This is a genomic window from Streptomyces sp. NPDC048637, assembly GCF_040650675.1.
GTDB lineage: Bacteria > Actinomycetota > Actinomycetes > Streptomycetales > Streptomycetaceae > Streptomyces.
Map to the genome: position 1 here is coordinate 1 of NZ_JBEZHQ010000030.1, position 106,675 is coordinate 106,675.

Annotated in this window: 93 protein-coding genes, 2 tRNA genes, 2 pseudogenes and 1 riboswitch; of the genes and pseudogenes, 40 read left to right on the forward strand and 57 right to left on the reverse strand. The window is 71.7% G+C overall.

Annotated features, from left to right (window positions below; genetic code table 11):
• Positions 1-97: 97 nt before the first annotated feature.
• From crcB to AB0C46_RS29565, 6 genes are all read right to left on the reverse strand, one after another.
• Positions 98-472: a fluoride efflux transporter CrcB gene (gene crcB / locus AB0C46_RS29540; RefSeq protein ID WP_362831531.1), complete on the reverse strand. Its 375-nt coding sequence runs from the start codon at positions 470-472 to the stop codon at positions 98-100.
• Positions 469-855, reverse strand: a complete 387-nt coding sequence (locus tag AB0C46_RS29545; protein ID WP_362831532.1) for a DUF190 domain-containing protein — start codon at positions 853-855, stop codon at positions 469-471. Before AB0C46_RS29545 ends, crcB begins: the two co-directional genes overlap by 4 nt.
• Positions 852-1,289: a CrcB family protein gene (locus tag AB0C46_RS29550; protein ID WP_362831533.1), complete on the reverse strand. Its 438-nt coding sequence runs from the start codon at positions 1,287-1,289 to the stop codon at positions 852-854. The genes AB0C46_RS29545 and AB0C46_RS29550 overlap by 4 nt, the downstream gene beginning before the upstream one ends.
• Before the next feature lie 180 nt (positions 1,290-1,469).
• Positions 1,470-2,555 (reverse strand): magnesium and cobalt transport protein CorA, encoded by a 1,086-nt coding sequence (locus AB0C46_RS29555; protein ID WP_362831626.1) that lies wholly within the window; start codon positions 2,553-2,555, stop codon positions 1,470-1,472.
• Positions 2,556-2,683: 128 nt separating this feature from the next.
• Positions 2,684-3,844 (reverse strand): winged helix DNA-binding domain-containing protein, encoded by a 1,161-nt coding sequence (locus AB0C46_RS29560; protein WP_362831535.1) that lies wholly within the window; start codon positions 3,842-3,844, stop codon positions 2,684-2,686.
• 83 nt (positions 3,845-3,927) lie between these two features.
• Entirely contained in the window at positions 3,928-5,481 is a 1,554-nt protein-coding gene (locus AB0C46_RS29565; RefSeq protein WP_362831537.1) for an MFS transporter, read from the reverse strand.
• Between the two features lie 147 nt (positions 5,482-5,628).
• Between AB0C46_RS29565 and AB0C46_RS29570 the strand changes: the two genes are divergently transcribed.
• From AB0C46_RS29570 to AB0C46_RS29585, 4 genes are all read left to right on the forward strand, one after another.
• Positions 5,629-6,621: a YafY family protein gene (locus AB0C46_RS29570; RefSeq protein ID WP_362831538.1), complete on the forward strand. Its 993-nt coding sequence runs from the start codon at positions 5,629-5,631 to the stop codon at positions 6,619-6,621.
• An 84-nt stretch (positions 6,622-6,705) separates the two neighbouring features.
• Complete coding sequence (locus AB0C46_RS29575; RefSeq protein WP_362831540.1) at positions 6,706-8,976, forward strand: heavy metal translocating P-type ATPase; 2,271 nt, start codon at positions 6,706-6,708, stop codon at positions 8,974-8,976.
• Between the two features lie 377 nt (positions 8,977-9,353).
• Entirely contained in the window at positions 9,354-10,292 is a 939-nt protein-coding gene (locus AB0C46_RS29580; RefSeq protein ID WP_362831541.1) for a beta-ketoacyl-ACP synthase III, read from the forward strand.
• Between the two features lie 64 nt (positions 10,293-10,356).
• A complete protein-coding gene (locus AB0C46_RS29585) occupies positions 10,357-10,779 on the forward strand; it encodes a VOC family protein (protein WP_362831542.1) in 423 nt (140 codons plus the stop codon).
• Positions 10,780-10,797: 18 nt separating this feature from the next.
• Here the strand turns inward: AB0C46_RS29585 and AB0C46_RS29590 are convergent, their stop codons facing one another.
• From AB0C46_RS29590 to AB0C46_RS29600, 3 genes are all read right to left on the reverse strand, one after another.
• Entirely contained in the window at positions 10,798-11,031 is a 234-nt protein-coding gene (locus AB0C46_RS29590) for a hypothetical protein (RefSeq protein WP_362831544.1), read from the reverse strand.
• Positions 11,032-11,132: 101 nt separating this feature from the next.
• Complete coding sequence (locus AB0C46_RS29595; protein WP_362831546.1) at positions 11,133-12,053, reverse strand: glutaminase; 921 nt, start codon at positions 12,051-12,053, stop codon at positions 11,133-11,135.
• A 10-nt stretch (positions 12,054-12,063) separates the two neighbouring features.
• The gene (locus AB0C46_RS29600; RefSeq protein ID WP_362831547.1) at positions 12,064-12,798 is read right to left on the reverse strand and encodes a helix-turn-helix domain-containing protein; all 735 of its coding nucleotides are present in this window, start codon (positions 12,796-12,798) and stop codon (positions 12,064-12,066) included.
• A gap of 97 nt (positions 12,799-12,895) precedes the next feature.
• Here AB0C46_RS29600 and AB0C46_RS29605 point away from each other — a divergent pair, with 97 nt between their 5' ends.
• Positions 12,896-13,129 (forward strand): hypothetical protein, encoded by a 234-nt coding sequence (locus tag AB0C46_RS29605; RefSeq protein WP_362831548.1) that lies wholly within the window; start codon positions 12,896-12,898, stop codon positions 13,127-13,129.
• A 182-nt stretch (positions 13,130-13,311) separates the two neighbouring features.
• Positions 13,312-13,470 (forward strand): annotated as a pseudogene (locus AB0C46_RS29610) (1-aminocyclopropane-1-carboxylate deaminase); the annotation flags it as partial.
• Positions 13,471-13,514: 44 nt separating this feature from the next.
• Here the strand turns inward: AB0C46_RS29610 and AB0C46_RS29615 are convergent.
• Positions 13,515-13,730, reverse strand: a complete 216-nt coding sequence (locus AB0C46_RS29615) for a hypothetical protein (protein ID WP_362831549.1) — start codon at positions 13,728-13,730, stop codon at positions 13,515-13,517.
• Positions 13,731-14,073: 343 nt separating this feature from the next.
• Here AB0C46_RS29615 and AB0C46_RS29620 point away from each other — a divergent pair, with 343 nt between their 5' ends.
• Complete coding sequence (locus AB0C46_RS29620; RefSeq protein ID WP_362831628.1) at positions 14,074-14,802, forward strand: helix-turn-helix transcriptional regulator; 729 nt, start codon at positions 14,074-14,076, stop codon at positions 14,800-14,802.
• Positions 14,803-14,840: 38 nt separating this feature from the next.
• Complete coding sequence (locus AB0C46_RS29625) at positions 14,841-15,818, forward strand: pyridoxal-phosphate dependent enzyme (protein WP_362831550.1); 978 nt, start codon at positions 14,841-14,843, stop codon at positions 15,816-15,818.
• A gap of 115 nt (positions 15,819-15,933) precedes the next feature.
• On the opposite strand, the gene AB0C46_RS29630 is transcribed toward AB0C46_RS29625, so the two are convergent.
• On the reverse strand, positions 15,934-17,535 hold the full coding sequence (locus AB0C46_RS29630) for a Na+/H+ antiporter (protein ID WP_362831551.1): 1,602 nt from the start codon (positions 17,533-17,535) through the stop codon (positions 15,934-15,936).
• A 58-nt stretch (positions 17,536-17,593) separates the two neighbouring features.
• Here AB0C46_RS29630 and AB0C46_RS29635 point away from each other — a divergent pair, with 58 nt between their 5' ends.
• From AB0C46_RS29635 to AB0C46_RS29650, 4 genes are all read left to right on the forward strand, one after another.
• Positions 17,594-17,854 carry a UBP-type zinc finger domain-containing protein gene (locus tag AB0C46_RS29635; protein WP_362831552.1) on the forward strand — a complete coding sequence of 87 codons (261 nt, stop codon included), beginning with the start codon at positions 17,594-17,596 and terminating at the stop codon, positions 17,852-17,854.
• 32 nt (positions 17,855-17,886) lie between these two features.
• A complete protein-coding gene (locus AB0C46_RS29640) occupies positions 17,887-18,375 on the forward strand; it encodes a GNAT family N-acetyltransferase (RefSeq protein WP_362831553.1) in 489 nt (162 codons plus the stop codon).
• A 292-nt stretch (positions 18,376-18,667) separates the two neighbouring features.
• The gene (locus AB0C46_RS29645; protein ID WP_006603191.1) at positions 18,668-19,081 is read left to right on the forward strand and encodes an anti-sigma regulatory factor; all 414 of its coding nucleotides are present in this window, start codon (positions 18,668-18,670) and stop codon (positions 19,079-19,081) included.
• Positions 19,082-19,124: 43 nt separating this feature from the next.
• The gene (locus tag AB0C46_RS29650) at positions 19,125-20,084 is read left to right on the forward strand and encodes an RNA polymerase sigma factor SigF (RefSeq protein ID WP_362831629.1); all 960 of its coding nucleotides are present in this window, start codon (positions 19,125-19,127) and stop codon (positions 20,082-20,084) included.
• 114 nt (positions 20,085-20,198) lie between these two features.
• On the opposite strand, the gene AB0C46_RS29655 is transcribed toward AB0C46_RS29650, so the two are convergent.
• A complete protein-coding gene (locus AB0C46_RS29655; protein ID WP_362831554.1) occupies positions 20,199-20,663 on the reverse strand; it encodes a hypothetical protein in 465 nt (154 codons plus the stop codon).
• 96 nt (positions 20,664-20,759) lie between these two features.
• On the opposite strand from AB0C46_RS29655, the gene AB0C46_RS29660 reads away from it, so the two are divergent.
• Positions 20,760-21,743 (forward strand): diacylglycerol kinase family protein, encoded by a 984-nt coding sequence (locus tag AB0C46_RS29660; RefSeq protein ID WP_362831555.1) that lies wholly within the window; start codon positions 20,760-20,762, stop codon positions 21,741-21,743.
• 320 nt (positions 21,744-22,063) lie between these two features.
• Positions 22,064-22,321, forward strand: coding sequence for a WhiB family transcriptional regulator (locus AB0C46_RS29665; RefSeq protein ID WP_003983230.1), 258 nt, complete (start codon positions 22,064-22,066; stop codon positions 22,319-22,321).
• A gap of 173 nt (positions 22,322-22,494) precedes the next feature.
• Here AB0C46_RS29665 and AB0C46_RS29670 read toward each other — a convergent pair whose 3' ends face one another.
• The gene (locus AB0C46_RS29670; protein WP_362831630.1) at positions 22,495-23,967 is read right to left on the reverse strand and encodes a PAS domain-containing sensor histidine kinase; all 1,473 of its coding nucleotides are present in this window, start codon (positions 23,965-23,967) and stop codon (positions 22,495-22,497) included.
• 327 nt (positions 23,968-24,294) lie between these two features.
• A complete protein-coding gene (locus tag AB0C46_RS29675; RefSeq protein ID WP_362831556.1) occupies positions 24,295-24,924 on the reverse strand; it encodes a TetR/AcrR family transcriptional regulator in 630 nt (209 codons plus the stop codon).
• A 162-nt stretch (positions 24,925-25,086) separates the two neighbouring features.
• Here AB0C46_RS29675 and AB0C46_RS29680 point away from each other — a divergent pair, with 162 nt between their 5' ends.
• Entirely contained in the window at positions 25,087-25,860 is a 774-nt protein-coding gene (locus AB0C46_RS29680; RefSeq protein WP_362831557.1) for an SDR family oxidoreductase, read from the forward strand.
• Between the two features lie 290 nt (positions 25,861-26,150).
• A complete protein-coding gene (gene nagB / locus AB0C46_RS29685) occupies positions 26,151-26,933 on the forward strand; it encodes a glucosamine-6-phosphate deaminase (RefSeq protein ID WP_362831559.1) in 783 nt (260 codons plus the stop codon).
• Between the two features lie 217 nt (positions 26,934-27,150).
• Here nagB and AB0C46_RS29690 read toward each other — a convergent pair whose 3' ends face one another.
• The 4 genes from AB0C46_RS29690 to AB0C46_RS29705 all read right to left on the reverse strand — a co-directional run bounded on the left by AB0C46_RS29690 (position 27,151) and on the right by AB0C46_RS29705 (position 31,941).
• A complete protein-coding gene (locus tag AB0C46_RS29690) occupies positions 27,151-28,701 on the reverse strand; it encodes a glycoside hydrolase family 3 protein (protein WP_362831561.1) in 1,551 nt (516 codons plus the stop codon).
• A gap of 8 nt (positions 28,702-28,709) precedes the next feature.
• Positions 28,710-29,540, reverse strand: a complete 831-nt coding sequence (locus tag AB0C46_RS29695; RefSeq protein WP_362831563.1) for a carbohydrate ABC transporter permease — start codon at positions 29,538-29,540, stop codon at positions 28,710-28,712.
• Positions 29,537-30,529 (reverse strand): sugar ABC transporter permease, encoded by a 993-nt coding sequence (locus tag AB0C46_RS29700; RefSeq protein ID WP_362831565.1) that lies wholly within the window; start codon positions 30,527-30,529, stop codon positions 29,537-29,539. Before AB0C46_RS29700 ends, AB0C46_RS29695 begins: the two co-directional genes overlap by 4 nt.
• Positions 30,530-30,672: 143 nt before the next feature.
• Positions 30,673-31,941, reverse strand: coding sequence for an extracellular solute-binding protein (locus AB0C46_RS29705; RefSeq protein WP_362831567.1), 1,269 nt, complete (start codon positions 31,939-31,941; stop codon positions 30,673-30,675).
• A 241-nt stretch (positions 31,942-32,182) separates the two neighbouring features.
• On the opposite strand from AB0C46_RS29705, the gene AB0C46_RS29710 reads away from it, so the two are divergent.
• From AB0C46_RS29710 to mctP, 3 genes are all read left to right on the forward strand, one after another.
• Positions 32,183-32,941 (forward strand): GntR family transcriptional regulator, encoded by a 759-nt coding sequence (locus AB0C46_RS29710; protein WP_018089494.1) that lies wholly within the window; start codon positions 32,183-32,185, stop codon positions 32,939-32,941.
• A gap of 213 nt (positions 32,942-33,154) precedes the next feature.
• Positions 33,155-33,415, forward strand: a complete 261-nt coding sequence (locus AB0C46_RS29715; RefSeq protein ID WP_362831569.1) for a DUF3311 domain-containing protein — start codon at positions 33,155-33,157, stop codon at positions 33,413-33,415.
• Positions 33,412-35,097, forward strand: coding sequence for a monocarboxylate uptake permease MctP (gene mctP, locus AB0C46_RS29720; RefSeq protein ID WP_362831570.1), 1,686 nt, complete (start codon positions 33,412-33,414; stop codon positions 35,095-35,097). Before AB0C46_RS29715 ends, mctP begins: the two co-directional genes overlap by 4 nt.
• Positions 35,098-35,175: 78 nt before the next feature.
• Here mctP and AB0C46_RS29725 read toward each other — a convergent pair whose 3' ends face one another.
• Positions 35,176-35,763: a Uma2 family endonuclease gene (locus tag AB0C46_RS29725; RefSeq protein WP_362831571.1), complete on the reverse strand. Its 588-nt coding sequence runs from the start codon at positions 35,761-35,763 to the stop codon at positions 35,176-35,178.
• Positions 35,764-35,923: 160 nt separating this feature from the next.
• A riboswitch (cobalamin riboswitch) is annotated at positions 35,924-36,023 on the forward strand.
• A 233-nt stretch (positions 36,024-36,256) separates the two neighbouring features.
• On the opposite strand from AB0C46_RS29725, the gene AB0C46_RS29730 reads away from it, so the two are divergent.
• The 3 genes from AB0C46_RS29730 to AB0C46_RS29740 all read left to right on the forward strand — a co-directional run bounded on the left by AB0C46_RS29730 (position 36,257) and on the right by AB0C46_RS29740 (position 41,795).
• Positions 36,257-38,638: a ribonucleoside-diphosphate reductase subunit alpha gene (locus AB0C46_RS29730; RefSeq protein ID WP_362831631.1), complete on the forward strand. Its 2,382-nt coding sequence runs from the start codon at positions 36,257-36,259 to the stop codon at positions 38,636-38,638.
• Positions 38,638-39,705 carry a ribonucleotide-diphosphate reductase subunit beta gene (locus tag AB0C46_RS29735; RefSeq protein ID WP_362831572.1) on the forward strand — a complete coding sequence of 356 codons (1,068 nt, stop codon included), beginning with the start codon at positions 38,638-38,640 and terminating at the stop codon, positions 39,703-39,705. Before AB0C46_RS29730 ends, AB0C46_RS29735 begins: the two co-directional genes overlap by 1 nt.
• A 110-nt stretch (positions 39,706-39,815) precedes the next feature.
• A complete protein-coding gene (locus tag AB0C46_RS29740; RefSeq protein ID WP_362831573.1) occupies positions 39,816-41,795 on the forward strand; it encodes a transglycosylase domain-containing protein in 1,980 nt (659 codons plus the stop codon).
• A 95-nt stretch (positions 41,796-41,890) separates the two neighbouring features.
• Here AB0C46_RS29740 and def read toward each other — a convergent pair whose 3' ends face one another.
• The 6 genes from def to AB0C46_RS29770 form a co-directional block, all read right to left on the reverse strand.
• Positions 41,891-42,535, reverse strand: coding sequence for a peptide deformylase (gene def / locus AB0C46_RS29745; RefSeq protein WP_362831574.1), 645 nt, complete (start codon positions 42,533-42,535; stop codon positions 41,891-41,893).
• Positions 42,536-42,603: 68 nt separating this feature from the next.
• Positions 42,604-43,590, reverse strand: a complete 987-nt coding sequence (locus AB0C46_RS29750) for a hypothetical protein (protein ID WP_362831575.1) — start codon at positions 43,588-43,590, stop codon at positions 42,604-42,606.
• A 462-nt stretch (positions 43,591-44,052) separates the two neighbouring features.
• The gene (locus AB0C46_RS29755) at positions 44,053-45,267 is read right to left on the reverse strand and encodes an HD domain-containing protein (RefSeq protein ID WP_362831632.1); all 1,215 of its coding nucleotides are present in this window, start codon (positions 45,265-45,267) and stop codon (positions 44,053-44,055) included.
• A 143-nt stretch (positions 45,268-45,410) separates the two neighbouring features.
• Positions 45,411-46,844 carry an HD-GYP domain-containing protein gene (locus AB0C46_RS29760; RefSeq protein ID WP_362831577.1) on the reverse strand — a complete coding sequence of 478 codons (1,434 nt, stop codon included), beginning with the start codon at positions 46,842-46,844 and terminating at the stop codon, positions 45,411-45,413.
• A 183-nt stretch (positions 46,845-47,027) separates the two neighbouring features.
• Positions 47,028-47,441 carry a mycothiol system anti-sigma-R factor gene (gene rsrA / locus AB0C46_RS29765; protein WP_362831578.1) on the reverse strand — a complete coding sequence of 138 codons (414 nt, stop codon included), beginning with the start codon at positions 47,439-47,441 and terminating at the stop codon, positions 47,028-47,030.
• Complete coding sequence (locus tag AB0C46_RS29770; RefSeq protein ID WP_362831633.1) at positions 47,438-48,133, reverse strand: sigma-70 family RNA polymerase sigma factor; 696 nt, start codon at positions 48,131-48,133, stop codon at positions 47,438-47,440. Before AB0C46_RS29770 ends, rsrA begins: the two co-directional genes overlap by 4 nt.
• Before the next feature lie 397 nt (positions 48,134-48,530).
• Between AB0C46_RS29770 and AB0C46_RS29775 the strand changes: the two genes are divergently transcribed.
• Entirely contained in the window at positions 48,531-49,118 is a 588-nt protein-coding gene (locus AB0C46_RS29775) for an XRE family transcriptional regulator (RefSeq protein ID WP_362831579.1), read from the forward strand.
• Positions 49,119-49,381: 263 nt separating this feature from the next.
• Here AB0C46_RS29775 and AB0C46_RS29780 read toward each other — a convergent pair whose 3' ends face one another.
• Together AB0C46_RS29780 and AB0C46_RS29785 are read right to left on the reverse strand one after the other, a co-directional pair.
• Positions 49,382-50,029, reverse strand: a complete 648-nt coding sequence (locus tag AB0C46_RS29780; RefSeq protein WP_362831580.1) for an alpha/beta family hydrolase — start codon at positions 50,027-50,029, stop codon at positions 49,382-49,384.
• Between the two features lie 56 nt (positions 50,030-50,085).
• Positions 50,086-50,919 carry an SOS response-associated peptidase gene (locus AB0C46_RS29785; RefSeq protein ID WP_362831581.1) on the reverse strand — a complete coding sequence of 278 codons (834 nt, stop codon included), beginning with the start codon at positions 50,917-50,919 and terminating at the stop codon, positions 50,086-50,088.
• A gap of 35 nt (positions 50,920-50,954) precedes the next feature.
• On the opposite strand from AB0C46_RS29785, the gene AB0C46_RS29790 reads away from it, so the two are divergent.
• From AB0C46_RS29790 to AB0C46_RS29805, 4 genes are all read left to right on the forward strand, one after another.
• Positions 50,955-51,668 carry a M50 family metallopeptidase gene (locus AB0C46_RS29790; RefSeq protein ID WP_362831583.1) on the forward strand — a complete coding sequence of 238 codons (714 nt, stop codon included), beginning with the start codon at positions 50,955-50,957 and terminating at the stop codon, positions 51,666-51,668.
• Positions 51,669-51,833: 165 nt separating this feature from the next.
• Positions 51,834-53,207, forward strand: coding sequence for a 3-phosphoshikimate 1-carboxyvinyltransferase (gene aroA / locus AB0C46_RS29795; RefSeq protein ID WP_362831584.1), 1,374 nt, complete (start codon positions 51,834-51,836; stop codon positions 53,205-53,207).
• Positions 53,208-53,221: 14 nt separating this feature from the next.
• Positions 53,222-54,229: a ribosome small subunit-dependent GTPase A gene (gene rsgA, locus AB0C46_RS29800; protein ID WP_362831585.1), complete on the forward strand. Its 1,008-nt coding sequence runs from the start codon at positions 53,222-53,224 to the stop codon at positions 54,227-54,229.
• A 165-nt stretch (positions 54,230-54,394) separates the two neighbouring features.
• Positions 54,395-54,718: a multidrug efflux SMR transporter gene (locus AB0C46_RS29805; protein WP_030081785.1), complete on the forward strand. Its 324-nt coding sequence runs from the start codon at positions 54,395-54,397 to the stop codon at positions 54,716-54,718.
• A 69-nt stretch (positions 54,719-54,787) separates the two neighbouring features.
• Here the strand turns inward: AB0C46_RS29805 and AB0C46_RS29810 are convergent, their stop codons facing one another.
• Complete coding sequence (locus tag AB0C46_RS29810) at positions 54,788-55,522, reverse strand: helix-turn-helix domain-containing protein (RefSeq protein ID WP_362831586.1); 735 nt, start codon at positions 55,520-55,522, stop codon at positions 54,788-54,790.
• Between the two features lie 176 nt (positions 55,523-55,698).
• Here AB0C46_RS29810 and hisN point away from each other — a divergent pair, with 176 nt between their 5' ends.
• On the forward strand, positions 55,699-56,502 hold the full coding sequence (gene hisN / locus AB0C46_RS29815; protein WP_362831587.1) for a histidinol-phosphatase: 804 nt from the start codon (positions 55,699-55,701) through the stop codon (positions 56,500-56,502).
• A 150-nt stretch (positions 56,503-56,652) separates the two neighbouring features.
• Positions 56,653-57,054 (forward strand): CBS domain-containing protein, encoded by a 402-nt coding sequence (locus AB0C46_RS29820; protein WP_362831634.1) that lies wholly within the window; start codon positions 56,653-56,655, stop codon positions 57,052-57,054.
• A 172-nt stretch (positions 57,055-57,226) separates the two neighbouring features.
• Here AB0C46_RS29820 and AB0C46_RS29825 read toward each other — a convergent pair whose 3' ends face one another.
• A complete protein-coding gene (locus AB0C46_RS29825) occupies positions 57,227-58,690 on the reverse strand; it encodes a catalase (protein WP_362831588.1) in 1,464 nt (487 codons plus the stop codon).
• 159 nt (positions 58,691-58,849) lie between these two features.
• Between AB0C46_RS29825 and AB0C46_RS29830 the strand changes: the two genes are divergently transcribed.
• From AB0C46_RS29830 to AB0C46_RS29845, 4 genes are all read left to right on the forward strand, one after another.
• Positions 58,850-59,269 (forward strand): Fur family transcriptional regulator, encoded by a 420-nt coding sequence (locus AB0C46_RS29830; RefSeq protein ID WP_362831589.1) that lies wholly within the window; start codon positions 58,850-58,852, stop codon positions 59,267-59,269.
• Positions 59,270-59,596: 327 nt separating this feature from the next.
• Positions 59,597-60,433, forward strand: a complete 837-nt coding sequence (locus tag AB0C46_RS29835; protein ID WP_362831636.1) for an ABC transporter ATP-binding protein — start codon at positions 59,597-59,599, stop codon at positions 60,431-60,433.
• Positions 60,430-61,317, forward strand: a complete 888-nt coding sequence (locus AB0C46_RS29840) for an ABC transporter permease (protein ID WP_362831591.1) — start codon at positions 60,430-60,432, stop codon at positions 61,315-61,317. Before AB0C46_RS29835 ends, AB0C46_RS29840 begins: the two co-directional genes overlap by 4 nt.
• A 48-nt stretch (positions 61,318-61,365) precedes the next feature.
• Positions 61,366-62,496, forward strand: coding sequence for an ABC transporter substrate-binding protein (locus tag AB0C46_RS29845; protein ID WP_362831592.1), 1,131 nt, complete (start codon positions 61,366-61,368; stop codon positions 62,494-62,496).
• 49 nt (positions 62,497-62,545) lie between these two features.
• Here the strand turns inward: AB0C46_RS29845 and AB0C46_RS29850 are convergent.
• The 4 genes from AB0C46_RS29850 to AB0C46_RS29865 form a co-directional block, all read right to left on the reverse strand.
• Positions 62,546-62,619 (reverse strand) — tRNA-Met (locus AB0C46_RS29850).
• A 112-nt stretch (positions 62,620-62,731) separates the two neighbouring features.
• On the reverse strand, positions 62,732-64,582 hold the full coding sequence (locus AB0C46_RS29855) for a tetratricopeptide repeat protein (protein ID WP_362831593.1): 1,851 nt from the start codon (positions 64,580-64,582) through the stop codon (positions 62,732-62,734).
• A 207-nt stretch (positions 64,583-64,789) separates the two neighbouring features.
• A tRNA-Met gene (locus tag AB0C46_RS29860) sits at positions 64,790-64,863 on the reverse strand.
• Positions 64,864-64,973: 110 nt separating this feature from the next.
• Positions 64,974-67,778, reverse strand: coding sequence for a UPF0182 family protein (locus tag AB0C46_RS29865; RefSeq protein ID WP_362831594.1), 2,805 nt, complete (start codon positions 67,776-67,778; stop codon positions 64,974-64,976).
• Positions 67,779-67,992: 214 nt separating this feature from the next.
• On the opposite strand from AB0C46_RS29865, the gene AB0C46_RS29870 reads away from it, so the two are divergent.
• On the forward strand, positions 67,993-68,547 hold the full coding sequence (locus AB0C46_RS29870; RefSeq protein ID WP_362831595.1) for a PPA1309 family protein: 555 nt from the start codon (positions 67,993-67,995) through the stop codon (positions 68,545-68,547).
• 85 nt (positions 68,548-68,632) lie between these two features.
• Here the strand turns inward: AB0C46_RS29870 and AB0C46_RS29875 are convergent, their stop codons facing one another.
• From AB0C46_RS29875 to AB0C46_RS29890, 4 genes are all read right to left on the reverse strand, one after another.
• Positions 68,633-69,730: a PDZ domain-containing protein gene (locus AB0C46_RS29875; RefSeq protein ID WP_362831596.1), complete on the reverse strand. Its 1,098-nt coding sequence runs from the start codon at positions 69,728-69,730 to the stop codon at positions 68,633-68,635.
• Between the two features lie 126 nt (positions 69,731-69,856).
• Positions 69,857-70,039 carry a hypothetical protein gene (locus AB0C46_RS29880; RefSeq protein ID WP_262042593.1) on the reverse strand — a complete coding sequence of 61 codons (183 nt, stop codon included), beginning with the start codon at positions 70,037-70,039 and terminating at the stop codon, positions 69,857-69,859.
• Positions 70,040-70,338: 299 nt separating this feature from the next.
• Entirely contained in the window at positions 70,339-70,818 is a 480-nt protein-coding gene (locus tag AB0C46_RS29885) for a molybdenum cofactor biosynthesis protein MoaE (RefSeq protein WP_362831597.1), read from the reverse strand.
• Positions 70,819-70,921: 103 nt separating this feature from the next.
• The gene (locus AB0C46_RS29890; protein WP_362831598.1) at positions 70,922-72,073 is read right to left on the reverse strand and encodes an SDR family oxidoreductase; all 1,152 of its coding nucleotides are present in this window, start codon (positions 72,071-72,073) and stop codon (positions 70,922-70,924) included.
• Between the two features lie 192 nt (positions 72,074-72,265).
• Between AB0C46_RS29890 and AB0C46_RS29895 the strand changes: the two genes are divergently transcribed.
• Positions 72,266-73,729: a zinc-dependent metalloprotease gene (locus tag AB0C46_RS29895; RefSeq protein WP_362831600.1), complete on the forward strand. Its 1,464-nt coding sequence runs from the start codon at positions 72,266-72,268 to the stop codon at positions 73,727-73,729.
• Positions 73,726-74,256 (forward strand): NUDIX hydrolase, encoded by a 531-nt coding sequence (locus AB0C46_RS29900; protein ID WP_362831601.1) that lies wholly within the window; start codon positions 73,726-73,728, stop codon positions 74,254-74,256. Before AB0C46_RS29895 ends, AB0C46_RS29900 begins: the two co-directional genes overlap by 4 nt.
• 89 nt (positions 74,257-74,345) lie before the next feature.
• Here AB0C46_RS29900 and AB0C46_RS29905 read toward each other — a convergent pair whose 3' ends face one another.
• The 4 genes from AB0C46_RS29905 to AB0C46_RS29920 all read right to left on the reverse strand — a co-directional run bounded on the left by AB0C46_RS29905 (position 74,346) and on the right by AB0C46_RS29920 (position 78,166).
• Positions 74,346-75,104: an AIM24 family protein gene (locus AB0C46_RS29905; RefSeq protein ID WP_362831602.1), complete on the reverse strand. Its 759-nt coding sequence runs from the start codon at positions 75,102-75,104 to the stop codon at positions 74,346-74,348.
• A 20-nt stretch (positions 75,105-75,124) separates the two neighbouring features.
• Positions 75,125-75,808, reverse strand: a complete 684-nt coding sequence (locus AB0C46_RS29910) for an AIM24 family protein (RefSeq protein WP_362831603.1) — start codon at positions 75,806-75,808, stop codon at positions 75,125-75,127.
• 15 nt (positions 75,809-75,823) lie between these two features.
• Entirely contained in the window at positions 75,824-77,545 is a 1,722-nt protein-coding gene (locus AB0C46_RS29915) for a TerD family protein (RefSeq protein WP_362831604.1), read from the reverse strand.
• 114 nt (positions 77,546-77,659) lie between these two features.
• Positions 77,660-78,166, reverse strand: a complete 507-nt coding sequence (locus tag AB0C46_RS29920; protein ID WP_362831637.1) for a M48 family metallopeptidase — start codon at positions 78,164-78,166, stop codon at positions 77,660-77,662.
• A 304-nt stretch (positions 78,167-78,470) separates the two neighbouring features.
• Here AB0C46_RS29920 and AB0C46_RS29925 point away from each other — a divergent pair, with 304 nt between their 5' ends.
• Both AB0C46_RS29925 and AB0C46_RS29930 read left to right on the forward strand, forming a co-directional pair.
• On the forward strand, positions 78,471-79,619 hold the full coding sequence (locus tag AB0C46_RS29925; RefSeq protein ID WP_362831606.1) for a ThiF family adenylyltransferase: 1,149 nt from the start codon (positions 78,471-78,473) through the stop codon (positions 79,617-79,619).
• A gap of 35 nt (positions 79,620-79,654) precedes the next feature.
• The gene (locus AB0C46_RS29930) at positions 79,655-81,082 is read left to right on the forward strand and encodes an AarF/ABC1/UbiB kinase family protein (protein WP_362831607.1); all 1,428 of its coding nucleotides are present in this window, start codon (positions 79,655-79,657) and stop codon (positions 81,080-81,082) included.
• A 118-nt stretch (positions 81,083-81,200) separates the two neighbouring features.
• On the opposite strand, the gene AB0C46_RS29935 is transcribed toward AB0C46_RS29930, so the two are convergent.
• The 5 genes from AB0C46_RS29935 to AB0C46_RS29955 form a co-directional block, all read right to left on the reverse strand.
• Positions 81,201-81,398: a hypothetical protein gene (locus AB0C46_RS29935; RefSeq protein WP_362831608.1), complete on the reverse strand. Its 198-nt coding sequence runs from the start codon at positions 81,396-81,398 to the stop codon at positions 81,201-81,203.
• Positions 81,399-81,501: 103 nt separating this feature from the next.
• Positions 81,502-81,819, reverse strand: coding sequence for a hypothetical protein (locus AB0C46_RS29940; RefSeq protein ID WP_362831609.1), 318 nt, complete (start codon positions 81,817-81,819; stop codon positions 81,502-81,504).
• Positions 81,816-82,169 (reverse strand): WhiB family transcriptional regulator, encoded by a 354-nt coding sequence (locus AB0C46_RS29945; protein ID WP_026169602.1) that lies wholly within the window; start codon positions 82,167-82,169, stop codon positions 81,816-81,818. The genes AB0C46_RS29940 and AB0C46_RS29945 overlap by 4 nt, the downstream gene beginning before the upstream one ends.
• Before the next feature lie 118 nt (positions 82,170-82,287).
• Positions 82,288-82,614 carry a hypothetical protein gene (locus AB0C46_RS29950; RefSeq protein WP_362831610.1) on the reverse strand — a complete coding sequence of 109 codons (327 nt, stop codon included), beginning with the start codon at positions 82,612-82,614 and terminating at the stop codon, positions 82,288-82,290.
• A gap of 144 nt (positions 82,615-82,758) precedes the next feature.
• Positions 82,759-84,987, reverse strand: coding sequence for an ATP-dependent DNA helicase UvrD2 (locus tag AB0C46_RS29955; RefSeq protein ID WP_362831611.1), 2,229 nt, complete (start codon positions 84,985-84,987; stop codon positions 82,759-82,761).
• Positions 84,988-85,343: 356 nt separating this feature from the next.
• On the opposite strand from AB0C46_RS29955, the gene AB0C46_RS29960 reads away from it, so the two are divergent.
• The gene (locus AB0C46_RS29960) at positions 85,344-85,586 is read left to right on the forward strand and encodes a mycoredoxin (protein ID WP_362831613.1); all 243 of its coding nucleotides are present in this window, start codon (positions 85,344-85,346) and stop codon (positions 85,584-85,586) included.
• Positions 85,587-86,345: 759 nt separating this feature from the next.
• Here AB0C46_RS29960 and nudC read toward each other — a convergent pair.
• The 5 genes from nudC to AB0C46_RS29985 form a co-directional block, all read right to left on the reverse strand.
• The gene (gene nudC, locus AB0C46_RS29965; RefSeq protein ID WP_362831615.1) at positions 86,346-87,281 is read right to left on the reverse strand and encodes an NAD(+) diphosphatase; all 936 of its coding nucleotides are present in this window, start codon (positions 87,279-87,281) and stop codon (positions 86,346-86,348) included.
• A 73-nt stretch (positions 87,282-87,354) separates the two neighbouring features.
• Entirely contained in the window at positions 87,355-88,755 is a 1,401-nt protein-coding gene (locus tag AB0C46_RS29970) for a dipeptidase (protein WP_362831616.1), read from the reverse strand.
• A 10-nt stretch (positions 88,756-88,765) separates the two neighbouring features.
• Positions 88,766-92,587: a UvrD-helicase domain-containing protein gene (locus tag AB0C46_RS29975; protein ID WP_362831617.1), complete on the reverse strand. Its 3,822-nt coding sequence runs from the start codon at positions 92,585-92,587 to the stop codon at positions 88,766-88,768.
• Between the two features lie 110 nt (positions 92,588-92,697).
• The gene (locus AB0C46_RS29980; protein WP_362831618.1) at positions 92,698-96,336 is read right to left on the reverse strand and encodes an ATP-dependent DNA helicase; all 3,639 of its coding nucleotides are present in this window, start codon (positions 96,334-96,336) and stop codon (positions 92,698-92,700) included.
• A 230-nt stretch (positions 96,337-96,566) separates the two neighbouring features.
• Complete coding sequence (locus AB0C46_RS29985) at positions 96,567-96,971, reverse strand: MGMT family protein (protein WP_362831619.1); 405 nt, start codon at positions 96,969-96,971, stop codon at positions 96,567-96,569.
• 589 nt (positions 96,972-97,560) lie between these two features.
• Here AB0C46_RS29985 and AB0C46_RS29990 point away from each other — a divergent pair.
• Positions 97,561-100,176, forward strand: coding sequence for a lysylphosphatidylglycerol synthase domain-containing protein (locus AB0C46_RS29990; RefSeq protein WP_362831638.1), 2,616 nt, complete (start codon positions 97,561-97,563; stop codon positions 100,174-100,176).
• A 108-nt stretch (positions 100,177-100,284) separates the two neighbouring features.
• On the opposite strand, the gene moeZ is transcribed toward AB0C46_RS29990, so the two are convergent.
• The 6 genes and pseudogenes from moeZ to AB0C46_RS30020 all read right to left on the reverse strand — a co-directional run.
• Positions 100,285-101,463, reverse strand: a complete 1,179-nt coding sequence (gene moeZ, locus AB0C46_RS29995) for an adenylyltransferase/sulfurtransferase MoeZ (protein WP_362831620.1) — start codon at positions 101,461-101,463, stop codon at positions 100,285-100,287.
• Positions 101,464-101,909: 446 nt separating this feature from the next.
• Positions 101,910-102,866 carry an NAD-dependent epimerase/dehydratase family protein gene (locus AB0C46_RS30000; protein ID WP_159743487.1) on the reverse strand — a complete coding sequence of 319 codons (957 nt, stop codon included), beginning with the start codon at positions 102,864-102,866 and terminating at the stop codon, positions 101,910-101,912.
• A 250-nt stretch (positions 102,867-103,116) separates the two neighbouring features.
• Positions 103,117-104,343 (reverse strand): hypothetical protein, encoded by a 1,227-nt coding sequence (locus tag AB0C46_RS30005; RefSeq protein ID WP_362831622.1) that lies wholly within the window; start codon positions 104,341-104,343, stop codon positions 103,117-103,119.
• Positions 104,340-104,567 carry a hypothetical protein gene (locus AB0C46_RS30010; RefSeq protein WP_362831623.1) on the reverse strand — a complete coding sequence of 76 codons (228 nt, stop codon included), beginning with the start codon at positions 104,565-104,567 and terminating at the stop codon, positions 104,340-104,342. Before AB0C46_RS30010 ends, AB0C46_RS30005 begins: the two co-directional genes overlap by 4 nt.
• Entirely contained in the window at positions 104,561-106,501 is a 1,941-nt protein-coding gene (locus tag AB0C46_RS30015; protein WP_362831625.1) for a DUF3492 domain-containing protein, read from the reverse strand. The genes AB0C46_RS30010 and AB0C46_RS30015 overlap by 7 nt, the downstream gene beginning before the upstream one ends.
• An 81-nt stretch (positions 106,502-106,582) precedes the next feature.
• A pseudogene (locus AB0C46_RS30020) lies at positions 106,583-106,675 on the reverse strand (aromatic acid decarboxylase); the annotation flags it as partial.

The window sequence follows — 106,675 nt, forward strand, 5'->3', positions numbered from 1 at the left end:
GCGTACCCCACCCGCGCTCGATTACCTGGCCCCCCACTAGTGGTGGGGCTCCCCGGAGCCCCACCACTTTCGTCTGCCACCCGGCCGCCCGCCCGGGTCAGCCCCACAGCGCCTGAGCGGCAGCCGCCCCGGCGAACGCGGCTGCGAGCCCGGCCAGCACGCTCCCCACGACATTGGCGGCGGCACCGCCCCGCGCCCCGTCGGCCGCCAGCCGGAGCGTCTCGTACGAGAAGGTCGAGTAGGTCGTCAGCGCTCCGCACAGGCCGGTGCCGAGGAGGAGTTGGGCGTGCGAGGAGGCAGCGCCGGCGGCGACCGCGCCGGTCAGCAGGCCGAAGATCAGAGAGCCGGCGACATTGACGGTGAACGTCCCCCAGGGGAAGACCGTGTCGTGCTGGCACTGCACATAGCGGTCGGTGAGGAAGCGCAGCGGCGCCCCGACCATCGCCCCGGCCAGCACCAGCAGCCAGTTCACCCGCGGCCGCCCTCCCCCGGAGCCGTACCGCCCGTGCGGGGGTAGGTGATCTGCTCGCACGGTTCGAGGGTGACCGTTCCGCCGTCCGTGAGGAGTTCGTCCAGCTGCGGGAGGAAGGAGCGGACCCGTTCCTCGGTGTCGACGACGACGATCGCGACCGGCATCTCCTCGCTCATCGTCAGCAGCCGCTGGGTGTGGATGAGCGAGGTGGCGCCGAAGCCCTCGATGCCGCGGAAGACACTGGCCCCGGCCAGTCCGGCCGCGCGGGCGCGGTGCACGATCTCCGCGTACAGGGGCTTGTGGTGCCACCCGTCCTGTTCGCCGACGAGGACCGTGAGCCGGAGCGCCGGTGCGCCGCCCGGCTGTGCCGTGCCGTGTGTCATACCGTCCGCCGCCTCAGTTCGAGAAGTGCACGTGTGCCGGTCACCGCGCCCCCTACGGCCGCGAGGGCGGCGACTACGGTGCCCGCGAGATAGGCCATGGCCTCGGCCGGGTGCCCGGCGCCGATCAGCCGCTGGATGTCCACGGCATAGGTGGAGAAGGTCGTGAAGCCGCCGAGGATGCCGGTGCCGAGGAATGGACGCACCAGCCGGTGGGCCGACCAGACCTCGGTGATCAGCACCATCAGCACGCCCATCAGCGCACAGCCGACGGCATTGACGCCCAGGGTGGTCCAGGGGAAGGAACCTTTGCCGGTGGGCCAGAGGAGGGCTGCCCCGTAACGGGCCGCGGCGCCGATGCCGCCGCCCACGGCCACCACACCGATCACCGGCCACTGCCCTTGCCAGGGCGCCGCCCGGCGGCGTTGCGCGTCCATGAGCCTCCCGAGATCATCGGCGCTCTCAGGCTACCGCCGCTCCGCCGCCGGTGCCGCGGCAGACGGGGCGGTGGCGGGGCGGGAACGCCATGGCCTGCCGTCACCGTCTCGACGGGGCCAGGGCCACAGAACCGCCAAGGGAGGCTAGGGCCTTTCCGACCCTGATCCGCCGGACAGGCCCTAGAGCCACCCGTTCCGCTTGAAGCCGCGGTGGATCACCCAGCAGAGGGTCAGTATGACGGTCATCACCAGCGGATAGCCGAACGTCCAGCGCTTTTCCGGCATATGGTCGAAATTCATGCCGTACACACCGCAGATCATGGTCGGTACGGCCAGGATCGCGACCCAGGCGCTAATCCGGCGCATGTCCTCGTTCTGGGCGACGGTGACCTGGGCGAGATGGGCCTGCAGTATGGAGTTGAGCAGGTCGTCGAAGGCGGTGATCTGCTCGGTGACGCGGTCGAGGTGGTCGGCGACGTCCCGGAAGTAGGTCTTGATCCGGGGGTCGACCTCGGACACCGGCCGGGTCGCCAGCTCCTGCATGGGCCGGTCCAAGGGGGCCACGGCGCGCTTGAGTTCCAGCAGCTCGCGCTTGAGCTGGTAGATCCGGCCGGCCCCGCCGCTTCCGCGTACGGAGAAGACCTCGCTCTCGACGTCGTCGATATCGTCCTGGACGGCGGCCGCGACATCGAGGTAGTCGTCCACGACGAGGTCGGCGACGGCGTGCAGCACGGCGGACGGACCGAGCGCCAACTGCTCGGGCACACGCTCCAGTTGTTCACGGAGCGGGCCCAGCGAACCGTGCCCGCCGTGCCGCACCGTGATCACGAAGTCGGCGCCGGTGAAGACCATGATCTCGCCGGTTTCCACGACCTCACTGGTGTCGGTGAGCCGGTCGTGATCGACATAGCAGACCGTCTTGAAGACGGTGAACAGCGAGTCGTCGTAGTGCTCCAGCTTCGGCCGCTGATGGGCGTAGACCGCGTCCTCGACGGCGAGCGGGTGGAGCCCGAACAGCTCGACAATTCCGGCGAATTCCTTCTCGGACGGCTCATGCAGCCCGATCCAGACAAATCCACTGCCGGATTTCCGGACCCGGTGGATCGCCACATCGGCCGGGTGGTCGCCCTCCTGCCGCACGCCGTCCACGTACACCGCGCAGTTCACCACGGCGGTGCCGAGCGGCGACCGCGCCGGGTGGCTGAGGTCGACTCCCCGGGTGCGCGGCTGCGGCAGCCGGACGGCCTTACGGAGATTGCTGATCATCGACACCCGGCCAGTATGGCCCGCGGGAGGCCGTGAACGGTACGGCGAAGCGGCCGTTTTTACGCAGCGGGGCGGAGCGAAAACCCTGGGTTGCGCGGCGCGCTCCGGGGCCCGGCGGGCCGCACGGGCTAGGCGTGCGGCCCCACGCTCACCGTGCCGATCGTCAACTCCGTGGTGCCCTGGAGGATTTCACCGACGCGCTGCACCTGGGTGTCCAGGCCGCGCCGCTGCCGGGCGGTCAGCGGTGTCAGCGGCTCGACCGTGAGATGGATCATCCGGCGTCCGGAGCGGCGCTGGTGCCAGACACCGGCGACCGTACCGTCGATCAGCAGCACGGGGAAGTTCCCGGCCTGCCGCCCGGCCAGCGCGCGCTCGGCCGCCCGGCCGGGGAAGAGCAGATCGCGGGGCCGGCAGGCGATGCCATAGGCGTCGAAATAGGGCAGCAGACGGACACCGGAGGGTTCGCCGGCGGGTGTGTCGGTGTCGCCGGCCAGGATCCAGGCGGGTGAGCCCGCGAAGTCGACCTGCTGCAGGTCGCCGCCGAGGGAGGCGAAGAGCCGGGCCGACCAGCCGGACGGGGCGCCGCACCAGGTCGCGAAGTCCTGCGGGGTGGCCGGACCGTACGCGTACAGATAGCGCCGTACGAGTGCGGCGAGGGCGGTCGGGCCGTCCGCCGGGCGGAATCCGGGCAGGGCGCGCCGCGGGCTGGTGTAGGTGACCTTGCGGCCCCGGTTGGGGCCGAAGCAGAGGGCGCCCCGCTGACCGGCCCGGTGCATCACCTGCCGCCAGCGCGGCCACTTCCCCTGGAAGGCGGGCATCACCAGCTCACCGGCCCAGGGCCCGGTGCGGGCGACCACCGCCTCGCTCAGCTCGTCGATGGTCAGCTCGGCGTCGGCCAGCGCGTCCTCGATCGCCGCGAGCACCTCTTCGGTCTGTCCGGGCGTGAGCCGGACCTCCGGGGTGAAGGGGCTGCTGCCGGCCGGTACGGCCGACAGCGCACCGGTCCACATCGGCAGCTCGGCGGTGGGCAGCAGATGCACCGTGCCGCGCGGACCGTACGTCTTGACCAGGCTGCGGTCGGACCACAGGGCGTCGCGGACGGCGGTGCGGGTGCCATGGTCCGTCCGCAGCATGAGCGAGAGCTCCGCCGCGGACAGCACCTGGGCGTGTGCCCCGCACAGTGCGGCCGCGATCCCCGCGGGGTCCTGCGCCACCGGCTTCCCGGCGAGCCCGGAGCGCTCCAGGCGGCGGGCGCTCACCTCGTTCCAGGTGAGGGTTCTGCTCGGCACGGCGGGGCTCCTCGGCTCGGTGGTGCGTCGGGTGCGGACGGGGTGCGGGGGCTGCTGCGGTGCGGGCGTGCGGGGGTGTTCCGTCAGGAGACCAGGACGGGCCGCTGCTCCGCCTCCGCGCCGTCGGCGGGGGCCGTCCGCTCCGGTGCGTCCGGGGCGGGCACCCGCCGCGGCAGCAGGAACAGCAGGCCGAAGATGAGGACCAGACCGCCGGAGATCCACCACAGGGCGTGGGTGGTGGCGTCGACGAAGGCGGGCCCGAGCGCGGCCGCGGCCCCTGCGCCGCCCGGCTCCCCCGTACCGCCGACGACCCCGAAGAAGGCCACCGACGACAGGCCGAGACCGAGCGCCATGCCCAGCTGGCCGGTGGTGTTGAAGATGCCGGAGGCCGAGCCGGAGTGCTCGGCCGGGACCTCGGAGATCGCCGCGTCGGTGATCGGGGCGACGATCAGGCCCATCCCGGCTCCCATCAGCAGCATCGCCGGTGCCATCTGCCAGGACTGCAGGGCGGTGCCGTAGTGCCCGGCCTCCCAGACGTAGAGCAGTGCACCGGAGAGCATGATCAGCGCGCCGGCCTGCAGCACCGCGCGTCCGAACCGCGGCACCAGCTTCTGCACGGACATCCCGGCCGCGGTGGAGCAGGCGAGCGAGAACGGCACCCCGGTCAGCCCGGCGTGCAACGGGCCCCAGCCCAGCCCCAGTTGCATATGGAGCGTCCACACCAGGAAGAAGAGACCGGTGACCACACCGAAGGTCAGCTGGACGCCGGCGCCCGCCGCGAAGGTCCGCACCTTGAAGAGGGAGAGTTCGACGAGCGGCGAGCCGTCCTTGCGGGCCCTGATCCGCTCGTAGCGGACGAAGACCGCCAGGACGAGCGGGCTCGCGGCCATCGAGACGAAGCCCCACAGCGGCCAGCCGGACTCGCGTCCCTGGGTGAGCGGGTAGAGCAGCATCAGCAGGCCCACGGTGGCCAGCGCGGTCCCGATGAGGTCGACACGCAGGGCCTGCGTGGCCCTGGACTCGGTGAGGAAGCGGCGGCCGAGGAACATGCCGGCGATCCCGACCGGCAGATTGATCAGGAAGATCGGGCGCCATTCCAGGCCGAGCAGGTCGCCCTCGGTGAGCAGGGCGCCGATCAGCGGGCCGCAGACCGCGCCGAGGCCGATCACCGCGCCGAACATCCCGAAGACCTTGCCGCGCTCGCCCGCCGGGAAGCTGACGTGGATGATCGCCAGCACCTGCGGCACCATCAGCGCGGCCATCGCGCCCTGCAGCACCCGCGCGCCGACCAGCATGCCGGGGTCCGCTGCGAAACCGCACAGCGCGGAGGCGAGGGTGAAGCCGCCCATGCCGAGCAGGAACAGCTTCTTGCGGCCGTAGATGTCGCCGAGCCGGCCGCCGGTGATCAGGCCGAGGGCGAAGGCGAGGGCATAGCCGGCGGTGACCCACTGCACGGCGCTGAAGCTCGCACCGGTGTCCCGCTGGATGCTCGGGATGGCGATATTGACGATGGTCGCGTCGACCAGGTCCATGAAGCTCGCGGTCAGCAGGACGGCGAGGGCGATCCAGCGTCTGCGGCCGGCCGCCGCGGGGGCCGGGGCGGCCGCCTCGTGGGCCGCGGGCACGGTCGTGGTCATGGGCGTTCTCCAGGGGAACCGGTGCGGAAGGGAGCGGAAGGCGACGCCGGTGCCGCCGGGCGGTGGCCGGCCGTGGCGTCGAGGTCTTCGACATTAGGCGCCGTATAGGACAGCTCCGGTCCTACTGGGAGCGCCATCATCGGTCCCATGAGTGAGACATCGGCGCGACTGCTGAATCTGCTGTCCCTGCTGCAGACCCCGCGCGAATGGCCCGGCAGCGAGCTGGCCGGGCGGCTGAGGGTCACCACCCGGACGATCCGCCGCGATATCGACCGGCTGCGCGAGCTGGGCTACCCCGTCCACGCCACGATGGGCGCGGAGGGCGGCTACCGGCTGGCCGCGGGCGCCGCGATGCCGCCGCTGCTGCTGGACGACGACGAGGCGGTGGCCATCGCGGTCGGTCTGCGCTCGGCCGCCGGGCACACCGTCGAGGGCATCGAGGAGGCGTCCGTACGGGCGCTCGCCAAGCTGGAGCAGGTGCTGCCGGCCCGGCTGCGGCGCCGGGTGGGCACGCTCGGCACGGCCACCGTCGCACTGCCGTCCGGCGACCACCCGACCGTCGACCCGGAGCATCTGACGGTGCTCGCCGCGGCGATCACCAACCATGAGCGGCTGCGCTTCCGCTACCGGGCCGGTGCCGGCGCCCGCAGCAAGCGTCTGGTGGAGCCGCACCGCCTGGTCGCGTCGGGGCGCCGCTGGTATCTCGTGGCGTACGACAACGACCGGGAGGACTGGCGGATCTTCCGGGTGGACCGGCTGAGCGAGCCGTTCCCCACCGGCGTCCGGACCCCGCCACGCACCCTGCCGGCCGCCGACGCGGGCGCCTACGTCCGGGAGCGGATGCAGGGGCGGGCCGCGACGCACCGGGCGGTGGCGACCGTGTACGCACCGGCCGCGGAGGTGGCCGCCAAGCTGGGCGGCTCGGCGGTGGGCGAGGTCGAAGCGGTCGGCGAGACGTCCTGTCGCTGGCACAGCGCCCCCGATGCGCTGGAGTGGCTGGCGGTCCGGCTGGCGCTGCTGGGGCATGAGTTCACCGTGCACGAACCGCCGGAGCTGGCCGCGTATCTGCGGGCGATGGGCGGCCGGGCGAACCGGGCGGCGGGGGCGGCAGCGGGAGAGGAGGAGGGCGCGACGCCGTGACAGCACTCCAGGGAATACCCTAGGGGGGTATATGATTCTCCTCGGAGAAGGAGACACGCACTCGCAGCAGACCGAGGAGCAGGCATGACGACCGCGATCGGAGCGCACGGCGTCGAGTTGGAGATCGGCGGGATGACCTGCGCCTCGTGCGCCGCCCGCATCGAGAAGAAGCTGAACCGCATGGAGGGGGTCACCGCCACCGTCAACTACGCCACCGAGAAGGCGCAGGTGGCGGTCGCGGAAGGCAGCGGCGTCGCGGCCGCGGACCTGATCGCCACCGTGGAGAAGACCGGCTACACCGCGACGGTCCCCCCGCCGCCGGCCCCCGCCGAAACCCCCGGTGCCGCCGCCGGGGAAGCGGCGGACGGCCGGGACGACGCGGCGCACGCCGCGCTGCGTCAGCGTCTGCTGGTCTCCCTCGCCCTCACCGTCCCGGTGGTGCTGATGGCGATGGTGCCTCCCCTGCAGTTCACCAACTGGCAGTGGCTCTCGCTGACCCTGGCCGCCCCGGTGGTCGCCTACGGCGCCTGGCCGTTCCACCGGGCCGCCTGGACGAATCTGCGGCACGGCGCCGCCACGATGGACACCCTCATCTCCATGGGCACCCTCGCGGCGCTGGGCTGGTCGCTGTGGGCGCTGTTCTTCGGCACCGCGGGCATGCCGGGGATGACACACCCCTTCGAGCTGACCCTCGCCCGCACCGACGGCAGCGGCGCCATCTACCTGGAGGCGGCAGCCGGGGTCACCACCTTCATCCTGGCCGGCCGCTCCTTCGAGGCGCGCGCGAAGCGGAAGGCGGGCGCGGCGCTGCGGGCGCTGCTGGAGCTGGGCGCCAAGGAGGTCGCCGTGCTGCGGGACGGCCGCGAAGTCCGTGTCCCTGTCGGCGCGTTGAGCGTCGGGGACCGCTTCGTCGTACGGCCCGGCGAGAAGATCGCCACCGACGGGACGGTGGTGGAGGGCGCTTCCGCGGTGGATGCCTCGATGCTCACCGGCGAGTCCGTTCCCGTCGAGGTCTCCCCCGGCGACACCGTCACCGGCGCCACCGTCAACGCGGGCGGCCGGCTGGTCGTCGAGGCCACCCGGGTCGGCGCGGACACCCAGCTGGCCCGGATGGCGCGGCTGGTCGAGGACGCGCAGAACGGGAAGGCCGCGGCGCAGCGGCTGGCCGACCGGATCTCCGCGGTCTTCGTCCCGGTCGTGATCGCGCTCGCCCTGGGCACGCTCGGCTACTGGCTCGGCACCGGCCACGGCGCGGTGGCCGCCTTCACCGCGGCCGTCGCCGTCCTGATCATCGCCTGCCCGTGCGCCCTGGGGCTGGCCACCCCGACCGCGCTGATGGTCGGTACCGGACGCGGCGCCCAGCTCGGCATCCTGCTCAAGGGGCCGGAGGTGCTGGAGTCAACCCGGCGGGTGGACACCGTCGTCCTGGACAAGACCGGCACGGTCACCACCGGGGTGATGACGCTGACCGAGGTCCACCTCGCCGAGGGAGTGACGGAGGGGGAGGCGCTGCGGCTGGCCGGCGCGCTGGAACACGCCTCCGAGCACCCCATTGCCCGCGCCGTCGCCACCGGGGCCGAGTCCCGTGGCGCCACGCTGCCCGCCCCCGAGGACTTCGAGAACGTCCCGGGCCTGGGCGTCCGGGGAGTGGTCGAGGGCCATGCCGTCCTGGTGGGCCGCGAGCAGCTGCTGAACCGGTGGAGCCAGTACCTGACGCCCGAGCTGGCGGCCGCCAAGGCCGCGGCCGAGGCCCGGGGCCGTACCGCCGTCACGGTCGGCTGGGACGGCGCGGCGCGTGCGGTGCTGGTCGTGTCCGACGCGGTGAAGCCCACCAGCGCCGAGGCGGTGCGCCGGCTGCGCGCCCTGGGGCTGACACCGGTCCTGCTGACCGGCGACAACGAGGCCGTCGCGACCGCGGTGGCCGCCGAGGTCGGGATCGACGAGGTGATCGCCGAGGTGCTTCCCGAGGACAAGGTCGCGGTCGTCGCCCGGCTGCAGTCCGAGGGCCGCTCGGTCGCCATGGTCGGCGACGGCGTCAATGACGCGGCCGCGCTGGCCCGCGCCGACCTGGGGCTGGCGATGGGCACCGGCACCGACGCCGCCATCGAGGCCGGTGACCTCACCCTCGTACGGGGCGATCTGCGCGCCGCTGCGGACGCCATCCGCCTGGCCCGTGCGACGCTCGGCACCATCCGGACCAATCTGTTCTGGGCGTTCGGCTACAACGTCGCAGCACTGCCGCTGGCCGCGGCCGGACTGCTCAACCCGATGATCGCCGGCGCCGCGATGGCCTTCTCCTCGGTCTTCGTCGTGGGCAACAGTCTGCGACTGCGGCGCTTCCGGGCGTTGCCGTAACGGGGGTGTCCGGGTGTTGCCGTAACGGGGAGTGTCCGGGCGGGGCCGTGACGGGGAGTGTCCGGGCGGCGCCGTATCGGGATCCTCCGGGCGTCGGGCAGCTGCCGGGACGCGCCCGCGAGCGGAGCAATACCCGCGCGACGGTCCGGGTCTGCCGTGGGATCGGGCGGGCTGCTGCCCCTGCGCGATCCGTCCCGCGGCCCGCGGGCGCCCCTCGCCGGGGCCGCCCGCGGGCCGCGGCACAGGGGGCTGACCGCCCCGGTTCTGACAAGTGTCTCCAGTTCTGGCGACCGAACCTTGGCAGTTCACGCAGCAGCCGGGCGGCACCGAGGGGTGAGACTGGTGGGCATACCGCCCACCCACGTACAGGGGAACTCATGACCGGGTCACGCGTCCTGGCCCTCGGCCATTACCAGCCCTCCGGCGTGCTCACCAACGACGATCTCGCCAAGATCGTCGACACCGACGATGCCTGGATCCGCAGCCGGGTCGGCATCCGTACCCGCCATGTCGCCGCCCCGGACGAGACCGTGGACTCGATGGCGGCCGCCGCCGCGGCCAAGGCCCTGGCCGCCAGTGGCCTGGCCCCTCAGGACATCGACCTGGTGCTGGTCGCCACCTGCACGGCCCACGACCGCAGCCCGAACGCCGCGGCCCGGGTCGCCGCCCGGCTCGGCCTGGACGCACCCGCCACGATGGACCTGAACGTCGTCTGCTCCGGCTTCACCCATGCGCTGGCCACCGCCGACCACGCCATCCGGGCCGGTTCCGCGACCCATGCGCTGGTCATCGGGTCGGAGAAGTTCACCGACGTCGTCGACTGGACGGACCGCTCGACCTGTGTGCTGGTCGGCGACGGGGCGGGCGCCGCGGTGGTCGGTGCCGCGCCGGAGCCGGGCATCGGTCCGGTGCTGTGGGGCTCGGTGCCGCAGATGGGCGGTGCGGTACGCATCGAGGGCGAGCCGGCCCGGTTCGCCCAGGAGGGCCAGACCGTCTACCGCTGGGCCACGACCCAGCTGCCGGCCATCGCCCGCAAGGTCTGCGAACGCTCCGGGATCACCCCCGCCGATCTCGCCGGGGTGGTGCTGCACCAGGCCAATCTGCGGATCATCGAGCCGGTCGCGGAGCGGATCGGCGCGGTCAACGCGGTGGTCGCCAAGGACGTCGTCGACTCCGGGAACACCTCCGCGGCCTCCGTCCCGCTCGCCCTGTCCAAGCTGGTCGAGCGGCGCGAGCTCGCCTCCGGCGCCCCGGTGCTGCTGTTCGCCTTCGGCGGCAATCTCTCGTACGCGGGACAGGTCATCCACTGCCCGTGAGACGCGCCGGGCCCAGGTCCGATTCGTTCAAGACCCGGCCCGGCGGGCTGCCTACGCTCGCCGTATGACCACTTCTCCGTCTCCCACCGCCCCCTCCGCCCCGCGTTTCGCGGCCCTCGGCATGGTCGTCGCCGACATGCCCGCCGCCCTCGCCTTCTACCGCCGCCTCGGCCTGGACATCCCCGCCGACGCGGACACCGCCCCGCACGCCGAGGCACCGCTCCCCGGCGGTCTGCGACTGATGTGGGACACCCACGAGACCGCACGCGCCATCGACCCGGACTGGACCCCGCCCCAGGGCGGCACCCCCACGGGGCTGGCCTTCGAGTGCGCCGGTCCCGCCGGCGTCGACAAGCTCTACGCGGAGCTCACCGACGCCGGCTACACGGGCGAGAAGCCCCCGTGGGACGCGTTCTGGGGGCAGCGCTACGCCGTCGTACAGGACCCGGACGGCCACGGGGTCGACCTGTTCGCCCCGCTGCCCTAGGGGCGGCGGGCCCGCCTGCTAGCCGATGTCGCCGGGGTGCTCGCGCAGGTACAGCGCGCCGCAGGTGTGACAGAACGGCTCTCCCTTGGGCGTGCCCCAGACCGCGGCCGTCTGGGTGGCGGCGGCCGGGGCCAGTTCCCGTCCGCACATCGCCGTGGTGCCGTCCAGCCGCACCATGTGCCAGATCTTCACCGGCGTGTCCGCGTGCGGCAGAACGCCTTCCTCGTACTCAGCGCGCATCTCGTGCTCCATGGCGGTGCACCTCCTACGCCCACGATGCGCCAGCGGTTCGGAGGCCACAACGGCAAACCCGGGGCCTGGCCCGAGGGCCGGGAACCGGGCCGCGGCCCCGGTCAGAACACCGACCACCCCGTCAGCGTCGTGAAGTGGTCCAGGGCCGCGGCGCCCGCCACGGAGTTGCCGCGGGCGTCGAGTCCCGGGCTCCAGACGCACAGCGTGCAGCGGCCGGGGATGACGGCGATGATGCCGCCGCCGACCCCGCTCTTCGCGGGCAGCCCGACGCGGTAGGCGAACTCCCCGGCCGCGTCATACGTCCCGCAGGTCAGCATCACCGCATTGATCCGTTTGGCCTCGCGGGCCTCCAGCAGCCGGCTGCCGTCGGCGCGCAGCCCGTGACGGGCGAGGAAGCCGCCGGCCACGGCCAGATCCCGGCAGCTCATCTCGATCGAGCACTGCCAGAAGTAGTGCTCGATGACGCTGGGGACGGGGTTCTCCAGGTTGCCGAAGGACGCCATGAAGTGCGCCAGGGCGGCGTTGCGGTCGCCGTGCTCGGCCTCGGAGTCGGCCACCGCCTGGTCGAAGGCGAGGTCCGGGTTGCCGCTCTCCTCACGCAGGAAGTGCAGCATCGACGTGCTGGCATCGCCGGTGAGGGTCTGCAGCCGGTCGGTGACCACCAGCGCACCCGCGTTGATGAACGGGTTGCGCGGGATGCCGTCCTCCGCCTCCAGTTGGACCAGCGAGTTGAACGGCGTACCGGACGGCTCGCGGCCCACCCGCCGCCAGATGTCGTCATGGCCGTCATGGCTCTGCCCCATCACCAGCGCCAGCGAGAAGGCCTTCGAGATGGACTGGACGGAGAACGGGACCTCCCAGTCGCCGACCCCGTAGACCTCGCCGTGGATATCGGCCACCGCGATCCCGAACCGGTCCGCGGGCACCCGTTCGAGCGCCGGTATGTAGTCGGCGACCCGCCCCTGTCGCACGAACGGCCTGGCATGGGCCGCTACCTCCTCGAGAACGGCCTGGTAGTCCATGACGGACACGCTAACCCGGGGCGAGCAGCACCCCCATCGGGGCCCCCGCCAGCGACTTCACCTCGCGCGCGAGGTGCGCCTGATCCGCGTACCCGGCGCGCGCCGCGACCTGTGCCCAGGGCATCCCGGAGCGCGCCAGGTCGAGCGCGCGCACGAGCCGGAGCACCCGGGTGAGCGTCTTGGGGCCGTAGCCGAACGCGTCCAGGCTCAGCCGGTACAGCTGGCGTTCGCCGAGCCCGACGGCGCGGGCGACCTCGGCGACGGGGCGGCTGCGGGCGAGCGCCGCGGCGACGGCGGCGGTCCGGCCGTCCTCGCCGGTGCCTTCCCGGAGGCGGGCCACGGCGGTCTCCTCCAGCAGGCGGCCGATACCGGCCGCGCCGCCCGGCGCCCCGGCGGCCGCCAGTCGCTCGGTCAGCTCCCGTACCCGGCCGGCGGGCCACAGATCCGCCAACGGCACCCGCCTATCGCGCAGTTCCCGGGCCGGTACGCCGAAGACGGCGGGGCCCTGGCCGGGCGCGAAGCGCAGCCCGACGAGGGGGGTACCGGGCGGCAGGCCGTCCACGGACTGCGGCCCGGTGTCCGGGCCCGCCACCAGCAGCCGGCCCGCGCTCCAGATCAGATCCGTACACCCGTCGGGCAGCACCGGCCGGGCCGCGGGCCGCATGGTGCGGGCCCACAGCACCGCGCCGGCCAGCCGGGAGGCACGCTCCTGGTACCCGCCGGATACGCCATGTGGCCCCTTCATGTCGCGCGTTTCGCCCACATGCCCCAGCCTGGCACGGGAACCCCACGGCCGTCCGCGCCGTTGATCCCTTACGACACGGACCGCACGGAGGTGGCACATGTCAGGGTTTCTCGACCGAGCCAAGGAGCAGGCCCGGCAGGGGCTTGCGCAGGGCAAGCAGAAGGTCGACGAGGTGCAGCAGAACCGCGCCGGCAGTGAGCTGCTGAGAAAGCTGGGCGCCGCGTACTTCGCCGAGCGGCGGGGCAGCGGATCGCCCCAGGCGACCCAGGACGCCCTCAACACCCTGGAGGCGCACGTCAACGCACACGGGGACGCGTTCCTGCACGACTAGGGACTAGGGGAGACACCCCCGAGGGCGGGCCGTTCGGTCCCTGGCGGCCACGCCACGGTCCGGCGCGGACCGCCGCGGACCGCCGCGGTTCCCGGTGCGCGGCGCACGGAAGGACGTGGGGGCCACCGGTGCCCTCGCGGCGCGGGCCACGGGACGGGCCCGCACCCCCGGCACACGGGACAATGGACCGCGTGACCAGCACCGCCCCCGGCCCGCTGCCGGACCCGCACGCCCTGCGCCCGCGTCTGCCCTCCCCCGTCCAGGAGATCGAAGACGCGCCGTTCACCCGCCGCGGGGTACGGCTGCTGCTGAAGCGGGACGATCTGATCCACCCGGAGCTGAAGGCGACCGGCCGGGGAGGCGTCAAGAACCAACCGTGCACGGGTCATCCGTGGCGGCTTGCCGCGCAGATCGCTTTCGCTGCCTGCTCGACCTGGTCCGCACGGAGCATGCCCAGATCGACATATGCCTTTCCCGAGCGGGTGACCACAGGCCGAATGCCTCTGCCGATGGCGTCCGAAAGGCCGAGTACGGAGAAGGCCTCCCGGATCGCTGCGACGGCGTCATCGGCGCTCTTGCGGTCCTCTCGCCAGGTCTCCATGTCCATCACTCTCACCCCCTGGGCTTTCGGTGCTTGGGGTGGGCGGCCAGCTCGACGTTGCAGTCGGATACAGCGGAGCGGTCCCCTCTCGCCTGAGCTTCACCACGTTGCTTGACCAGGGCGCCGCAGACATCACACCCCGTGGCAGGTTCGGGAGAGCTCACAGGCATCATCAGGTGTACGGGCCCTTGCATCGCTGTCTGGCGTTCCATGTGCCCGATAGTGGATCGCCCTTGCGGACGTATCCGCCCCGTACCAGGGACAGTTGGGCGGTTCCAGGCGTAGCGTCGAAACGGCCCAAACGTCTGAGGGGGAAGTCTTGAACGTCGCCTTACGATCAGCTATGGCAGATGCCGGTCTCTCGCCCCGGAAGCTAGCGGCCCGAGTGGGGGTGACCAGCAAGACCGTGGAGCGGTGGTTGGCTGACGCCGGACTGGTGCCGCACGCAACCAATCGTGAGGACGCCTGCCGAGCGTTGGGAGTTGATGAAGAGATGTTGTGGCCCCGAGCGGTGAAGGACCGCATCAAGACCGGAAACGACCGTGAGCTGGTCCACTCGTATCCGTACCGGTCGGCCTGCCCGTCCACCGTGTGGGCTGAGCTTGTCGAGAACAGCAGTGAGGAACTGTTCCTCGCCGGATACACGAACTACTTCTTCTGGACCCAGTTGCCCCGGTTCGCCGAGACGATACGCCGCAAGGCCGAGTCCGGCTGTCGGGTCAGGATTCTTCTCGGTGACCCCGCCGGGGAGGTCACCACACAGCGGGAAGCGATCGAAGATGTTGCCTTGAGCGTGTCCACCCGGATTCGGATCACTCTGGAGCACTTGGACCAGTTGGGTGCCCTGCCTGGGCTGGAGACGCGCTACAGCAGCGCTGAGGACGCGGTGAACCACGTCTCGCTGTCGGTCTTCCGGTTCGACAGCGAAGCGCTTGTGACCCCTCACCTGGCGCGGCTGGTGGGGCATGACTCACCACTGCTGCATCTGCGCCGCCAGGGGGGCGGGGGCATGTTCGACCGGTTCGCGGAGCACTCCGAGGAGTTGTGGAGCCGCGCGGTACCGGTGGGCTGACCGGGGAGCTTCCTAGGAACAGCGGCCACAATGGACGGGTGAACCACCCCGTAGACCTCGCCACCGCCCTCCGGCCCCGTCCTCCCTCGCCCCTCCAGGAGATCGAGGACGAGCGGTTCGCCCGCCGGGGCGTGCGGCTGCTGCTGAAGCGGGATGACCTCATTCACACCACGCTGCCTGGGGACACGGCTGCGCTTGGACCAGCGGAGCTGTACCCTCCGGGCAACAAATGGCGCAAGCTGGCGCCGAATCTGCGGGCCGCGGCCGCGGCGGGTGAGCGTGCGCTGCTGACCTTCGGCGGCGCGTACTCCAACCATCTGCGGGCCACCGCCGCTGCCGGCCGGCTGCTCGGCTTCGCCACCTTCGGCGTGGTCCGCGGCGACGAGCTGGCCGGCGCGCCGCTCAACTGGTCGCTGGCCCGCTGCGCCGCCGACGGCATGCGGCTGCACTTCATCGACCGGTCCCACTACCGCCGGCGGGCCGACCCGGACGTGCTCGCCGAGCTGCACGACCGCTTCGGCGCCTTCCGCCTCATACCGGAGGGCGGCAGCAACGCCCTTGCCGCACAGGGCTGTACGGAGCTGGGCCGGGAGCTGCGCGGGACCGCGGACACGGTCGCGGTGGCCTGCGGAACGGGCGGCACCCTCGCCGGACTCGCCGCGGGACTGGCGCCGGGGCAGCGCGCCCTGGGCTTCCCCGTACTGAAGGGCGGCCGGCCGCACTTCCTCCAGGAGACGGTCGCGGAGCTGCAGCGCGCGGCGTTCGGCGGACCGCGCGGCGACTGGCGGCTGGAGGACCGCTTCCACTGCGGCGGATACGCCCGCCGCACCCCGGAACTCGACGCCTTCGCGGCGGCTTTCGAGGACCGGCACGGGCTGCCGCTGGAGCGGATCTACGTCGCCAAGCTGCTGTACGGGCTGACGGCGCTGGCCGGGGAGGGCGCCTTCGCCCCCGGCAGCACCGTGGCCGCCGTGATCACCGGCGCCCCTGAGCCGGACCCCGGCCACATCCGCTGACGGCGGCCCTGACCTGCCCCGGCCGCATCCGCTGACGGCGGCCCCTGACCTGCCCCGGATCACCTCGCTGACCGGCGACGCCCTGGGGTCTGTCCCATGGATGAGTCGGCAGACCCTAAGTGGCGCTCTCCCGGTAGGCCGTCGCCTCCTCCAGGTCCAGCCTGCGCAGCAGCGTCCGCAGCATCTCGTCGTCGATCCGCCGGATGTCCCGCAGCTGGACGAACACCCGGCGCTCGGCGTCGATCATCTCCCGGGCCAGCCGCCGGTAGGTCTCGTCGGCGGACTCCCCGGTGACCTCGTTGACCGCGCCGAGCCGCTCCCACACGGAGTTGCGGCGGCGCTCCATGACGCTGCGCAACCGGTCGACGAGGGGCCCCGGCAGGGCGTTGCGCGGGTCCTGGAGGAGCTCCTCCAGGCGTTCCTCGGCGGCCCGCGAGGCCTCGTTCTGCGCCTGCGCCTCGGCGAGCGTCTCCGCCTGGGCGTCCCGGCCGGGCAGCCTCAGCGCGCGGATCAGCGGCGGCAGCGTCAGCCCCTGGATGACGAGGGTGGCGATGACGGTGGTGAAGGTCAGGAAGAGCACGAGGTTGCGCGCCGGGAAGGAGCCGTCGCCGTGCAGTGCGGAAGGGATGGAGAACGCGATGGCCAGCGACACCACCCCGCGCATCCCGGCCCAGCCGACGATGACCGGCGCGGTCCAGTTCGTGTCCGGCTCGCGGGTACGGATCCGGGCCGACAGCATGCGCGGCAGATACGTCGCGGGAAAGACCCACACGAACCGCGACAGGACCACGACGACGAACATCACGGCCGCGTACCCGAGGGCCTGCGTCGCGCTGAACTCCCCCAGCCCGCGCACCACGACCGGCAGCTGCAGCCCGATCAGCGCGAAGACCGCGGACTCCAGGATGAAGGAGACCATCTTCCAGACGGCGTCCTCCTGGAGCCGGGTCTCGAAGTCGACCTGCCAGGAGCGGTGCCCCAGGTAGAGGCCGACCACGACGACGGCGAGCACCCCGGAGGCGTGGAGCTGCTCGGCGGCCGCGTAGGCGACGAACGGGATGAGCAGCGAGAGGGTGTTCTCCAGCAGCGCCGACTCGCGCAGCCGGACGCGCAGCCAGTGCAGCGGCACCATCAGGACGATGCCGATGCCGATGCCGCCCAAGGACGCGACGGCGAACTTCTCGGCCCCGTCGCCCCAGGTGGCGCCGGCCCCGATGGCCGCGGCCACCAGGACCTTGTACGCGGTGATCGCGGTGGCGTCGTTGAACAGCGATTCACCCTGCAGAATCGTGGTGATCCGGTGCGGCAGCCCGAGCTTGCGGGCGATGGCGGTGGCCGCGACGGCGTCCGGCGGGGCGACGACGGCCCCCAGGACGAGGGCAGCGGTCAGCGGCAGCCCCGGGATGACGAGATAGGCCGCATAGCCGACGACGAACGTCGCGAACAGCACATAGCCGACCGACAGCAGCGCCACCGGCCGCAGATTGGCCCGCAGCCCCAGATACGAGCTGTCCAGCGCCGCGGTGTGCAGCAGGGGCGGCAGCACCAGCGGCAGCACGATGTGCGGATCGAGGGTGTAGTCCGGGATACCGGGGATGTAGGCGGCCGCGAGCCCCACGGTGACCAGCAGCAGCGGCGCGGGGACCGGCGTGCGGCGCGCCACGCCGGCGACCGCCGCGCTCCCGGCGACCAGCAAAAACAGCGGCATGACAGCCATCGGCCCGTCCCGTCCCCGTACCCTTCACCGACCATCCCGGCGATCTAACCTGGCCATCATGAGCGAGTGCACGCACGTTGCCGAACTGCCGCGCCCCGAGCCGGCCCCGCAGAGCGCCACCTGCCTGGAGTGCCTGGCAGCCGGCAGCCACCCCGTACAACTGCGGCTGTGCCTGGTGTGCGGCCATGTCGGCTGCTGCGACTCCTCGCCGTTCCGGCATGCGACCAGGCACTTCGAGGAGACCGGCCACCCCGTGATGCGGACGCTGGAACCGGGCGACTCCTGGCGCTGGTGCTTCCTCGACCAGAAACTGGTGTGAAGCGATCAGCGGAGTCCGTTTAGCCTTCACACATGATCCGTGAAGCGACCCCCGACGACGTCCCGGTCATCCTGGCCATGATCGGCGAGCTGGCCGCGTACGAGCGCGCCCCCGAGGCCGCGCAGGCCACCGAGCCGCAGCTGGAGGAGGCCCTCTTCGGCCCGCAGCCGGCTGCCTTCGCACTGATCGCGGAGGCCGACGACACCCCGGTGGGCTTTGCCCTGTGGTTCCGGAACTTCTCGACGTGGACGGGCACGCACGGTGTCTATCTGGAGGATCTGTACGTCCGTCCCGAGGCGCGCGGCGGCGGGCACGGCAAGGCACTGCTCGCGGCCCTCGCGGAGATCTGCGTGGCCCGTGGCTATGAGCGTTTCGAGTGGTCAGTCCTGGATTGGAATGAACCGTCCATCGGTTTTTACCGGGCGATCGGCGCTCAGCCCATGGACGAATGGACGGTCTTCCGGCTCACTGGAAAGGCACTGCACAACCTTGCGGTGACCTCGCGGGTCAACGGAGCGTAATCGGCATCGATTTGACAGTGCACACCCCTAGCCACTGTCCGTACCCGTGGCTTTACAATCAGTGACAGTGAAGGCGTCGGGCAAACCAAGGCCGGATCGCCGTCCGGACGGCAGTCGTGCTCCTTCCGGGCGACACCGGCGCACAGATCGCGATAGCGTCACAGCCGAACCATGTGTCGCGCCGAATCGTTCTCCTTTCGTCCGAGGGGAGAAAAGTCCGGCGCGAATATCCCGAACAACGCGAATATCGCGCATTCCAGCTCAACCAGCTTGTGCCACCTTGGAGGTGAGGGTGTCCCAGATCGCAGGCGAGCCCGGGACTCAGGACTTCGTGGAAGTCCGTCTGCCCGCTGCGGGTGCCTACCTGTCCGTGCTGCGTACGGCCACGGCCGGCCTCGCAGCCCGCTTGGACTTCACCCTCGACGAGATCGAGGATCTGCGCATCGCGGTCGATGAGGCCTGCGCGATCCTCCTGCAACAGGCCGTCCCCGGCAGTGTGCTGAGCTGCGTCTTCCGTCTCATCGACGACGCACTGCAGGTCACCGTGTCGGCCCCGACGACCGACGGCCGCGCCCCGGAGCGCGACACCTTCGCCTGGACGGTGCTCTCCGCACTGGCCGGCAAGGTCGATTCCACCGTCGCCGAGGACCAAACGGTCACCATCAGTCTGTACAAGGAGCGCGGCGCCGGTCCCGGACCGTCATGACCGAACAGGGGGCCCCGTGAAAGATCTCGAACGCGGCGGGAGGATGGCGTCCAGTGCGACCATCCCCGAGCAGCAGGCCCGGCCGCATCCGGTGGGCGTAGACGACCACGGCGGCCGGTTGGACGCGGCGGAGCAGGCAGAGCGGGCGGACCACATGGAGCAGAGCGAGCAGCCGGGGCAGCAGGCGCATCAGCACGATGCGCCGGCCCCCGACGACAAGCTGCAGGATCACCAGCATTCCCAGGAGCCGCAGGACCGCAGCGGCGCCCGGGCGATGTTCTACGAGCTGCGCAAGCTGCCCGACGGCTCCCCGGAGCGCGCGGAGCTGCGCAACACCCTCGTCCGTATGCACCTCCCGCTCGTCGAGCATCTGGCCCGGCGCTTCCGTAACCGTGGCGAGCCGCTGGACGATCTGACCCAGGTCGCCACCATCGGCCTGATCAAGTCCGTCGACCGCTTCGACCCGGATCGCGGCGTGGAGTTCTCCACATACGCCACCCCCACCGTCGTCGGCGAGATCAAGCGGCACTTCCGCGACAAGGGCTGGGCGGTCCGCGTCCCGCGTCGCCTCCAGGAGCTGCGGCTCTCGCTGACCACCGCGACCGCCGAGCTGTCCCAGCGGCACGGCCGGGCGCCCACGGTCCATGAGCTGGCCGAGCATCTGGCGATCTCCGAGGAGGAGGTGCTGGAGGGCCTGGAGTCCGCCAACGCCTACAGCACCCTCTCCCTCGACGTCCCGGACACGGACGACGAGTCCCCGGCCGTCGCCGACACCCTCGGCGCCGAGGACGAGGCGCTGGAGGGCGTGGAGTACCGCGAGTCCCTCAAGCCGCTGCTGGAGGATCTGCCGCCGCGTGAGAAGAAGATCCTGCTGCTGCGCTTCTTCGGCAATATGACCCAGTCGCAGATCGCCCAGGAGGTCGGCATCTCCCAGATGCATGTCTCCCGTCTCCTGGCCCGCACCCTCGCCCAGCTGCGCGACAAGCTGCTCGTCGAGGAGTGAACGGCGCATGAGCGAAGTGGGCGGGGCCTTCGAAGGCCCCGCCCACTGTGCGTTCCGGGAGTCCGCCGCGCCCGCCCGGAGATCACCCGGGGCGGCGCGTCCGCACCGCCGCCGTCAGGGTGTCTCCCGCGGCCCGATGCCCAGCGCTTCGGTGGCCGTCGGGTTGACCAGCAGCACGAGCACGACGAGCGCGGCCACGGCCAGCCCGATACCGGCCGCGATCAGCGCACCGCCACCGTTGACCAGCGTCCAGGCCACCGGCAGCGCCACGATCTGGGTGATCAGCGAGGGGCCCCGGCTCCAGCGGCGGCGCAGCCACAGTCCCCGCGCGGCCACCAGCGGCAGCAGGGCGAGCGCGAGGACGGTGAGCCCGCCCATCTCCGCCTGCTGCGGGCTGTCCGGCGAACCGACGAGACCCATGATCAGCATGTAGGCGCCGAGGGCGGCCAGGGCGAGCCCTTCGACCGCGGTGAGCGCCGCCGCGGCGCTCAGCCGCGCGGGCCGCGGGCCGGTCGGCTCGGCCGCGGCGGGGGCGCCGGCGGCTCGGGACACGGACTGCTTCTGCTGCTGACTGCTCACCCCAGCAGAGTAGCGCCGGCCCTCCCGGCCTCCGGTGATGCCCCGGAGCCGGACGGGGCGTGAGGCCGGTACCGGCAGGTAGGTACGCTGCTGCACATGCGCGCACTTCTCGTGGTCAATCCCGCAGCAACCACCACCAGTGCCCGCACCCGTGAGGTACTGACCCACGCACTCGCCAGCGACCTCAAGCTGGAGGTCGCACAGACGCAGTACCGCGGGCACGCCCGTGATCTTGCCCGGCAGGCCACCGAGGGCGGGGAGACCGACCTGGTCGTGGCACTCGGCGGCGACGGCACGGTCAACGAGGTCGTCAACGGCCTGCTGGCCAACGGCCCCGATCCGGACTCACACCCGCGGCTGGCGGTCGTCCCCGGCGGCTCCACCAATGTCTTCGCCCGCGCGCTCGGACTCCCCAACGATGTCGTGGAGGCGACCGGCGCCCTGCTGGACGCGCTGCGCGACGGCAGCGAGCGCACGATCGGCCTCGGGCTGGCCGCCGGCACCCCGGGCAGCGTGGACGAGGGCGTACCGGAACGCTGGTTCACCTTCTGTGCGGGCTTCGGTTTCGACGCCGGCGTCGTCGGCCGGGTGGAGCAGCAGCGTGAACGCGGCAAGCGTTCGACCCACGCCCTGTATGTGCGACAGGTCGTACGGCAGTTCCTGGGCGAGGCCAGCCGCCACCGGGGCGTCCTCACCCTCGAACGTCCGGGCGGGACCGAGGACGCCGCGGAGACCGTCGAGAACCTGGCGCTGGCCATAATCTGCAACACCGCCCCGTGGTCCTATCTGGGCAATCGGCCGATCTACCCGTCCCCCGACGCCTCGTTCGACACGGCCCTGGATCTGTTCGCACTGAACAAGCTCTCGCCGTCCGCGGTGGCCCGGTACGCGACCCAGTTGCTGACGTCAACACCACAGCGCGGGCCCCATGGCAAACACGCCCTCTCACTTCATGACCTCACGAACTTCACCTTGCATTCGCAGGTTCCCCTGCCCTTCCAGATGGACGGCGACCACCTGGGACTGCGTACGAGTGTGACGTTCACAGGCGTACGCCGTGCACTGCGTGTGATTGTGTGAGCAGTAGGGCCTAAAGTCCTTTCACTCGAACGTTTAGACTGGTTTCCACCCCCTGGAATGACGGCTGTGAGCTAGGCGACACCAAGGATTCAAAAAAAAGTTTCCGGAAGGGGTTGTATCCGCAGCCGAGGTTTGCGAGTCTCTTCATGGCGATCGGGACGGCCGCTTTACCGGCCCCCTTGAGAGCCCGAATCCTCCTCCTCATTCCACAGGACCGTGCCAGTTCACGACTGGAGTTCGGCCCTTCCCTTGTGGAGGGATTCGTGAAAGCGTTCACATTCACAAGCAACGATCCCGTCACACGAGGAGATGGAGCAGCCATGGACTGGCGTCACCGCGCCGTTTGCCGCGAGGAAGACCCCGAGCTCTTCTTCCCTATCGGCAACACCGGTCCTGCGCTGCTGCAGATCGAGGAAGCCAAGGCCGTCTGCCGCCGCTGCCCCGTCATGGAGCAGTGCCTGCAGTGGGCGCTCGAGTCCGGCCAGGACTCCGGCGTCTGGGGTGGTCTGAGCGAGGACGAGCGCCGCGCGATGAAGCGCCGTGCAGCTCGCAACCGGGCGCGCAACGCCAGCGCCTGAGCCAGTAGCCCCGTGGCCCCCGAGCCGCAGCGCGCAGTACACCCGATGCACCCCCGGCGCTGACAAGCCCGGTCGTTATCGCATCGCAACAGCTTTGAGCCCCGGACCGCATGGTCCGGGGCTTCCTGCTGTTCAGGGCAGGACCGGCGGCCGCCCGGCGGCGGCGCCGGATCTCAGTGCTGCTTCTCGGCGCGCACGGGGACGTCGAGAATGACCTGTGTACCGCGCTCGGGCGCCCGCACCATGTCGAACTTTCCGCCCAACTCCCCCTCGACCAGGGTCCGTACGATCTGCAGCCCCAGGTTTCCGGCGCGATGCGGATCGAATCCCTCGGGCAGACCGCGGCCGTTGTCCTGGACGGTGACCAGCAGCCGCGGCTCGGTCCGGCTGCCGCCGCGCACCGCGCCGACCTCGACCACGCCCCGCTCCGTCTGGTCGAAGGCGTGCTCCAGGGCGTTCTGCAGCACCTCGGTGAGCACCATCGACAGCGGGGTGGCCACTTCGGCGTCCAGGATGCCGAAGCGCCCGGTGCGGCGGGTGGTCACCTTGCCCGGGGAGATCTCCGCGACCATGGCCAGCACCCGGTCCGCGATCTCGTCGAACTCGACCCGTTCGTCGAGGGTCTGGGACAGCGTCTCGTGCACGATCGCGATCGAACCGACCCTGCGCACGGCCTCGTTGAGGGCCTCGCGGCCCTGTTCGGAATCCATCCGGCGGGACTGCAGCCGCAGCAGCGCGGCGACCGTCTGCAGATTGTTCTTCACCCGGTGGTGGATCTCCCGGATGGTGGCGTCCTTGGTGATCAGCTCCCGCTCACGACGTCGCAGTTCGGTCACATCGCGGAGCAGGACCAGGGAACCGAGGTGCGTCCCCTTGGGCTTGAGCGGAATGGCGCGCAACTGGATCACGCCGTCGTTACCCTCGACCTCGAACTCCCTGGGGGCCCAGCCGCTGGCGAGCTTCACCAGTGCCTCGTCCACCGGGCCGCGGGCGGGGGCCAGTTCGGCGGTGGCCTGGCCCAGGTGGTGGCCCACCAGGTCGGCGGCGAGGCCGAGCCGGTGGTAGGCGGAGAGCGCATTGGGGCTGGCGTACTGGACGACGCCTTCCGCGTCGAGCCGGATCAGCCCGTCACCGGCGCGCGGCGAGGCGTCCATGTCGACCTGCTGGCCAGGGAAGGGAAACGATCCGGCAGCGATCATCTGGGCGAGGTCGGAGGCGCTCTGGAGGTAGGTGAGCTCCAGCCGGCTGGGGGTGCGTACGGTCAGCAGATTGGTGTTGCGGGCGATCACACCGAGCACCCGGCCCTCGCGGCGTACGGGGATGGACTCGACCCGTACCGGAACCTCTTCCCGCCACTCCGGGTCGCCTTCGCGTACGATGCGGCCCTCGTCCAGGGCGGAGTCCAGCATCGGACGGCGGCCGCGGGGAACGAGATGGCCGACCATGTCGTCCTGGTAGGAGGTGGGACCCGTATTGGGTCGCATCTGGGCAACCGATACGTAGCGGGTGCCGTCGAGGGTGGGAACCCACAGCACAAGATCGGCGAAGGAGAGATCGGAGAGCAGCTGCCACTCCGAGACCAGCAGATGGAGCCACTCGAGGTCGGTGTCGCTCAGAGCGGTGTGCTGGCGTACGAGATCGTTCATGGAGGGCACGTCTTGGAGCCTACCGGCGTACGGTGTATGTGTTGTGTCTGCACGGGCATGGACAAGTAAGAATGGTCTAGTCCAGAATTCAGCAAAGACCTCCGCCCTCCCCGCACAGGAGAGCGGAACGAGGCCGAAGGCGCTCTCTGCCCTGACTGCGCCGAGGCCTCCGATCGACCGGTCCCAGGGCGGGCCGTGCCCCTACCGCACACGGGGGCACATCCCGCCCGCAGGACGGGACCGGCCGATGTCAGCTCCGGGCTGCGGTGCCGGACAGGTTGAGGGTCCTGTCCCGGCGCCGCGGCCCGCGGGTGCTTCCGGGGGTCTTCAGCGGGTAGCCCCGCTCATCTTCCGCGGCCACGCCTTGAGCGCCAGCTCGGCGATCGCCTCCAGCTCCGTCCGCTCCGCACCGTCGCGTGCCTGCTGGGACATGCCCTGGATGACGGCGCCGGTGTAAGCGGCCAGCGCGTCAGCGTCGGTGTCGGCGGGCAGCTCGCCGGAGGCGATGTCCGCGCGGATGGCGCCGGCGAACTCCCGGACGTTCGACAGCCTCATCTCCCGCAGGGAGTCGGCGACTTCGGCCGATGCGGGCGAGATGTTCAGGGCGGCGCTGATGACCAGGCAGCCGCGGGGGCGGCCGGGCAGGGTGTATTCGGCCGCGGCCTCGCGCAGCGCCCGTTCGACGCCCTGACGGGCGGTCGGCTCCTCGGCCACGGCGCGGGAGAGGAAGCCTCCGTAGAGCCGCCCGTACTCGGTCACGACCTCGTCGAACAGGGCACGCTTGTCGCCGAAGGCGGCGTAGAGGCTGGGGGCGCTGATGCCCATGGCGCGGGTGAGGTCGGAGATCGAGGTGGCTTCGTAGCCCCGCTCCCAGAAGGACCGGACCGCCTGCTCCAGGGCCGTCTCGCGGTCGAAGGACCGGGGCCGCCCGCGCTGTTTCGTCTCCTTGGTCGCCATGGCAGAAATTTTATAGCGGTCGGTACGGAACGCGTGCTACGGTTTTTCTGTAGCGAGCGATACACAAATAGCTCGGGCGCGGGGTCGCGTGCGTCGGTGCACGTCGGTGCACCTCCCTGCACGTCCGAGACATCCGCATACAGATCGGGGAGGGGCATTGCCATGAGTGCGCTGAGCGGCAAGACGGCACTGGTGACGGGAGGCAGCAGGGGGATCGGCCGGGCCATCTCGGAGCGGCTGGCGAGGGAGGGCGCGCGGGTCGGTGTGCATTACGGCCGGGACGGGACCGCGGCCAAGGAGACCGTCTCGGCGATCGAGGCCGCCGGCGGCCGGGCCTTCGCCATCCAGGCCGAGCTGGGGGTGCCGGGAGACGTCAAAGCGCTGTGGGCCGCGTTCGACGAGCAGGCCGAGGGGCTGGACATCCTGGTCAACAACGCCGGGATCAACAAGGCCGCCGACGGCACACTGAAGCGGATCGAGGCGGTGACGGCGGAGGACTTCGACCTCCTCTTCGCGGTCAACACGAAGGCGCCGTTCTTCATCGCCCAGCAGGCACTGCCCCGGCTGCGGGACGGCGGGCGGATCATCAACACCTCGACCGGGCTGACGCGGGGCGCAGCCAAGCCCGAGTTGATCGCCTACGCCATGACCAAGGGCGCCATCGATGTGTTCACCTCGACCCTCGCCAAGGACCTGGGCCCGCGCGGGATCACGGTCAACGCAGTGGCACCCGGGGCGGTGAACACGGACATGAATGCCGGATGGCTGCAGGGCGAGGCCAATACCGCGGCGCGGCAGCGGGTCAGGGAGATATCCCCGCTGGCCCGGATCGCGGACCCCACCGATATCGGCGACATCGCGGCCTTCCTGGCCTCGGACGACAGCCGTTGGGTGACGGGGCAGTGGATCGACGCGACGGGCGGCGCACTGCTCTGACGGAGTGCCGCCCGGCGGTGTGGGCAGCTGAGCGGACGGACGTCGGGGGCCGGAGGCCGGGCGTCGGGGGCCGGAGGCCGGGCGTCGGGGGCCGGAGGCCGGGCGTCGGGGGCCGGAGGCCGGGCGTCGGGGACCGGAGGCCGGGCGTCGGAGGCCAGACGTCGGGCTTCGGAGGCCGGGCGCCGGGGAAACTTGACCGGCCGTTCGGATGCGCCGACGAGTTCCGAGTGACCCCCTCTGCTAGATTGGTCTATACCACATGGATCATTCTCCAGAACGGCAGGCCAAGCGTGGAAGTTGTCATCGTTCCGGATGCCGTGGCGGGCGGCGAGCTGATCGCGGAGGCCATTGCCACCCTGGTGCGCCGTAAGCCCGACGCACTGCTCGGTGTGGCCACCGGCTCCACCCCGTTGCCCATTTACGAGGCGCTGGCGGCGAAGGTCCGGGCCGGTGCGGTGGACCCCTCACGGGCGCGCATCTGCCAGCTCGACGAGTACGTCGGACTGCCGGCCGGGCACCCCGAGTCCTACCGTTCGGTGGTCCTGCGCGAGGTGGTCGAACCGCTCGGCCTCGGCGAGGAGTCCTTCATGGGCCCCGATGGTGCGGCCGAGGATGTCCAGGTCGCCTGCGAGGCGTACGACCGTGCGCTGCGTGAGGCAGGCGGTGTGGACCTCCAGCTGCTCGGTATCGGCACGGACGGGCACATCGGCTTCAATGAGCCCTGTTCGTCGCTCGCTTCGCGTACCCGTATCAAGACGCTGACCCAGCAGACCCGGGAGGACAACGCCCGGTTCTTCGACAGCCTCGACGAGGTGCCGCACCACGTCATCACCCAGGGCATCGGCACCATCCTGGAGGCCCGCCATCTGGTGCTGCTCGCCACCGGCGAGGGCAAGGCCGACGCGGTGGCCCATGCCGTCGAGGGCCCGGTCGCCGCACTGGTCCCGGCCTCGGCACTGCAGCTCCACCCGCATGCGACGGTCGTCGTGGACGAGGCCGCGGCCGCCAAGCTGAAGCTCGCCGACTACTTCCGCGCCACCTACGCGGCAAAGCCGGACTGGCAGGGCCTCTAGCGGTGTCTCCCTGAGGTCTGTCCGGTACGCCTGCCCGAAGACTCCTCGGGGTCGGACAGACCTTGAGGAGCCTGCGGGCGGACCGTCCCGCCGGGGTGCGGCCGGGTGGCTCTGTGGGGCACGGGCCGCATCGTGCTCAGAGGACCTGTGGCGCCATGCCCGAGCGAGCGGCAGGGTATTCACCCGCCGGGCTACGGTTCCGGCCTTGGGCGCGTGATCACTCGCCGGGCGACGGCCTTCGGCCCGTGAGGGCTTCGGCGGCGGCCTGGCCGCAGACTCGGGCGGCGCCGTGGGTGGCGATGTGGAGGGCGCCTTGGGGTGGGGCCTGGGGGACGCCCATTTCGACGACCGCGGTGTCGGGGCGGGCGGCGAGGAGGCCGCGGAGGGCGTCGGCCATCCAGGGGTGGCGGTGGACGTCGCGGACCACGGCGACGAGGCGGCGGCCGGCGGCCGCCGTGAGCAGGCCGTCGACCAGCGCGGCGGTACCGGCCGCGGCGGCGGATTCGCCGGTGCAGGTGGTGGTTCCGGTGCCCGGGAGGAGGCGGGCCAGTTCGGCGGCGACGCCCCAGGGTGTCTCGTCGCCCACGGCGATGTTGGCGAGGGGGGTGAAGGCGGCGACGTAGGCGGGCTCGGCGAGGGGTTCGTACGGGCCGGCGGCGGTGAGGCGCAGGGCGCGCCGGGCCGCGGTGAGGCCGATACCGGGCGCGGGCGCGGCCCCCTCCCCCACGTCCGCGCGCCGGATCCGGCCCGCCAGGGCACGCACCCGGGACGCGGCGTCGGCGAGCCGCTGTTCCGGCAGCTCGCCGTCGCGCACCGCCCGCACCAAGGCGTCGCGCAGCCGCAGCACGATGTCCTCGTCCGCCAGTCCGCCGCCCACGCAAAGGGCGTCGGCACCGGCCGCGAGGGCCAGCACACTGCCGCGTTCGATGCCGTAGGTGGCGGAGATGGCCTGCATCTCCATGCCGTCGGTGACGATCAGCCCGTCGAAGCCGAGGCCGCCCTCGGTGGCGGGGGCCCGCAGCAGACCGTGCAGCGCGGCCGGGCTGAGCGTGGCCGGGTGCTCACCGTCCAGGGCGGGCAGCAGGATGTGAGCGCTCATCACGGCCCGGGTGCCGGCGGCGACGGCGGCGCGGAACGGCACCAGTTCGCGTTCCTGGAGGGTGGGCAGATCCGCGGCGATACGCGGCAGGTCGTGGTGGGAGTCGACGGCGGTGTCACCGTGGCCGGGGAAGTGCTTGGTGCAGGCGGCGACACCGGCGGACTGCAGGCCCTCGACATAGGCGGCGGTGTGCCGGGCGACCAGCTCCGGATCGGCGCCGAAGGAGCGGACGCCGATGACCGGGTTGCCGGGGTTGGAATTGACGTCGGCGGAGGGGGCCCAGTTGAGGTTGATACCGCAGTCGGCCAGCCGGCGGCCGATTTCGCGGGCCACCTCGCGGGTCAGGGCGGTGTCGTCGACGGCACCGAGCGCGTGGTTGCCGGGGAAGGAGGAGCCGCCGCGCACTTCGAGGCGGGTGACATCGCCGCCCTCCTCGTCGATGGCGACGAGCAGTTCCCCGCGTTCGGCCCGCAACCGGCCGGTGAGTGCGGCGAGTTGTGCCGGGTCGGCGACATTACGGCCGAAGAGGCCGACCGAGACGAGGCCTTCGCCGAGCCGGCGCAGCAGCCAGTCGGGCGCGGTGGTGCCGGTGAAGCCGGGCTGGAGGACGGCGAGGGCGTCGCGGGTGAGGGTGTCGGCGGAGCGTACGGAGCGTACGAGAGGCGTCATGAGCTGCGTTATCCCTTCACTGCGCCGGAGGTGAGACCGCCGACCGCCTTGCGTTGCAGAAACAGGAAGAGGACCAGAATCGGCACGGCGAAGATCGAGGCGGCGGCCATGGTGGCGCCCCAGTCGTCCCCGAACTGGGTCTGGAACTGCGAGAGCCACAGTGGCAGGGTGCCCATGGCCGGTTCCTTGTTGAGGACCAGCACCAGCGGGAATTCGTTCCAGGCGGTGATGAATCCGAAGAGCGAGGTGGCCATCAGGCCGGGCGCCAGCAGCGGGAAGACGACCTTGAGGAAGGCCTGGCGTCGCGAGCAGCCGTCGACCATCGCGGACTCCTCCAGCTCCTTGGGCACCGCGGCGACATAGCCACGGAGCGTCAGAAGGGTGAAGGGCAGCACCATCAGCATGTAGAAGAAGGTGAGCGGCAGCAGGCTGTTGAGCAGGTCCGCGTCCCGGACGATCAGGTAGATCGAGATCACCATGACCTCCCAAGGAGCCATCTGGGCGACCATGAAGGTCAACAGGATGCCCTGACGCCCCTTGAAGCGCATCCGGGTCAGAGCGAACGCCCCGCAGAGGGCGATCACCAGCGAGAGGCCGACGGCGAACACGGTCACCAGCACCGAGTTTCCCGCCAGGATCCAGAAGTCCGGGGCGTGCACGGCCGTCGCGAAGTGTTCCAGGGTGCCGTGGACGGGGAACCACACGGGTTCCGCGGTGATGATGTCCTGGGTCGGCTTGAAGGCCGTGCTGAACATCCAGTAGACCGGGAAGACGAAGCCGAGGGCGAGCACGGCCGCCGTCGCGTTGGGCCGGATACGGCCGGCGAGAGAGTGCTTCACAGCTCGTTCTCCTCTTGCTGTTCCTGCTTGACCGTCAGACGCAGGTAGTACGCGGTCATGGCCAGCAGCACCACGATCGTCAGCAGGGAGATCGCGGCCCCCATGCCGAAGTGGAGGTTGCCGACGCCCTCGGTGAAGGCGTAGATCGGCAGCGTTTCGGTGAGCCGGTCCGGGCCGCCCTCGTTGATGGCGAAGATCTGCGGGAACGCCTTGAAGACCCAGATGACCTCCAGAAACGTCGTCGCCAGGAAGAACGGCTTGAGGAAGGGGAAGGTGACGGAGGTGAAGACCTTCCAGGTGCCGGCGCCGTCCATCCTGGCCGCTTCGTAGAGCTCCGTGGGGATGGTCGTGGTGGCGGCGTAGAGGTTGAGGGCCACGAACGGCAGCGACTGCCAGACGATGAGCAGGGTGATGACGAAGAACGTCGACAGCTGGCTGCCGACCCAGTCGTAGTGGGCCATGGTGTGCCGGCCGAGCTTGTCCAGCAGCCAGTTGACGACGCCGTAGCGGGAGTCGAAGAGCCACTGGAAGACGGTGGTGGCGGCGATCACCGGCATCGCCCAGGCCAGCACCAGCGCGAGGGACAGCGTCAGCCGCATCTTCTTGCCGAGCCGGGCCAGCAGCAGGCCGATCAGCACACCGAACACCATGATCAGGGCGACATTGACCGCGGTGAAGACGAGGGTGCGGAGGGTGACCCGCCAGAACTGCTCACTGCCCAGGATCTCCTGGTAGTTGCCGATTCCGCGCCAGTCGGTGAGGTGCTGGATCAGCTCCTTCATATTGAGGTTCTGGAAGGAGAGCAGGAGGTTGCGGACCATCGGCCAGCCCAGAAAGACCGCGGTCGCGAGCAGGGCCGGCAGCAGCAGGAGGTAGGGGGCGCCGCGCGCGGCCCGCCGGCTGCCTCCGCCGCGCCGGGTGGGCGGTGCGCCGCCCTTGCCGGTCCGCGGCGCGGTCTGGTCCACCACGCCGTCGAGCTGCAGTGCCATGGCCCCTGCTCCCCCTCGTATCCCGTCAGATCCCGATAGATCCCGTCAGACCTCGGTGCATCCGGCGTGCCCGCGTGCCGGCCCGGGGCGCCGTGCGGTGGTGCCGGTGCGCGGGGCCCGCGCGCGGCCCCGCCAGGCGTCCGTTACTGCTTGGCGAGCCGCGCGTTGATCTCGGACTCGATGTCCTTGGCGGCATCGGCCGGGGACTTACCGCCCAGAACGGCGGTCATATAGCTCTTGATCGGGTTCGGCAGGTTCTCCACCGCGGCCCACTGGGGAATCAGCGGTGTGGTGCCCCCGGACTTCTCCGCCGCGGGCGCGGCGGCCGCCACGGCCGGAATCTCCTGTGCGGCGCCGGCCAGGTCAGGGGATTTCGGAGTCCAGCCGGACTCCTTCACCATCTGCCTGTCGTTCTGCTTCGACAGCGCGACCTTCAGGAATTCCTTGGCGAGTTCCTGGTTCTGGCCCATTCCGGCGACGGCGAAGTTGGAGCCGCCGAGGAAGACACCCTCCGGCTTTTCTGCGGTCTCGCCGGGGATGGTGAAGAAGCCGATGTCCTTCTTCATCTTCGGGTTGGCCTTGAGGGCGGTGGCGGCCTCGTAGCCCATGGCGATGACGGCGCCGGTCCTGCCCTTGGCGAATACCTCACCCTGCTGCGGGGTGGCCTCGTCCTTGTTCTTGGGGGCGGTGCTGAAGGCCTGGTACTGCTTGTAGATGTCCATGGCCTTGGCGACCTTGGGGTCGCCAAGGTTGGAGACCCATTTGCCGCCCTGCTGCTTCACCAGGTCGGCGCCGGTGCCGATGGTCAGGCCGTCGAAGAAGTACCAGTTCTGGCCGGGGAGATACAGCGGCTCGGCGTCGGTCTTCTTCTTGATGGCGGCAAAGGCCTTGAAGAGTTCACTGCGGGTCTTTGGGGTTCCCCGGAGACCGGCCTCGGCCCAGATCTTCTTGTTGTACATCACCACACGGTTTCCGGCGAACCACGGCAGTGCGTACTGCTTCCCGTCCACGACCGACGCCTTGTTGATGGCCTCGTTCCAGTCGGCGCCGATCTCCTTCTTCAGATCGCCGAGTTCGACCAGGGCGCCGGCCTTGGCATAGGCGGCGGTCTGGGTGTTGCCTATTTCGACGACGTCCGGCGGGGTGTCCTCGGAAAGGGCGGTGCTCAGCTTCTGCTGAATGCCATTCCATTGCTGGACCTTGAACTCGACGGTGGCACCGGTCTTCTTCTTGAACTGCTCGGAGACCCGCTCGGTCCACTGCGCCGGATTCGAACCGCTCATCACCCAGACGGTCAGCTTCTGGCCCTTGAAGCCGTCCGCGCCCGTCTTCTTGCCGCCGCCGGACCCACAGGCTCCGACCCCCACCAGCATTCCCGCGACCGCCGTCGCCGCTATGAGCCCACGCTTCATCGCGCTCTCCCCCCAAGGCCGGGTGTGGTCTTTAATGGTTTAGACCAGCGCCCGCAGCTTGGCCTAGACCTTTTGGGGTGTCAAGGGTGTATAAGAGTCGCTGTCAGGTCCGTTACCGGACCGACATCCGGCGGGCCGGGACCTGCAAGGGAGCGCGGGAAACCCACCCGTGCCACGATGTGAGCCGCTACGTACGGAGGAGCCGGTGACGGCAGCACGACAGGAGTCGGAGAGGCGGGTCATGGACACGGACGGGGGCAGCAGCGCCGAGAGCGGCGGCACGCGGACCGCACGGGTGCCCAAGTACTACCGCCTCAAGCGGCACTTGCTGGAAATCACCGAGACCCTGCCGCCCGGCACCCCGGTACCGCCCGAACGCACCCTCGCCGCGGAGTTCGACACCTCGCGGACGACGGTGCGTCAGGCCCTGCAGGAGCTGGTCGTCGAGGGCCGGCTCGAACGCATCCAGGGCAAGGGCACCTTTGTCGCCAAGCCCAAGGTTTCCCAGGCCCTGCAACTGACCTCCTATACGGAGGACATGCGGGCCCAGGGCCTGGAGCCGGCCTCCCAGCTGCTGGACATCGGCTATGTCACGGCGGACGACCGGCTCGCCGGACTGCTGGACATCGCCGCCGGCGGCCGGGTGCTGCGCATCGAACGGCTGCGGCTGGCCAGCGGCGAGCCGATGGCCATCGAAACCACCCATCTGTCCGCGAAGCGCTTCCCCGCCCTGCGCCGGAACCTCGTCAAGTACACCTCCCTCTACACCGCACTGGCCGAGGTGTACGACGTCCGTCTGGCGGAGGCCGAGGAGACCATCGAGACCTCCCTCGCCACCCCGCGCGAGGCCGGTCTGCTGGGCACGGACGTCGGACTGCCGATGCTGATGCTCTCCCGGCACTCGCTCGACGCGCAGGGGCAGCCGGTGGAGTGGGTGCGCTCGGTCTACCGCGGCGACCGCTACAAGTTCGTCGCCCGACTGCGCCGCCCCACGGACTGACCCGCCGCACGGCATGGGCGGAGCACTCTCCGCCCGTGCTTCCCCCTGCCCTGCCGCCGCCGGATCCGTCCCGGGGGTGGGGACCGGCGGCGCAGGTCGCGGCCGTGTGGATTCTTGATACCGATATGCGGACAGCTAGTGACGCGTGCCACTGCCCTGCCATAGATTTCCAGCCCATTGCACAGGAGACAGCCAGGGGACGGAGCCACGGTCATGACCCAGTCAGCTGCACCACCGGATCGCAGACAGGTCGTCACGCCCACGCGTGTGGTGGCCGGGCTCTGCCTGATCGCTCCGTTCGTGGCGATGCTGTGGGTGAGCTCGTACGCCAGGATCGAGCCGACGCTCATCGGGATCCCGTTCTTCTACTGGTACCAGATGCTGTGGGTGCTGATCTCGACCGCGCTCACGACCCTCGCCTACAAGCTCGTGCAGCGTGAGCAGCGCGCCCGCAAGGGTGGTGCGGCCCAGTGACTCTCACCACGACCGCAACGAGCGCTCTCGCCGCTTCCCAGACACAGGGCGTGAACGGCGTCGCACTGGCCGTCTTCATCTTCTTCTTCCTGGCCGTGACGGTCATGGGCTTCCTGGCCGCGCGCTGGCGCAAGGCCGAGCAGTCCGCCAACCTCGACGAATGGGGACTGGGCGGCCGCAGCTTCGGCACCTGGGTGACCTGGTTCCTGCTGGGCGGCGACCTCTACACCGCGTACACGTTCGTGGCCGTCCCGGCGGCGATCTACGCGGCGGGTGCGGCCGGCTTCTTCGCCGTGCCGTACACGATCCTGGTCTACCCGCTGATCTTCACCTTCCTCCCCCGCCTGTGGTCGGTCTCGCACAAGCACGGGTACGTCACCACCTCCGACTTCGTCCGCGGCCGCTTCGGCTCCAAGGGCCTGTCGCTGGCCGTGGCGCTCACCGGCATCCTGGCCACGATGCCGTACATCGCCCTCCAGTTGGTCGGCATCCAGGCCGTCCTGGACGTGATGGGCATCGGCGGCGGCGAGCACACCAACTGGTTCGTCAAGGACCTGCCGCTGCTGATCGCGTTCGCCGTACTGGCCGCCTACACCTACTCCTCGGGGCTGCGGGCGCCGGCACTGATCGCGTTCGTCAAGGACGGGCTGATCTATCTCGTCATCGCCGTGGCGATCATCTACATCCCGGCCAAGCTGGGCGGCTTCGACGCGATCTTCGATTCGGCCGGCAAGGCACTGGCCGAGCCCGGCGCCGTCCCCGGCAAGCCACGCGGTGAGCTGACCAGCGGGCCCAACGCCCAGTGGGCGTATGCGACCCTGGCGCTCGGCTCGGCGCTGGCGCTCTTCATGTACCCGCACTCGATCACCGCGACGCTGTCGTCGCGCAGCCGCAATGTGATCCGCCGCAACACCACCATCCTGCCGCTGTACTCCCTCATGCTGGGCCTGCTGGCGCTGCTCGGCTTCATGGCGATCAAGGCCGGCACGGACATCCAGGGCAACCCGCAGCTGGCCATCCCGCAGCTGTTCGAGGACATGTTCCCGAGCTGGTTCTCCGGGGTGGCGTTCGCCGCGATCGGCATCGGCGCACTGGTGCCCGCGGCCATCATGTCGATCGCCGCGGCCAATCTCTTCACCCGCAACGTCTACAAGGACTTCCTCAAGCCCGGCGCCACTCCCGAACAGGAGCACAAGGTCGCCAAGCTGGTCTCGCTGCTGGTGAAGGTCGGCGCGCTGGCCTTCGTCCTCACCATGGACAAGACGGTCGCGATCAACTTCCAGCTGCTGGGCGGCATCTGGATCCTGCAGACCATGCCGTCCCTGGTCGGCGGGCTGTTCACCCGCTGGTTCCACCGCTGGGCGCTGCTGGCCGGCTGGGCGGTCGGCATGCTCTACGGCACGCTCGCGGCCTACGGCGTCGCCAGCCCGACCCAGGCGCACTTCGGCGGCTCCAGCAAGGAGATCCCCGGTATCGGTGAGATCGGTTACATCGGTCTGACCGCCTTTGTGCTGAACGTGGTGGTGACCGTCGTCCTGACCTTCGTCCTGAAGGCTGTCAAGGCCCCGGAAGGCATCGACGAGACCAGCCCCTCCGACTACACGGCGGACGCCGGTGACAAGGACGTCGCCGTCGAACTGCCGCCCGCCACGGCGGGAGCGGGGGCACCGGCCGGACACTGAGCCACCGGCCGGCCGGCTTTCAGCATCGGGCCGTCGCGTTCCCTTCGGGGGCGCGGCGGCCCGTTGCCGTGCGCGGGTTCAGTGCACCCAGTCCTTCAGCTGCTCGGTTTCGAGCGTGATGCCCACGGGGTCCGGGAGGTGGAGCGCCTTGCCGAACGCCACGGTATGGACGGTCTCGTAGCGGCCGTCATCGGGTTCGCTGTAGACCACGATCTGGCAGGCCTGGCGGTCGATCAACAGGTAGAGGGGGATACCGGTCTTCGCGTACGCACGGGGCTTCTCCACCCGGTCGCGCTGGTCGGTGTCCGAGTCGTGCGAGGTGACCTCGACGACCATGAGCACCGGGTCGGGGTCTGCCCATTCACCCTGGCCCACGAAGGCCTCGCACGGCACGAGCGAGGCGTCCGGACGCAGGCGGCCCTTCCGGTAGGTCTCCGCCTTCAGGCCCTGGTTCGGATCGAGGAAGAGCTCCGGCCTGTGCTGCATGCAGATGCGAAGCAACCACTGGATGATCCGACCGTGATCCCCGTCCGGCATGGGCTTGCTCTTGACCTTCCCGTCGATGAGTTCCAACCGCGCGCCTTCTTCCAGGCGGGCGAGTATCCGGGCGGCCTCTTCGAAATGCTCGGTCTCCATGATGTGCGGCCGGTCGGCGAGCGCGGTCATGAGGCCTTCTCCTTCTTCCGCGGGACGGGACAGAGAACGTGAAACCGACCATAGCCGAGGCCACTGACAGACACTGCGTGATCACTCACGACACACTAGATATGGGGGTGCACTTGAGGGGCCACCACCACATGTATGCTCGTCCTCGCTGTCGCCGCAGGGGAATCCGGTGGGAATCCGGAACTGTCCCGCAACGGTGTGAGAGCGCGCTCGACCGGCCGGACACCGGCTCCGGCGTGCGCTCGTGTAGTCCGAGGACCTGCCGATGGTACGTCCGCACCGCCATGGGTGCGGGTGTCGATACGTCCGGGCCCCGAGGGTTGGGCCGGTGGACGCCGCGCGGTGTGCCCGCGCACCCCTGACATCACGGGGTGCCGCATGCCCGCGTGCGCCCGTCGCCCCTCCCTCCTGGTCCCCGCCGAGTGAGGGAGAGCACCACGTGACCATCGCGCCAACGGAGCCCGCGTCAGACGCCGAGGTCGTGCCGCCCGTGGTGGCCACGCCTCCCGGTTCCGCCGACGGCGGACCGGGCGAGGACGGGCCGGGTGTCGCCCTGCTGCGCACCCTGACCCAGCTGACCGAGGACCTGACCGCGACCGACCCCGGCAAGGTGGCCGCCGCCGCCCTGCGCGGCCGGCACGCCGGCTCCGACGAGGCCGAACTGCGGTCGCTGGCCACCGATGCCGCGGCCGGTCTGATCGGTGACGAGCCGCAGTACTCCAAGCTCGCGGCGCGGCTGCTCACCCTCGCCATCGCGGAGGAGGCAGCCGGACAGGGGGCGGTCGCCTTCTCCGCCTCCGTCGAGGTCGGCCACCGCGAGGGGCTGATCGCCGACGAGACCGCGGAGTTCGTGCGGACCCATGCGGCCCGTCTGGACGCGCTGGTCGACAAGGCGCTGGCCGACGGCGCCGACGACCGGTTCGGCTACTTCGGGCTGCGCACCCTGCACTCGCGCTACCTCCTGCGGCACCCCACCACCCGTCAGGTCATCGAGACGCCCCAGCACTTCCTGCTGCGGGTGGCCTGCGGCCTCGCCGAGGACCACAGCGAGCGCGCCCTGGACGACGTCGCCGAGCTCTACCGCCTCACCAGCTCGCTGTCCTACCTGCCGTCCTCCCCCACCCTGTTCAACTCCGGTACCCGCCACCCGCAGATGTCGTCCTGCTACCTGCTGGACTCGCCGCTGGACGAGCTGGACTCGATCTACGACCGGTACCACCAGGTCGCGCGGCTCTCCAAGCACGCGGGCGGCATCGGCCTCTCGTACTCCCGTATCCGCGCCCGCGGTTCGCTGATCCGGGGCACCAACGGGCACTCCAACGGCATCGTGCCGTTCCTGCGCACGCTGGACGCCTCGGTCGCGGCCGTGAACCAGGGCGGCCGGCGCAAGGGCGCCGCCTGTGTCTACCTGGAGACCTGGCACGCGGACATCGAGGAGTTCCTGGAGCTGCGCGACAACACCGGTGAGGAGGCGCGCCGTACGCACAACCTGAACATCGCGCACTGGATCCCGGACGAGTTCATGCGCCGGGTGGAGGCGGACGCCGACTGGTCGCTGTTCTCGCCCTCGGACGCCCCCGAGCTGGTGGACCTGTGGGGCGACGAGTTCGACGCGGCCTACCGCAAGCTGGAGGCCGACGGCCGGGCGCTCAAGCAGATCCCTGCCCGGGTGCTGTACTCCCGCATGATGCGCACCCTGGCGCAGACCGGCAACGGCTGGATGACGTTCAAGGACGCCGCCAACCGCACCGCCAACCAGACCGCCGAGCCCGGCCAGGTCGTGCACTCCTCCAACCTGTGCACGGAGATCCTGGAGGTGACGAACGACGGGGAGACCGCGGTCTGCAACCTGGGGTCGGTCAACCTCGCGGCCCACCTGGGGGACAACGGCGAGATGGACTGGGAGCGGCTGGACGCGACCGTCCGCACCGCCGTCACCTTCCTCGACCGCGTGGTGGACATCAACTTCTACCCGACCGAGCAGGCCGGCGCCTCCAACTCCCGCTGGCGCCCGGTCGGCCTGGGCCTGATGGGCCTCCAGGACGTCTTCTTCCGGCTGCGGCTGCCCTTCGACTCGCCCGCGGCGCAGGAGCTGTCGACCCGTATCTCCGAGCGGATCATGCTCGCCGCCTACGAGGCGTCGGCCGACCTCGCCGAGCGGCACGGCCCGCACCCGGCGTGGTCCGCGACCCGCACCGCCCGCGGCGTGCTGCACCCGGACCACTACCCGAACGCCGAGCCCCGCTGGGCGGACCGCTGGGCGGCGCTGCGCACCCGGATCGCCACGACCGGTATGCGCAACTCGCTGCTGCTGGCGATCGCACCGACCGCGACCATCGCCTCGATCGCGGGCGTGTACGAGTGCATCGAGCCGCAGGTCTCCAACCTCTTCAAGCGCGAGACGCTGTCCGGTGAGTTCCTCCAGGTCAACGCCTACCTGATCGAGGAGCTCAAGGCCCTGGGGCTGTGGGACGCACCGACCCGGGACGCGCTGCGCGAGGCCAACGGCTCGGTGCAGGACGTCGAGTGGATCCCCGAGGAGATCCGGGCGCTGTACCGCACGGCCTGGGAGATCCCGCAGCGCGCGCTGATCGACATGGCCGCGGCCCGTACGCCCTACCTCGACCAGAGCCAGTCGCTGAACCTCTTCATGGCGTCGCCGACCATCGGCAAGCTCAGCTCGATGTACGCCTACGCCTGGAAGCGCGGCATCAAGACGACGTACTACCTGCGCTCCCGTCCGGCGACCCGGATTGCCCAGTCCGCGCGCGGCGGCGCGGCCGCCGCCACCGCCCCCGTACCGCAGCAGGCCACCGACCCCGAGGCGGTCGCCTGCTCCCTGGAAAACCCCGAGTCCTGCGAGGCCTGCCAGTAATGACCACCGACCAGACCACCGCACCCGAAACGAATGCCGCAGCGGCCCACACCGCCACCACCGGCACGAAGAACCTCCTCGACCCGGGCTTCGAGCTGACCCTGCGTCCGATGCGGTACCCGGACTTCTACGACCGCTACCGGGACGCCATCAAGAACACCTGGACCGTGGAGGAGGTCGACCTCCACTCCGACGTCGCCGACCTCGCCAAGCTCTCCCCGGGTGAGCAACACATGATCGGCCGGCTGGTGGCGTTCTTCGCGACCGGTGACTCGATCGTCGCCAACAACCTCGTGCTGACGCTCTACAAGCACATCAACTCCCCCGAGGCGCGGCTGTACCTGAGCCGTCAGCTCTTCGAGGAGGCCGTGCACGTCCAGTTCTACTTGACGCTGCTGGACACCTACCTTCCCGACCCGGACGACCGCGCCGCCGCCTTCACGGCCGTGGAGAGCATCCCGTCCATCCGGGAGAAGGCCCAGTTCTGCTTCAAGTGGATGGACTCGGTCGAGAAGATCGATCGGCTGGAGAGCAAGGCCGACCGGCGCCGCTTCCTGCTCAACCTCATCTGCTTCGCGGCCTGCATCGAGGGGCTGTTCTTCTACGGCGCCTTCGCCTACGTGTACTGGTTCCGCTCCCGCGGGCTGCTGCACGGGCTGGCCACCGGCACCAACTGGGTCTTCCGCGACGAGTCCATGCACATGGAGTTCGCGTTCTCGGTGGTGGACACCGTCCGCGAGGAGGAGCCCGACCTCTTCGACGACAAGCTGGAGCAGCAGGTCACCGAGATGCTCAAGGAGGCCGTCGAGGCGGAGCTGCAGTTCGGCCGCGATCTGTGCGGTGAGGGCCTGCCGGGCATGAACACCGCCTCGATGCGCGAGTATCTGCAGTGCGTCGCGGACCAGCGGCTGCAGCGGCTCGGTTTCGCGCCGGTCTACGGCTCGGAGAACCCGTTCTCCTTCATGGAGCTGCAGAACGTCCAGGAGCTGACCAACTTCTTCGAGCGCCGGGCGTCCGCCTACCAGGTCGCCGTCGAGGGTTCGGTCTCCTTCGACGACGACTTCTAGGCAGCGTCTTCACCCAGCATCCGCGACGCCTCTTCCCCCTGGTGGCACGCCGATTGTGAGCGTTCTGTTAGCTCGACAACCGGAGCCATGAGCACCGCATCTATCCGGGCATGAAGGGTACGAAGGGGCGTCGCCGGGTGCGTCGCCGGTTCCTCGACTATCCGCGGCAGGGGCGTACGGGCCCACGCCGCTGGCTGCCGTCCTGGCGCCAGTGGCTCGGCGTCCTCTCGCTCGGCATCCTGGGCCTGGCCGGGGCGTTTGCCGTGGTCTACACGAAGATCGACATTCCCGACGAGAACGCGCTGGCCGGCCAGGAGGCCACCGTCTATTACTGGTCGGACGGCAGCCCGATGGTGAGCGTGGGTGCCGTCAACCGGCAGAACGTCAGTCTCGACAAGGTCGCCGACTCCGTCGAGAACTCGGTGATCGCGGCGGAGAACGCCACGTTCTACAGCGACTCGGGGGTCTCCCTCAAGGGCATCGGCCGCGCCCTGGTCAGCACGGTCTCCGGCGGGGACACCCAGGGCGGCTCCACCATCACCCAGCAGTATGTGAAGAACACCTATCTCTCACAGGACCAGACGCTCACCCGCAAGGTGAAAGAATTCATCATCGCGCTGAAGGTGAGCAACCAGAAGTCCAAGCAGGACATTCTGCGCGGATATCTCAACACCAGCTGGTTCGGCCGTGATTCCTATGGCATCGAGGCCGCCGCCCACGCATTTTACGGCGTGGCCGCCAAGGACCTGAATCCCAGTCAGTCCGCCCTGCTCGCAGCCGTGTTGAAGGGCTCGGAGGAGTACGATCCGGGGCTGAGCAAGGCCAATCACCAGCGGGCCGAGGCACGCTGGAAGTGGATACTCGACCGGCAGGTCGCCACCGGCAAGATGAGCGAGAAGCAGCGGGCGAAGTACCACACCTTCCCGGAGCCCCGGAAGTTGTCGAAACCCACCAGCCAGGCCGGCCAGACCGGCTATCTCATCGATGTCGCCAACAAGTTCGTCAAGGCCAGTACGGGCCTGACCTACAAGGATCTGGCACGCGGCGGCTACCGCATTCACACCACGTTCGACAAACAGCGCACACAGCGCCTGGAAAAGGCCGTCACCGATACCCGTCGGAAGAACATCCATCCGAAGCAGCGCACGGCCGATACCTTTGTGGAGTTCGGCGCGGCCTCCGTGCGCCCCAAGGACGGGGCGATCGTCGCGCTGTACGGCGGGGCGGACGCCACCAAGCACTTCAGCAACAACGCGGACACCACGGCGGTCCCGGCCGGCTCCGCCTTCAAGCCGTTCGTGCTGGCGGCCGCACTCCAGGATCAGGTCTACGACCTGGACCAATCCGAGGACGCCACGGCATCCCCGACGGGCGGCCCCCAGACCGGTGCCGGGGATCTGAGCGAGGCCCTGGTGAAGGGCCAGAGCCCGCCGTTCGTGCAGGCCGGGCAGCGTATCGGGCTGGAGCGGCTCCGGGATGTCGCGGTGGCCTCGGGGCTGCGCAAGGAGAGCATGGCGCGCCTGGAGCAGACGTTCCCGCTGGGCACCTCCGCCCCCAGTGCGATCCGGATGGCGAGCGCCTACACGACGTTCGCCAACGGCGGGCTGCACGTCGAGCCGTATTCGGTGTCCCGGATGACCTACGGCGGCAAGCAGCTGCCCGGCTTCGAGCGCCCGGAGCCGGAGCAGGTCCTCGACGACAAGGTGGCCGAGGAGGTGTCGAGCACCCTGGAGCAGGTGGGCTGGCGCACGCTGGGGATGCCGGAAGGCAAGCCCGCGCTGCCGGTCGCGGCCGGCAGGGCGGAGCCGGACGACCGGAAGAAGTCGGCGTGGTTCATCGGCAGCCCCCGCACCACGGGCCGGGTCGTCAGTCCCGGTGCCGATGCCGATGCGAAGAAGTGGCAGTGGACCAACCCCGGCAGCGCGCCCGGCGCCAGTGACGGCAATGAGCCGACCACCGCCATCACCATGTTCCGCAACAAGGCGGGCGCCCCCGCGCTGCTGCCGATGCAGGGCGTCGGCGGTGCCAAGAGCGGGCTGGGGACGGCCCTCCCGCCGAAGGTCTGGCAGGCCTACCAGCAGCCGTCGTGACGCGGACGGGCGCCCGGCCGGCAGCCGGGCGCCCGCTCGCCTCAGTCGTTGGCGACGCCTCAGTCGTTGGCGACGCCTCAGTCGTTGGCGACGCCTCAGTCGTTGGCGACGACGGGGTAGCGGGGCTCCCGCTCGGCCATCTGCTTCAGGGCGTCCTTGCGGTCCCGCTTGCTGAGCCGGTCGATGTAGAGGTAGCCGTAGAGGTGATCGGTCTCGTGCTGCAGGCAGCGCGCGAAGTAGCCGGTGCCCCGGATCGCGATCGGCTCGCCCTTGGCGTCCTGGCCGCGGACCACGGCGTAGTCGGGGCGGGCCAGCTCGGCGTAGGCGCCGGGCACGGACAGGCAGCCCTCGTTGGAGTCGTCCAGGATCCGGCGCTCGGCGGGCAGCTCGTCCAGGACGGGGTTGCAGATCGCCCCCACGTGCCGGACGCCCTCGTCGTCCAGGCAGTCGTAGACGAAGACCTTGAGGTCCACACCGATCTGGTTGGCGGCCAGGCCCACGCCCTCGGCGGTGCGCTGGCTGGCGAACATGTCGTCGATGAGCCGGCCGAGCTCGTCGTCGAACGCCGTGACGTCCTTGCACTCCTTGTGGAGCACCGGATTGCCGACGACCGTGATGGGCCGCGAGGTGCCGCGCTCGCGGTACGCGGTCTCCCGCTCCCCGGCGTCCGTGACGTCGTCGATGAACTCCTCGTCCACGCGCCGGTCACCGTCTTGATCAAACACAGGCTGCTGGGCCATCTCCGCCGTACGCCTTCCTGAAAACCCTGAATAGTCGCCCCACAGCCTACGGGGGCGCGACGGGACCCTCAGCAGACCTCTTCAAGATCGCGCCATTCCCGGGTGTCCGGGCTGTCCGCGACCCAGCCGTCCAGCAGGCCGCGTACCAGGGCGGACGGCGCCGCGATACCGCACTCGCGCTCCGGCACCCACAGCGAGCCGGAGCCCGCGGTGCGGTGGCCGAGCGGTCCGGGGTGGCCGGGCTCACTGTGGTCGTGCGGGTCGAGGTGCTCGCCCTCGCCCTCGTCGCTGGGCATCCGGCTCTCCGAGCACGTACGGCACAGCAGCCGCACCGAGGACGACCAGTCCTCGGCGGCGAAGCCCGCATCGGCCGCCAGCCGCTCCAGGGCGTCCCGGTCGGCCTCCGCGGCGGCCTCCAGGAGCACCACCCAGGTGGGGACCGGGGACGGCGCCCACAGCTCGATCTCGTCGAAGACCGGGTACGAGGGGCCCGCGGCGGTGGTCCGCTCGCCGTGCGGGACGCCGTCGTGCAGCACCACCTCGCCCCAGCGCCGCCCGGAGGACGGCAGCGGGATCGACAGCACCTCGATACGGGCCGGGTCCAGCCGGCGGCCCCAGACGACCTCGGCCTCGCCCTCCGGGGAGAGCCGGACCGCGGCGCTGCCCAGGGCCATACCGAGCGGTTCGCCGGAGGGCGAACCCCCGCCGGGGACCTTGAGGCCGTACGCCTGCCAGGCGCGGCGGGCCAGCGGCCAGTCCTGCAGGGCGGTGGCGGCGATGCCGACGTTCCACCAGTCGGGCGCCCCGGTCTCGCGGTCCAGCAGCGCGACCGCGCGCAGTCCGGCGGCCCGGGCCTGCTCCCAGTCGTGCCGGAACTTGTGCAGCAGCGCCAGGTTGAACCAGGACTCCGAGAGCCACGGCTCCATGTCCGCGGCGCGCGTGAGGAGCGCCCCCGCGTCCTCGTAACGGCCGTCGCCGATCAGCGTGAAAGCGCGGTCGGTCGCCTGCCGCCACGAGGCGGAGGGCCGGTGCCGTACCTTGCCGAAGATCCTCACGATTCCCGCCTGCTGGTTGCTCTTGATGCCGCTCCGGAGGTGTCCCGAGGGGCGCCCGGGGCCTTCTGAGGGGCCCACTCGACAACCTGCCACAGATTGCCGTCGGGCTCAGCCTGGTTTGCCGGTCCCCTGCGGCTCCTTGCCCTTCGCCGACCCCCTGAATCCCCTGAGAGGGGCTCCCTTCGCATCCAACCATGCCCATCTCGGAGGGCGCTCATTACCCATGGGTTCCACGACCTCCGGGGCCGTGCGGAGGCTCAACGGCGGGGGTGTGGCGGCTGGGGCGGGTGGGGCGTCGCCAGGACGTCTCCAGGGGGCCGCCGCGCGTCCGTCACCGACCGTTTCCGGCATTGTCGGGATATAGGCGCCGAGAAAGGGCGTTCCGTAAGATCCGTAAGAGGGGAGAGCGGGCACAGCCGCCGCGCGCCCCCTCAGCCAGTCGCCTCACCCGGCCCGGTGGTCTCACCCGGCCCGGCCGTCGCAGGCCAGGACCCTGGCCAGCGCTTCGACGACGCGGGGCTCGTGGTCCCGCGCGGTGGCCAGCCGCAGCCGCTCCAGCGCGCGCAGCGGGCCGCCCGGTCCCGCGGACTCCCCCGACAGGTCGTCGTAGGCGTTGACGGTGCGGACGATACGTGCCGTGACCGGCTGCTCGCGGTACGGATCGGCCTGCCGCTCGACGATCACCGCGACCTCCGCGGGGACGCCGGTCTGCCGGACCACGGCGCCGCCCAGCAGCGCGATCCGGCGCTGTTCGGCGGGCGGCAGCGGCGCGGTCGCCCCGTCCGGCACCGGATCCAGCAGCGAGAGCTGGCCGATGTCATGCATCAGCGCGGCATGTTCGAGCACGTCCAGATCCGTTTCGTTCAGGCCGAGTTCACGGCCCACGGCGCGGCTGAGCGCGGCCACCCGGCGGGCATGGCCGTGCGGGGTGTAGCCGGCGATCTCGGTGGAACGGGCCAGCGAGGCGATGGTCTGGTGGTAGGTGGTACGGACGGCCGCGAACCGGCGGAAGGCGAACTGGGTCAGCAGCAGCGGCAGACAGAACACCGGCAGCGCCCACAGGCCGGCGACCGCGGTGCCCAGCGGGATGACCACCCCGGTGGCACAGATCGCCGACCCGATGCCGAGCAGCGCCCGCAACTCGTCGCGCAGCAGCGGCCCGTACGGCCAGCCGGTGCGGGCCCGCGCGAGCGCGGCCACCAGGACCGCGTCGCACAGCGCGGTCAGCGCCAGCAGGCCGATCAGGAAGAGCGGGTAGACCGGCCCGGAGGCCACCCAGGAGCCCAGCGTCCCGGTGTTGTAGAGGGGCTGGAAGCAGGTGGCGGCGAAGCCGGTGGTCAGCACCCGGCGTGCCAGGTGGTCGAGCACCGGTCCCTGGCCGCGCGCGAGCTGCGGGACGATGCCGACCAGGCCGGCCGCCAGGACCACGGCCACGGTCTGGGGGACACCATGGGTCGTCGGCCGTCCGCCGGCCTCACCGAGCAGGGCGTAGGCGAGGGCGCCGGCCGCGCCGAGCGGTGCGCCTTCCCGCGCCCCCGGCAGCCGTGCGCCCCCGGCCGCCGGGGCGGGGCCCCGGCCCACCAGCTCGCCCACCGTGATCAGCACCCCGAAGGCCAGCGCGATCCCGGGCTCGGCCAGGCCGTCCCACAGCGTCCGGCCCAGCGACCAGCACGCCAGCGCGGCGGCCGGGGCGTAGACCGCGGCGACGACGGTGCTGCCGCATGCGCCGGGCACCGCGGTGCGCGGGGCGCCGGTCGCGCGGGCCGTTGCCGCCCGGCGCCCGGCCGCCCGTACCCGCCGGGGCTCCTCCGGGGCGCCGCTCACCGCACACCGTCCCGCCCGGCCCGTTCGGGCCGCGGCTCGGGCGCCACCGGCTCGGGCGCCCCGCCCCCGGCGTCCTGCGGCGTGACGTTTCCCCGCCCGGAACGCCCCGTGCCGGGCTCCGCGTCCGCCGCCGTCACCAGATCCGGATGCCAGCCGTAGTGGTCGAGCGAGGCCACCAGCGCGCGGACCATCCGCGGATCGAACTGCGTACCGGCGCACTTGCGCAGCTCCGCGACGGCCACCGGCACCGGCCTGGCGCGGCTGTAGGAACGGGTCGAGGTCATCGCGTCGAAGGCGTCGGCGACCGCCACCACCCGTGCGAATTCCGGGATGTGATGCCCCCTCAGCCCGTAGGGGTAGCCGCTGCCGTCCAGCCGCTCGTGGTGGTGCAGGATCGCCGCCCGCGCCTCCTCCAGGAAGCCGATGCCGCGCACGATCTCGTGTCCGTACTCGGGGTGCAGCTCGATGACCCGGCGCTCCGGTGGCGTCAGCGGCCCGTCCTTGCGCAACAGCCGGGTGGGGACGCCGAGTTTGCCGACGTCGTGCAGGATGCCGGCGAACCGCAGCGCCTCCATACGGTCCTCCGCCATGCCCAGCTCCCGGGCGATCATCACCGAGGCGCGCCCGACCCGTTCGCTGTGCCCGCGGGTGTAGCGGTCCTTGATGTCCACGGCCTGGACGAGGGCGCGGATGGTGGCCTGATGGGCGGCGCGTTCCCGGTGGTACTGGGCGAAGACCCAGCAGGAGAGGTACATCGGCAGCAGTACCAGCAGCGCCGCCGGCGGCCCGTACGAGCTGCACCACAGGACCGCCATCATCAGCCCGGCCAGGCCGTGCACCAGATGCGGCACCGGTGAGCGGCTCAGCAGCCCGCGCCAGGCGGTGCGTACGGGGTGCCGCTCGGCGGCCGCCAGCACTCCGCCGTCGAGCGCCGCGAGCACCACGCCGAAGGCGGCCGCGGCCGCCGTGGCAGGCAGCAGCACCACGGGGAACTGCGGTGCGGACAGCGGGTGGTGGCCGAGGGCCCGGAAGACCTGGGCGGCCGCCCAGCAGGCCAGTGCCAGCTCGGCGGCGTGCCAGAGCCTGCGGGCGGCGGCGGAGCGTGGCTGGACCGGTGCGATCACGGCCCCGGGGACGGCGGCCAGCGCGGCCAGCGGCGGCGGCAGCAGAAAGACCCCGGCGAGCAGGACGGGGCTGGCCCATCCGGCGGGAAATCCCCCAGGCACCCCGGAGACCGTGCCGTACGGGACCCGCCCGCCCGGCGGCGGCCAGCGGCGCAGCAGTTCGCACAGTCCGTACAGGGTGGCCAGGGCGAGGGCGCTGCTCCAGGGGGCGTCGGCACCGAGCCCCACCGCGGGGGCGGTACACAGCGCCGCGGCCAGCGCGGCGCAGCCGATATACCCTCGTGCGGCCGTCGGAAGCCCTCGCATCGCGCCCTCCTCACCCTGCCCACCGCTCCCCCGGGCTCGTGCGGAGCCGGGGCCCCCGTCGCACTGCATCCGCAGTGCGCTCGGGTCGGTGAGAATAGAGGGGCTGGGACGCCGGGGAAGGCGGATCAGCGGATCGGGCGGGACGATCGCCCCACCCCTCACCCCTTGGGGTGACGTGCCGCGTTATTCGGCCCGTGCGGCCTCGGTACGTGCATCGGTGGAGCCGGTCGCGTCGGCCGGACCGGTCCCCTCCTCCGCTGCGGACACCGCGGCATCTGCCTGCTCGCGCTGCGCCTGGTCCTTCTTGGCCTGTTCGAGCACGCTCACCTCGGGGACGGTCTCCCCGGCCCGGATGAGCTCGATCCGGCCCATGACCTTGGAGCGCAGATCGCTGGGGACGTCGTCATGCCCGCAGCAGCGCTTGACGAGCTTCTTGACGGCCTGCTCCAGGCCGTACTTCTCCAGGCACGGCGAGCATTCGTCGAGATGCACCTGGAAATCTGCGCACTCCCCGGCGGGCATCTCCCGGTCGAGATACTCATAGAGGTGATCAAGGACCTCTGAGCAGTCCTTCTCGTGCGGCTCTCCGCAGCTCATGATCCAGAGCCTTTCCGGTCGTGCGCGTCCGACGTCTGCGCGGCCTGCGGGTCACCGGCCGCCGCCCCCGCCGGGACCAGCCCGCGCTCACGGGCGTAATCCTCCAGCATGCCGCGCAGTTGGCGCCGACCGCGGTGCAGACGGGACATCACCGTGCCGATGGGTGTCCCCATGATGTCCGCGATCTCCTTGTACGCAAAGCCCTCCACGTCCGCCAGGTATACCGCGATACGGAATTCCTCGGGGATCGCCTGGAGCGCGGCCTTCACGTCCGAGTCGGGGAGGTGGTCGAGCGCCTGCGACTCGGCGGAGCGCAGCCCCGTCGACATATGCGACTCGGCGCGTGCCAGCTGCCAGTCCTCGATCTCCTCGGCGGCACTGCGCTGGGGCTCACGCTGCTTCTTGCGGTAGGAGTTGATGAAGGTGTTCGTGAGAATGCGGTAGAGCCACGCCTTGAGGTTGGTGCCCTCCCGGAACTGGTGGAAGGACGCATACGCCTTGGCGTACATCTCCTGCACCAGGTCCTCCGCGTCGGCCGGGTTGCGCGTCATGCGCAGCGCGGCGGAGTACATCTGGTCCAGGAAGGTGAGCGCATCCCGCTCGAAGCGCGCATTGCGCTCGACCGCGCTCTCCTGGGCCTTCTCCTCAGCCGTGCCGTCGGTCCCTGCGTCGGTACCGGTGACCGGACCCACCTCCTCCAACACCGTCCTGGATCCGGATGCGGACCCACCCGATTCGGAGAATAGACGACGATCCGGTGCCGCCGCCGCTCCAGCCAGGGCGGGCTGCGTCACCTGCATCTGCGACCACGGCAGGTCGGCGGCCGGGCGGGCCGGGCAAGCGATTCCCATGCGGCGGACTCCCATTCCTCGTGCTTCACCGGACGTACTCGAGTACTACGCATGGCACAACAGCCGCATCCGCCGCGGCATTCCCGGTCCGCTGTCAAGGCTTCGGACGGAATTCCGGCCGGCCTTCGCGGCGGATGCCCCTGCGGACGGCGCGAGCGGCTTCCCGGCGGAGTCCGGCGGGCTCCTCGGGACGCCTGGACGGGTTGACAAAGCTGCTTGCCGCTTCAGCAATAGAAGGGTGAACGACAACGCATACGAGCGAGTGCTCACGGAGGTGGGCCCGCGGCTGCGGCGGTTGCGCCAGGAGCGCGGGGTGACGCTGACCGCGCTCTCCGAGGCGACCGGCATTTCGGTGAGCACCCTGTCGCGCCTGGAGTCCGGCGGCCGCAAGGCCACCCTCGAACTGCTGCTGCCGCTGGCACAGGCCCATCAGGTGCCGCTGGACGAGCTGGTGGGGGCGCCGGAGGTCGGCGATCCACGGGTGCGGGCGGCACCCATGCGGCTGGGGGACAGGACGGCGGTCCCACTGACCCGCCAGCCGGGCGCGCTGCAGGCGTTCAAGCTGATCCTGGACCCGGTGGGCGGCCCGCGGGAGCAGCGTACGCACGAGGGCTACGAGTGGCTGTACGTGCTGTCCGGCCGGCTGTTGTTGCTGCTCGCCGACCGCGAGGTGGAGCTGCGGGCCGGGGAGGCGGCGGAGTTCGACACCCGGCTGCCGCACTGGTTCGGGCCCGCGGGCGACGAATCGGTGGAGCTGCTGAGCCTCTTCGGCAGACAGGGCGAGCGGATGCACGTCCGGGCCCGCCCGCGCGGACAGGACGGCTGAGCCGGCCGGCCTCACGCGCGCGGGGTGCTGGCCCGGCCGGCCTCACGGCGCGCGGGGTGCTGCCCCGGCCGCCCGGCCGTCCCGCCGCCCGCTCGACCGGCCGCCGGAGCCTGCCGGACCGCAGGCCGGCCACCCCGGACCGGTCCCGGCCGCCGGGCCCGCCGTTGCTGCCCGCGCCGGTCCGCCCCGGCCTTCCCCGGTCCGCCCCGGCTTTCCCCGGTCCGCCCCGGCTTTCCCCGGTCCGCAACGGCGGGCCCGGCCCGTCAGCCGAACATCCCGTCCAGCCAGACCGCCACCGCGTCCGCGATCACGGCCATCGACTCCGCCTCGCCGACACCCGCCTTCTTCGGCACCGCGAAGCCGTGGTCACCGTGTGCCACCTCGGTGATCTCCGTCCCCGGCGGGAACTCCTCCGGCCGGCCGAACGGATCCCGGCCGCCCTGGACGACCAGCGTCGGCACCCCGGCGCCGGTCAGCTCGTCCGCCCGGGACTTCTCCGGCCTGCCTGGCGGGTGCAGCGGGAAACTGAGCGCCAGTACGGCCTGGGCTCCCAGCTCCCGTGCGGTACGGCAGGCCACCCGGGCCCCGGCGCTCCGACCCCCGGCGACCACCGGCAGTCCCGGCTTCTCCAGCGCCGGCCACAGCGCGGTCCAGCCGGTGTCCAGGGTCTTCGGCGCGGGTGCCAGCTTCTTGCCCGCCACCCGCCACGGCTGCTCGACCAGCGCCACGGGGTAGCCGCGGGCCGGCAGCGCGGCCGCCAGGGCCCGCAGGTCACGCGCCTCGATGCCGCCGCCGGCGCCATGGCTCAGTGCCACCACGGCCCGCGCCGGCTTCGCCTCCCGGTACCAGGTGATCCGAGCGTCGCCCGCCGGTGTCACGACCGTCTCGGTCTCCATCGCCCCAGTGCTCATACGCCCATCCTGCCCGCGCCACGGCGGGAAGGTCACCGCGGCGGGCCGCGCGGCGGTCAGAACAGGGTGCCCACCTCGGGTCCGTCGAGCTCGGTGACCAGCTCGGGCCCGTTGTTGCGGACATTGCTGACCTCGGTGGGGACGGGGTGGGCGCGCATCAGCCCGGCCGGCGGCGGCGCCAGCAGCTCGCGCACCGCGTCCGGGTCGGTACGGGCCGGGTCGAGCCAGGCGTCCCAGCGGTCCGGGGTCAGCACCAGCGGCATCCGGGGATGGATGTCGGCCAGCGACTGCGGCCCGGCGTCGCCGGCCGCCCCGGCGAGCGGTGTGCTCTCGGCCTCGGTCGTGACCACGGTGCAGGTCACCCACCAGGCCAGCGGGTGATCTCCGGGCAGCGTACGGTCCCGCCAGAACTCGTACAGCCCGGCCATCGCCATCACGGAGCCGTCCGCCGGCCTCACGAAATACGGCTGCTTACGGGGCCGCTTCTTCTTGCCCTGCTCCTCCAGCTGCCGCTCCGCGGGGTCGGTGACCCACTCGAAATACCCGTCTCCGGGCAGCAGGCACCGACGGGTCGCGAAGGCCTGCCGGAAGGACGGCTTCTCGTGCACCGTCTCGGCCCGCGCATTGATCATCTTTGCCGCGGCCTCGGGTGATTTCGACCACGAGGGGACCAGGCCCCACTTCAGCGCCCGCAGCTGGCGCACCGGGCTGCCCGGCGGGAACGCCTCGGCCGCCGCGCCCTTGAGGGGGCGTTCGAGCACCACGTGCACCGGGTCCGTCGGGGCCACGTTCCAACTCGGCGCCAGGGTCTCCGTCGGCTCCCACTGCTGAACGCCGAAGAACCCCACCAGCTCCTCGGGGCGTCGACTCGCTGCATACCTACCGCACATGCATGCCACACTGCCATGCCACACGAAGGGGAGACATGGACACCGACCACCTCACGGACATATGGAGCCGCGTGTTCGGGACCCAGCCCGATCCCTCGCTCTGGCTGGTGATCGCCACGGCGGTGCTCGCGCTGGGCGCCGTCGTCCCGCACACCGCCTGGCGGCTGTCGCGCAACGCCGTCACCATCGCGCACGAGGGCGGGCACGGGCTGATCGCGCTGGTCACCGGCCGTCGCCTGGACGGCATCCGGCTGCACTCCGACACCTCGGGGCTGACCGTCTCGCGTGGCAAGCCGACCGGTCTGGGCATGGTGCTGACCGCCGCGGCCGGCTACATCGCGCCGTCCCTGCTCGGTCTGGCGGGCGCCGCGCTCCTCGCCGCGGGGCACATCACGGCGCTGCTGTGGGGCGCCACCGCGCTGCTCCTGGCGATGCTGGTCATGATCCGTAACGCCTATGGCGTGCTCACGGTCGTACTGACCGGCGCCGCGTTCGTGCTGGTCTCCTGGCTGACGACAGCGGAGGTGCAGGCGGCGTTCGCGTATGCGGTGGTGTGGTTCCTGCTGCTGGGCGGGGTGCGGCCGCCCTTCGAGCTCCAGGGGAAGCGGCGGCGGGGCGGGGCCGTGGACTCCGATCCGGACCAGCTGGCGCGGCTGACCAATGTCCCGGCGTTCGTCTGGCTCGGCCTCTTCCATGTGGTGACGCTGTGCTCCCTGGTAGGCGGCGGGCGCTGGCTGCTCGGCGTCTGACGTCAACCGCCCCGCGCCGACGGCCGGTTCCGGTGCCACCGCTGCCGGCGCTTCCACCGCGCATGCGGTTCCGGCACGTGAGCGCACTGTCCGTGCCGGCTTTCGGAGCGGTTGCGCCACTTTTGATCAAGATCGGCACTCTTGCCCAGCCATTAAAGTAAGGGCATGACCGAGAGCCCCACACATCCCGCCCTGTGGCCCGCCCCCCTTGCCTCCGGGGCCGTCGATGCAACCGTCACCGTGCCCGGCTCCAAATCGGTCACCAACCGCGGCCTGGTCCTGGCCGCCCTCTCCGCCGAGCCCGGCTGGCTGCGCCGGCCGCTGCGCTCCCGTGACACGCTCCTGATGGCCGAGGCGCTGCGCACCCTGGGCGTCGGCATCGAGGAGACCGCCTCCTCCAGCTCGGCCGGTGCCACGGACGCCGCCGGGCAGCCCGGTGGCGGCGAGGCCTGGCGGGTGATCCCGGCGGGTCTGCACGGCCCGGCCACCGTCGACGTCGGCAATGCCGGAACGGTCATGCGCTTCCTGCCGCCGGTCGCCGCGCTCGCCGACGGCCCGATCCGCTTCGACGGCGACCCGCGCTCCTACGAGCGTCCGCTCGGCGGTGTGATCGAAGCGCTGCGCGCCCTGGGCGCCCGGATCGACGACGACAACCGCGGCGCGCTGCCCATGACGGTCTTCGGCAGCGGCGGCCTGGACGGCGGCCGGGTCGAGATCGACGCGTCCTCGTCCTCCCAGTTCGTCAGCGCCCTCCTGCTGTCCGCGCCGCGCTTCAACCAGGGCGTCGAGGTCCGGCACGTGGGCGCGGCGCTGCCCTCCATGCCGCACATCCGGATGACCGTCGACATGCTGCGCAGCGTCGGCGCGCAGGTGGACACCCCGGAGGCGGGCGGCGAGCCGAACGTCTGGCGGGTCACCCCGGGCGCGCTGCTCGGCCGCGATCTGGTCGTCGAGCCGGACCTGTCGAACGCCCAGCCGTTCCTGGCCGCGGCGCTGGTCACCGGCGGCCGGGTCACCATCCCGGACTGGCCCGAGCACACCACGCAGCCCGGTGACGCACTGCGCGAGATCTTCACCACCATGGGCGGCTCCTGCGAGCTGACCGACCGGGGGCTGACCTTCACCGGCAGCGGCCGGATCCACGGCATCGACGTCGACCTGAGCGAGGTCGGTGAGCTGACCCCCGGCATCGCCGCGGTCGCCGCACTGGCCGACTCCCCCTCCACACTGCGCGGGGTGGCACACCTCCGGCTGCACGAGACCGACCGGCTGGCCGCGCTCACCAAGGAGCTCAACGAGCTCGGCGGCGATGTCACCGAGACCGCGGACGGGCTGCACATCCGGCCGCGCCCCCTGCACGGCGGGGTCTTCCACACCTACGAGGACCACCGGCTGGCCACCGCCGCGGCCATCGTCGGCCTGGCCGTCGACGGCGTACAGGTGGAGAACGTCGCCACCACCGCCAAGACGCTGCCCGACTTCCCCGCGATGTGGACGGACATGCTCGACCCGGCGGCCGTGCCGGCCCGGAGAGGCTGAGGGCTGACGCCGCCATGCGCCGCTACGGAAAGAACCCCGACGAGGACGACATCCGCGTCCGCCCCAACCCCAAGGGCAACCGCCCCCGCACCAACATCCGCCCCAAGCACGAGGACGCCGGCGAGGGGCTGGTCCTGACCGTCGACCGCGGCCGGCTGACCTGCCTCATCGAGGGCCGTACGGTCACCGCGATGAAGGCCCGTGAACTGGGCCGCAAGAGCGCGGTGGTCGGCGACCGGGTCGCCGTCGTGGGCGATCTGACCGGCGCAAAGGACACCCTCGCCCGGATCGTCCGGGTCGAACCGCGCTCCTCGACACTGCGCCGTACGGCCGACGACGACGACCCGTTCGAGCGGGTCGTGGTCGCCAACGCCGACCAGCTCGCGATCGTCACCGCGCTCGCCGACCCCGAGCCGCGCCCCCGGCTCATCGACCGCTGTCTGGTCGCCGCCTACGACGCGGGCCTCGACCCGCTGCTGGTGCTGACCAAGTCCGATCTGGCGTCCGCGGACACCCTGCTGGAGTCCTACGGCGCGCTCGGCGTCCCCTACCTCGTCACCAACCGCGACGAACTCGCCGACGGCAGCGCCGCCGAGCGGGTCCGGGCGGCGCTGACGGGCCGTATGACGGCGTTCGTCGGGCACTCCGGGGTGGGCAAGACCACCCTGGTCAACTCCCTCGTTCCGGAGCGCCGCCGGGCCATCGGCCATGTCAACGCGGTCACCGGCCGCGGCCGGCACACCACCACCTCCGCGCTGGCGCTGCCGCTGCCCGACGACTCGGGCTGGGTCATCGACACCCCCGGCGTACGGTCCTTCGGGCTGCATCACGTCGACCCGTCCCGGGTGATCCACGCCTTCCCGGACCTGGAGCCCGGCACCGCGGAGTGCCCGCGGGCCTGCAGCCACGACGAACCGGACTGCGCACTGGACCGGTGGGTCACCGACGGCCACGCCGATCCGGCCCGTCTCTACTCCCTGCGCCGCCTCCTGGCCACCCGTGAGCGACGCGAGGGCGACTGATCGCCGACGTTTGCCACCGCCCGTCCGAGGTAAATGCATAATCACACCGAGGTCGGCGCGGTGGTCCATCAGCCCCGGAGCGCCCGGACGGGGCCTTGGGGAGTGATTCTGACGCCCCGTCGTCGCTCACCTGGGACAGGCCCTAGCTGACGGAGGCAATGGGACATGGCGTGGCTGCTGGTCGTGGTGGCGGGGATCCTGGAGACCGGCTTCGCGGTCTGCCTCAAGCTTTCGCACGGCTTCACCCGTCTCTTCCCGACCATCGCGTTCGCGGCCTTCGCCCTCGGCAGTTTCGGTCTGCTGACGCTGGCGCTGCGCAAGCTCGATGTCGGCCCGGCGTATGCGGTGTGGACGGGCATCGGTGCGGCCGGTACGGCGATCTACGGCATGGTCTTCCTCGGCGATGTGGTCTCCACCCTGAAGATTGTCTCCATCACGATGGTCATCGTCGGGGTGGTCGGGCTGCAGTTGTCGGGGTCGGCGCACTGAGCCGGCGCCCCGCGAACCGGCCCCGCCGTCCGCCGGCGGGCGCACCGCCCGCGCGGCCGTGACGCCCCGTCAGCAGCGCTCCCCCGGCGGCACGTCGGCCGGCACCCGGGCGAAGGCGCCCCGTACGAGCCGGGACACCGCCTCCGTCTCCTGCTCACGGCGCGTCCGCCGTGCCGGCAGGCGTCCCGGCGGCGGCGCCGCGCCCGGCGTCACCGGGGCGACCACACAGGCCAGGGTCAGCCGCGCCGCGGTCTCGCAGGCGGCGCCCAGGGCGGGCAGCTGCTCCTCGGGCCAGTCGGGCTCCAGCGCCGCGACCGCCTGGTCGCAGAAGCGGCCGACGAGCTCGGCGGGCCCCGGCAGCGGCCCGTCACCCGGCGAGGCGGCCCGCTGCGCGGGGATGCCGGACCGGGCGGCCCGTAGCGGCACGGCGTCGGCGGCGGCCGGCGAGGGGGCCGGCAGCCGATCGTTCCAGCAGCCGGTCAGTGCGGCCCTGACCAGGGGGTTGGTGCGCGCGGTCCGCAGTGTCCAGGCGGCCGCGGCCACCACCCGGCCCGCCGCGTCGCCCCCGGTGCCGGCGGCCGGGGCGCCCTGGGACAGGGCGCGGGCGACCCCGGCGAGGTAGTTGTCGGTCTCCCGGCGGACGAGGGCACGGGCCAGCCCCTCCTTGCTGCCGAACTCGTTGTAGAGCGTCTGCCGGGACACCCCGGCCGCGGCCGCGACATCGACCATCCGCACGGCCGTCCAGGCCCGTTCCGTCAGCGCCGTGTAGGCGGCGTCCAGCAAGGATTCACGCGCTGCGGGCATCCGTCGCCTCCCCGGCCGCCGGCCCCGGGTAGCCGGTGTGCGCACAGAATTGACGGGCCGCCAGACCCTGTCAAGGGTCGTCGCAGCAGGTGCTCACCGGCGGCGCGCGGGCCGCCACACGCCGGGCGGCGCACGGCCGTGTGGATCCGGCGTATACCAATGGATACTGTTCGCACATGCCCGACTATCACGATGATCTTCGCCTCGGCCATGTTCTCGCGGACGCCGCGGACGCCGCCACCATGGAGCGCTTCAAGGCACTCGACCTCAAGGTCGAGACCAAACCGGATATGACACCGGTGAGTGAGGCGGACAAGGCCGCCGAAGAACTGATCCGCGGCCAGCTCCAGCGGGCCCGGCCACGGGACGCGGTGCTCGGCGAGGAGTTCGGCAGCGAGGGCGCGGGGCCGCGTCGCTGGGTCATCGACCCGATCGACGGCACGAAGAACTACGTCCGCGGGGTGCCGGTCTGGGCGACGCTGATCGCGCTGATGGAGCGCGGGGAGGGCGGTGACCGCCCGGTGGTCGGCATCGTCTCGGCACCGGCGCTCAACCGCCGCTGGTGGGCCGCCGACGGCCTGGGGGCCTTCACCGGCCGCAGTCTGACCTCCGCGACCCGGCTGCAGGTCTCCAAGGTCGGCCGCATCCAGGACGCCTCGTTCGCGTACTCGTCGCTGACCGGCTGGGAGGAGCGCGGCAAGCTGCCCAGCTTCCTCGATCTGAGCCGGGACTGCTGGCGCACCCGGGCCTATGGCGACTTCTGGCCGTACATGATGATCGCCGAGGGGTCGGTGGACATCTGCGCGGAGCCGGAGCTGTCGCTGTGGGACATGGCGGCCTGCGCGGTGGTCGTGAAGGAGGCCGGCGGGCACTTCTCCGGGCTGGACGGCAAGCCGGGCCCGCACAGCGGCAACGCGGCGGCCTCGAACGGTCTGCTGCACGAGGATCTGCTGGGTTACCTCGGCGACTCCCCGCACTGACCTGCGGCGGAGCGCCCGTTCGGACAACCGTCCAGCAGCTGCCCCTTGTTGCATCGGCACAGGCATGTGAACATGAGAATCCCCCACTTTGTGAACTTGTGAATCCCTTCGCAAGCACATTCACCAAGGAGGTGGCTCCACTCCATGCCCATGCACGTCAAAGACGCCATGAGCACGGTGGTCCTCACCATCGGGCCCGCTCACACCCTCCGCCAGGCGGCGCAGCTGATGGCAGCCCGCCGTATCGGCGCGGCCGTGGTCCTCGACAACGACAACAGCGGCATCGGCATCCTCACCGAGCGCGACATCCTCAATTCCCTCGGCGCGGGCGAGAACCCCGACCGGGAGACCGCCCAGACCCACACCACCTCGGACGTGGTCTTCGCCGCGCCGGACTGGACCCTGGACGATGCCGCGGACGCCATGGTGCGCGGCGGCTTCCGCCATCTGATCGTGCTCAACGACCAGGAACCGGTCGGTGTGGTGTCCGTACGCGACATCATCCGCTGCTGGTCGGCCGCCACGGAGCGGGCCCGCGCGGTACCCGCCTGAGCCGCGAACGGCTCCGGGCGCGCACGGCCCGGAGCCGCCCGCACGAAGAGGCCGGAGCCCCATGGCATCCGGCCTCTTCGCTTTGTACGGCAAGCGGCAGTTGAGCAACCCCCACGGCGCGCACCCACCTCCGCGAGAGCGGCGGCGGCTCAGCCGCAAAGGGGGCGCCCGCTCAGCCGCGCAGGGCCTGGACCGCGGCTTCCAGCCGCTTGCCGTAGTCCGTGTCCGCCTTGCGGAAGTTCTCGATCGCCCGCTGGGCGATGTCATCGCGGGAAACCTGGGAGATGAAGCCCGCCAGGTTGTTGATCAGGCGCTCCTTCTCGTCCTCCGCCATCAGCCGGTAGAGGTTTCCGGCCTGTACGAAGTCGTCGTCCTCGGCGTGCGAGGGCGCCACATGCTCGCCGGTGGGGCCGGTCACGGCGGCCGGCTGCCACAGGGGCCGGCCGGTTTCGACCGGGCCGCCGAAGCTGTTGGGCTCGTAGTTCTTCTGCCCGGCGTGACGGCCGTCGTAGAGCACACCGTCCCGGCTGTGGGTACGCGCCTCGGTGGCGTGCGGGCGGTTCACCGGCAGGTGGTCGGCGTTGATGCCGACGCGGTAGCGGTGCGCGTCGCCGTAGGCGAAGAGACGGCCCTGGAGCATCTTGTCGGGGGACGGGCCGATACCCGGCACGAAGTGGTGCGGGGAGAAGATCGACTGCTCGACCTCGGCGAAGATGTTCTGCGGGTTGCGGTTGAGCTCCAGCTTGCCGATCTCGATCGGCGGGTAGTCCTCGTGCGGCCAGACCTTGGTCAGGTCGAAGGGGTTGAAGCGGTAGTTCGCCGCGTCGGCCGCGGGCATGATCTGCACCTGGACGGTCCAGCTCGGGAAGTCCCCGCGCTCGATGGACTCCCGCAGGTCGCGCTGGTGGCTGTCCGCGTCCTCACCGGCGAGCTTGTTGGCCTCGTCCTGGGTGAGGTTCTTGATGCCCTGGTCGGTCTTGAAGTGGTACTTGACCCAGAAGACCTCGCCGGCCTCGTTGTTCCACTGGAAGGTGTGCGAGCCGTAGCCGTTCATGTGGCGCAGCGTCGCGGGGATGCCGCGGTCGCCGAACAGCCAGGTGACCTGGTGAGTGGACTCGGGCGACAGACCCCAGAAGTCCCAGACGTTGTCCGCCTCCTGCGAGCCGGTGTACGGGTCGCGCTTCTGGGTGTGGATGAAGTCCGGGAACTTGATGGCGTCCTTGATGAAGAACACCGGGGTGTTGTTGCCGACGAGGTCGTAGTTGCCCTCTTCGGTGTAGAACTTCAGCGCGAAGCCGCGCGGGTCACGCACCGCGTCGGCCGAACCGAGGTTGCCCGCGACGGTGGAGAAGCGCAGGAACGTCTCGGTCTGCTTGCCGATCTCGGAGAGGAAGTTGGCGCGGGTGTACTTGGTCACATCCGCGGTCACCGTGAAGGTGCCGTACGCACCGGCGCCACGGGCGTGCACGATGCGCTCCGGGATGCGCTCACGGTTGAAGTGCGCAAGCTTCTCGATCAGGAGCTGGTCCTGAATGAGGCCGGGTCCGCCGACGCCCGCCGTCTCGCTGTTCTGGTTGTCCCCGACCGGAGCCCCGGACTCCGTGGTCAGCGGTCCAGTGGTGCTCTCTACCGACACGTGCGCCTCCTGAAAGTCTTCTACACCTGCCCTTGGCTTGCGCCGGTCACGATCCTACATTGGACAATGTCTAAGTCAAGAAGGGAGCGAAACTCGTACACAATCCGGTGATGGACTACCACTGCTACCCTGGGTCTATCTGACTGATAGGTGAATGGCATGAGTGACCTGCTTGAACGGCTCCGGGGACGCGGCTGGCGGCTGACCGCACAGCGACGCGTCGTCGCCGAGGTCCTCGACGGGGACCACGTCCACTACACCGCCGACGAGGTGCACGCACGGGCATCCGACCGGCTCCCCGAGATCTCCCGCGCGACGGTCTACAACACCCTGGGTGAGCTGGTGTCGCTCGGCGAGGTGATCGAGGTGAGCACCGACGGCCGGGCCAAGCGCTACGACCCGAACGCCCACCACGACCACCAGCACCTCGTCTGCTCGCAGTGCGGCACGATCCGCGACGTCCACGTCCAGGGCGACCCGCTCTCCGCACTGCCCGAGCCGGAGCGCTACGGCTTCCAGGTCTCCGAGGTCACCGTGACCTACCGGGGCATCTGCCCCACCTGCAGCGCCCCGTCCTGACGCCGGGGGAAGCCGGCCCCCGTCCGGGCCGCTCCCGCACCGGATCACGCCGTACGCCCTGCCGAGCCCGCGTCCACCCGGTCGCGGGCTCCTTCGCGTACCCGGCCCGCCCGACGCACGGACCCTCACCACCGCACCACCACACCTGTACACACCGCACACCCATGCCCGCACGACCCTTGCCCAAATCTGACGCACCGTCATATCGTCGGCGCGCCGCGCTTTCCGGCCACCGGGCCCCACCGGACCCGGGCCCCGCACCACGGCGGCACCCTGTCCGCACTCCGCAAGGAGCACCCCGTGGGAGAGCCGCTCCCTTCCTCCGCAGTGCACCGCCCACCCGACGACCCGCCCACGCCACCGGCCCTGCGCGCCCGCGCCCTGGCCCGCTCGTTCGGCCGCGGCCGCAGGGCACTGGCCGCTCTCGGTCCCGTCGATGCCGAGATCGCGCCGGGCGAATGTGTCTGTGTCGTCGGCCCGTCCGGCTGCGGGAAGTCGACCCTGCTGCGCATCGCCGCCGGGCTACTGCGCCCCACGGAGGGCGAGCTGGAACTCCGGGTGAGCGCCGGCCGCCCGGCCGCGATGATCTTCCAGGACTACGGCATCTACGACTGGAAGACCGTGCTGAGCAACGTCCGCTTCGGCCTCGACCTCCAGCGCGTGCCCCGTAAGGAGGCCGACGAACGGGCCCGCTCCTGGCTGGCCCGGATGGGACTCGCCGACTTCGCCGGCGCCTACCCGGCCACGCTCTCCGGCGGTATGCGCCAGCGCGTCGCCCTCGCCCGCGCACTCGCCGTGGAGCCCGAGATCCTGCTGATGGACGAGCCGTTCGCGGCCCTCGACGCCCAGCTGCGCACCGTCCTCCAGGACGAACTGCTCGACCTCACCCAGACCACCCGCACCACCACCCTCTTCATCACCCACAGCCTCGAAGAGGCCCTGGTACTCGGCGACCGGGTCCTGGTGATGTCCGCACGCCCCGGCCGGATCATCGCCGAACGCCGCCCGCCGTTCGGCCGCCCCCGCACCGGCGACGTCCGCGCCACCCCCGAATTCACCGCCCTGAAGGCCGAGTTGTGGCAGCTGCTGCGCGACGAGGTCGACCGCCGGGCCGACGGGACCGGCCCGGCACACCGGACCACCAAGGGGGCCGTCCCCGCATGACCACCCTCCCCCGGCCCGGCCGCGAGGACGACCGGCCCACCGCGGCCGGCCGGCTCCTCGTCCGCCGCCCCGGCCCCCGGGAACTGCGCCCCGAGCGCACCCACCGCCGCCGCCGCACCCTGGAGCTCTCGCTCGCCGTCGCCGTTCCGCTGCTGCTCGTCCTGCTGTGGCAACTGGCCGCCGACCGGGCCTGGCTCGACGACCGCATCTACCCCGCACCGTCGACGATCCTGGCCGACGGCTGGGACCGCGCCCTGGCCGGCGAGCTGTGGCCGGACGTGTGGGCCACGCTCCGGCGCGTATGGGCGGGCTATGCCGTCGGGACCGTCACCGGCCATCTCCTGGGCCTGCTGATGGGCTCACTGTCCCTCGTACGGGCCGCCCTCGAACCCCTCCTGGACGCCCTGTACGTGGTCCCCAAGCTGGCCCTGCTGCCGGTCTTCCTCAACATGTTCGGGCTCGGCGAGGGACCGCAGGTCGCCCTCGTCGCCACCACCGTCTTCTTCTTCGTCTGGATCTCGACCATGGCGGCGGTGCTGGCCATCCCGTCCGGCCACCGCGACGCCGGCCAGGTCTTCGGCGCGGGCCCCTGGCAGATGTTCCGGCACGTCCTGCTGCCCGCCTCCCTGCCCGCCGTTCTCGTGGGCGCCCGGATCGCCGCGGGCGTGGCCGTCCTGGTCATCGTCGCCTCGGAACAGATCGCCGCCACCGACGGCCTCGGGCATCTGATCTTCGACTCCCGCGCCCTGTTCCAGAACGACGTGATGTTCGTCGGCATCGTCTGTGTGGCCGTCCTCGGCGTGCTCTTCTCCGAGCTGGTGCGGCTGGCCGGGCGCTTCCTCACCCCGTGGGCACCCCGCGACCGCGGCCGGCCCCGGAGCTGATCCCCGCACCGCCCGTCCGCCCGTCCGTCCGTCCCGTACGGAGGTCCCATGCGCATCCGCACCACCACTGCCGCGCTGATCGCCGCACTCGCCCTCGGCGCGGGCTGCGCCGCCCCCGAGGCCGGCCCCTCCGCCGCGAGGCCCCGCACCATCAAGCCCGTGGCGGGCTGCGGCACAGCCGCCTGGACCGACCCCGCCGACCTCGCACCGGACCGCGCACCGGCCCGCTGCGACAAGGGCGCCCCGGCCCCGCGCCCCCTCGCGAAACGCCGCACGCTCACGGTCGCCACCGGCACACTCAGCGCCGAGTACGTGGCCCCGCTGCGGCTGGCCCTCGCCAGGGGCGAGTTCGAGAAGGAGGGCCTGGACGTCCGGCTGAAGGTCCTGCCCACCCCGGAGGCGCTGCCACTGCTGGCCAAGGGCGAACTGGACGCCCTGTGGGCGGCCCCCGAGGCCGCCGTCGTCAACGGCGTCAACGGCGGCTTCGACATCCGCTGGGTGGCCGGCAACTTCTCCCCCGGCCCGAAGTCCAGGAGCGGCCTGTGGGTGCGCCTGAAGAGCGGGGAGAGCGCCTCTTCGGCCTCCCTCGAGGGAACGAAGCTGGGCACCATGATCGGGAAAGGCTCCGTGATCATGTACCCGATGAGCAGAACCTTCGCCGGTCACGGCGCCCGCCTGGACTCCGTCGCCTTCCAGCAGCTCGGCTCCTCCGACGTACTGACCGCCCTGACCGGCGGCGGAGTGGACTCCGCCTGGCTGCTCGACCCGGTCTGGCGGCGGGTCGACGGCGACAAGAGGTACGCCTTCCTCGGCGGCCAGCCCCGGGGCGAACCGCTCGGCGGCGCCCTGTACGGCCCGCATCTGCTCCAGCAGGACCCGGACGCCGGCGTCGCCTTCCTGCGCGCCTACCTCCGCACGGTCAACACGTACTTCGCCGGCGACTACAAGGCCGACAAGGCCTTCGCCGCCGAACTCGCGAAGCTGCTGGACGTCGACGGGAAGGTCCTGACCTCGGTGCCCTCGCTCCGGATGGACTGGGAGATCAGAAAGGGCACCGTGGACCGGCTCCAGAAGGCCTACCGGGACGCCGGGGTCACCAGAGGGGCACCACTGCCGGAGGACCGGCTCGTCGACCGCAGCCTGTACGCGGAGGCGGTCGGCCACCGGCTCCGGAGATGAACACGACGAAGGCCCGGATTCTCGGAGAATCCGGGCCTTCGTCCTTCAGTAGCGGGGACAGGATTTGAACCTGCGACCTCTGGGTTATGAGCCCAGCGAGCTACCGAGCTGCTCCACCCCGCGCCGTTGTGTCCATACTTTAACCCCGGCCCGACGACCAGCGCAAATTCCTTCCGCGGGGCCCGGGACCCGCCCTGTGGGCCCGGCCCCGGGCTTCCGGACGCCCTGCCGCCCGCTACGCGCTGAGCTCCTCCTGGAGCGCCGTACGCAACCGCGCCGCACGCTCCGCCACCTCCGGCGGCCCCAGCTCCACGGCGCGCGCACACCAGCTCTGCGCCTCCGCGAGCGCACCGCGCCGGGCGGCGAGCAGCGCCAGCCGGAGGGACGCCCGGCCGTGCCCGGCCTCGGCGGCGCGCTGCCACCACAGAGCGGCCTCCGGGAGGCTGCCCTCACGGGCCAGCAGCAGCCCGAGGTTGAAGGCGCCGTTACGGCTGCCGGCCTCGGCCGCCGCGCGGTACCACTCGGCCGCCTCGACGGCCTCCCCGCGAGCCGCCGCGAACATGCCAACCCGGACCTGGGCGCGACGGTGGCCCTGGCGCGCGGCGCGCTCGTACCACTGCATGCTCTCGTCGTCCGCCGTACGCTCACTGTCCGCGAGCCCCTCGCCCGCGGCCGTCGCCTTGCGGTCGAGGAGGTCCGCGAGCCGGAAGGCCGCCTCGGCGCTGCCACCACCGGCCGCGCAGCGCAGATTCCGCTCCGCGTCCTGCAGCTCACCGTCCCGCAGCTGCACGATGGCGACCTGCAGCGCCGCCTCGGTGTGCCCGGCCGCGGCGGCCCGCTCGTACCAGGTGTGCGCCGTACGCTCCGCGCCCCGCCCGGCGAAGAGAATGCCGAGGTTGAACGCGGCGTCCACACTGCCCGCCTCGGCCGCCTTGGAGAACCACGGCTCGGCCCCCGAGGCGTCGCCGCGCTGCAGCAGCAGGATGGCCAGCGCGTTGGCGGCCTCGCGGTGCCCGGCGTAGGCGGCCCGGCGGTACCACTGCTCGCCGCGCCCCTCCCGGCCCTGCTCGGCGCACAGCAGCCCGATGTTGTAGGCGCCGTTGACGTCCCCGGCGTCCAGCGCGGCGCGGTACCAGCGCTCGGCGGTCTGCAGCTCACCACGGTCGGCGTGCAGCGCACCGAGCGCATTGGCAGCGTTGCCATCGCCGTCCTGGGCGGCGCGCCGCCACCATTCGGCGGCGCTCTCCTCGTCCCCCGCGTCACGCAGCAGGAAGCCCAGCGCACAGGCGGCGCGCGCCTCTCCGTCCTTGGCGGCGGACAGGTACCAGCGCCCCGCCTCCTGGACGTCACCGCGCTCCTCCAAAAGCCCGCCCAGCTGCAGCGCGGCCCGCCGGTGGCCCCGCGCGGCAGCCTGGCGGTACCACTGCTCGGCCTCCTCCTGCTGGTTCAGCTCCCCGTACGCGGGGACCCCGCGGTGGTCCGCGTCGCGCCCGTCCTCGATCAGCCGGGCCAGGCGGTACGCGGCCTCCCGGTGGCCACGCTCGGCGGCCGTACGGAACCAGCGCTCGGCGCCGATGTCCCCGCGGTGCTCCAGGAGGTCGGCAAGGGCGTAGGCGCCCAGGCAGTGGCCCGACTCGGCGGACTGGCGCAGCCAGTACTCGGCGGCCGGTTCGTCGCCGCGCTCGCGGTAGTGGCGCCCGAGGGCGTGCGCGGCGGCGGCGGAACCGGCCACGGCGGCGATGCGCCACCAGCCGGCCGCCTCGTCCCCGTAGCCCCGCTGGTGGAGCAGCACGCCCAGGTTGTTGGCCGCGGCGCGGTCACCGGCGGCGGCCGCGGAACGCAGATGCGGCTCGGCGCCGTCGAGGTCACCGCGGCGCAGCAGCATCGCGCCGAGCGCGCTCATCGCGGCGGTGTCGCCCGCCTCGGCGGCCCGGCGGTGGCCGGACTCGGTCACGGCATCGGACGCCTCGGCGGCCTCTGCGGCCTCCATCGCGTCCATCTGCAGGTCGGATTCGCGCCCGTCGTCGGGCGCATGCACAAACCGGTCCGTCTCCAACAACCTTGCCTTGTCCCCCATAAGACCCATCGTCGCATCACCTGTAACCCGCGTACACCTGGTATACCGCAGCCAGTGAGGTCACTTCAGCGGTTTGTCGACTTCCCGACACGACGACTTCTCAAACTCAAGCACACAGCTCCCCCACATGGGCCGTACGACCCGGCCTTGCCCCATAACGACCTGAACACATGACGAAGGCCCGGATCCTTGAGGATCCGGGCCTTCGTCTTTCCGTAGCGGGGACAGGATTTGAACCTGCGACCTCTGGGTTATGAGCCCAGCGAGCTACCGAGCTGCTCCACCCCGCGTCGTTGTGTCCACAAGGTATCACGGCAGCGGACGGCCCCCGTACCGACGCGGCTCTGGGGCCGCCGGTTCGCACCGGCGGCCCCAGAGCCAGGAGATACGGCGGGCCGGCTCAGCTGCCCGGCTTGCCCTTCTCGGACGCCTTCGCCGCCCGGTCCAGCGCCGCCTTCAGCTTCTTCTGGGCCTCGCCGTAACCGGCCCAGTCGCCCGAGGCGCGCGCCCTCTCGCCCTCCTCGTAGGCCTCCTGCGCGTCGGCGAGGGCCTGCTGCGCCGTCTGGCCGGACGGTGGCTGACCGGTGTCGCCGCCGCCCGGCGGCTCCTCCGTGCCCGTACTGGGCGCCTTCTTGCCGAAGACCACATCCAGCGCGTCCTTGAGGGAGTCCTCCAGGACGGGCTTGTTGTCGCCGTAGCTGACCAACACCTTCTTCAGGAGCGGGTAGTTGGTGTTGGCGCCGCGCAGATACACCGGTTCGACATAGAGCAGTCCGCCGTCCAGTGGCACGGTCAGCAGATTGCCGTACTCGATCTCCGAGTCGCCGAACTTCTTGAGGATGTTCAGCTCATTGGCGATGACCGGATCGGAGTTGAACTTCGACTGCACCAGCTGTGGGCCGGGCACCGGTGTCTCCGACGGCAGCTTCAGCAATCTGATCTTGCCGTAGTCGCGGCTGGTCGCATTGGCGTCGACAGCCATGAACGCACCGAGGTTGTCGCGCTTGTTGGGCGTGAAGGTCGTCGTCAGCGAGAACGCACGGTTCTTCTGGTCCGGCATCTTCATGCTCAGGTAGTACGGCGGTACGGCGTTGCCCGACTTGGTCGTCGGGTCGTTCGGGATCTGCCAGCGCTCGGAGCCGGTGTAGAAGGTGCCGGGATCCGTGACGTGGTACGTGGTCAGCAGCTGGCGCTGCACCTTGAAGAGGTCCTGCGGGTAGCGCAGATGCTCCTTGAGCGCCGGGCTTATGGCGCTCTTCTTCTCGACCGTGTCGGGGAACGCCTTCATCCAGGTCTTGAGGACCGGGTCCTTCTCGTCCCACTGGTAGAGCTTGACCGAGCCGTCGTAGGCATCCACCGTCGCCTTGACGGAGTTACGGATGTAGTTGACCTGGTTCTGCTGGGCCACCACCGCCCGCTGGCCGTCGGTGAGCGAATCGGCCGTGCTGTCCCCGAGCGTGGTGCGCGAGGCGTACGGATAGCCGTTGCTGGTGGTGTAGGCGTCCACGATCCACTTGATCCGGCCGTCTATGACCGCCGGATAGGCGTCGCCGTCGATGGTCAGCCAGGGGGCGACGGATTCGACGCGCTCCTTGGGCGTGCGGTTGTACAGGATCCGCGAGCCGTCGCCGATCGCGCCCGAGTAGAGGATCTGCGGCTCCCCGAACGCCACCGCGTACGCGGCGCGGTTGATCGGGTTCCCGAGGTTGACTCCGCTCTTGCCCTGGTAGCTGTAGCTCTTCTCGCCGCTGTCGTCGGAGTAGTCCAGTTCCTTCTGGGGACCCCCGACGATGGAGTACTGCGAGGTCTTCTCGCCGTAGTAGACCCGCTGCTGGTACTTGCCGAGCTGCCCCTTGGCCGGCAGATCCGACTCCGTGTACTTCGGACCGCCGCCGTCGGCAGCCTCCGTCCCCTTGGCGGCGACCGCGCCGTAGCCGTGGGTGTACTTGAAGTGGTCGTTGATCCAGTTGCGCTCGGGGATACCGGCGATGTTCAGCTCACGCAGACCGATGACGGTGTCCTGTTCGGCGCCGTCCTTGTCCTTGTAGCGGTCGACGTCCAGGGTGGAGGGGAACTGGTAGTACCCCCGCACCTGCTGCTGTTGCTGGAAGGCCGGCGAGACCACGTTCGGGTCGAGCAGCCGCATGCTGGCCGTGGTGTCGGCGTCATCGCGCAGCCGCTGGCTGTCCGCCTTGCCGGTGGGCTGGTAATCGCCCTTGTAGGGCGTGACCTCGGAGTCCTGGATGTCGTACGCATCCCGGGTCGCCTTGATGTTCTGCTTGATGTACGGCGCTTCCTTGGCCTGCTCGTTCGGCTGGACCTGGAACTTCTGCACGATCGCCGGGTACAGCCCGCCGATGAGGACCGCCGAGAGCACCATCAGGCCGAAGCCGATCACCGGCAGCTGCCAGGTCCGCCGCCAGAGGGTGGCGAAGAACAGCACCGCGCAGATCGCCGCGATGAAGAACAGGATGGTCTTCGCCGGGAGATAGGCGTTGGCGTCGACATACCGCAGGCCCGTCCAGTTGTCGGCCGACTTCAGGCCGCTGGACTTGACCGCGAGGCCGTACCGGTCGAGCCAGTACGCGATCGCCTTGAGCGAGACGAAGATGCCCAGCAGCACCGACAGATGGCCGGTCGCCGCCGCCGTCGCCCGCGAACCGGGGCTGGTCAGCCGCAGCCCGCCGTAGAGGTAGTGCGTCAGCGCCGCGGCGACCAGACACAGCACCGCGCAGGCGAAGCCGAAGCTCAGCAGGAAGCGGTACCAGGGCAGATCGAAGGCGTAGAACGCGACGTCCATCCCGAACTGCGGGTCCTTCGTGCCGAAGGGGACGCCGTTGACCCACTGCAGCCAGGTGCGCCACTCGCCCGAGGCGGAGGCACCGGCGATCAGCCCGATCACCGCGGTGATCGCGATCAGCGCCCACTTCTTGAACGGCGCGATGCTCATCCGGTAGCGGTCCAGGCTCTGCTGCTCCATGGACATCGCGCTCAGCGGCGGCCGCAGTCGGTGCGCCAGCCAGATGTTGACGCCGACGGCCACGGCCATCACCACGCCGAAGGCGAAGAACAGACCGATCTTGGTCAACAGGGTGGTCGTGAAGACCGAGGAGTACTTGACCGAGCGGTACCAGAGCCAATCCGTCCAAAACCCTGCAAACATCACGAAGAGCATGGCCAAAACGGCCAGCACACCCAATGTCATGAGCAGGGTCCGGATCCGCCGCGATGGTCGGCCGACTCTGATCCGTGGCCCTGTCGGGCCTCCGCCGCGGTCCGGCATCTGGAAAGCCAAGGTGCGCACCTCGAAGTTCGCTGTCGTGTGGAGCAGGCCCGGCGATAGTAGGACCCACCGATGCAACTTACGAAGGCTTTACTCAGTTCCCGCTTTCCGGGGTACACAAGGCACGATGTTGAGCATGACCAACCTCCCCGTTGACGGCACCCCCCTCGCCGCCGACCCCCTGACCCGCGCGGTACTCGAGATCGACGAGTACAGCGCCGGGCTCGGCTGGGATCAGCCGGCCCGACTGTTCGCCCTCGTCGACACCGCCAAGCTGCGCGCGCAGGAGCCCTCGCTCGCCGCCCAGCTCGGCATCGACGACTCCACCACCACGTCCCTGACCCCCGTGGAACAGGACGAGATCCCGGCGGGCGTCCCGCTGGATGAGTTCCTGGCCACCATCGCCTGGCCCGATGCCGTCACCGGCTGTGCGCTGACCGTCGAGCGGCTAATGCTGCCGCCGTCGGCCGAGGACTCCGAGCCCGCGGGCATGGACGAGGCGCAGCTCGCCAAGTGGGTCGCCAAGCACCCGGACCGCCAGGAGGTCCGGATGACGGTGGCCGTGCTGCGGGACGGATCCCGTGAGTCGGCACTGCGGCTGCGTGAGAAGGACTCCACGTCCGAGGTCCTCACCGGCTCGGCCCTGGTACCGGGCCTCGCGGAGGCACTGGCCGCGACGTTCGAGGCCTGATCGCGGCCGCCGGGGCTCCCCCGGGACGGGCGGTTCGCGTCCGGCTCCCGGGGTCCTGGGGCGGGTCCGTCCTAGGGGTGTCTCCCTAGGACCGGCCTGTCGGGCTGCAGCTCGGCAGGCCGGCGGTGTCGCCCTTGCGGATCTTCTCCAGCGCCTTGACGGCGTCGCCTATGGTCCCGACCTTGACCAGGGTCAGCCCCTGCGGGGTGTCCTTGGCCGCCGCGGCGCAGTTCTCCTTGGGCGTCAGAAAGAACTCCGCGCCCTTGTCGCGCGCACCGACGGTCTTCATCGAGATGCCACCGATGGGGCCGACCTTGCCCGTGTCGTCGATGGTGCCCGTACCGGCCACGAATTTGCCGCCCGTCATGTCCCCGGGCGTGAGCTTGTCGACGATGCCGAGCGCGAACATCAGCCCGGCGCTCGGGCCACCGACATCGGCCAGCTTGACGTCGATGGGGAACGGGAAGATGTGGTCCACCCCGGCCTGAATGCCCACGATGGCGCGGCCGTCGTCCGCCTTCTGCGTGGCGATGGTGATCTGCTTCGCGCCGGTCCCGGGCTTCTTGCCCTGCTTCTCCGCCGCGGCAGCTTCCTTGGCGGGGATGATCGTGAAGGCGACCTTCTCGCCCGGCTTGTGCCGGGTGACGAGCTTGGCGACGTCGCCGGTCTGCTTGACCGCCGTGCCGTCCACGGCCTTGATCACATCGCCCGCGTGCAGCTTCCCGTCGGCCGGCTTGTCCTTGACCACGGAGCCGACGACGGTCTGGGCGGCGACCGGGAGGTGCAGCTGCTTGAGGGCGGCGGCCTTGGCGCTCTCCTGGGACTGGCTGAACTCCTCGGCGTTCTCCTGGTCGGCCTGCTCGGCCGTCTGCCCCTCGGGATAGAGCGTCTTGTGCGGCACCACGGCGTTGTCGTGGTCGAGCCAGCCGTACACCGCCTCGAAGAGGTTCATGGTGTAGTCGGGGCCGGTGACCCGGACGGTGGTCATGTTGAGGTGACCGGTCGTCGGATACGTATTGCGCCGGGAGATCTGCAGCACCGGCTCACCGTCGTGATCACCAAGAGTGTTGACCGTCGGCCCCGGAGACATCTCGGAGTACGGCACGGGGATCAGCACCCCTGCGCAGAGCAGCGCGATCAACATCAGGATCGAGGCGAGCAGCGTCGCGGTGCGGCGTGGCATGGAACGACAGTACGGGACGGGTATGACAACCGGCCCGCGGGGCCGTCCGTACGAGGCCGGGCACCGGCCCGCAGACAATCGCCACCCCAAAGGGTGGCGATTGCTTCCGCATACGAACGGCGAATGTCAGACCGGGTCCGAGGCGGGATCGGAAACGGAATGCTCTTTTTCCATGGCATCCCGGAACCGGGCATAGCCCGCGAGCTCTGCCACGTCCCCGGCCTTGCGATTCCGTAGGGCCCAGCTGCTCCACACCGCGGCAACCAGCCCGGCGCCAACCGGAATCAGCAACCAGAGGAGCGCACCCATCAGCGACCTCCCAACCCCTTGTATGACCGCGATCGACGAATAAGCAGATTAACCATCTGCGGGGTCAACGCTTATGCCAGGGGGCGGGTTACGCAACCGGAAAACAAGGCACCGGTTCGGCCTCCCGTTCGCAGGCCACCGCCGCCCGCCCCGTCTGCTCTGTCGCCTGCCCGGAGAACACGTGGATACGCACCTGAAAACGGGCTGCGCGGCGACCCTCCCACCGGTCGCCGCCAGAAGACGGCGCTACGCACCGACCCTCCCGCCCGTCGCCCGACCTCCGCCCCCAGAAGACGGCGCTACGCGCCGACCCATTCTTCTGTCCCGTCGGAAAACGTCTGATGCTTCCAGATCGGCACTTCGTGCTTGAGGTCGTCGATCAGCTTGCGGCAGGCCTCGAACGCCTCGCCCCGGTGCGGGCAGGACACCGCGACGACCACGGCCAGATCACCGATGCGCAGATCGCCCACCCGGTGGACGGCGGCCAGCGCACGGACGGGGAAGTCGGCAATGACCTTCTCGGCGATCCGGCGCATCTCCGCCTCGGCCGTCGGGTGCGCGGAGTAGCCCAGGCCCTCGACGTCGGCGCCGTTGTCGTGCGAGCGGACCGTGCCGACGAACAGGGCCGTGCCGCCGGCCGCCGCGTCACCCACGGCCGCGAACACCTCGTCCACGGACAGCGGGGTATCGCGGATCTCCAGGAGCCGGATCGGGTCCGCCGCGGCCCGCTCACCGGGGTGGTCGCGGCCGGGGGACGAAGGGGAGGGCATGCCAGACATACCCCCATCGTGCCGTACCGGGGGCGCCGCGGGAATGGCCGTTTCCGCCGGTCGTCCGGGCCGCCGTATGGAGACTCCTCCAGCCCGGCGGCCCCGGTACGGCTCAGATACGGCGGCGGGCCTTACGGGCACGCCGCACCAGTGCGGCGGTGCCCAGGAGGGCGACGGTGGCCCCGGCGGCACCCGCGGCGGTGGCGTCCTTGCGGCCGAGCCTGCGGCCGGCGACGGTGTGCCGTCCGGCGACCTCCTCCAGCAGCTCGGCGAGCACCTCCTCGTTCGTCCAGCAGGGCCGCCAGCCCGCATCGTGCAGCCGGCTGCCGCTCACCACCCACGGGTGCATCGTGTACGCGAGGTCCCCGGCGGGCGACGGCGTCAGGCCGATCCGGTGCAGCCGGGCCGCGGCGCCCAGAGCGACCGAGGACGGCAGCTCCATGCGCCGGATGCCGGACAGCTCCTCGACCTCCTCCTGCTCCAGCCAGCCGTCGCAGCCCACCGCCAGTTCGCCGTCGACCTTCTCCAGCGCGGCGTACTCCAGGGCGCTGACCAGGTCCTCGACGTGGCAGAACTGCCAGGCGGGGCGGGATCCGGCGACGACCAGGAGTCGGGGCGACTCGAAGTAGCGGGTCAGCGCGGTGTCGGTGCCGCCCACCAGGACGGCGGGGCGCAGCACGGTGACGTTCAGGCCGGGGTGGGCACGGGGCGCGCGGTGCGCCAGGTGCTCGATCTCCAGCAGGTCGCCGACACCGGTGGCATCCGCGGTGGCGCGCAGTTCGGCGTCCTCGGCCAGTGGCACGTCGTTGTCGGGCAGTGCCCCGTAGACCATGGCGGAGGTGCACAGCACCACCCGGTGGACACCGGCGGCCGCGGCGGCGGTGAGCACGGTCTGGGTGCCGCGCACGTTGTAGGCGGTGCGCGCCGCGTCGTCGGTCTCCAGGTCGAGGTCGAGCGCCAGGTGGACGACGACGTCCGCACCGCGCAGCTTGTCGGCGATGGCGGGGTCCCGGACGTCGAGGACGTGCCAGTGTGCCTCGGCGACGTCGCCGCGCCGCTCGTCGATGGCCACCACCTCCTTGACCTCGTCGGATGCGACCAGGGCGCGGGTGAGCAGCGCCCCGACTCCGGACGCGGCTCCGGTGACGGCGATGACGGGCCGGCGCAGGGGCCGGTCCGTGGTGCCGCCTGCGGTATTGCCTGCCTTCTCGGTCTGGGCCGCAGCGTTTCGCGCTGCGCGAACGGTCGGATCTGGGGAACTCACCGGGCGTCTCCAGCGGTTGTCTTCAGTGCGAACGTGTGGTCATGCGTACGCACCAGGTGGCGTCCATCCTGCCGCAGCCACCGGGTCAGCGAAGCACCGAGCCCCGAAGCGGTCCGGGTGTCTACGCTGGAGGTGATGTCGGGCAGCCGCCGTCGGCCACCTGGTCGGCGGCCCTACGAGCCGAGGAAACCCGTGAGTGACACCCCATTTGGATTCGGCCTTCCGCCGGAGGAGCCGGAGGACGGCGACAACGGCAAGAAGAAGGGCGGCCAGGGAGGTAGCCAGGGCCCCGCGGACCCGTTCGGGTTCGGCGGCGGGAGCGGCGGCGCGGACAATCCGTTCGCGGCGCTCTTCGGCGGCATGGGCGGCCCCGGTGGCGAAATGAACCCTGGAGACCTGGGAGCCGCCTTCCAGAAGCTCGGCCAGATGCTCTCCTACGAGGGCGGCCCGGTGAACTGGGACATGGCCAAGGACATCGCGCGGCAGACCGTCGCGCAGGGCGCCGAGGACGGCAGCAAGGACGCGAGCCTGTCGCCGGGTGAGCGCAGTGCGGTCGAGGAGGCCGTGCGGCTGGCGGATCTGTGGCTGGACGGTGTGACGTCGCTGCCGTCGGGTTCCGGCTCGGTGGTGGCCTGGAGCCGCGCCGAGTGGGTCGAGGAGACCCTCCCGGTGTGGAAGGACCTGGTCAATCCGCTCGCCGAGCGCGTCGGGGCGGCCATGGGCGATGTGCTGCCCGGGGAGATGCAGGCCATGGCGGGCCCGCTGCTCGGGATGATGCGCTCCATGGGCGGCGCGATGTTCGGCACCCAGATCGGGCAGGCGCTGGGCGTACTGGCCGGCGAGGTCGTCGGTTCGACGGACATCGGACTGCCGCTCGGCCCGGCCGGCAAGGCCGCGCTGCTGCCGGGGAACATCGCGACGTTCGGCGAAGGCCTGGGCGTCCCGGAGGAGGAAGTGCGGCTGTATCTGGCCCTGCGCGAGGCCGCCCACCAGCGGCTCTTCGCACATGTGCCGTGGCTGCGCTCGCATCTGTTCGGTGCCGTCGAGGGCTATGCGCGCGGCATCAAGGTCGACACGACCAAGCTGGAGGACGTGGTCGGCCAGATCGATCCGCAGCACCCCGAGGAGCTGCAGAACGCCCTTCAGCAGGGCATGTTCCAGCCCGAGGACACCCCGGAGCAGAAGGCGGCGCTGGCCCGTCTGGAGACCGCGCTGGCGCTCGTCGAGGGCTGGGTGGACGCGGTGGTGCACGCCGCCGCCAAGCCGCATCTGCCGTCGTCGGACAAGCTCCGTGAGACGCTGCGGCGGCGCCGGGCGAGCGGCGGCCCCGCCGAGCAGACGTTCTCGACGCTGATCGGTCTGCAGCTGCGTCCGCGCCGGCTGCGGGACGCCTCGCGGCTGTGGGCGTCGCTGACGGACGCGCGGGGCCTGGAGGGCCGCGACGGTCTGTGGGAGCACCCGGACATGCTGCCGACGGCGGCCGATCTGGACGATCCGGACGGGTTTGTGCACCACGAGCAGCCGGACTTCTCCGAGCTCGACAAGATGCTCGGCGAGGCCGCGAGCGGCGGCAAGCCGGATCTGGACAAGCCCGCCCGGGAGAGCGACGGCCCGGACGAGACCCCCGGCGAGAGCAAGGGCGACGGCGACAGGTGAGTCTGCACGAGGACGCGGCGCGGGTGCTCAAGGAGTGGCCCGCGCCGTCACCCGAACAGGATCAGCTGCGGCTGACGTATCTGGATCACCTCGCCGCCCATCAGGACGGCATGTGGAAGCCCTGCAAGGACGGGCATCTCACGGCCAGCGCGCTGGTGATCGATCCGGCCGGCGGGCGGGTGCTGCTCACCCTGCACCGCAAGCTGGAGATGTGGCTGCAGATGGGCGGCCACTGCGAGCCGGAGGACGCCTCGCTGGCCGATGCGGCGCTGCGCGAGGCGCGCGAGGAGTCAGGGATCGCGCAGGGGCTGACGCTGCTGCCCGGCGGCCCGGTGCGGCTGGATCGTCATCACACGCCCTGCGCCGTGCATTTGGACGTGCAGTACGCGGCGCTGGCGCCCGCGGGCGCGGTGGCGGAGATCAGCGACGAGTCGCTGGACCTGCGGTGGTTCGCGTACGACGAGGTGCCCGGCGTCGCCGATGTGTCGGTGGTGCGCCTGGTGGAGCGCGCCCGCGCACTGCTCTAGACGGCAGCGGCCACGCCTTCCGGCGCCCGTCCCTTCCCGGGGCGGGCGCCGGAGGTGCGTCAGCGGTCGTCAGCGGTCGGCCGGCGGGCTCAGTTGGTGAAGATGTTGCCCTGGTTCTGTCCCCGGGCGCCCTGCTGGCCCATGCCGAACTGGGCGGCCGTACCGGAGCCGATGACGGCGTTCTGCGGCGGCAGCAGCTCGCTGGGCTGGACCAGTGCGTAGCCCTGGCCGAGGAAGCTGAGTTCCCAGCCCTCGCCGGTGTTGCCGCGCCGGCGGAACACTCCCGAGGAGTGCGTCTGCGCCTGCATCTGTACGCGCAGCGAAGCGGACCAGGCGACCACCGCGTCGGCGTCAGCGTTGACGTACTTGTCGGGCGTGACCTGCAGCATCAGCGGCTCACCGGAGGTCATCAGGGCGACCTTGCCCCGTCCGGAGATGTTGAGCTGGTACTTGCCGGTGCCGGAGATGCCGTACTGGCTGTCCACGGAGACGACCTCCTGGTGGAGGCCGGAGTCCAGCGCCAGGACATAGCTGCTGTCGACGGTCAGGCCGTCGTGGTCGACGTCGACGACATGGACGTACTGGGCGAGGTTGGCCAGATAGACCGTGCCCTGCCCGGAGACGCGCATCAGGTCGAGGCCCTCACCGGAGTGCGCGCGGGTGCGGTGCTGGCCCGGCGTCTGGTAGTTGGCGTCGAATTCGAGCAGCCCCTGGTAGGCGACCATCGCGCCCTTACGGGCGAGGATGTCCTCGTGCCCCTGGAGGGCGACGCGCAGCAGCTGGCTGTTCTGCAGGGCGTAGCGGTCCTGGGTCTGTGCCTCGGTGAAGGCGAAAAGCGGACTCTGCATGGCGTGTTCGGTCCTCCCCCTCAGCCCCGGGCCCGGAGCCGGTCGGTGCTGTCCTCGCTGGGCTGGACGACGACGAACCCCTCGCCGGAGAAGCCCAGTTGGTATGCCTCGCCACTGCCGCGGCCGATCATCGAGGACGCCTTGAAGCTGCGCTTGCCCTTCATCTTCAGGTTGGTCGACCAGGCGACCAGGGCGTCCGGGTCCACATAGGTCTCGTCCTCGCCGCGGCCGCAGTCGACGACGATGGGCGTGCCCCGGGAGGTCAGGGCGACCCAGCCGGTGCCCGAGATCTGGACGTTGAAGAGTCCCTGACCGGCGAACTTCGCCATGCCCTTGACGCGCTGCACGCCCCACTGGAGGTGGGCGTCGAGGGCGAGGAGGTTGGTGCCGTTGACGGAGAGGGAGTCGCCGTTGAGGTTGATGCAGACGACGTCGGCGCCGTAGTCGGCGAGGTAGAGCAGACCGTCGCCGGAGCACTTCATCAGGGGCGCGCCTTCGCCGGTGAGCCACTGGGAGGCCATCTGGCGGACGGCGGGTGGGTTCGGCTCGTACTGGACGAAGCCTTCGTAGGCGACCATCGAGCCGGTGCGTGCGAAGACGTCCTGGCCGCTCTGCATGGCGATCTTCACCATGGCGCTGCCGTGGTTCTCCATACGGGCGGCGGGCGGGGTCGGGACGTAGCCCGACAGCTGCTGCTGGTTCATGACGTGCGGGCTCCCTCAGACCTCGTAGGGCTGGACGACGATGAAGTTGCCGGGCGCACCGCGGAACTGGAGGTTCACGGTCTCGCCGGAGTGGCCCGGGTAGGCCTGCCGGCGCAGGCTCACCTGGCTGGAGATGATCACCTGCGAGGCGGCGGACCAGGCCACGATGGCGTTGGCGTCGGCGAAGGTGGTCGGAGTGACCGGCAGCACGACCGGGGTGCCCTGGGTCTTGACGACGAGGGTGCCGGTCCCCTGGAACTGCATGGCGAACAGGGCGCCACCGGGGATGCCGTGGCCCTCGATACGGCGAACCTCGTGCTGCAGCGACTCGTCGAAGGCGAGGACGGCGTCGGCGGACACACAGATGGCGTCGCCCTGCAGCTCGATGGGGTGGACATGGGCGCTGTTCTCCGCGAAGAAGACCTGGCCCTGGCCGCTGCAGCGCATCAGCTGCATTTCCTGGCCGGTGGCGTTGCCGACGATCCGGCCGCGGAAGCCGGCGCCCTTGTGGCCGAAGTCGACCTTGCCCTGGTAGAGCACCATGCTGCCCTGCCGGGCGAGCACCGGCTGGCCGTCGATGCCGAGGTCGACGCGGATCAGTTTGCTGTTCTGCGGGGCCCAGCGCTGGCCGGTGGGGGCTTCCTTGTACTTGTCCAGTACGACGCCGAGGCCGGGGCCGCCGCCCTGGGGCACGGCCGGTGCCTGACCGCCCCCGTACGGGGCGCCCGGAGGCTGCTCTCCCGGCTGGCCGTACGGGGCGGGCTGGCCCTGCGGGGCGCCGTATCCGCCCGGCGGCGGCACCGGCTGCCCGTAGGGAGGGGCCTGCGGGGCCTGCTGGCCGGGGTAGCCGCCGGGTGCGGGCTGCGGCTGGCCGTACGGGTCCTGACCGGGCGCCGGCTGGCCGTACGGAGCCGGCGGCTGCTGGCCGGGCACGCCGGGCGGCGCGACCGGGCCGGCCGGCGGGGCCAGCGGCGCGGCGAGCGTGGGCGCGCTGTGGACCTGCGGTGCGGTGGGCTGCGGGGGCTGCGGTGCGGCCGGCGGCGCTTCCTGCGGCGCACCCTGGGGCGGGCCGAACTCGGGCGCGGGCTGCGGGGCGGGCGCCGCGGCGGGCACCCCGAAGGACGGCGCGGGGGTGGCCGGCCCGGACGGCGGGGCGAAGCCCGGCACGCCCTGTGCCGTGGCCGGTGGCGCGGGCGGCGCCTCGGCCTCTTCGGCGACCTCGCCGCCGAAGTTCTTCAGCAGCGCGTCGAGTCCGCCGTCGAAGCCCTGGCCGACCGCGGCGAACCGCCAGACGTCCTTGAGGTAGAAGTCGCCGAGCATGACGGCGCGTTCGGTGCTGAACTCGCTGCCCGTGAAGGGGTAGCGGGCGACCTCTTCGCCACCGGCCACGATCCGGAGGTAGCCGGGGCCGATCTGCGAGACCTGGCCCTCGCCGTCGAGTGTGGCGGTGAAGGAGAGCTTCTGGATGTTCGGCGGGATCTTGTCGAGGGTGACCCGGAACGACTCGCTGTCGCCGGCCTGCGCGCCGAGCAGCTGGATCGACTCCTCGGGCGAGGTGGGCTGGTTGAAGAAGATGAAGTACCGGTCGTCGGAGAGCCGCTCGTCGGCGTCCAGGCCGAAGCAGCTGATGTCGAAGGTCAGGCCGGGTCCGGCGATCTGCACACCGACGTACAGATCCGTTCCCGCCGTCAGATCACCGATCTTGGCCTTGTGGCCCCGCTGGAATTCCCTGGCCATACGTAACGCCCGTCCCCCGCTCCGGCTGTGAGTGCTTCTGCGCGGCCAGGCTAACCGCTGGTACCGACAGCGGGCGATGCCGGGGCGCGGCGGATATCGTCCGGCTGCGCGTCCTCATTCGCCGCGGGCGACGGGCAGGTGGGGCAGCCGGTCGGCCGCGACCACCCCTTCGAGGTAGCCGCGGGCCCGTTCCGTACGGGGGTAGGACTCCAGCAGACGCCAGAACCGGGGGCCGTGGCCGGGGACCAGCAGGTGGGCGAGTTCGTGCAGCAGGACGTAGTCGATGACGTACTCCGGCATGCCCTGGAGACGGTGCGAAAGGCGGATGCTGCCCTCGGCCGGGGTGCAGGATCCCCAGCGGGTGTTCTGGTTGGTCACCCAGCGCACCGAGGCGGGACGGGCCCGGCCGTCCAGGTACTGACCGGACAGCCGCTCGGCGCGCTCGGCCAGCTCGCCGTCGCCCAGCATCCGCTTGCTCTCCTGGGCGGCGAGCTTGTCCAGCATGACGGTGACCCAGCGCCGCTCCTCGGCCTCGGACATACGGGCCGGAATCAGGACAACCGTGCGATCGCCCTCGCGGTACGCGGAGACCGTTCTGCGCCGCCGTGAACTGCGGCGCACCTCGACGGCGCTGGTGCCCGATCCGCCGGCCGCGGGGCTCGGGGCAGCCCCGCGCGAGGTGTCAGCGGCGCGGCGCAGCGGGGTTTCCCCTGAGCCGTGGGCGGAAGGGTCGGCGGGCACGCGCCCGACGTTACCCGCTGGCGCGGCGGGAAGTCCCGCCCCGCGGACGGTTCGCCACCGAACCACTCCATGGCGTGCACCGCTTGTACGACCATTGCCCCCTGCCTGTGGATAACTTCCACGCCGATCCGCCGCGGGGCGCATGCTGAGAGCCGGACGACGAAGGAAATGGACGGGGGCGGAGATGAGGCATCCGATGCTCAAGCCCGCGCTGCGGCGCGGCTGGCGGGACCGGGAAACGGTGCGGTTCGGAGTGGCGCCGGCGCATGCGATGGTGGTCGGCCCGGTGGATACGGCCACCGGCAGTTTCCTCTCACTGATCGACGGCACCCGCACCATGCAGCAACTGGTCGAGGAGGCCGCGTTACTGGACCTCCCACCCGAGCATGTGCGGGGTGTGGTGGAGCGGCTCGGCGCCGCCGGGCTGCTGGAAGCCCCCACCGCGGGCGGTCCGGCAGCCGAGGACGTTCGGGCGGACCACGCGGCCTTCGAGCAGCTGCGGCCCGATCTGGCTTCCCTCTCGGTGCAGCATCCGGAGCCCGCGGGCGCGCTGGGCCGGATGGGAGCGCGCCGGGCGGTCCGGGCCCGGGTCAAGGGGTCGGGGCGGGTCGGTGCCGCGATCGCGGCGCTGCTGTCGGCCTCGGGGATCGGGCGGGTGGAGGTGTTCGACGGTGGCACGGTCCAGCCGTGGGACGTGTTGCCCGGCGGGCTGCCGGCCGAGCGGATCGGCGAGCGGCGGCGCACTGCCGCGCAACGGCTGGTCCAGCAGTCCTCCCCCTGGAGCCGTACCCCACGGCCGAGGGTCCCGGTCAGCGAATCGGGCGAACCCGGACTGTCGCTCGTGGTGCTCGCCCCGCGGGACGGGCTCGGCGCGTACGCCCCCGACCCCGTGCTGTCCGAGCCGTTGCTCATCGCCGGGATCCCACATCTTTACGCGGGGGTGATCGAGGGCACGGGTGTGGTGGGTCCGTTGGTGCTGCCCGGCGGTTCGGCCTGTGCCCGCTGCGACGAGCTGCGTCGTACGGACGCGGAGCCGGCCTGGCCGCGGTTGCTTGCGCAGTGGCGGTCGGGGCGCGGTGCACCCGCGGTGCCGGCCTGCGATGCCGCGCTGGCAACAACGGTCGCGGGGGTCGCCGCCGTCCAGGCGCTGGCGTTCCTCGACGGTGAACTCCCGCCGTGCACAGGGGCACGGATGGAGCTCGCGGCGCCGTGTGCAAGCGTGCGGACGGTGCGGATCGAGCCTCATCCGGACTGCGGCTGTGGCGCTGCCGCCTCAGCGAGTGCGGCGGGCGCCTCGGATCCTCAGCCGGAACACGCCACAATGACGGAGTAACCCCGGTAGGGGGACAGTGTGAGTTGGAGGGGCGCATGTCTGATCTTCCCCGCAAGGCGGTCACCCGCACCGCCAAGCTGGCCGCGCTGCCACTGGGGTTCGCCGGCCGCGCCACCTGGGGCCTGGGCAAGCGGATCGGCGGCAGATCCGCCGAGATCGTCGGCCGTGAGCTTCAACAGCGCACCGCGGAACAGCTCTTCAAGGTGCTCGGTGAGCTGAAGGGCGGGGCGATGAAGTTCGGGCAGGCGCTGTCCGTCTTCGAGTCGGCGCTGCCCGAGGAGATCGCCGGGCCCTACCGCGCCGCCCTGACGAAGCTTCAGGAGGCGGCGCCGCCGATGCCGACGGGCACGGTGCACGCGGTACTGGCGGAGCAGCTCGGCGAGGACTGGCAGGAGCTGTTCGAGGAGTTCGAGGACAAGCCGGCCGCGGCGGCCTCGATCGGGCAGGTGCACCGGGCGGTGTGGCACGACGGCCGCGAGGTGGCCGTCAAGGTGCAGTATCCGGGTGCCGGCCAGGCACTGCTGTCGGACCTGTCACAGCTGAGCCGGTTCGCCCGGCTGCTGGGTCCGCTGATCCCGGGCATGGACATCAAGCCGCTGATCACCGAGCTGCGTGACCGGGTATCGGAGGAGCTGGACTACTCCCTGGAGGCGGAGGCCCAGCGGGCACATGCCGAGGAGTTCGCCGACGACCCGGATGTGGTGGTGCCGGCCGTGGTCCACCAGTGCGACCAGGTGCTGGTGACGGAGTGGATGGCGGGGGTGCCGCTGTCCGAGGTGATCGCGGACGGCACCGACGAACAGCGGGACCGGGCCGGTCAGCTCCTGGCCCGCTTCCTCTTCTCCGGCCCCGCCCGTACGGGCCTGCTGCACGCCGACCCGCATCCGGGCAACTTCCGGCTGCTGGCCGGGGACTTCCCGGACGGCCCCGTCGAGGAGTGGCGGCTGGGGGTGCTGGACTTCGGCACCGTCGACCGGCTCCCCGAGGGGCTGCCGCCGACGATCGGCACCTCACTGCGGATGACGCTGGACGGCGAGGCGGACGCCGTCTACCAGCTGCTGTGCGAGGAGGGCTTCGTCAAGGAGTCCATCGAGCTGGAGCCGGACGCGGTGCTGGAGTATCTGCTGCCGATCATCGAACCCGCGCAGGTGGACGAGTTCACCTTCACCCGGGGCTGGATGCGCCATCAGGCGGCCCGGATCGGCGATCCGCGCTCCCCCGCCTACCAGTTGGCCAAACAGCTCAATCTGCCGCCCGCATACCTCCTGATCCACCGTGTGACGTTGAGCACGATCGGTGTGCTGTGCCAGTTGGGGGCGGCGGTACGGCTGCGCGACGAACTCGAGGCCTGGCTGCCCGGCTTTGTGCCCGAGGAGGAGCCGGCCGGCTCGGACCTCGCCGACTTCGGCGCCGTCGTCGGCGCGGACCTCAGTGAGGAGGCCGTCGAAGAGTCCACGGCCTGAGCCCGCCCGCCGGGCCGCACCGCCTCGGCCCCGCCCGGACCGCCTGGCCGCCCGGAGCGGCCCGGCAGCCGGGAGCTCACGGCCGCCGTGGCGGGAGAGGCCTCACCACCAGCCTGAATCACCACCAGCCCGAATCCAGGCGTCCCTCGATGGCCCGGATGTTCTCCCGCGCGCAGCCGTCGCAGAAGTAACGGCGTTCACCGTTCTCGACGGAGCAGGTCCAGGTCGGCGGGGTGCCCTCGGCCACCGCGCCACAGCCGGCGCACACCGTGTCGCCGTCAGCCAACTCCGCCTGTTCATGCGTCTTCTGGTCCACCGTCCGACGATATCCCCGTCAACCGCAGGAAGCGGGATATAACGCACCACGGGGCCCGCCCTGTCGGACGGACCCCGTGAGTGGCGGCATCAGAGCACCACCCTTACTGCATCACGGCCATGGCCAGCGCACGGCGGGCACGCAGCGACGCGCGCTCGGCGCGACGCTGCATACGCCGCGCGGCGGCGAGCCGATGAGCCCTGCGTTCTGATTCGGCCTCCTGGAGGCGTTCGTGCATATGTGCACGCGCCAGGGCTTCTGGGATGAGTTGCATTGCGTGGTTCCTGTTCTGACGCGACTCGATCGCGTCGGTGTTCACGGGGACGGGTGTGTCGGTGAAGGTGGGGTTCATCGTGAGGTCCTGCTTCTGGGGATCCCGTGTGAGGGGACGATCGATCGTTCCTGTGCCGATGGTGTTCATGCCGCAACCGGGTTCTTACGCGGACGGCCACGCGGACGCTTCCGCGGCACGACAACGCCCTGGACGAAGAGCTCGCCACCCCAGACACCCCACGGCTCACGGCGGTCCTTGGCACCGGCGAGACAGGCCTCGCGGACGGGGCAGGTCTGGCACAGCGTCTTGGCGTACTCGACGTCGGCCGGGGACTCGGCGAAGAAGACCTCCGGGTCGTAGGTACGGCACGGAACAGCGGCGCCGAGGCGGTCGATCTCGTCGTCGAGCTCGGTGAGGGGCAGCAAGGAGTTCTCCTGAGGGTCGGGCGGAGGGATCAGGTCGGTTGCTACGGACGGGGTGTGCGTCTGGAGTTGCACGGTGGTGTGTTCCTCGTCTGTTCGGCCCGGCTGGTGGCGGGCGCATGGGCAAACAAAAGGGCCGCGGATCCCGGTGTGGGTTCCGCGGCCCTGGAAGGTGCCGACCTGATCGTGCCGATCAGGCTGGATCTCTCCAGGGTTCGAGGCCGCGGTAGGCCCACATTTCATGCTGCGTCTGGTACTGCTTCCGGGATCCGGCACCATTGGCCGCCGCGAAGACAAAGGCATTCGCCGATGCCGCCGCTGCTGCTACCGCAGGTGCCTCGGTCGGTCGCGCGGTGCGCTCACTGCGCGTCAGCACAGCGAGGGACTCGGGGCGCGCGACCTCGGTACCGGACAGGCGGCCGAAGCCGGACAGACCGGTGCCAAGGAGCGAGGAGCCGAGCGTGCAGGTGGCAACGACCGAGAGATCGGTCATTTTGTTGGTCTCGATGATGCTGATCACTGGTCTCGCCTCCTCTCGGCGTCTCGGTGGACCGGGAATCCCGTTCCAGGGTGTTCAAGTACAGCACGGATCCATCGGATCTCGGAAGGTTCCGTTGTCTCCGTTGCTCCCGAAGGCTATGGGGCTGTGCTCCGCGCGCGCAAACTATTTTTTCGACGAGTTTTTCGCGGCGCCTCCGGGCCCCTCCTCCGAGACCCCCGCGAGCTCCTCGCCGGCACAGATTGCCAGCACGTCGCTGCCGAAGCGGTCGAACTTCCGCCGCCCTACTCCTGAGATGACCGCAAGCTCCGATTCGGTTCCCGGAACCGCCTCCGCGATCGCCATCAGTGTCTTGTCGGTGAAGATGCAGTACGCGGGCTGCCGGGAGCGCGCGGCCTGTTCGGCCCGCCACGCGCACAGCCGCTCGTAGAGCGCCTCGTCCAGCTCCGAGGGGCAGTCCTCACACCGCATCAGCTTCATCTCGCCCGCGTCCGTGAGCGTCCTGTTGCAGACCCGGCAGCGGGCCGGGCTGCGGTGCTTGGGGCGCCGTGCCACCGTCGCCGCCCCTTCGCCGCGCTCGACGCCCCCGGAGACCGCGCCCGGCGTACGGCGGCCCGCCACCGCCCCGGAGCCCGGCCGCAGGCCGCTCAGGAACCGGCTGGCGCGGCGGGAGGCCCGCCCGCCCGGAGAACGCGCCAGCGACCAGGACAGCCCCAGATGCAGCCGGGCGCGGGTGACGCCGACATACAGGAGGCGGCGTTCCTCCTCTATCTGCTCGTCGGTCTTGGCGTAGGTGATCGGCATCATGCCTTCGGTGAGACCGACCAGGAAGACGGCCTCCCACTCCAGGCCCTTGGCGGCGTGCAGGGACGCGAGGGTCACGCCTTCGACCGTCGGGGCGTGCTGCGCGTTGGCCCGCTCGTCCAGCTCGGCGACGAGATCGGCGAGGGTGGCTGCGGGCCGGGCCCCGGCGAAGTCCTCGGCGAGCCGCACCAGAGCCGCCAGGGACTCCCAGCGGTCCCGCACCGCCCCGGAACCGGCCGGGGGCCGGCTGGTCCAGCCCATGTCGCTGAGTACCGCCCGCACCTCGGACGGCAGGTCCACCGCGTCGTCGAGCAGCGCATCGTTGGACCCGAAGCGGGCGGCGCCCCGCAGCTTGACGCCGGCCTCGCGCACCTCCGGCCGCTCGAAGAACCGCTCGGCGCCCCGCAGCTGATACGGCACGCCGACATCGGCCAGCGCCTGCTCATAGACCTCGGACTGGGCGTTGATGCGGAAGAGGACGGCGATCTCACCGGCGGACACACCGGAAGCGATCAGGTCGCGGATACGGCGGGCGGTGCCCTCGGCCTCGGCGGGCTCGTCGGCGTACTCCGTGTATACGGGCTCGGGGCCCGCCTCGCGCTGCGAGATCAGCTCCAGGCGGTGCTCGGCGGCCCGTCCCTGGGCCTGAGAGAGCAGGCCGTTGGCGAGGTGCACGACCTGGGGGCTGGAGCGGTAGTCGCGGACGAGCTTGACGACCGTCGCGTTCGGATGGCGGGTGCGGAAGTTGAGGAGGTGGTCGGGGGTGGCACCGGTGAAGCTGTAGATCGTCTGGCTGGCGTCGCCGACCACGCAGAGGTTGTCGCGGTCCCCCATCCACAGCTCCAGCAGACGCTGCTGGAGCGGGCTGACGTCCTGGTACTCGTCGACGACGAAGTGCTGATACTGCGCACGGACCTGCTCGGCGATGTCGTGCCGGTCCTGCAGCACACCGACCGTGAGCAGCAGCACATCCTCGAAGTCGATGCTGCCCCGGTCGCGCTTGAGCTGTTCGTACGTGCCGTAGATCTGCCCGACCTCGGCCGGGTCGCGCGGGGCCTCACGGCCGGCCTTGGCGACCGCCGCCGGATAGTCGGCCGGGACGGTCTGGGTGACCTTGGACCACTCGATCTCGGCCGTGACATCGCGCAGCTCATTGCGGTCGAGCCGGATACGACAGCGGGCGGCGGCCTCGGCGACGAGCTGGATCTTGCGCTCCAGCAGCCGCGGGACCTCGCCACCGACGGCCTTCGGCCAGAAGAACTGGAGCTGCCGCAGCGCCGCGGAGTGGAACGTCCTGGCCTGGACCCCGCCCGCGCCGAGCTGACGCAGCCGGCCGCGCATCTCGCCGGCCGCGCGGGCCGTGAACGTGACCGCGAGCACACTCGCGGGCTGCAGAATTCCGGCCCGTACCCCGTACGCGATCCGGTGGGTGATCGCGCGGGTCTTGCCCGTGCCGGCACCGGCCAGCACGCACACCGGATCGTGCAGAGCCGTCGCGACCTCGCGCTGCTCGGGGTCGAGCCCGTCGAGCACCCCGTCGGCCGAGTCAGGCACCTGCGGGAAAAGAGAGGAGTCCGTTGCTGCTGTCACCCCGCCATGCTGCCAGGTCCCCCGGGACGCCCGGGAAACCTGTCCACAGCCGCCGGACCCCGGTCGTACGCATCCCGTCCCCTGTGGACAACGGACGGTGCGCGGCTGCGGCGGGTGTTTTGCTTGTCTCGGCAGTCGGAAGGCGGCGGTCGGAGGGCGGCGAGCAGCGGGCGGAGGGTGGGTAGGCTCTGGCCTCCGCATGCCGCCCCGCGGGACGCACCCCGGTCCCCTTGCGGGCACCGGCCGCTCGGAAGGCCGGGAATGGCTGAGGGGTGATGTGCGTTGAGTTGCTTGGCCGCGCCGGGTACGGATGCGGGTGGTATTGGATCAAGACTTATCGAAGGAGCTCAGGGCGCATGGCGGGCACTGTGACGATGTACAGCACGACCTGGTGCGGTTACTGCCGTCGGCTGAAGGGCCAGATGGACCGCGAGGGCATCGCGTACACCGAAATCAACATCGAGCACGACCCGGAGTCGGCGGCGTTCGTGGAGGAGGCGAACGGCGGCAACCAGACGGTGCCGACCGTGCTGTTCCCCGATGGTTCGACGCTGACCAACCCGTCCCTGGCGCAGGTCAAGGACAAGGTCGGGGCCTGAGCGCCGGACGCTTCACCGCCGCCTTGGCGGAGTGACCGCTCCCTCTTGGCAGAGTGACCGCTCCCTCTTGGCGGCGGCTCAGCCCGGCTCGCCTGCCTGGAGGGCGCGCGGCCGGCCTGGTTGCTGTGCGGGGTCCCGACACGCAGCGGGGCTCCTTGGCGGTGGCGCCGTCCGCGTGGGCGGCTGCGGCTTCGTCCGGGGCGAGCGGGCGAGCGGGCGAGCGGCCTCAGCGCACGGGGAGCCAGCCACTCTGTGCCCCGTGAGCGGTCTCATGCTCCATGCACGGCTTCGCCCGCACCACGGCTTCGCCCGCACCACGGCTTCGCCCGCACCACGGCTTCGATCCGTACCGGTGGCCGCGATCCTTACCGGTGGCTTCGATCCGTACCGGTAGCGCTCCCGATCCGTACCAGTGGCTTCGATCCGTGCCAGTGGCTTCGACGCATGAGCAGCTTCAAAGGGCCGTCGGCCGTCCCGCCCGAGGGATCCGGCCGGCGGCCCTGTCCGTGCCCCATGGCATGCCCCGTGGCATCGGGACCTCCCGCCGCCGGGGCATCAGGAGGCCGAGTCATCAGGGCGCCGGGCCATCAGGACGCCGGGCCATCAGGACGCCAGGTCATCAGGAGGCCGGGCCATCAGGACGCCAGGGCATCCTGCCGTCAGGGCATCCTGCCGTCACAGCATCACGGCATCCGGCCGTCACGGCATCAAGGGGCATCAAGCGGGCCGACCCCTCTGCACTGGCCGTACCGGCGCCGCTCACGGCTTCGGCAGCGGCTTGCCGTACCAGAGCTCGATGAGGCGGGCGGCGATGGAGATGCCGTACGGCGGGAGGACCTCGCCGGATTCGAAGGCGGCGCGCAGGTCCTCGCGGGAGAACCAGCGGGCCTCTTCGATCTCCTCGCCGTCGACCTGGATCTCGGAGGAGGTGGCGCGCGCCATGAAGCCCAGCATCAGGCTGGAGGGGAAGGGCCAGGGCTGGCTGGCGAGGTATTCGACGTCGCCGACGACGACGCCGGCCTCCTCGAAGACCTCGCGGGCAACCGACTGCTCGATGGACTCCCCCGGCTCGACGAAGCCCGCGAGGGTGGAGAAGCGGCCCTCGGGCCAGTGGACCTGCCGGCCCAGGAGTGCGCGGTCCTCCTCGTCGGTGACGAGCATGATCACGGCCGGGTCGGTGCGCGGGTAGTGCTCGGCGCCGCAGGCCGGGCAGCGGCGGATGTGGCCGGCGGCGGCGATGACGGTGCGTTCGCCGCAGCGTGAGCAGAAGCGGTGCAGCCGCTGCCAGTTTTCGAGGGCGACGGCGTGGACGAGGAGGCCGGCGTCGCGGGGGGAGAGCAGCAGGCCCGCCTCGCGCAGTCCCGCCGGGCGCGCGGACTGGTCCATGCGGCCGGGCAGCGAGTCCTTCTGGAGGGCGAAGTAGCTGACGCCGTCGTCGTCGGTGCCGAGGTAGTAGCGGTGTGCCTCGGTCAGCGGCGCCTCGAAGGACGGCGTCATGATCAGCTCGGTGCGGCCGTCGGGGGTGTCGTCGATCAGCGCCTGGCCGCCGGACACCACGAAGACGCGCGTCGTCGGGTGGCTCCAGGCCGCCGCCAGCCACGCCTCGTCGAGGCGGTGATGGGCGGAGCGGTCGATTCCGCTCGGCGCGCTGAAGGTGAGCGGCCGGTCGGCGCTGTGGTCGGTCCAGGTGGTCACTGCTGTTTCCAACTCCCCCAGTGGCGTGGGTGATTGCTGCGTACGGGCGCGGTCGGTGCGGCGGTGCGCATGGTCAGGCCGTGGGCCAGGTCTCCGCCAGGTCGCCCCACAGGTGGGCGGCGGTCTCGACGCCCTTCATCAGCAGGTCGAGCTCGACCTTTTCGTTCGGTGCGTGCCAGCCGTCGGACGGGACGGAGATGCCGAGGAAGAGGACCGGGACGCCGAGGACGTCCTGGAGGTCGGCGGCCGGCCCGGAGCCGCCCTCGCGGGTGAAGCGGATCTTCTGGTCGAAGGCCCGGCCCATGGCGCGGACGACGGACTGGAGCGCCGGGTGGTCGAGCGGGGTGAGGCAGGGGCGGGTGGCGCCCCAGAAGGAGATCTCGTGGCGGATGCCGGCCGGGAGGCGCGCTGCGACCCAGTCGCGTACGGACTGCTGCACGGCGGCCGCGTTCTGTCCGGCGACCAGCCGGAAGGACAGCTTGAGCTGTGCGGTGGAGGGCACGATGGTTTTGCCGCCGGGGCCTTGGTAGCCGCCGCCGATGCCGTTGACCTCGGCGGTGGGGCGGGCCCAGATGCGTTCCAGGGTCGTGCTGCCGGCCTCACCGAGGGTGGCGTGGGAGTGCGCGGTGCGCAGCCATTCCTCCTCGTCGAAGGGGAGCTCGGCGAAGAGTTCCCGTTCCTGATCGGTGAGTTCGATCATGCCGTCGTAGAAGCCGGGGACGGCGACCCGGCGGTCGGCGTCGTGCAGGGCGGCGGCCAGCCGGGCGGCCTCGGTGGCGGGGTTGGGGACGGCGCCGCCGAACGATCCGGAGTGGATGTCCTGGTCGGGGCCGTAGAGGTCGATCTGACAGTCCGTCAGGCCGCGCATACCGGTGCAGACCGTGGGGGTGTCCTTGGACCACATGCCGGTGTCGGAGACGATCACCGCGTCGCAGGCGAGGCGGTCGGCGTGCTTTTCGAGCAGGGCCGGGAAATTCGGTGAGCCGGACTCCTCCTCGCCCTCGATCAGCAGCTTGAGGTTGACGGCGGGGGCGGAGCGGCCGGTCGCGGCGAGGTGCGCGCGCACGCCCAGGGTGTGGAAGAACACCTGGCCCTTGTCGTCGGCGGCACCGCGGGCGTAGAGCTTGCCGTCGATGGTCTGCGGGGCGAAGGGGTCGGTGTGCCAGCCGTCCTCGCGGGCGGCGGGCTGGACGTCGTGGTGGCCGTAGACGAGCACGGTCGGCGCGGACGGGTCGCCGGCGGGCCATTCGGCGAAGACCGCGGGCAGGCCGCCGGTCTCCCAGATCTCGGTGGTCGGGAAGCCGGTGTCGGTGAGCTTCGCGGCGAGCCATTCGGCGCTGCGGCGTACATCGCCGGCGCGCTCCGGGTCGGCGGACACGGAGGGGATGCGCAGCCACTCGGCGAGGTCTTCGAGGAAGGCTTCGCGGTGGAGGGTGAGGTACGCGCGGACGGCGCTGTCCGGGGTTGTGCTCATACGACCGAGCCTATCGGCCTTCCGGGGGAGGCAGGTCGGCGGTCTCGCCGAGCAGGATGCGTTCGAGCCCGGCCCGGCCGGGGAGCCGGGTGGGTCTGACCACCTCGCCGCTGCGGACGTAGAGGAAGGCCGCATCGACCGCGGAGGGCTCCAGGCCGTACCGCTCGGCCCAGGCGAGGCGGTAGACGGCCAGCTGAAGGGGGTCGGCGGTGTGGGCGCGGCCGGTTTTCCAGTCGACGATCTCGAAGCGGTCGCCGTCGGGGCCGGCCTCCTTGTAGACGGCGTCGATCCGGCCGCGGATCACCCGGCCGGCGAGGGTCAGCTGGAAGGGGGCCTCGACCCGGTAGGGGGTGCGGTGGGCGTAGGGGGTGCGGGCGAAGGCTTCCTTGAGGGCTTCGAGGTCGTGCTCGTCGACGATCTCGGCTTCCTCGCCCGGTTCGGCGCCCGGGAGTTCGTCGGGGCCGAGCAGCGGCAGCGTGAGCTCTTCGAAGCGGGATTCGACCCAGGCGTGGAAGCGGGTGCCGCGGCGGGCGCCGGGCTGCGGCGGGCGCGGCATGGGGCGGGCCAGTTCGCGGGCGAAGCCGTCCGGGTCGGCGGCGAGGCGGAGGAGCTGGGTGGCGCTGAGCGCGGACGGCAGCGGGACGTCGCGGACGGTCGCGCGGGAGCGGCGCAGCTCGGCGGCGAGCGCGTCCAGATCGCGGTCCCAGGATCCGACGGTGCGGCGCTCCTCGGGGAGGAGGGTGTGGGGGGCGGTGTCCTCGGGGTAGGCGGGGGCGGTTTCATCGGGGTGGGCCGGGTCGGCCGGGCCGGTGAGGTCGGGCTCGGTGGAGCGCTGGGCGACGATGCGGGGGCGGGGTGCTGCCCGGTCCGAGGCGGGAGCGGGCGTGGTCCCGGCCCCGGTCCCAATCCCGGCCTCGGCCTCGGGGGCGGCCTCGGGGGCGTCGTACGCCGGGATGTCGTACGCCGGGATGTCGTACGCCGGGACGTCGTACGCCGCGGCGTCCTCGGTCGGGCGGGCGTCGAAGGCGTCGGCCTCGAAGGCGTCGGCGTCGAACGGGTCGGCCTCGAAGGGGGCGGCGGCGGGTGCGTCGTACGGCGGGGCGTCCTCGAACGGGCCGGCCCCGGGGAGATCGAACGGGTCGGCCTCGGGTGCGTCGTACGGGTCCGTGTCCCAGGTGTCGTCCGGCGGGGGCGGCGGCCAGTCGGGGTCATGGGCGGACAGGGAGGGCCCGGCGGATACGGAGACCGTCGCCTGCTGTCCCGTTCTGCGCTCCAGATGGGCGCGGACCGTGGCCGCGGCGGCGCGGCGGCGGGCGGTGGCGGTGGGGTCGAGGGGCAGCGGCCAGGCCTGTTCCGTGGTGGCCTCCTCGGAGAGGGCCGGGTTCTCCTCGCCGTCCTCGGGGGCCTCGGCCCAGTGCTCGATCTCGCCGTGTCCGGCTTCGCAGTGCTCGCGCAGTGCCTCCAGGAAGGCGGACGGGCCGCGCGGCCGCTTCTGCTGGGGGCCCCACCAGTGGCCGGAGCCGAGCAGCAGAGATCGGGGGCGGGTGAAGGTGACATAGCCGAGGCGGAGTTCCTCGGTTTCCTGGTGGTGCTTCATCGCCTCCTTGAAGGATTTCAGGCCGCGGGCGGTCCATTCCCCGACGTCGGGGAGGGTCGCCGCGTCGCCGCGCAGGGCGTGCGGGAGGACCTTGGGGCGGCTGGTCCAGGACTCGCGGGCCTGTTCGCTGGGGAATTGCTTGCCGACCAGGCCGGGTACGGCGACGACGTCCCATTCCAGGCCCTTGGATTTGTGAGCGGTGAGCACCTTGACGGTGTTGTCGCCGCCGGGGAGGGAGCTGTCGAGGCCCTTTTCGTATTGGACGGCGGTGCGCAGAAAGCCGAGGAAAGCGAGGAGGGTGGCGTCGCCGTCGAGGGATTCGCCGCCCTGTTTGGCGGCGAATCCGGCTGCGATGTCGAGGAAGGTGCCGAGGGTTTCGCGGCGGCGGGCGGCGAGGGCGTGCGGGGAGGCGGACAGCTCGACTTCCAGGCCGGTGGCGGCGAGCACCCGGTGGAGCACGTCCATGAGGGGGTCGCCGAGGGAGCGGCGCAGGTCGCGGAGTTCGGTGGCGAGGTAGGCGAAGCGCACCCGTGCCTCGGCGGAGAACGGGAGGCCGTCGTCGGGCCCTTCGGCTTCCAGGAAGGTGTCGAGGGCGTCGGCGAGCGAGATGGTCTCGGCGGGGTCGACGCCTTCGACGGCCTCGGCGAGGCGTTGTGCGGGGTCGTCGGACGGCCCGCCGTAGTGAACGAGGGTGCGGGCGCGGCGCCCGAGGAGCGCCAGGTCCCGGGGGCCGATCCGCCAGCGCGGGCCGATCAGCAGGCGGACCAGGGCGGCGTTGGCCGTGGGGTCCTGGAGGACCTCGCAGACGGCGACGAGGTCGGCGATCTCGGGCAGATGCAGCAGCCCGGAGAGGCCGACGACCTCTACGGGGATGTCCCGGGCGACCAGTTCACCCTGGATACGGGCGAAATCACCGGCAGTGCGGCAGAGTACGGCGATTTCTCCGGGTGGGGTGCCGGTGTGGACGAGGTGGGCGAGGGAGTCGGCGAGCCAGCTGAGCTCTTCGGCATGGGTGGGCAGCAGGGCGCAGCGGACGAGGCCGTCGCGCTCGGCGCCGGGGGCGGGGCGCAGGGCTTCGACGCCTTCGTGCATCCGGCGGAGGGGGGCGGCGAGGCCGTTGGCGAGGTCGAGGAGGCGGCCGCCGCTGCGGCGGTTCTCGCTGAGGGCGTACCGGCGGGCGGGGGTGCCGTCCTCGAAGGGGAAGTGGGTGGGGAAGTCGTCCAGGTTGGCCACGGAGGCGCCGCGCCAGCCGTAGATGGCCTGGCAGGGGTCGCCGACGGCGGTGACGGCATGCCCGGTGGCGGTCCCAGTGCCGGTGCCGGTGCCGGTGCCGGTGCCGGTGCCGGTCCCCGCGCCGAAGAGGCCGGAGAGCAGCAGGCGTTGGGCGACGGAGGTGTCCTGGTACTCGTCGAGCAGGACGACGCGGAATTCGTCGCGCAGGATGCGGCCGACTTCCGGGCGGGTGGTGGCGAGGGTCGCGGAGTGGGCGATCTGGTCGCCGAAGTCGAGCAGATCGCGGCGGCGTTTTTCGGTGCGGTAGGCGGTGACGAGATCGAGCAGTTCCAGGCGGCCGCGGGCGGTTTCGGGGGCCTTGCGCAGGTCAGCGTTGGTGAGTTTCACGCCGTCGAGGGCGGCGAGGAGTGCGCTGTCGTGGGCGCGGAGTGCGGCGGGGTCCACGAGGTGTTCGGCGAGCTCGGCGTCCAGGGCGAGGAGGTCCTCCACGAGGGAGGGCAGGGAGGTGGTGAGCGCCGGGTAGGGGCCGGGTGCGGCGCGCAGCGTACGGGCGGCGAGCTGGAAGCGGGTGGCGTCGGCGAGGAGCCGGGCGCTGGGTTCCAGGCCGATGCGCAGGCCATGGTCCTTGAGGAGCTGGCCGGCGAAGGCGTGGTAGGTGGAGATCCGCGGCTCACCGAGGGGCTGGTCGGTGGCGCCGGCGGCGGGCGGGAGGGCGTCGGGGTCGGTGACGCCGGCGGCGAGCAGTGCGGCCCTGACGCGTTCGGCGAGTTCTCCGGCGGCCTTGTTCGTGAAGGTCAGCCCGAGGACCTGTTCGGGGGCGACCTGGCCGGTGCCGACCAGCCACACCACGCGGGCGGCCATGACCGTGGTCTTGCCGGATCCGGCTCCGGCCACGATGACCTGCGGGGCGGGCGGGGCGGTGATGCACTCCGTCTGCTCCGGGGTGAACGGGATGCCGAGCAGCTCCTTGAGCTGCTCGGGGTCGGTGAGGCGAGCTGACACAGCGAGAACCGTAACGGCCGCCACTGACAGTCGCCGTCGCCGGCATCATCGTCGCAGGTCACGGGGCCAGCGCCGCGGGCACGGCGGTGGCTCGCGACTGCCGTGCCCGCTCACTCCATGAGGTGCCGCCCCTCCGGCTGGGCGCTGCACGAGGCCCGGAAGGTGCAGTGGGTGCAGTGGGTGCCGGTGGTGGGCGTGAAGCGCTCCTCCAGCACACGGCCCGCGGCGGTGGCCAGGAGCTCCCCGACCCACTCGCCGTCCAGCGGCTGCTGCGCCTGTACGGCGGGCAGCGTGTCGCCGCCCTCCTTCTGGGGTGCGCCCAGCCGCAGATGGACCAGTTCCGCGCCGCCCGGTTCGGGGGTGCGGCCGTCGAAGGCGTCGTCGACGGCGCCTTCGCGCACCGCGAGCTGGTAGACGGCGAGCTGGGGGTGGCGGGCGACCTCGGGGCCGGTCGGTTTCTGTTTGCCGGTCTTGAAGTCGACGACATACGCCCGGCCCTGCGCGTCCTGGGAGACGTGGTCCATGCTGCCGCGGATACGGACCTCGTAGGCACCGGCCCCGAGGGTGAGGTCGAAGCCGTGCTCGGTGGCGACGGTGTCCCGGCCGCGGGCCTCCCGTTCCATGACGTGCCAGCGCAGGAAGCGCTCCAGAGCGGCGCGCGCGTGGTCCTTTTCCTGGCGTGACTTCCAGGGGGCGTCGAAGGCGAGGGCGTCCCATACGGAGTCCAGGCGCTCCATGAGGACGGTCAGATCGGCGGGTGTGCGGCCGGAGGCGACCTCATCGGCGAGCACATGGACGACGTTGCCGAAGCCCTGGGCCGCGGTGGCCGGGGTGTCCGCCTTGACCTCGCGTCCCAGGAACCACTGGAGGGAGCAGGTGTTGGCGAGCTGATCCAGGGCGCTGCCGGAGAGGACCACGGGACGGTCGCGGTCGCGCAGCGGGACGCTGCTGTGGGTGGGTTCGTGCAGGCCCCACCAGTTGTCCGGGTGGGCGGCCGGGACCAAGGGGTGGTGGTCGTCGTCGTGCAGCGCCGCCAGTTTCGCGAGCCGCTGGGCGGCGGCCTCGCGCAGCGCGGGGGTGGCGGCGGGGTCGACGGTGGTGGCGCGCAGCTCGGCGACCAGTGCGGCCACCGAGAGGGGACGGCGGGGGCGGCCGGTGATGTCCTGGGGGGTGCTGCCCAGTTCGGTCAGGAAGCGGGACGGCTGGTCACCGTCGTCGGCCGCGGCCTTCACGGCGGTGACGACCAGGCGTTCGCGGGCGCGGGTGGCGGCGACGTAGAACAGCCGGCGTTCCTCTGCGAGCAGTGCGCCCGGGGTGAGCGGTTCGGCCAGGCCGTCGCGGCCGATCCGGTCGGCCTCCAGGAGCGAGCCGCGGCGGCGCAGGTCGGGCCAGAGGCCTTCCTGGACTCCGGCGACGACGACGAGCCGCCATTCCAGGCCCTTGGCGCGGTGCGCGGTCATCAGCCGTACGGCGTCGGGGCGGACCGCGCGGCGGGTGAGGGTGTCGGCGGCGATGTCCTGGGCGTCGAGTTCCTCCAGGAAGTTGAGGGCACCGCGGCCGCCGGTGCGTTCCTCGGCGCGGGCCGCGGTCTCGAACAGGGCGACGACGGCGTCCAGATCCCGGTCTGCGTTGCGGCCGGCGGCGCCGCCGCGGTGGGCGGCCCGCTCCAGGCGCTGCGGCCAGGGGGTGCCGTCCCACAGCTCCCAAAGCGCCTGCTCGGCGGTGCCGCCGCCGGCCAGCAGTTCGCGGGCCTTGCGCAGCAGCAGGCCGAGCCGCTGGGCGCCGCGCGCGTAGGCGGGGTCGTGGGCCACCAGGCGCTGGGGTTCGGCGAGCGCCTGGGCGATCAGCTCGTCGGAGGGCCGCGGCAGCGGTTGTCCGGCGGCCCGTTCCTCCTCGCGCAGGGCGCGGCCCAGGCGGCGCAGGTCGGCGGAGTCCATCCCGCCGAGGGGGGAGGCCAGCAGATCGAGCGCGGTTTCGGCGTCGAGCCACCGGGGGGCGGAGGTGGCGGGGGCGGCCTCCCCAGTGGAGGCGTCGGCACCGGGTTCGTCCGGACCGGACTCACCCACAACGGGTCCGCCCACACGGGACTCACCCACACCAGGCTCACCCACATCGGGTTCGCCCACACGGGACTCACTCACACCGGGTTCGCCCACACCGGGCTCATCCACACCGGGTCCGCCCACACAGGACTCACTCACACCGGGCTCACCCACACCAGGCCCGGCGCCCGCCTCCCCAGGGGAAGCGCCGGCCGGCTCCTGGCGGAGTGCCGCCCGTGCCGCCGCCCGGAGGGCCGTCAGCAGGGGGGCGACCGCGGGTTCGTGGCGCAGCGGAAGATCGTCGCCGTCGATGTCGAGCGGTACCCCGGCAGAGGTGAGGGCCCGGCGCACGGCGGGGAGCGAGCGTCCTCCGGCGCGGACGAGGACGGCCATCTCGCGCCAGGGCACCCCGTCCTCCAGGTGGGCGCGCCGCAGGATGTCGGCGATGTTGTCGAGTTCGGCGCCGGGTGTCGGGTACGTGTACACCTCGACGCGGCCACCGTCCCGTACGGGCGTGGGCTCGCGGTGGGCGCGGACCTTCTGGGCGGGCAGGCGGGTGAGCGGCATCCGGCGGGTGAGCAGCCGGGTGGCCGCGAGCAGGTCGGCGCCGGAGCGCCGGGAGGTGCCGAGTACGGCCACCGGGGCGGGGGTGCCGTCGCCGCGCCGGAAGGTCTCGGGGAAGTCGAGGATGCCGTTGACGTCGGCGCCCCGGAAGGCGTAGATCGACTGGTCGGGGTCGCCGAAGGCGATGAGGGTGCGGCCCGGGGAGCCCGGTGTGCCGGTGGCTCCGTGGTTGCCGGCCAGCGCGCGCAGCAGCCGTACCTGGGCGACGTCGGTGTCCTGGTACTCGTCGACATAGACCGCGTCATAGGCACCGGCCAGCTGCGCGGCGACGTCGGTGTGTTCGGCGAGCAGCACCGCGCGGTGCACCAGCTCGGCGTAGTCCAGGACGCCCTGGCCGTCCAGGACGTCGAGGTATTCGGCGAGGAAGGCGGCCGCGGCGCTCCAGTCGGGGCGGCCGGTGCGCCGGGCGAAGGCGCCGAGGGCTTCGGGGCCCAGGCCCAGTTCGCGGCTGCGGGCGAGCACCGCGCGGACCTCGTCGGCGAAGCCGCGGGTGGTCAGGCAGGCCCGCAGTTCGTCCGGCCAGCTCACCAGGGCGCGGCCGGCGCCGGCCAGCTCCGCCTGTCCTTCGAGGAGCTCACGGACGACGAGGTCCTGCTCGGGTCCGGACAGCAGCCGCAGGGGGTCGGCGAAGAGGTCGGCGTCCTGGTGGGCGCGGACCAGGGCGTAGCAGAAGGAGTGGAAGGTCGTCGCCTGCGGGATGCCCGCCCGCCGTGCGCCGCCGGCCGTGCCGGGAAGCCCGTCGGGCTGCCCCTCCGGAGCGGTCAGCCGGGCCGCGAGCCGGTCGCGGAGTTCGACGGCGGCCTTGCGGCTGAAGGTGAGGACGAGAATCCGCTCGGGGTCGCCGCCGGCCCGTACCCGGCGGGCCACCGACTCCACCAGGGTGGTGGTCTTCCCGGTGCCGGGCCCGGCCAGGACCAGCAGCGGCCCGTGCCGGTGGTCAACCACGGCGCGCTGGGCTGCGTCCAAGACAGGAGGATCCACCCGCCCCGGCGGGGTGCGCACCAGTCGGTACGCGCCGGCGGCAGCCCGCCGCGCCGCGCGGTGGGGCTGCGTCGGCGGGGCGGCCGAGAAGGAGGAACTCACGTGGATCGCCGGTCCTGAGGAGGGTGTTCGTCGTGGTGCGTGGGTGGTGCGCGGCGCCTCGCGGTGCGGGCTGCCGGTCGGGACGGCGGTCCGGCGGTGCGGTGCGCGGCGGGTCCGTCGTCGTGACGGCAGTGCCCGACGCTACGCCAGTCGGCGTCCGGGCCGCAGCGCGTCCCACGGGCCTCCCCCGGACTCCGCCCGGGGGGACCCCCACCGCACCGCCGTCGGTGCTAGGGAGCGGCGCCGCCGTTCTGCTGCCCGTCCCAGCGGGCCCGCCGCATGTCGAGCCTCGGTATGGAGTCCTCGGCCTCCCGCGCCGCGGTACGCAGGGGGGTGCCTTCCTCCCGGTAGTGCGCCAGCGCACGCAGCTCGCTGCCGGGCAGCAGCCGGCCGTCCGCGCGCACCACCCGCCACCAGGGCACCGCGCCACCGTAGAGCGCCATCGCCCGCCCCACCTGGCGGGGTCCGCCGCCGCCCGTCGCCGACGGCTCTTCGGGCGGCTCCTCGTCCCTGAGCCACTCCGCGACGTCGCCGTACGTCATCACCCGGCCCGCCGGGATCAGCTCGGCGACGGCGAGGACCCGTTCCGCGTAGGCGGGCAGCTCACCTGCCGCCGTCTCTCCCGTCCCACTCATTCGGTCCATCCTGCCGCACGGCACCGACAATGGGAGCGGACACACGGTCCCGCACGCCCGGAAGGCCGGCGGCAAGGCGCCGTCAGCCCTGGTACGGGGGAGGATGTTCGCTTCCCGCACCCCCGAAATGCACCCTGATGCCCCCCTCCAACGGTCGGCCGTGCCACCATCTTCCGGACGGTGACTGGTGATACGAGATCAAGAAGAGACGGCCGAGCAGCAGGGCGCGGCGCCTCCACGGGAGGCGGGCGCCCCTGAGGCGCTGGCCGTCGACGCCGCCGGCACCGCACACGGACCGGCCGCTGTGACCGAGCGGCCCGAGCGGCAGCAGGTGGCACAACAGGGGAAGCACCAACGGAAGCCGGCCACGGCTTCCGCTACCGAAAAGGCGAGCACGATCGAGAAGGCCGAACGACCCGGGGCGTCCCAGAGGCCGGAAGGGCCCAAGGAGCCCGAGCCCACCGAGCGGCACAAGGAGGAGCGGGAGCGCACGCAGCCCGAGGAGGCGCAGGTCCGGCACGACCAGGGCGAGGAGCAGGCGTCCGGCGCGGCCCGGAGCAAGCCCCGTACGGGCTCGCACCGTGCCGATCTGAGCGCCGACGAGTACGGCGAGTTCCACGTCGACCGGGTCTCCGGCGACGAGCCGCTGCTGCCCGCCCGGGTACACCGGCCCTCCGACCTGCTGCGGCTGCTGCTCGGCATCGCCGGGATCGCGCTCGTCCTCGGGCTCGCCACGTTCGCCCACGGCACCACCCAGGGCCTGGAGAACGACATCGGCAGCGGTGCGAAGGCGGCGCCCCCGCTGCTGATCAACCTGGCGGGACTGACCTCCAGCGTCGCGGTGCTGATCGTGCCGGTGGCGTTCGCCGTCGAGCGGCTGATCAAGCGGGACGGACTGCGGATCGCGGACGGGGTGCTCGCCGCCGTCCTCGCCCACGGGGTGTCGCTGGCCACCGACCTGTGGGTGGCCGAGGCCGCCCCGCCGTCCATCAGGGACGCGCTGACCCAGGCCCTGGACAACGGTTCGCTGTCCGCTCCGGTGCACAGCTATCTGGCGCCCGTGATCGCCTATATGACGGCGGTGGGCATGTCGCGGCGGCCCCGTTGGCGGGTCGCGATGTGGTGCGTGCTGCTGCTGGACTCGTTCGCGGTGCTGGTCGGGCGGTACACCACACCGTTCGCGATCGTCACGACCGTGCTGATCGGCTGGACCGTCGCCTACGGCACCCTCTATGCCGTCGGCTCCCCCAATGTCCGTCCCACCGGCCAGAACCTCCTCGCGGGGCTGCGCCGGGTCGGCTTCCACCCGGTCTCCGCGCTGCGCGCCGAGGACGCCGCCGGCGCGGAGCAGTCCGAGCACCCCGACCGCGGCCGCCGCTATCTCGTCACCCTGGAGGACGGCCCGCCGATCGATGTCACCGTCGTCGACCGCGAGCAGCAGGCGCAGGGCTTCTTCTACCGCGTGTGGCGCCGGCTGTCGCTGCGCGGCATCAATCAGCGCCGCAGTCTGCAGTCGCTGCGCCAGGCGCTGGAGCAGGAGGCCCTGCTGGCGTATGCGGCCATCGCGGCCGGCGCCAACGCCCCCAAGCTGATCGCCACCTCCGAGCTCGGCCCGGACGCGGTGATGCTGGTCTACGAGCACATCGGCGGCCGCAGCTTCGACGCGCTGGCCGACGAGGAGATCACCGACGCGCTGATGCACAGCGCCTGGCGGCAGGTCGAGGCGCTGCAGTCACGGCGGATCGCGCACCGGCGGCTGGTCGGTGACGCGCTGCTGGTGGATCGTGCCGGCGATATCGTGCTGACCGAGCTGCGCGGCGGTGAGATCGCGGCCGGTGATCTGGTGCTGCGGATGGACATCGCCCAGCTGCTGGCCACCTGCGGGCTGCGGGTCGGCGCCGAGCGTGCGGTGGCCGCGGCCGTCGAGGTGCTGGGCCCGGACGCGGTCGCCGACAGTCTGCCGCTGCTGCAGCCGATCGCGCTGAGCCGCACCACCCGCGCGACGCTGCGCCAGCTGGCCCGGGAGCGCGCCAAGCGGGAGCGGGAGGCGGTGCTGGAGGCCTCGCAGGCCGCCAAGGAGGCGCGGGAGGCCCGCGACGCGGCGGGCGCGAAGGACCGTAAGACGATCCGGGCCGAGCGGCACGCGGAGAAGAACGCCGAGAAGCGGGCCCTGGACGACGCGACCGAGGAGGCCCGTGAGGAGGATCTGCTGGCGCAGATCCGCCGGCAGGTGCTGCTGATCCGCCCGGCGGCAGTGATCGAGCCGGCGAAGCTGGAACGGCTCAGCCCGCGCATCCTGATCAGCTGGATCGCCGGCGCGTTCGCGGTCTATCTGCTGCTGTCCCAGCTCACCCACTTCAACTTCAGTGATCTGATCAGCAAGGCCCAGTGGATGTGGGTGCTGGTCGCGGTGGGCTTCTCGGGGCTGACGTACATCGCGGCGGCGATGAGCCTGCTGGGGTTCGTCACGGAGCGGGTGTCGTTCGTCAGGACGGTCATCGCGCAGATCGCGGGCAACTTCGTGAAGCTGGTGGCGCCCGCGGCGATCGGCGGGGTGGCGCTCAACACCCGCTTCCTGCAGCGCGCCGGGGTCCGTCCCGGTCTGGCGGTGGCGAGCGTCGGCGCCTCCCAGCTGTTCGGGCTGGGCAGCCACGTGCTGCTGCTGCTCACCTTCGGCTATCTGACGGGCACCGAACGGACCCCGACGATCTCCCCGTCCCGTACGGTCATCGCCGGGCTGCTGACCGTGGCCGTGCTGGTCCTGGTCGTGACGGCGGTGCCGACGCTGCGGAAATTCGTCTCGACGCGGGTGCGGTCGCTGTTCGCGGGGGTGGTCCCGCGGATGCTGGACATCCTGCAGCGGCCCGGAAAGCTGGTCACCGGCATCGGCGGGATGCTGCTGCTGACGGCGGCGAACGTGATGTGCCTGGACGCCTCCATCAGGGCGTTCGGCGGCGGCGACACGATCAGCTACGCGAGTATCGCGGTGGCGTTCCTGGCCGGTAACGCGCTGGGTTCGGCCGCACCGACGCCGGGCGGTGTGGGCGCCGTCGAGGGCGCGCTGTTCGGTGCACTCACCGTCGCCGGGCTCGCCGGTGACGTGGCGTTCCCCGCGGTGCTGCTGTTCCGGCTGATGGTCTTCTGGCTGCCGGTGCTGCCGGGCTGGCTGGCCTTCACCTATCTGACGCGCAAGGGCGAGATCTGAGCGGGGACGGCCGCCGCACCGGCGGGAGCCGGCCGTACGCCCCCTGCACAGCGCGAAGGCGCCGGTCCGTGGTGCGCGGACCGGCGCCTTGCGGGTGGCACGGGAAGCTCAGTAGATCGGCTTCTCCGGCTCGACGGTGTTGACCCAGCCGATGACGCCGCCGCCGACGTGCACGGCGTCGGCGAAGCCCGCGGACTTCAGGACGGCCAGGACCTCGGCGGAACGGACGCCCGTCTTGCAGTGCAGGACGATCTTCTTGTCCTGGGGCAGGTCCTGGAGGGCGGTGCCCATCAGGAACTCGTTCTTCGGGATGAGCCTGGCGCCGGGGATCGAGACGATCTCGAACTCGTTCGGCTCGCGGACGTCGATGATGTCGATCTTCTCGTCGCCGTCGATCCACTCCTTGAGCTGCTTGGGAGTGATCGTCGAGCCGGCCGCGGCCTCCTGGGCCTCCTCGGACACGACGCCGCAGAAGGCCTCGTAGTCGATGAGCTCGGTGACGGTCGGGTTCTCGCCGCAGATGGCGCAGTCCGGGTCCTTGCGGACCTTGACCTGGCGGTACGTCATCTCCAGGGCGTCGTAGATCATCAGCCGGCCGACGAGCGGGTCGCCGATACCGGCGAGCAGCTTGATGGCCTCGTTGACCTGGATCGAGCCGATGGAGGCGCACAGCACACCGAGGACGCCGCCCTCGGCGCAGGACGGCACCATGCCGGGCGGCGGGGGCTCCGGGTACAGGCAGCGGTAGCAGGGGCCGTGCTCGCTCCAGAACACCGACGCCTGGCCGTCGAAGCGGTAGATCGAACCCCAGACGTACGGCTTGTTCAGCAGCACACAGGCGTCGTTGACCAGGTAGCGGGTGGCGAAGTTGTCGGTGCCGTCCACGATCAGGTCGTACTGCGCGAAGAGCTCCATGACGTTCGTGGAGTCCAGGCGCTCTTCGTGCAGGTTCACGGTGACGTGCGGGTTGATGCCCAGCACCGTGTCCTTGGCGGACGCGGCCTTGGAACGGCCGATGTCCGCCTGGCTGTGGATGATCTGGCGCTGCAGGTTCGACTCGTCGACCTCGTCGAACTCCACGATGCCGAGCGTGCCGACGCCGGCCGCGGCCAGGTACATCAGCGCGGGCGAGCCCAGGCCACCGGCGCCCACACAGAGCACCTTGGCGTTCTTCAGCCGCTTCTGCCCGTCCATCCCGACATCGGGGATGATCAGGTGGCGGGAGTACCTGCGGACCTCATCGACGGTGAGCTCGGAAGCGGGCTCGACCAGGGGTGGCAGCGACACGGGGACTCCGTTGGTCGGTCTTGATGGGGTTCCCCCCGCCCGAGCCGAGCCGAGAGTGGGGGAGCTTGCTCTCCCCGTAACACTGCCACGCCCTTCTTCATTCCGAGACACCCGTTCCGATGCGCGAGACGATTTCGTCCCAGCAGCCGGGCAGCGGCGCCCAGGCCTCGCCGGCACCCCCACCCGCACCGGCCGCCCGGCGCCCGGCGTCGGTGAAGAACCCGGTGCCCACCCCTGCCGGCGGGCGATCCGCGATGCCTCGTCGAGATGAATCCGCGGCACGCCCGCGAACAAGGCAGGCAAGGCGGACAAGGTGACAGAGCAGCTCCGGAGGGTGGTCGGCGGCCCTCCCCCACGCCCTCAAGGAGCAGGGAGGTACCCCCGGCTCCCCGAACGGGCGCGAACCGCGGCCCCTGTCCCGCCGTCCCAACAGGCGGACACCGGTCTCAGATACGACACGCGGCCTCCATCCAGATATCGGCGAGGGACTCCTCCAGCACGATCCGGGGGCGCCAGCCGAGGCGGTCGCGGGCGGTGCGCACATCGGCCTGCTGCCAGGTGCCGCAGCCGTCCGGGTACGGGTAGGTGGCGGGCGGCGAGCCGGCCGGGTGCTCCGGGGACGGGCCGGGGATGACCAGCCGGGCGGGCGGGGAGTCGAGTTCGTGCAGGGCGCCGCCGAAGCCGGCGACCCGGGCGAGCACCGACGCGGCCTCCCGCAGCCGTACGGCCCGGCCGGTCCCGATGTTGACGACCCCCTGCGCGGCGGACAGCGAGGCGGCGTGCACCGCCCGCGCCACATCACGCACATCGACGAAGTCCCGTTGCACCCCGAGCCCGCCGAGCTTGAGTTCGCTGTCGCCGGACTGCATGGCGCGGCGCATGGCCTCGGCGAGCCGGCCGAGCGGCGATCCCGCCGGGGTGCCGGGGCCGACCGGCGAGAAGATCCGCAGCACAACGGCGTCGAGCCCGGAGCCCAGGACCAGTTCGGTGGCGGCGAGTTTGCTGACGCCGTACGGGCCGCCGGGGCGCGGGACCGCGTCCTCGGCGGTGGAGGAGCCGGGCTGGGAGGGCCCGTACTCGGAGGCGCAGCCCAGGTGGACGAGCCGGGCGCCGCAGCTGCTGCGCCGCAGCGATTCGCAGATGGTGGCGACCGCGACGGTGTTGTGCCGGGTCAGCTCGCGGGCGCCGCCACGGGTGGCACCGGCACAGTTGACGACGACACCGGGGTGGACCGCGTCGAGGAAGCGGGTGAGCGCCCCGGGGCTGCCGGTGGCCAGGTCGAAGCGGACGTCGGCGTCGTCGCCCCGCCCGAGGGCGGTGAGCTGCACGGCGGGGTCGGCGAGCAGGCGGTCGGCGACATAGCGGCCCAGGTAGCCGTTGGCGCCGATGAGCAGCACCCTCATCGTGCGACCCCCCGGTCCGCGTGGCGTGTGGTCGGCTGGACGTTCATATGTCGTGCTCCTAAGGCGGATCGAGGGAAGCAGGTCGGCTTCGGCCGCGGAGTCGGCGTCCGCCCTGGGGGCGGGGGCCATGTGGAGGGTGAGGTCCGCGGTGAAGAGGCCGGAGCGGCCGTTTCGGGGTGCCGCTTCGGGGGTGGTGCGTGGTGCCCGTGTGGGGGTGCGGGGTATCGGGGGCCGGTGGTCGTCCGGAGGGTCACGGCCGGTGCGCCTCCGCCGGTCCGGAGGGGGCGGGCCAGTGTGCGCAGGCGCCGGTGAGCGCCCGCAGGCCGTACCCGAGGAGGCCGAGGGCGGCGGCGGTGCAGGCCACGGCGGGTACCGCGGCCGGCCCCACGGCGGTGGTCAGCGCCTCGACCGGGACGTCGAGCGGGGGCAGGCCGGGGAGCCGGGAGATCAGCACCAGGGCCAGGGCCAGGGCTTCCAGACCGGCGGCCGAGGCCAGCCCGGCCGCCGCCGCTCCGGGGAAGCCGTGGACGGCGAGCAGCCGGGCGAGGAAGAACAGCACCCCCAGCGCGGCCGCCGCCCCCAGCGTGATCGTGTCGCCGCCGCCGAGGACCGCTTCCGTGCCGAGGAGCAGCGCCGCCAGTGCGCCCAGGAAGAGCAGGGTGACGGCGAGCAGCAACGGCCGTACCCGGGCGGCGAGTTCCTCAAGTCCGCGGCTGGCGGCCAGGACGCGTCGTCCGCGCACCGTGAACCAGTGGGCGCAGCCGGCCGCGGGAGCGAGGGCGAAGGCGAGCGCCACGGCGGGGACGACGGCGGCCCGGGGAGCGGCCTGGGGCAGATCGGGGCCGCCGGCCAGCAGCTGTCCGAGCAGCCAGTCCCCGTACACCGCGTACCCGGCCGTCCAGCACACCCACAGGCCGGCGGTGCGCGGCCCGGTGCCGTGGCGCAGCCGCAGCGGACCGGACCGTACGCCCAGCCGGACGGCGAGGGCGAGCAGTACGAGGCCCGAGGCGCCGACGGCGGTGCGTACGGCGGGAGGTGCGGTGGGCACCGAGGCGAGAGCGGCGACGGTCGCGACTCCGACGGCGCCGGGGAGCAGGTGCAGTGCCCCGCACACGGTGCGGGAGCGCCGGGCGGGGGCGGTCGCGTCCGGGGGCGCGGCCGCAGGGGCGGCGCCGGGTTCGGCGCGCGGCACCCGGGCGTAGAGCTCCTCGGCCAGCGAGAAGACGTCGCGGTGCCGGAACCGTGCGGCCGTGCGGTCGGTGACGCCGTGCGCCTCCAGGCCGGCGGCGATCTCCAGCGCGTCGACGGCGCGGGCGCACAGCTCCTGGTGGTGGTGCATCAGGGTGCGTACGGGGTCCGCGGGGCCGCGGCGCAGCGGGCGGGCGGCGGCCTCCTTGCCCGGGGGCGCGGCGCGGTCGGCGCGCGCCTCGCCCGGAGCCGCCACGGCGCGGGTGATGCCGCCCTCGGGTGTGGTCATGCCCCGTCCCCCCTCCCCTGGGTCCCCGCACAGCCGCCCGGACCCGGGCCTGGGCGCGCGGTACGGCGCCAGGGCGGGCGGCCGGGGCTGCCCGGGGTGCGCCGGTCGGCGCGGACGGGGCTGCCGGGGCGGCCGCCGCCGTGCGCCACATCCGCCATGCCCGTCACCAGTGCCGCTCCCACGACACCCATCGCACACATCACGTCCAGCACACTGGTCACCATTGCTCTCTCCCTCGCGCCGGCCACGCCTGGTTGCTCTCCGTGCCATCCCGTCTCACGGCCTGTCCCACGTCCCGGACGGCGCCGGCTCCCCCGGTCTCCGTGCACCCCTCGGCGGCGACCGGCACCGCGGCGGGCCGCCCGGCCCCGGACGCCGCCCAACTCGGCGTACGGCCGGCCGGCGCGGTGGCCGCCCTGGCAGCGGTGCCGGTCGCGGCCCAGCGGCCGGGGACATGGGACTCGGCGGGGCGGGCGAAGGGCCGCGGGACCCCGTGCGCGTCCTGGGTGCGGCAGGGGGCCGGGCGGGCCGGGGCGTGGGAGATCAACTCCAGGTAGATGCCACGAAATGCCGCGACGTTCTGCTCGACGGTGAACAGCTCCAGCGCCCGCGCCCGCGCCGCCGCGCCCAGCCTGGCCCGGCGGTCCGGGTCGCCGAGCAGCGCTCCGCAGGCCTCGGCCAGGGCGCGGGGGTTGCGCGGCGGGACGACCAGGCCGGTGCCGCCGATGACTTCGCAGACCGCACCGGCGTCGGTCGACACCGTGGCGCGGCCGCAGAACATCGCCTCCACCAGGGAGCGCGGAAAGCCCTCGATGACACTGGAGAGCACCACCACCGCACCGGAGGCGTAGGCGTCCTCCAGGGCCGGTACCTCGGGGCTGCCGATCTCCTCGAAGCTGACCGGGTTCTCGCCGACGGTGCGGGCGTCGGCCGCCTCGTCGGGGAAGAGCTGGGCGGCCAGCGCCCGGCAGTGCGCGAGATATCCGGGCGCCCGCGGGTCGCGGCCGGCCCCGCCGATGATCCGCAGCGTGGCCGCCGGTTCGGCCCTGCGGATCTCGGCGAAGGCGTGCAGCAGCGCGATGAGGTCCTTCGCGGGCTCCACGCTGCCGACCCACACCAGCGTTTTGGAGTCGTCCGCAGCGGCATCCGCGACCGCGGCGAAGGGGGCGGCGTCCATGCCCGGGTAGACCGTGCGCAGCCGGGCACGGTCGGCGCCGCAGCGCTCCTGCCAGCGCCGGGCATGGGTGTTGCCGGGGGTGATCAGTGCGGCCTGGGCATAAGTCTCGGCGGCCAGCGCGCCCTGGAAGGCGGCGAGCAGCGCGCGCACCGGCACGCTCAACGGCGAGGCGGCGCGGGCGAGGTAGTGCTCGCGCAGCCGGACGCCGTACTCGGTGACCAGGAGCGGGGTGCCGAAGAACCGCTTGGCCAGCAGTCCGGGGAGGGCTGCCGCGCCGCCGGAGGTGGCATGGCAGAGGTCCACACCGCCGAGGCCAGGGGTGTGCCGGCCGCCGTACCAGTCCAGGGACAGCGGCCGGAGCGCGAGTTCGAGCCGGTCGGTGACCGCCAGCAGATCGTTGACCTGCGCGCCCTGGGCGGCGGGCAGGGCGCGGGGGCCGCGGCAGACGGCTTCCAGGATGCGTACGGCGCCCTCGGAATGCAGCATCGCGGGCAGTCCGCCGTGTTCCCGGGCGAGTTCGGCGAGCCCGTAGAGACCGGTGGCGAAACGGTCCGCCTTCCTGGTCACGGCCTCATCGGGGGCATTGCCGGGGCCGCTTGGCGGGTCCCCGGTCGGCGCGCCCCCGTGCGGTGCGCCGCTGGTGGGCCCGCTCCCGGCGGGCACCGTGGCGAAGGCCGTCACGAGATCGCCGAAACGCTCGGCGAAGCGGCGGCGTTCGCGCCGTCCTGGGGTGCGGCCCTTGCGCTCGTCGGCGGCCCGGCGGTGCCCGGCGGGGAAGTCGCCCCACAGGGGTGCGCGCCGCACCAGGCGTACGTGTTCCGGCAGTTCGGGCCGGGGCCGCGCTTCCTGGCGGGCGTCGGTGCTCAGGGCGTAGACCTCGAAGTCATGGCCGGTGAGCCCGCGCACGAGCCGGTCGCACCACGCGTGCGACTCACCGGACGCATCCGGATACCCACCCTCGGTAAGCAGTCCAATGCGCATGAGTGCACCCCCGTCCTCCCCTGTCGGCGTCCCTGGTGTGCCGGCGGCACGCCCGCCGGCTGCAGGAAGAAGCTATGCAAAAGGGCCCGCGACGAAGTCCACCAGATCCTGGATGTGCGTCGCCCCCGCATAGAACGCCGGTGAGGCGGGCAGCACCACGGCGCCCGCCTCGTC

Bases quoted from the DNA above. Each gene is read 5' to 3' on its own strand.
- AB0C46_RS29545 (WP_362831532.1), bottom strand. From the start codon at position 855: ATGACACACGGCACGGCACAGCCGGGCGGCGCACCGGCGCTCCGGCTC.
- AB0C46_RS29550 (WP_362831533.1), bottom strand. From the start codon at position 1,289: ATGGACGCGCAACGCCGCCGGGCGGCGCCCTGGCAAGGGCAGTGGCCG.
- AB0C46_RS29555 (WP_362831626.1), bottom strand. From the start codon at position 2,555: ATGATCAGCAATCTCCGTAAGGCCGTCCGGCTGCCGCAGCCGCGCACC.
- AB0C46_RS29565 (WP_362831537.1), bottom strand. From the start codon at position 5,481: ATGACCACGACCGTGCCCGCGGCCCACGAGGCGGCCGCCCCGGCCCCC.
- AB0C46_RS29570 (WP_362831538.1), top strand. From the start codon at position 5,629: ATGAGTGAGACATCGGCGCGACTGCTGAATCTGCTGTCCCTGCTGCAG.
- AB0C46_RS29575 (WP_362831540.1), top strand. From the start codon at position 6,706: ATGACGACCGCGATCGGAGCGCACGGCGTCGAGTTGGAGATCGGCGGG.
- AB0C46_RS29580 (WP_362831541.1), top strand. From the start codon at position 9,354: ATGACCGGGTCACGCGTCCTGGCCCTCGGCCATTACCAGCCCTCCGGC.
- AB0C46_RS29585 (WP_362831542.1), top strand. From the start codon at position 10,357: ATGACCACTTCTCCGTCTCCCACCGCCCCCTCCGCCCCGCGTTTCGCG.
- AB0C46_RS29590 (WP_362831544.1), bottom strand. From the start codon at position 11,031: ATGGAGCACGAGATGCGCGCTGAGTACGAGGAAGGCGTTCTGCCGCAC.
- AB0C46_RS29595 (WP_362831546.1), bottom strand. From the start codon at position 12,053: ATGGACTACCAGGCCGTTCTCGAGGAGGTAGCGGCCCATGCCAGGCCG.
- AB0C46_RS29600 (WP_362831547.1), bottom strand. From the start codon at position 12,798: ATGAAGGGGCCACATGGCGTATCCGGCGGGTACCAGGAGCGTGCCTCC.
- AB0C46_RS29605 (WP_362831548.1), top strand. From the start codon at position 12,896: ATGTCAGGGTTTCTCGACCGAGCCAAGGAGCAGGCCCGGCAGGGGCTT.
- AB0C46_RS29615 (WP_362831549.1), bottom strand. From the start codon at position 13,730: ATGGAGACCTGGCGAGAGGACCGCAAGAGCGCCGATGACGCCGTCGCA.
- AB0C46_RS29620 (WP_362831628.1), top strand. From the start codon at position 14,074: ATGGCAGATGCCGGTCTCTCGCCCCGGAAGCTAGCGGCCCGAGTGGGG.
- AB0C46_RS29630 (WP_362831551.1), bottom strand. From the start codon at position 17,535: ATGGCTGTCATGCCGCTGTTTTTGCTGGTCGCCGGGAGCGCGGCGGTC.
- AB0C46_RS29635 (WP_362831552.1), top strand. From the start codon at position 17,594: ATGAGCGAGTGCACGCACGTTGCCGAACTGCCGCGCCCCGAGCCGGCC.
- AB0C46_RS29640 (WP_362831553.1), top strand. From the start codon at position 17,887: ATGATCCGTGAAGCGACCCCCGACGACGTCCCGGTCATCCTGGCCATG.
- AB0C46_RS29650 (WP_362831629.1), top strand. From the start codon at position 19,125: ATGGCGTCCAGTGCGACCATCCCCGAGCAGCAGGCCCGGCCGCATCCG.
- AB0C46_RS29660 (WP_362831555.1), top strand. From the start codon at position 20,760: ATGCGCGCACTTCTCGTGGTCAATCCCGCAGCAACCACCACCAGTGCC.
- AB0C46_RS29665 (WP_003983230.1), top strand. From the start codon at position 22,064: ATGGACTGGCGTCACCGCGCCGTTTGCCGCGAGGAAGACCCCGAGCTC.
- AB0C46_RS29670 (WP_362831630.1), bottom strand. From the start codon at position 23,967: ATGAACGATCTCGTACGCCAGCACACCGCTCTGAGCGACACCGACCTC.
- AB0C46_RS29675 (WP_362831556.1), bottom strand. From the start codon at position 24,924: ATGGCGACCAAGGAGACGAAACAGCGCGGGCGGCCCCGGTCCTTCGAC.
- AB0C46_RS29680 (WP_362831557.1), top strand. From the start codon at position 25,087: ATGAGTGCGCTGAGCGGCAAGACGGCACTGGTGACGGGAGGCAGCAGG.
- AB0C46_RS29690 (WP_362831561.1), bottom strand. From the start codon at position 28,701: ATGACGCCTCTCGTACGCTCCGTACGCTCCGCCGACACCCTCACCCGC.
- AB0C46_RS29700 (WP_362831565.1), bottom strand. From the start codon at position 30,529: ATGGCACTGCAGCTCGACGGCGTGGTGGACCAGACCGCGCCGCGGACC.
- AB0C46_RS29705 (WP_362831567.1), bottom strand. From the start codon at position 31,941: ATGAAGCGTGGGCTCATAGCGGCGACGGCGGTCGCGGGAATGCTGGTG.
- AB0C46_RS29710 (WP_018089494.1), top strand. From the start codon at position 32,183: ATGGACACGGACGGGGGCAGCAGCGCCGAGAGCGGCGGCACGCGGACC.
- AB0C46_RS29715 (WP_362831569.1), top strand. From the start codon at position 33,155: ATGACCCAGTCAGCTGCACCACCGGATCGCAGACAGGTCGTCACGCCC.
- AB0C46_RS29725 (WP_362831571.1), bottom strand. From the start codon at position 35,763: ATGACCGCGCTCGCCGACCGGCCGCACATCATGGAGACCGAGCATTTC.
- AB0C46_RS29735 (WP_362831572.1), top strand. From the start codon at position 38,638: ATGACCACCGACCAGACCACCGCACCCGAAACGAATGCCGCAGCGGCC.
- AB0C46_RS29740 (WP_362831573.1), top strand. From the start codon at position 39,816: ATGAAGGGTACGAAGGGGCGTCGCCGGGTGCGTCGCCGGTTCCTCGAC.
- def (WP_362831574.1), bottom strand. From the start codon at position 42,535: ATGGCCCAGCAGCCTGTGTTTGATCAAGACGGTGACCGGCGCGTGGAC.
- AB0C46_RS29760 (WP_362831577.1), bottom strand. From the start codon at position 46,844: ATGCGAGGGCTTCCGACGGCCGCACGAGGGTATATCGGCTGCGCCGCG.
- rsrA (WP_362831578.1), bottom strand. From the start codon at position 47,441: ATGAGCTGCGGAGAGCCGCACGAGAAGGACTGCTCAGAGGTCCTTGAT.
- AB0C46_RS29780 (WP_362831580.1), bottom strand. From the start codon at position 50,029: ATGAGCACTGGGGCGATGGAGACCGAGACGGTCGTGACACCGGCGGGC.
- AB0C46_RS29785 (WP_362831581.1), bottom strand. From the start codon at position 50,919: ATGTGCGGTAGGTATGCAGCGAGTCGACGCCCCGAGGAGCTGGTGGGG.
- AB0C46_RS29790 (WP_362831583.1), top strand. From the start codon at position 50,955: ATGGACACCGACCACCTCACGGACATATGGAGCCGCGTGTTCGGGACC.
- aroA (WP_362831584.1), top strand. From the start codon at position 51,834: ATGACCGAGAGCCCCACACATCCCGCCCTGTGGCCCGCCCCCCTTGCC.
- rsgA (WP_362831585.1), top strand. From the start codon at position 53,222: ATGCGCCGCTACGGAAAGAACCCCGACGAGGACGACATCCGCGTCCGC.
- AB0C46_RS29805 (WP_030081785.1), top strand. From the start codon at position 54,395: ATGGCGTGGCTGCTGGTCGTGGTGGCGGGGATCCTGGAGACCGGCTTC.
- AB0C46_RS29810 (WP_362831586.1), bottom strand. From the start codon at position 55,522: ATGCCCGCAGCGCGTGAATCCTTGCTGGACGCCGCCTACACGGCGCTG.
- hisN (WP_362831587.1), top strand. From the start codon at position 55,699: ATGCCCGACTATCACGATGATCTTCGCCTCGGCCATGTTCTCGCGGAC.
- AB0C46_RS29820 (WP_362831634.1), top strand. From the start codon at position 56,653: ATGCACGTCAAAGACGCCATGAGCACGGTGGTCCTCACCATCGGGCCC.
- AB0C46_RS29830 (WP_362831589.1), top strand. From the start codon at position 58,850: ATGAGTGACCTGCTTGAACGGCTCCGGGGACGCGGCTGGCGGCTGACC.
- AB0C46_RS29840 (WP_362831591.1), top strand. From the start codon at position 60,430: ATGACCACCCTCCCCCGGCCCGGCCGCGAGGACGACCGGCCCACCGCG.
- AB0C46_RS29845 (WP_362831592.1), top strand. From the start codon at position 61,366: ATGCGCATCCGCACCACCACTGCCGCGCTGATCGCCGCACTCGCCCTC.
- AB0C46_RS29855 (WP_362831593.1), bottom strand. From the start codon at position 64,582: ATGGGTCTTATGGGGGACAAGGCAAGGTTGTTGGAGACGGACCGGTTT.
- AB0C46_RS29865 (WP_362831594.1), bottom strand. From the start codon at position 67,778: ATGACATTGGGTGTGCTGGCCGTTTTGGCCATGCTCTTCGTGATGTTT.
- AB0C46_RS29870 (WP_362831595.1), top strand. From the start codon at position 67,993: ATGACCAACCTCCCCGTTGACGGCACCCCCCTCGCCGCCGACCCCCTG.
- AB0C46_RS29875 (WP_362831596.1), bottom strand. From the start codon at position 69,730: ATGCCACGCCGCACCGCGACGCTGCTCGCCTCGATCCTGATGTTGATC.
- AB0C46_RS29880 (WP_262042593.1), bottom strand. From the start codon at position 70,039: ATGGGTGCGCTCCTCTGGTTGCTGATTCCGGTTGGCGCCGGGCTGGTT.
- AB0C46_RS29885 (WP_362831597.1), bottom strand. From the start codon at position 70,818: ATGTCTGGCATGCCCTCCCCTTCGTCCCCCGGCCGCGACCACCCCGGT.
- AB0C46_RS29905 (WP_362831602.1), bottom strand. From the start codon at position 75,104: ATGCAGAGTCCGCTTTTCGCCTTCACCGAGGCACAGACCCAGGACCGC.
- AB0C46_RS29910 (WP_362831603.1), bottom strand. From the start codon at position 75,808: ATGAACCAGCAGCAGCTGTCGGGCTACGTCCCGACCCCGCCCGCCGCC.
- AB0C46_RS29915 (WP_362831604.1), bottom strand. From the start codon at position 77,545: ATGGCCAGGGAATTCCAGCGGGGCCACAAGGCCAAGATCGGTGATCTG.
- AB0C46_RS29925 (WP_362831606.1), top strand. From the start codon at position 78,471: ATGAGGCATCCGATGCTCAAGCCCGCGCTGCGGCGCGGCTGGCGGGAC.
- AB0C46_RS29930 (WP_362831607.1), top strand. From the start codon at position 79,655: ATGTCTGATCTTCCCCGCAAGGCGGTCACCCGCACCGCCAAGCTGGCC.
- AB0C46_RS29940 (WP_362831609.1), bottom strand. From the start codon at position 81,819: ATGAACACCATCGGCACAGGAACGATCGATCGTCCCCTCACACGGGAT.
- AB0C46_RS29960 (WP_362831613.1), top strand. From the start codon at position 85,344: ATGGCGGGCACTGTGACGATGTACAGCACGACCTGGTGCGGTTACTGC.
- AB0C46_RS29970 (WP_362831616.1), bottom strand. From the start codon at position 88,755: ATGAGCACAACCCCGGACAGCGCCGTCCGCGCGTACCTCACCCTCCAC.
- AB0C46_RS29985 (WP_362831619.1), bottom strand. From the start codon at position 96,971: ATGAGTGGGACGGGAGAGACGGCGGCAGGTGAGCTGCCCGCCTACGCG.
- AB0C46_RS30000 (WP_159743487.1), bottom strand. From the start codon at position 102,866: ATGAGGGTGCTGCTCATCGGCGCCAACGGCTACCTGGGCCGCTATGTC.
- AB0C46_RS30005 (WP_362831622.1), bottom strand. From the start codon at position 104,343: ATGACCACACCCGAGGGCGGCATCACCCGCGCCGTGGCGGCTCCGGGC.
- AB0C46_RS30010 (WP_362831623.1), bottom strand. From the start codon at position 104,567: ATGGTGACCAGTGTGCTGGACGTGATGTGTGCGATGGGTGTCGTGGGA.
- AB0C46_RS30015 (WP_362831625.1), bottom strand. From the start codon at position 106,501: ATGCGCATTGGACTGCTTACCGAGGGTGGGTATCCGGATGCGTCCGGT.